The 115,343-nt window shown below is 42.7% G+C and carries 88 protein-coding genes and 2 tRNA genes (1 of these 90 running past the window's edge); 60 read left to right on the forward strand and 30 right to left on the reverse strand.

Translation table 11 applies throughout. The features are described from left to right. Positions 1–136: 136 nt before the first annotated feature. The 3 genes from DJ568_RS03230 to DJ568_RS03240 are packed head-to-tail and all read left to right on the forward strand — an operon-like array spanning position 137 to position 4,904. On the forward strand, positions 137–1,030 hold the full coding sequence (locus tag DJ568_RS03230) for a toxin-antitoxin system YwqK family antitoxin (protein WP_158534862.1): 894 nt from the start codon (positions 137–139) through the stop codon (positions 1,028–1,030). Then, positions 1,023–2,930: a DUF3857 domain-containing protein gene (locus tag DJ568_RS03235; RefSeq protein ID WP_158534863.1), complete on the forward strand. Its 1,908-nt coding sequence runs from the start codon at positions 1,023–1,025 to the stop codon at positions 2,928–2,930. The genes DJ568_RS03230 and DJ568_RS03235 overlap by 8 nt, the downstream gene beginning before the upstream one ends. A gap of 9 nt (positions 2,931–2,939) precedes the next feature. Then, entirely contained in the window at positions 2,940–4,904 is a 1,965-nt protein-coding gene (locus DJ568_RS03240) for a DUF3857 domain-containing protein (protein ID WP_114003818.1), read from the forward strand. 64 nt (positions 4,905–4,968) lie between these two features. Here the strand turns inward: DJ568_RS03240 and DJ568_RS03245 are convergent, their stop codons facing one another. Continuing rightward, the gene (locus tag DJ568_RS03245; protein WP_114003819.1) at positions 4,969–5,328 is read right to left on the reverse strand and encodes a rhodanese-like domain-containing protein; all 360 of its coding nucleotides are present in this window, start codon (positions 5,326–5,328) and stop codon (positions 4,969–4,971) included. Positions 5,329–5,606: 278 nt separating this feature from the next. Between DJ568_RS03245 and DJ568_RS03250 the strand changes: the two genes are divergently transcribed. After that, a complete protein-coding gene (locus DJ568_RS03250; protein ID WP_114003820.1) occupies positions 5,607–6,764 on the forward strand; it encodes a DUF4185 domain-containing protein in 1,158 nt (385 codons plus the stop codon). A gap of 77 nt (positions 6,765–6,841) precedes the next feature. Here the strand turns inward: DJ568_RS03250 and DJ568_RS03255 are convergent, their stop codons facing one another. Beyond that, positions 6,842–7,660 carry an alpha/beta hydrolase gene (locus DJ568_RS03255; RefSeq protein ID WP_114003821.1) on the reverse strand — a complete coding sequence of 273 codons (819 nt, stop codon included), beginning with the start codon at positions 7,658–7,660 and terminating at the stop codon, positions 6,842–6,844. 181 nt (positions 7,661–7,841) lie between these two features. Between DJ568_RS03255 and DJ568_RS03260 the strand changes: the two genes are divergently transcribed. The 6 genes from DJ568_RS03260 (at position 7,842) to DJ568_RS03285 (ending at position 15,904) form a co-directional block, all read left to right on the forward strand. Beyond that, complete coding sequence (locus tag DJ568_RS03260; RefSeq protein ID WP_114003822.1) at positions 7,842–8,522, forward strand: metal-dependent hydrolase; 681 nt, start codon at positions 7,842–7,844, stop codon at positions 8,520–8,522. A 163-nt stretch (positions 8,523–8,685) separates the two neighbouring features. Continuing rightward, positions 8,686–11,076 carry a GH92 family glycosyl hydrolase gene (locus tag DJ568_RS03265; RefSeq protein WP_114003823.1) on the forward strand — a complete coding sequence of 797 codons (2,391 nt, stop codon included), beginning with the start codon at positions 8,686–8,688 and terminating at the stop codon, positions 11,074–11,076. Between the two features lie 275 nt (positions 11,077–11,351). Further along, entirely contained in the window at positions 11,352–11,585 is a 234-nt protein-coding gene (locus DJ568_RS03270) for a hypothetical protein (protein WP_114003824.1), read from the forward strand. A 33-nt stretch (positions 11,586–11,618) separates the two neighbouring features. Then, positions 11,619–12,701, forward strand: coding sequence for an AI-2E family transporter (locus DJ568_RS03275; RefSeq protein ID WP_114003825.1), 1,083 nt, complete (start codon positions 11,619–11,621; stop codon positions 12,699–12,701). Positions 12,702–12,977: 276 nt separating this feature from the next. Beyond that, a complete protein-coding gene (locus DJ568_RS03280; RefSeq protein ID WP_158534864.1) occupies positions 12,978–15,632 on the forward strand; it encodes a PQQ-dependent sugar dehydrogenase in 2,655 nt (884 codons plus the stop codon). 92 nt (positions 15,633–15,724) lie between these two features. Then, positions 15,725–15,904, forward strand: coding sequence for a hypothetical protein (locus tag DJ568_RS03285; RefSeq protein WP_114003827.1), 180 nt, complete (start codon positions 15,725–15,727; stop codon positions 15,902–15,904). 52 nt (positions 15,905–15,956) lie between these two features. On the opposite strand, the gene DJ568_RS03290 is transcribed toward DJ568_RS03285, so the two are convergent. The 3 genes from DJ568_RS03290 to DJ568_RS03300 form a co-directional block, all read right to left on the reverse strand. Next, entirely contained in the window at positions 15,957–16,397 is a 441-nt protein-coding gene (locus DJ568_RS03290) for a carboxymuconolactone decarboxylase family protein (RefSeq protein ID WP_114003828.1), read from the reverse strand. A 68-nt stretch (positions 16,398–16,465) separates the two neighbouring features. Further along, complete coding sequence (locus tag DJ568_RS03295; RefSeq protein WP_114003829.1) at positions 16,466–17,038, reverse strand: Crp/Fnr family transcriptional regulator; 573 nt, start codon at positions 17,036–17,038, stop codon at positions 16,466–16,468. Further along, positions 17,038–17,916, reverse strand: a complete 879-nt coding sequence (locus DJ568_RS03300; RefSeq protein ID WP_114003830.1) for a YitT family protein — start codon at positions 17,914–17,916, stop codon at positions 17,038–17,040. The genes DJ568_RS03295 and DJ568_RS03300 overlap by 1 nt, the downstream gene beginning before the upstream one ends. 83 nt (positions 17,917–17,999) lie before the next feature. Here DJ568_RS03300 and DJ568_RS03305 point away from each other — a divergent pair, with 83 nt between their 5' ends. Further along, positions 18,000–18,470, forward strand: coding sequence for a DUF4920 domain-containing protein (locus DJ568_RS03305; RefSeq protein ID WP_114003831.1), 471 nt, complete (start codon positions 18,000–18,002; stop codon positions 18,468–18,470). A gap of 7 nt (positions 18,471–18,477) precedes the next feature. Here the strand turns inward: DJ568_RS03305 and DJ568_RS03310 are convergent, their stop codons facing one another. Genes DJ568_RS03310 through DJ568_RS03325 form a run of 4 tightly spaced genes read right to left on the reverse strand, consistent with a single transcriptional unit; the run spans position 18,478 to position 21,711 of the window. Further along, a complete protein-coding gene (locus DJ568_RS03310) occupies positions 18,478–19,734 on the reverse strand; it encodes an aspartate kinase (protein ID WP_114003832.1) in 1,257 nt (418 codons plus the stop codon). A 5-nt stretch (positions 19,735–19,739) separates the two neighbouring features. Further along, positions 19,740–20,540 carry a DUF3298 and DUF4163 domain-containing protein gene (locus tag DJ568_RS03315; RefSeq protein ID WP_114003833.1) on the reverse strand — a complete coding sequence of 267 codons (801 nt, stop codon included), beginning with the start codon at positions 20,538–20,540 and terminating at the stop codon, positions 19,740–19,742. Positions 20,541–20,552: 12 nt separating this feature from the next. After that, complete coding sequence (locus tag DJ568_RS03320) at positions 20,553–21,020, reverse strand: GNAT family N-acetyltransferase (protein WP_114003834.1); 468 nt, start codon at positions 21,018–21,020, stop codon at positions 20,553–20,555. Position 21,021: 1 nt separating this feature from the next. Further along, positions 21,022–21,711: a YggS family pyridoxal phosphate-dependent enzyme gene (locus DJ568_RS03325; protein ID WP_114003835.1), complete on the reverse strand. Its 690-nt coding sequence runs from the start codon at positions 21,709–21,711 to the stop codon at positions 21,022–21,024. Between the two features lie 39 nt (positions 21,712–21,750). On the opposite strand from DJ568_RS03325, the gene DJ568_RS03330 reads away from it, so the two are divergent. From DJ568_RS03330 to DJ568_RS03340, 3 genes are read left to right on the forward strand one after another with little or no spacing between them, the layout of a single operon-like run. After that, the gene (locus DJ568_RS03330; RefSeq protein WP_114003836.1) at positions 21,751–22,350 is read left to right on the forward strand and encodes a DUF4296 domain-containing protein; all 600 of its coding nucleotides are present in this window, start codon (positions 21,751–21,753) and stop codon (positions 22,348–22,350) included. An 18-nt stretch (positions 22,351–22,368) separates the two neighbouring features. Then, positions 22,369–24,729, forward strand: a complete 2,361-nt coding sequence (locus DJ568_RS03335; RefSeq protein ID WP_114003837.1) for an endonuclease MutS2 — start codon at positions 22,369–22,371, stop codon at positions 24,727–24,729. 12 nt (positions 24,730–24,741) lie between these two features. After that, positions 24,742–25,824 (forward strand): SGNH/GDSL hydrolase family protein, encoded by a 1,083-nt coding sequence (locus tag DJ568_RS03340; protein WP_114003838.1) that lies wholly within the window; start codon positions 24,742–24,744, stop codon positions 25,822–25,824. Between the two features lie 88 nt (positions 25,825–25,912). On the opposite strand, the gene DJ568_RS03345 is transcribed toward DJ568_RS03340, so the two are convergent. The 4 genes from DJ568_RS03345 to DJ568_RS03360 form a co-directional block, all read right to left on the reverse strand. Continuing rightward, positions 25,913–26,260: a hypothetical protein gene (locus tag DJ568_RS03345; RefSeq protein ID WP_114003839.1), complete on the reverse strand. Its 348-nt coding sequence runs from the start codon at positions 26,258–26,260 to the stop codon at positions 25,913–25,915. 102 nt (positions 26,261–26,362) lie between these two features. Continuing rightward, a complete protein-coding gene (locus tag DJ568_RS03350; RefSeq protein ID WP_114003840.1) occupies positions 26,363–26,995 on the reverse strand; it encodes a uridine kinase family protein in 633 nt (210 codons plus the stop codon). Then, the gene (locus DJ568_RS03355) at positions 26,988–27,977 is read right to left on the reverse strand and encodes a LysM peptidoglycan-binding domain-containing protein (protein WP_114003841.1); all 990 of its coding nucleotides are present in this window, start codon (positions 27,975–27,977) and stop codon (positions 26,988–26,990) included. Before DJ568_RS03355 ends, DJ568_RS03350 begins: the two co-directional genes overlap by 8 nt. 21 nt (positions 27,978–27,998) lie before the next feature. Beyond that, positions 27,999–28,757: a DUF4905 domain-containing protein gene (locus DJ568_RS03360; protein WP_114003842.1), complete on the reverse strand. Its 759-nt coding sequence runs from the start codon at positions 28,755–28,757 to the stop codon at positions 27,999–28,001. 102 nt (positions 28,758–28,859) lie between these two features. Between DJ568_RS03360 and DJ568_RS03365 the strand changes: the two genes are divergently transcribed. Then, positions 28,860–29,339 (forward strand): Dps family protein, encoded by a 480-nt coding sequence (locus DJ568_RS03365; protein WP_114003843.1) that lies wholly within the window; start codon positions 28,860–28,862, stop codon positions 29,337–29,339. A 101-nt stretch (positions 29,340–29,440) separates the two neighbouring features. Here DJ568_RS03365 and DJ568_RS03370 read toward each other — a convergent pair whose 3' ends face one another. Together DJ568_RS03370 and DJ568_RS03375 are read right to left on the reverse strand one after the other, a co-directional pair. Further along, complete coding sequence (locus tag DJ568_RS03370; protein ID WP_114003844.1) at positions 29,441–30,931, reverse strand: OmpP1/FadL family transporter; 1,491 nt, start codon at positions 30,929–30,931, stop codon at positions 29,441–29,443. A gap of 29 nt (positions 30,932–30,960) precedes the next feature. Beyond that, complete coding sequence (locus DJ568_RS03375) at positions 30,961–31,836, reverse strand: hypothetical protein (protein ID WP_114003845.1); 876 nt, start codon at positions 31,834–31,836, stop codon at positions 30,961–30,963. A 105-nt stretch (positions 31,837–31,941) separates the two neighbouring features. On the opposite strand from DJ568_RS03375, the gene proS reads away from it, so the two are divergent. The 8 genes from proS to DJ568_RS03415 all read left to right on the forward strand — a co-directional run bounded on the left by proS (position 31,942) and on the right by DJ568_RS03415 (position 45,010). After that, positions 31,942–33,414 (forward strand): proline--tRNA ligase, encoded by a 1,473-nt coding sequence (proS, locus tag DJ568_RS03380; RefSeq protein ID WP_114003846.1) that lies wholly within the window; start codon positions 31,942–31,944, stop codon positions 33,412–33,414. Positions 33,415–33,515: 101 nt separating this feature from the next. Continuing rightward, the gene (locus DJ568_RS03385; RefSeq protein WP_114003847.1) at positions 33,516–34,655 is read left to right on the forward strand and encodes a cystathionine gamma-synthase; all 1,140 of its coding nucleotides are present in this window, start codon (positions 33,516–33,518) and stop codon (positions 34,653–34,655) included. A gap of 112 nt (positions 34,656–34,767) precedes the next feature. Then, a complete protein-coding gene (locus DJ568_RS03390) occupies positions 34,768–35,532 on the forward strand; it encodes a TIGR02757 family protein (RefSeq protein ID WP_114003848.1) in 765 nt (254 codons plus the stop codon). Between the two features lie 309 nt (positions 35,533–35,841). Continuing rightward, a complete protein-coding gene (locus tag DJ568_RS03395; RefSeq protein WP_114003849.1) occupies positions 35,842–37,494 on the forward strand; it encodes an RICIN domain-containing protein in 1,653 nt (550 codons plus the stop codon). A gap of 369 nt (positions 37,495–37,863) precedes the next feature. After that, positions 37,864–39,495, forward strand: coding sequence for a DUF4185 domain-containing protein (locus DJ568_RS03400; protein ID WP_114003850.1), 1,632 nt, complete (start codon positions 37,864–37,866; stop codon positions 39,493–39,495). Between the two features lie 56 nt (positions 39,496–39,551). Then, positions 39,552–41,138 (forward strand): RICIN domain-containing protein, encoded by a 1,587-nt coding sequence (locus DJ568_RS03405; RefSeq protein ID WP_114003851.1) that lies wholly within the window; start codon positions 39,552–39,554, stop codon positions 41,136–41,138. 455 nt (positions 41,139–41,593) lie between these two features. After that, positions 41,594–43,240 (forward strand): RICIN domain-containing protein, encoded by a 1,647-nt coding sequence (locus DJ568_RS03410; protein ID WP_114003852.1) that lies wholly within the window; start codon positions 41,594–41,596, stop codon positions 43,238–43,240. Positions 43,241–43,348: 108 nt separating this feature from the next. Then, a complete protein-coding gene (locus tag DJ568_RS03415; protein ID WP_114003853.1) occupies positions 43,349–45,010 on the forward strand; it encodes an RICIN domain-containing protein in 1,662 nt (553 codons plus the stop codon). Between the two features lie 108 nt (positions 45,011–45,118). Here DJ568_RS03415 and DJ568_RS03420 read toward each other — a convergent pair whose 3' ends face one another. Beyond that, on the reverse strand, positions 45,119–45,334 hold the full coding sequence (locus DJ568_RS03420; RefSeq protein ID WP_114003854.1) for a hypothetical protein: 216 nt from the start codon (positions 45,332–45,334) through the stop codon (positions 45,119–45,121). A 189-nt stretch (positions 45,335–45,523) separates the two neighbouring features. Between DJ568_RS03420 and DJ568_RS03425 the strand changes: the two genes are divergently transcribed. Continuing rightward, a complete protein-coding gene (locus DJ568_RS03425; RefSeq protein ID WP_147238708.1) occupies positions 45,524–45,979 on the forward strand; it encodes a hypothetical protein in 456 nt (151 codons plus the stop codon). Positions 45,980–46,137: 158 nt separating this feature from the next. Further along, positions 46,138–46,617 (forward strand): hypothetical protein, encoded by a 480-nt coding sequence (locus tag DJ568_RS03430; RefSeq protein WP_147238709.1) that lies wholly within the window; start codon positions 46,138–46,140, stop codon positions 46,615–46,617. A gap of 76 nt (positions 46,618–46,693) precedes the next feature. Here the strand turns inward: DJ568_RS03430 and ppnP are convergent, their stop codons facing one another. Next, positions 46,694–46,978: a pyrimidine/purine nucleoside phosphorylase gene (ppnP, locus tag DJ568_RS03435; protein WP_114003857.1), complete on the reverse strand. Its 285-nt coding sequence runs from the start codon at positions 46,976–46,978 to the stop codon at positions 46,694–46,696. Positions 46,979–47,141: 163 nt separating this feature from the next. On the opposite strand from ppnP, the gene DJ568_RS03440 reads away from it, so the two are divergent. Further along, the gene (locus DJ568_RS03440) at positions 47,142–48,779 is read left to right on the forward strand and encodes an ArnT family glycosyltransferase (RefSeq protein ID WP_114003858.1); all 1,638 of its coding nucleotides are present in this window, start codon (positions 47,142–47,144) and stop codon (positions 48,777–48,779) included. Here the strand turns inward: DJ568_RS03440 and DJ568_RS03445 are convergent, their stop codons facing one another. The 3 genes from DJ568_RS03445 to DJ568_RS03455 all read right to left on the reverse strand — a co-directional run bounded on the left by DJ568_RS03445 (position 48,780) and on the right by DJ568_RS03455 (position 50,903). Further along, complete coding sequence (locus DJ568_RS03445) at positions 48,780–49,709, reverse strand: glycosyltransferase (RefSeq protein ID WP_114003859.1); 930 nt, start codon at positions 49,707–49,709, stop codon at positions 48,780–48,782. It abuts the gene before it with no gap. Between the two features lie 61 nt (positions 49,710–49,770). Beyond that, positions 49,771–50,538, reverse strand: coding sequence for an oxygenase MpaB family protein (locus DJ568_RS03450; RefSeq protein ID WP_114003860.1), 768 nt, complete (start codon positions 50,536–50,538; stop codon positions 49,771–49,773). After that, a complete protein-coding gene (locus DJ568_RS03455; protein ID WP_114003861.1) occupies positions 50,535–50,903 on the reverse strand; it encodes a ribosomal maturation YjgA family protein in 369 nt (122 codons plus the stop codon). The genes DJ568_RS03450 and DJ568_RS03455 overlap by 4 nt, the downstream gene beginning before the upstream one ends. Before the next feature lie 164 nt (positions 50,904–51,067). Between DJ568_RS03455 and mutS the strand changes: the two genes are divergently transcribed. The 8 genes from mutS to DJ568_RS03490 all read left to right on the forward strand — a co-directional run bounded on the left by mutS (position 51,068) and on the right by DJ568_RS03490 (position 62,893). Then, positions 51,068–53,677, forward strand: a complete 2,610-nt coding sequence (gene mutS, locus DJ568_RS03460) for a DNA mismatch repair protein MutS (RefSeq protein ID WP_114003862.1) — start codon at positions 51,068–51,070, stop codon at positions 53,675–53,677. Between the two features lie 173 nt (positions 53,678–53,850). Further along, on the forward strand, positions 53,851–54,486 hold the full coding sequence (locus DJ568_RS03465; RefSeq protein WP_233496618.1) for a C40 family peptidase: 636 nt from the start codon (positions 53,851–53,853) through the stop codon (positions 54,484–54,486). Positions 54,487–54,604: 118 nt separating this feature from the next. Then, on the forward strand, positions 54,605–54,727 hold the full coding sequence (locus tag DJ568_RS17510; RefSeq protein ID WP_262510661.1) for a hypothetical protein: 123 nt from the start codon (positions 54,605–54,607) through the stop codon (positions 54,725–54,727). A 59-nt stretch (positions 54,728–54,786) separates the two neighbouring features. Next, positions 54,787–57,180, forward strand: coding sequence for a penicillin-binding protein 1C (gene pbpC, locus DJ568_RS03470; RefSeq protein ID WP_114003863.1), 2,394 nt, complete (start codon positions 54,787–54,789; stop codon positions 57,178–57,180). A gap of 44 nt (positions 57,181–57,224) precedes the next feature. Beyond that, entirely contained in the window at positions 57,225–57,935 is a 711-nt protein-coding gene (locus tag DJ568_RS03475) for a 3'-5' exonuclease (protein ID WP_114003864.1), read from the forward strand. Then, positions 57,929–59,617, forward strand: coding sequence for an ABC transporter ATP-binding protein (locus tag DJ568_RS03480; RefSeq protein ID WP_114003865.1), 1,689 nt, complete (start codon positions 57,929–57,931; stop codon positions 59,615–59,617). The genes DJ568_RS03475 and DJ568_RS03480 overlap by 7 nt, the downstream gene beginning before the upstream one ends. Positions 59,618–59,811: 194 nt before the next feature. After that, on the forward strand, positions 59,812–61,899 hold the full coding sequence (gene rnr, locus DJ568_RS03485; RefSeq protein WP_114004283.1) for a ribonuclease R: 2,088 nt from the start codon (positions 59,812–59,814) through the stop codon (positions 61,897–61,899). 19 nt (positions 61,900–61,918) lie between these two features. Beyond that, positions 61,919–62,893 carry a polyprenyl synthetase family protein gene (locus tag DJ568_RS03490; RefSeq protein ID WP_114003866.1) on the forward strand — a complete coding sequence of 325 codons (975 nt, stop codon included), beginning with the start codon at positions 61,919–61,921 and terminating at the stop codon, positions 62,891–62,893. Positions 62,894–63,023: 130 nt separating this feature from the next. On the opposite strand, the gene DJ568_RS03495 is transcribed toward DJ568_RS03490, so the two are convergent. Then, the gene (locus DJ568_RS03495) at positions 63,024–64,025 is read right to left on the reverse strand and encodes a 3'-5' exonuclease (protein WP_114003867.1); all 1,002 of its coding nucleotides are present in this window, start codon (positions 64,023–64,025) and stop codon (positions 63,024–63,026) included. 109 nt (positions 64,026–64,134) lie between these two features. On the opposite strand from DJ568_RS03495, the gene DJ568_RS03500 reads away from it, so the two are divergent. The 4 genes from DJ568_RS03500 to DJ568_RS03515 all read left to right on the forward strand — a co-directional run bounded on the left by DJ568_RS03500 (position 64,135) and on the right by DJ568_RS03515 (position 69,501). Further along, entirely contained in the window at positions 64,135–65,019 is an 885-nt protein-coding gene (locus DJ568_RS03500) for a DUF3857 domain-containing protein (protein ID WP_114003868.1), read from the forward strand. Between the two features lie 32 nt (positions 65,020–65,051). After that, positions 65,052–65,552, forward strand: a complete 501-nt coding sequence (locus DJ568_RS03505) for a transglutaminase domain-containing protein (protein ID WP_114003869.1) — start codon at positions 65,052–65,054, stop codon at positions 65,550–65,552. Positions 65,553–65,620: 68 nt separating this feature from the next. Continuing rightward, positions 65,621–67,597, forward strand: a complete 1,977-nt coding sequence (locus DJ568_RS03510) for a DUF3857 domain-containing protein (protein ID WP_114003870.1) — start codon at positions 65,621–65,623, stop codon at positions 67,595–67,597. A gap of 68 nt (positions 67,598–67,665) precedes the next feature. After that, entirely contained in the window at positions 67,666–69,501 is a 1,836-nt protein-coding gene (locus DJ568_RS03515) for a DUF3857 domain-containing protein (RefSeq protein ID WP_158534865.1), read from the forward strand. A 14-nt stretch (positions 69,502–69,515) separates the two neighbouring features. On the opposite strand, the gene DJ568_RS03520 is transcribed toward DJ568_RS03515, so the two are convergent. The 4 genes from DJ568_RS03520 to DJ568_RS17160 all read right to left on the reverse strand — a co-directional run bounded on the left by DJ568_RS03520 (position 69,516) and on the right by DJ568_RS17160 (position 80,472). Continuing rightward, positions 69,516–73,898: a hybrid sensor histidine kinase/response regulator gene (locus DJ568_RS03520; RefSeq protein WP_114003872.1), complete on the reverse strand. Its 4,383-nt coding sequence runs from the start codon at positions 73,896–73,898 to the stop codon at positions 69,516–69,518. A gap of 184 nt (positions 73,899–74,082) precedes the next feature. After that, positions 74,083–79,680: an alpha-2-macroglobulin family protein gene (locus DJ568_RS03525; protein ID WP_114003873.1), complete on the reverse strand. Its 5,598-nt coding sequence runs from the start codon at positions 79,678–79,680 to the stop codon at positions 74,083–74,085. Positions 79,681–79,801: 121 nt separating this feature from the next. Continuing rightward, positions 79,802–80,206 carry a hypothetical protein gene (locus DJ568_RS03530; RefSeq protein WP_114003874.1) on the reverse strand — a complete coding sequence of 135 codons (405 nt, stop codon included), beginning with the start codon at positions 80,204–80,206 and terminating at the stop codon, positions 79,802–79,804. 119 nt (positions 80,207–80,325) lie between these two features. Further along, complete coding sequence (locus DJ568_RS17160) at positions 80,326–80,472, reverse strand: hypothetical protein (RefSeq protein WP_158534866.1); 147 nt, start codon at positions 80,470–80,472, stop codon at positions 80,326–80,328. 4 nt (positions 80,473–80,476) lie between these two features. Between DJ568_RS17160 and DJ568_RS03535 the strand changes: the two genes are divergently transcribed. Continuing rightward, on the forward strand, positions 80,477–83,785 hold the full coding sequence (locus DJ568_RS03535; protein WP_158534867.1) for a PQQ-dependent sugar dehydrogenase: 3,309 nt from the start codon (positions 80,477–80,479) through the stop codon (positions 83,783–83,785). A gap of 59 nt (positions 83,786–83,844) precedes the next feature. Here the strand turns inward: DJ568_RS03535 and topA are convergent, their stop codons facing one another. After that, the gene (gene topA, locus DJ568_RS03540) at positions 83,845–86,175 is read right to left on the reverse strand and encodes a type I DNA topoisomerase (protein ID WP_114003876.1); all 2,331 of its coding nucleotides are present in this window, start codon (positions 86,173–86,175) and stop codon (positions 83,845–83,847) included. Between the two features lie 166 nt (positions 86,176–86,341). After that, on the reverse strand, positions 86,342–87,430 hold the full coding sequence (gene mnmA / locus DJ568_RS03545) for a tRNA 2-thiouridine(34) synthase MnmA (protein ID WP_114003877.1): 1,089 nt from the start codon (positions 87,428–87,430) through the stop codon (positions 86,342–86,344). 138 nt (positions 87,431–87,568) lie between these two features. Between mnmA and DJ568_RS03550 the strand changes: the two genes are divergently transcribed. The 8 genes from DJ568_RS03550 to DJ568_RS03585 all read left to right on the forward strand — a co-directional run bounded on the left by DJ568_RS03550 (position 87,569) and on the right by DJ568_RS03585 (position 95,932). Beyond that, positions 87,569–87,937: an iron chaperone gene (locus tag DJ568_RS03550; RefSeq protein WP_114003878.1), complete on the forward strand. Its 369-nt coding sequence runs from the start codon at positions 87,569–87,571 to the stop codon at positions 87,935–87,937. Positions 87,938–88,004: 67 nt separating this feature from the next. Beyond that, complete coding sequence (locus DJ568_RS03555; RefSeq protein WP_114003879.1) at positions 88,005–89,183, forward strand: acetyl-CoA C-acyltransferase; 1,179 nt, start codon at positions 88,005–88,007, stop codon at positions 89,181–89,183. Positions 89,184–89,191: 8 nt separating this feature from the next. Then, a complete protein-coding gene (locus DJ568_RS03560) occupies positions 89,192–90,106 on the forward strand; it encodes a hypothetical protein (RefSeq protein ID WP_114003880.1) in 915 nt (304 codons plus the stop codon). Positions 90,107–90,182: 76 nt separating this feature from the next. Beyond that, on the forward strand, positions 90,183–91,661 hold the full coding sequence (locus DJ568_RS03565) for a POT family MFS transporter (RefSeq protein ID WP_114003881.1): 1,479 nt from the start codon (positions 90,183–90,185) through the stop codon (positions 91,659–91,661). A gap of 75 nt (positions 91,662–91,736) precedes the next feature. Then, complete coding sequence (locus tag DJ568_RS03570) at positions 91,737–92,468, forward strand: polyprenol monophosphomannose synthase (protein WP_114003882.1); 732 nt, start codon at positions 91,737–91,739, stop codon at positions 92,466–92,468. A gap of 134 nt (positions 92,469–92,602) precedes the next feature. Then, entirely contained in the window at positions 92,603–93,625 is a 1,023-nt protein-coding gene (gene ruvB, locus DJ568_RS03575) for a Holliday junction branch migration DNA helicase RuvB (protein ID WP_114003883.1), read from the forward strand. A 181-nt stretch (positions 93,626–93,806) separates the two neighbouring features. Continuing rightward, a complete protein-coding gene (locus tag DJ568_RS03580) occupies positions 93,807–94,886 on the forward strand; it encodes a Gfo/Idh/MocA family protein (protein WP_114003884.1) in 1,080 nt (359 codons plus the stop codon). Positions 94,887–95,065: 179 nt separating this feature from the next. Beyond that, a complete protein-coding gene (locus DJ568_RS03585) occupies positions 95,066–95,932 on the forward strand; it encodes a polysaccharide deacetylase family protein (RefSeq protein WP_114003885.1) in 867 nt (288 codons plus the stop codon). 79 nt (positions 95,933–96,011) lie between these two features. Here the strand turns inward: DJ568_RS03585 and DJ568_RS03590 are convergent, their stop codons facing one another. Together DJ568_RS03590 and DJ568_RS03595 are read right to left on the reverse strand one after the other, a co-directional pair. Next, positions 96,012–96,242 (reverse strand): hypothetical protein, encoded by a 231-nt coding sequence (locus tag DJ568_RS03590; RefSeq protein WP_114003886.1) that lies wholly within the window; start codon positions 96,240–96,242, stop codon positions 96,012–96,014. An 8-nt stretch (positions 96,243–96,250) separates the two neighbouring features. Further along, entirely contained in the window at positions 96,251–96,625 is a 375-nt protein-coding gene (locus tag DJ568_RS03595; RefSeq protein ID WP_114003887.1) for a SpoIIAA family protein, read from the reverse strand. A 211-nt stretch (positions 96,626–96,836) separates the two neighbouring features. On the opposite strand from DJ568_RS03595, the gene queG reads away from it, so the two are divergent. From queG to DJ568_RS03640, 8 genes are all read left to right on the forward strand, one after another. Beyond that, on the forward strand, positions 96,837–97,766 hold the full coding sequence (queG, locus tag DJ568_RS03600; RefSeq protein ID WP_114003888.1) for a tRNA epoxyqueuosine(34) reductase QueG: 930 nt from the start codon (positions 96,837–96,839) through the stop codon (positions 97,764–97,766). 199 nt (positions 97,767–97,965) lie between these two features. Next, positions 97,966–99,042 carry a glutamate 5-kinase gene (gene proB / locus DJ568_RS03605; protein ID WP_114003889.1) on the forward strand — a complete coding sequence of 359 codons (1,077 nt, stop codon included), beginning with the start codon at positions 97,966–97,968 and terminating at the stop codon, positions 99,040–99,042. Positions 99,043–99,049: 7 nt separating this feature from the next. After that, on the forward strand, positions 99,050–100,297 hold the full coding sequence (locus DJ568_RS03610; RefSeq protein ID WP_114003890.1) for a glutamate-5-semialdehyde dehydrogenase: 1,248 nt from the start codon (positions 99,050–99,052) through the stop codon (positions 100,295–100,297). Positions 100,298–100,793: 496 nt separating this feature from the next. Then, entirely contained in the window at positions 100,794–102,164 is a 1,371-nt protein-coding gene (locus tag DJ568_RS03615) for an NAD-dependent succinate-semialdehyde dehydrogenase (RefSeq protein WP_317047527.1), read from the forward strand. Positions 102,165–102,590: 426 nt separating this feature from the next. Then, positions 102,591–104,657, forward strand: coding sequence for an HD family phosphohydrolase (locus DJ568_RS03620; RefSeq protein ID WP_114003892.1), 2,067 nt, complete (start codon positions 102,591–102,593; stop codon positions 104,655–104,657). Between the two features lie 78 nt (positions 104,658–104,735). Continuing rightward, positions 104,736–104,822 (forward strand) — tRNA-Ser (locus DJ568_RS03625). 348 nt (positions 104,823–105,170) lie between these two features. Further along, positions 105,171–105,244 (forward strand) — tRNA-Pro (locus tag DJ568_RS03635). A 454-nt stretch (positions 105,245–105,698) separates the two neighbouring features. Continuing rightward, positions 105,699–106,766, forward strand: a complete 1,068-nt coding sequence (locus tag DJ568_RS03640) for a glycosyl hydrolase family 17 protein (RefSeq protein ID WP_114003894.1) — start codon at positions 105,699–105,701, stop codon at positions 106,764–106,766. Positions 106,767–106,937: 171 nt separating this feature from the next. Here the strand turns inward: DJ568_RS03640 and DJ568_RS03645 are convergent, their stop codons facing one another. Then, positions 106,938–107,729, reverse strand: a complete 792-nt coding sequence (locus tag DJ568_RS03645; RefSeq protein ID WP_114003895.1) for a LytR/AlgR family response regulator transcription factor — start codon at positions 107,727–107,729, stop codon at positions 106,938–106,940. 164 nt (positions 107,730–107,893) lie between these two features. On the opposite strand from DJ568_RS03645, the gene DJ568_RS17345 reads away from it, so the two are divergent. The 5 genes from DJ568_RS17345 to DJ568_RS03670 all read left to right on the forward strand — a co-directional run. Then, positions 107,894–109,876 carry an alpha/beta hydrolase-fold protein gene (locus tag DJ568_RS17345; protein WP_199560848.1) on the forward strand — a complete coding sequence of 661 codons (1,983 nt, stop codon included), beginning with the start codon at positions 107,894–107,896 and terminating at the stop codon, positions 109,874–109,876. Between the two features lie 6 nt (positions 109,877–109,882). Then, positions 109,883–111,733: a glycoside hydrolase family 13 protein gene (locus DJ568_RS03655; protein ID WP_114003896.1), complete on the forward strand. Its 1,851-nt coding sequence runs from the start codon at positions 109,883–109,885 to the stop codon at positions 111,731–111,733. Between the two features lie 314 nt (positions 111,734–112,047). Next, on the forward strand, positions 112,048–114,324 hold the full coding sequence (gene katG / locus DJ568_RS03660; protein ID WP_114003897.1) for a catalase/peroxidase HPI: 2,277 nt from the start codon (positions 112,048–112,050) through the stop codon (positions 114,322–114,324). 165 nt (positions 114,325–114,489) lie between these two features. Next, the gene (locus DJ568_RS03665; RefSeq protein ID WP_114003898.1) at positions 114,490–114,819 is read left to right on the forward strand and encodes an RNA-binding protein; all 330 of its coding nucleotides are present in this window, start codon (positions 114,490–114,492) and stop codon (positions 114,817–114,819) included. A 286-nt stretch (positions 114,820–115,105) separates the two neighbouring features. After that, on the forward strand, positions 115,106–115,343 hold the beginning of the coding sequence (locus DJ568_RS03670) for a SusC/RagA family TonB-linked outer membrane protein (protein ID WP_114003899.1). It continues 2,768 nt past the right edge of the window; 238 of the gene's 3,006 nt are visible here — the first part of the coding sequence; it begins with the start codon at positions 115,106–115,108; its stop codon lies off the right edge, out of view.

Genomic DNA, 115,343 nt, shown 5'->3' on the forward strand with positions numbered 1-115,343 from the left:
TCACTAATAAGAAAACGATATTTACTTAGATAATTACGTTTTAATGTAAGGTCATTATTATTGTTGCGCATAACTATAGCTTTATTTGTTAAAGCTAATTCCATTGCCGAATTATCTGACCTTTACAATTGCGAGGTTGAATTTTCCACGGGCATCCGGCAAATTCAAACTTGTACATACCAATGGGAAGTTAATGGGTGAAGGTAATTATGTTAATGGCGATTTTGACGGACCTTACAAAACTTACTACCCTTGCGGCACTTTAAATACCAGTTATAATTTTAAAGGCGGGGAAGTGGACAGTAGCTATGTAAGGTATTATTATAACGGTAATAAAGAAAGCGAAGGTATATACAGGTCCGGCAGCCAGACAGGAGTATGGAAGTTCTACAATGAAGACGGTAATTTAAATTGTATGATAAACTATATAGATGGTCTGCCTGAAGGCGAAAAGATATACTTTGACGATAATGGTACCAAAGATTACATTGGCATGTATAAGGCCGGGCTGCTAGACGGGACAGTTAAAAAATATGATCCATCAGGTGTGCAGGCTTATCAAACCGAATTTAAAGATGACAGGACAGAGGCTTATACTTATTTAGGTGCCGACGGTAAACTCGTACCGTTAATACCTATCAAATATGTAAACGGGAGCATGAAATCATTTTTCCCTAATGGCAACCCCTCCCGCCATTGTAATTACAGCGACGGAGAAAAACATGGACGTGATGTAATATTTTACAGCAGTGGCCAAATACGTGAAGAAGGCAGTTTTGAATATGGAATGGCTAATGGTTTATCAAAAACTTATCACCTTAACGGGAAATTAAAGAGTGAACGTAATTACATGTACGGTAATGTAGAGGGAGTAGGACGTGAATATTACCCCGAAGGTGGGTTAAAAACTAAAATAAATTACGACAATGATTTAAAACATGGCCCAGCCAAGTATTATAATAAAGATGGAAAACTGGTTAAAACGGTGTGGTATTATTATGATAAACTTTTATCTGTTACGAATGAATAAGGCGGGTAGGTTATTGTTGCTGTTTTGCTTTGTTGTAAATACGTTGCAAGCGCAGGATATTGAAACTTTACGCAAGCAATACCCGGACGAAAAAGCCGTGATGTTGAACAGGGTGCTGGAATATACCATCGAGATTAAGAACGGGGTGCCTTATGTTGAGAGCCGCGAGTTAGAGCAAATACAGTATTTGTTGGGAACGGCTACGGCTTTTATGGGTAGGCATAGCTTTTTTCACAGTTACTTTGAGGAGGTAATATCATATGATGCTTATACGCGTACACCGGATGATAAAAAGCTGAAGGTAACTAACTTTCAAACTAACTCTAATGAGGCGCGATCAGTTTTTTACAATGACACTAAAGAAACTACATTTCAATTCCCGTCGGTAGTGCCGGGTGCCGTTGGTAACTTAAACGTAGCCTGGATTAACAAGGATCCTCATCTGCTATCGCCTTTTTACTTCACAACTTATATACCTACTATTAATAGCGAACTTCGAATCACCGCATCAAAGGATATTAATCTTAAGTACCATTTATTGGGTATTGATACCAGTAAAATTATTGTTAAAGTTGAAGCGGGAAAACGAGGCGGTAAAGTGTACACTTTTCAATCAAAGAACAGCACGGCCGAACGTAGTTATAACGATGCACCGGGCTATGCATACTATCTACCCCATGTTATATTTTATATAGATAGTTACAAAGATAAAGGTGTTACGGTACCATACCTGTCAAACGCTGATGATCTTTACCGCCTCAATTACAGTTATATAAAAGCGATGGAGCCAAAGCCCGGTACAGGAGTTAAAGAGGTTGTTGATTCGCTTATAAAAGGATTGACGACCGATGAGGAAAAAGCCCGCAGCATTTACAGCTGGGTGCAGCGTAATATCAAGTATGTGGCGTTTGAAGATGGCATGGGCGGTTTCATTCCGCGGCCGGCTGAGTTGGTTTGTAAAAGGCGTTTTGGCGATTGTAAGGATATGTCGAGCATTATGACCGAAATGTTGAAGACAGCGGGCTTAAAAACATATTTTACCTGGATAGGCACCCGGCGACTTCCTTATAAGTATAGTAAAATGCCGCTGCCGATGGTAAGCAACCATATGATATGCACCGTTGACATTAATGGAAAACTCATCTTTTTAGACGGTACAGACCCAACCTGCGTATTTGGTATCCCGTCATCGCACCTGCAGGATAAAGAGGCTATGATATCAATTAATGAAAATGAATATAAAATAGTTACGGTGCCTACGGTTGAAAAGGAGAAAAACACATTAACAGATACTACATGGCTGGAAATTACTGCGGCTGGTATTAAGGGTAAAATACGCAAGCATCTTACCGGGTATTTTGCTACAGATATGCATGGAAAGCTTATATATCGCAACAAGAAAAACATGCAGCAATACCTGAGAGATGACTTCGAGCGGGGGTCAAATAAATTTCAGTTGGAGGCTTTTGATATTGATGAGAGAGATGCTGGCGCAGTGACAATGGTTGCTGACTTTTTGCTGCCTGACTATATTAAAAAACATGGTGACGAGTACTACCTAAACCTGAACTTGTTTAAGTTTTTCCAAAATGAGCAAATAGACCATCCTAAACGGAAAATACCTGTCGAAAATGACTTTAACTTTCTTAAAAAATATGTTACGCTGTTAAGGGTGCCTGATGGCTATAAAATTTCCTATATGCCGCCGGGTAAAAGTTATCGTAACAGCATCTGGGGATTCAACTTAAAGTACGAGCAAAAAGATAACTGGGTTATATTGACACAGGAGTATGATAATAATACCCTACTGTTAGCCAATACCGGCTTTAGCGATTGGAACAAAGTTTTGGAAAATCTTTATCCGTTGTACAAAGAAACACTAAGCCTCACAAAAATTTAAACTATAATAATGAAACGAATACTAATTTTAATCACTGCTTTACTGCCTGTGCTATCTGTTAATGCACAACCGGCAAAAATTGAGAAAGAAACCTGGGTTGAAAAACCAACGGTTTACAAACTTGACGGTAAGTATGATAAGGAGTCAGCGGTGGTTATTTATGACAAACGTAGCACCGAGTTTATTGACCAGGGAAAGGACCTGGCATCATACTACACCTTGCATAAAATAATACATATTATTGATGACAAAGGGATTGAAGGTTTTAATAAGATTTATTTAGGTATAAGTGAAAACGCAGATATTGTTGATGTAAAGGCCCGTAGCATATTGCCAGGCGGAAAGATAGTTGAGCTGGATAAATCAAACATCAAAGAAATAAAGGATGAAGAAGGCAACTTTTACAAGATTTTTGCCATGGAAGGTCTAGTAAAAGGCTGTGACGTTGAGTACTATTACACGTTTAAACGCCCGGTGTCATTCTTTGGGCGCGAAAATTTACAGACTGGCTTGCCGGTGCTGGAAAGCGTATTTCAGGTTATCGCACCGATAAGGTTAAAGTTTGATGTAAAGGCTTATAATGATGACGTGCAGGTTACCGAGAGACTACTAAATAATAAGCAGGTACTGGAGTGCCGTTTAAAAGATTTACCCGGCGTTGAACGCGAAAAATATGCCAACTACTTTGCGAATCTGAAACGTGTAGAGTATAAACTATCATATAACAACTCTGTAAATAAAGATGAACGGTTATTCACCTGGAACCACTTGGCTAAAAGGATGTATAGCGTTTATACTGACTACAGTGAAAAAGAAGAGAGAATAGCTGCCGATATGGCCCGGCAAAACGGTTGGGACAAATTACCTGACGAAACAGCCAAAATCAAGGCGGTTGAACACTATATAAAAAAGAATTTTACCTATCACGAGGATCTCCGTGGCGAGGAGGCTAACAAAATATCAACTATATTAAAAAACAAAAATGCAGGCTCCGAGGGGATTGTACGCTTATACAGTGCTATTTACAAGAGTATCGGGGTTGCTTATCAGTTTGTGTTAACCAGCGATAGGGAAAGGGCCTTATTGGATAAAAGATTTGAGAACTGGAATAATGCAGACGATCCAGTATTGTTTTTTCCGGCGCAGGGTAAGTTTTTAGCCCCAACCCGGCCCGACTATCGCTATCCATGGATTAATCCGGCATGGTGTGCTGGTAACGGTTTATTCTGCAAATCTACGTCGCTGGGCGGTTTAACCACAGCCATTGCCGAAGTGAAATACATACCGCTTGAGGATATTAATAGTATAAAAAACGATATCGATGCAAAAATAGAATTCAGTAATGGGCTTGATTCATTGGTTATGGATTATAAGCAGATATTCAGTGGGTACGCATCAACAGTATTTAGAAGCGCTTTTACGTTTGGAAACGAAGAACAAAAAAAAGCGTTCATAAAAAATATCACTAAGTCTTTCCAAAGCACCGACAATATTTTGTTTTCAAAAGTAGAGAATACTTCTTTTGAAGACCTTGGTAATAATGTACCTTTTGTATTGCATACCAAAACAAAATCAGATGTATTGATTGAGCGTGCCGGCAACAAAGTGCTGTTAAAAATTGGTATGGCAATAGGGCCGCAGGTAGAAATGTATCAGGAAAAGCCTCGGCAACAGCAGATTGATATTAATTACGGCCACATACAGGCGCGTAAATTACAGGTTATAGTACCTGATGGTTATAAAATAAATAACCTCGACGATCTGAAAATGGATATAACTTACAAAGACGATAAGGGAGTAACCATGGGATTTGTTTCGGGTTATGAACTGAAAGGAAATATACTTAACATAAATATTGAGGAGATATATCGCGACACATATTACCCCATAACCCGCTTCGACGATTTTAAAAAAGTAATAAACGCCGCGTCGGACTTTAATAAAATTGTATTGGTGCTTGATAAAAAAGCTTAACGCTACGTTATATGTCTGCAAATGCCTTCTATTAAAATGGAAGGCATTTTTGCTAAATAACTTTTTACTTAGCCTTTAAAGGATAACCTTTAGCCGTCCAGTCGGTATTGAGATTTGTGGGCAGGTTTAACATCTTAACCTGCGTATATCCGAGTGCTTTTAATTCAGAAAAAGCTGGTTTGGCATTAGGGCATTTAGCAAACGGGCAGCATCCGCAATAAATTACAATAGGTGTGTTTTTGGGTAATGGCTTAACCGCCACGCGTAATTTTCTCAGGTTACCTGCTTCGCTGGCTGCGCCTATATGTATAGCGCCTTTAATATCTTCTACCACGCCAATATTAAATATAACGGGCAGTTTTGCCGTGCTACCACTTAATTGGAAGCCAGCGCTGAGGGCGCTAATAACTGTTGTGCAGTCCACGGGTAATTGTTTAACTCCGCCAATTTTACCAAAGGCGAGTTTTGTGCATGGCTAGCATAGGTAACAAATAGTAGCACAAGCAACGCGATTATTACTTTGAATTTTATTACAGGCATTTTAAAACGAAGTGAGCACTTAGTTAACTGTATAACAGCAAATTTAGTTTAATATAAGGTCTTTTTTTTATTGCTGCAGCAAATTAATTATGTAGTTTTATCGCTTACTTGTATTTACATGTTTGGCCAGAAAGCTGAGTTGTAAACTACCATGAACCAATTATGAAACAAACAAATTTGCTTTTTACTGCTATTACGGCAGTAACACTTTTTGCATCCTGTAAAAAAGCTGATGATATGTTAAGCCCGGAACGCCGGAACGCGGTTAAGGAAACAAATGCGGCCTACGGCGTTTACAAAGACCCGGTATTCACCCAATTTATGAACCGTACCGAAGGCCTTATTGCCAGTGATGCAGGCGCGACTATTTTATTGAATGACGGCAGTACTTTATGGACATTTGGCGACACGTATGTTGATCGGTACCGTGTAAGTGATAATACCATTCCTTGTTTGTTCCAGGTACGTAATATGGCCATGTTGCAGCCACCAAACGACTGGAACTGGCGCAACTCAAAATCGCTGTTGAGCCCGTCTAAAGGCACTTTGTTTGTGCCACCGGTTGATAAGAAATATTTTAACTGGCCATCCAGCGGTTTTCAGCTAGGCGACACAGTGTTTGTGTACAGCAGCAATTTTGAATCGACAAGCGGCGGCGGTGGTTTTGCTTTTAAGCATACGCACGTTGATATGTGGGTGAAAATGAAGTTCCCTGAAATGACAGTGGCAGGGTATAAAGCGCTTCAAAATTTCAACGGCATGAGCTTCGGTATATCGTTTGAAAAGGATGCTGACGGCTATACTTACACTTATGGAAATAAACAAACTTTTATTTTGAATGATGTGTTCCTGGCGCGTTTTCCAACAAACAACCCTTACACAAAATGGGATTTTTGGGACGGCACCGGCTGGACAAAAGATGTTAACAAAATTAAAAGAGTAGGCGATGCGGCTTCAAGTGGAGTAAGTGTAGCTAAAGTGAGAAACCGGTATGTAATAGTAAGTACGCAGTTTAGTGTAGGCTGTGATCAGGGCAGCCAGATATATGGCTCGGTTAGCGCAAGCCGCACGGGGCCGTTTACCAAACGTAAAACCATTTATACGATACCTGATAAGCTGGATGGGCATTATCCATTTTTTTATGCGCCAAATATACACCCGCAGTTTATTAACAACCGTAACGAGGTGTTGGTTACTTACGCGATTAATGGTTACGGCAGCTGTGTGGCTACTTGTAAGGGCGGGCGCATGAACCCCGATGTGTATCGCCTGCGCGGTATACGGGTGCCGTTGGCTTTAATGGACTATGTTTTAAAATAATATGGCGCCTTACAGCGGCGAGTATGCTGATTAGTTAATCGGTGTTAAGATTTCCTATCGCTTATTGCTCGTCATAACTATTTAGCGGATTCTATCTCCTTCCTGATCTCAGCTACCTCTTTCAACAGTAACGGGAATGCAGGTTGCGCCATTTCGCCATGGTCAAATCCCTGCAGCTCATACAGTTTTGTACGGGTATGGCCGGCCAGCTTAAACATACGGGCCATGTAGGCATTTTCTTCATACCGGCCAAAAAGTTCTTTTTCACGGTCACCGGTAATAAGCAGTATGGGTGGGGCATCCTGCCGTACAAAATACAAAGGCGAGTATTTGTCTATAGTTGGCTGCAGCGGCTTAAGTCCATTTTCATTTCTGATGGTAAAATGGGTAATAGCCTGCCCGCTAAAAGGAATAAGCCCGGCTATCCGGTTAGCATCAATGTGGTGTTTATCCAGGTAGCTTTTATCCAGCGTAATCATGGTGCCCAGGTAGCCGCCAGCCGAGTGCCCCGATACAAATATTAGTTTATCGCTGCCTCCGTACTTTGCAATGTGTTTAAAAACCCAGGCCACTGCCGCCGCCGCATCTTCTATATAAACCGGTGCTTTTACCTTTGGCGACAGCCGGTATCCTACACCGGCAATGGCGTAGCCCTTATTCAGCAATTCTTTAGGGATCTCTTTAGCACCGCCAGTTATACCGCCTCCATGAAACCATACTATGGTTGCGTAGTTTTTTGCACCTTGAGGATAGTATAAATCAATGGTGCATTGGGCGTCTCGATAAGCGTCAGCAGACCCGCTTGTTTCATGGTACCGGATATTTTTTTCGGTAACGTATTGCAGTTGTTGAGCCCCGGCCGAAAAGCTGCTGATCAGCAGGACGAATAAAAACATTCTTCTCACGGCGGCAAGTTATGAATATGTGTTTACAGATAATGCTGTTTTTTTTATTTCATGCTTGTGCGTGTTCCATAATCATTCACGAGAATGCTTCATTAGCGGCTTAAACACAATTTTGCTAATACCCCACCGTTATCATAAACAAACCTTAAATTACGCACTAAATACATCTGATATGAAATTAACTTACTACGGCCACGCTTGTTTCTCTGTAAATATCAATGGCAAACATATCCTGTTCGATCCGTTTATTACACCTAACCCTCTGGCAAAAAACGTCGACATTGACACCATTGCGGCAGATTATATATTTATCTCTCACGGTCATTTCGACCATGTTAATGATGCTGTAGCCATAGCCAAACGTACTGGTGCTAAAGTGGTAGCAAACTGGGAAATAAAAGATTGGTTTATAAAAAACGGAATAGAGAATGTACATCCCTTAAACCCGGGCGGACAGTGGCTGTTTGACTTTGGTTGGGTAAAGGGCACCATAGCCCAGCACTCAAGCAGTATGCCTGATGGCAGTTATGGCGGTGTACCGGGTGGGTTTATATTTAAAACGAAAGAGGGCAATTTTTATTACAGCGGCGATACAGGCCTAACGTTGGATATGCAATTGGTGCCTAAATGGGTTGTACCTGATTTTGCTGTGTTCCCCATAGGTGATAACCTCACGATGGGCGTTGATGACGCTATTGAAGCTGCTAAAATGGTAAACACTACGCAGGTGGTAGGTGTGCATTATGATACTTTTGGTTTAATTATGGTTGACCATAAAGCGGCTGTTGAAAAATTCAAAGCTGCGGGCATTACGTTGCATTTAGCAGCCGTTGGCAGCACAATAGATTTGTAGTGTTTTACAAATTGAAGTTAGACGCATTACTGTATTGTGCATTGGCATCGATTGCATAAAAATTTATTTGTTACGTAAATATCCTACGTAAATGCTTATTATTATGGCTTAAATAACAAAATTCAACTTAAATAAGCCTGAGTTTAGATCTAATAATCCAGTAATGAAAAAAAAATTTTCTCTTATCGCCTTGTCCGCCTGTATTCTGTTGTCGGCTTGTAACACGGAAAATAAAGACGGTGAAACCGCCGTAACTGAACAGGAAAAGCAACCCGTAGATTACATTAATCCGTTTATTGGTGCAAGCACAAAAGCGGGCGAAAACCAAACAGAGTTTTTTCCCGGCAAAACTTTTCCCGGCGCGGCATCACCGTTTGGTTTGGCGCAGTTTAGTCCTAACACCGTAACCGGCGGCGATAACGCATCAGGTTACAGTTACGAGAATACGAGTATAGAAGGTTTCTCGGTAATGCACCTGAGTGGCACCGGCTGGTATGGTGAATTAGGTAACTTTTTAGTAATGCCAACCACCGGGCCCATGAAAACGGTTGCCGGCAGGCTGGGCAAAGAGGCTGAAGGCTGGCGCTCGGAATACAAGAAAGAAAATGAAAAAGCCACCGCGGGTTATTATTCGGTGTTGCTTGATAAATACAATGTAAAGGCCGAGATGACCGTTGCGCCGCATAGCGGGATTATGCGGTTCACCTTCCCTGAAAACAAACAATCACGCATCCAGATAGATCTTGCCCGCCGTATAGCAGGCACCTCGGTATTGCAAAACGTTAAGGTGCTTAATGATAGTACTATACAAGGGTGGATGAAGTGCACACCACAGGGCGGTGGTTTTGGTAACGGCGAAGCTAACAACCCATATACGGTGTATTTTTATGCTAAATTTAGCAAGCCGCTGAAAGATTTCGGTGTGTGGAGTGCTGATATACCTGACGGCTGGGTACGCAAACGCGATGAAGTGGTGAGCGATAAATATGTACAGCAAGTGGCCAAAGCAGCTGTATTAAAAGGTGTTACCGAAAAGGAAGGCAAGCATCTGGGTTTTTATACTGAATTTGCTACCAAGGCTAACGAGCAGGTATACTTAAAAATAGGGGTATCATTTGTAAATATTGAGGGTGCTACGGCTAACCTCAACAGTGAAATTACCGGCTGGGACTTTGATAAGGTTCACCGGGATGTGCGCAAATCATGGAACAATGAATTGAGTAAAATGCTGGTTGAAGGCGGCACCGATGAAGAAAAGACGGTTTTTTATACAGGTTTATATCATGCCATGCTTGATCCCCGCTCTGTAGTTGACGTCAACGGCAACTATAACGGCGGCGACGGTAAGATACATAAAGCCACCACATTTACTAAACGCAGCACATTCAGTGGCTGGGATGTATTCAGGAGTCAGTTTCCACTTCAATCCATTATTAATCCTACGATTGTTAATGATGAGATAAACTCATTGGTTGAGCTGGCCGACGAAAATGGTAAACAATATTTAGAGCGGTGGGAAATACTTAACGCGTACACCGGTTGTATGCTGGGCAATCCTGCCGTTAACGTAATTGCTGACGCTTATGCAAAAGGCATCCGTGACTATGATGTGCAAAAAGCATATAAATTTGCCGTTAACACCTGCGAGCGTTCGGGCAACGGCGAAAAGGGCTTTGCAGTATATTGCGACCCTAAAGACGAAGCGATAGGTTACGCGGGTTCGCCTTTCAGTATTTCAAATACGCTTGAATTTGCCTACTCAGAATGGTGCCTGGCGCAACTGGCTAAAGCATTGGGTAAAAAAGATGATGAGGCCAAATACATGAAACGCTCAAAGAGCTACGTGAATATCTGGGATAAGGAATCGGGCTGGTTCAGGCCAAAAAATGAAGATGGTACCTGGGAGGCATTGCCTAAAGAGGGTCGTTTAAAACATTTTTATGGCACGGTTGAAAGCAATCCCTACCAGCAGGGCTGGTTCGTTCCGCATGATATACCAGGCATGGTGGCCATGATGGGTGGTAAGGAAAAGACTCTGGCCGACCTAACCCAGTTTTTTGAAAAGGCCCCGGCAGATTTCATCTGGAACGACTATTACAATCATGCCAATGAACCGGTTCATCATGTGCCGTTTCTGTTTAACCGCTTAGGCTCACCATGGCTTACTCAAAAATGGACACGCGAGATATGCAAAAGGGCGTACCATAATAAAGTATATGGCTTAGTGGGTAATGAGGATTTAGGCCAGATGTCTGCATGGTATATACTCGCTGCAAGCGGTTTCCACCCGATTTCGCCAGGCGACAACAGGTATGAACTGACAAGCCCGGTATTTAGCAAGATTACTATAAAGCTAGATCCTAAATTTGCTACGGGGAAAACCTTTACAGTTGTGGCCAATAATAACTCAGACAAGAATGTTTACATCCAAAGCGCCAAGTTAAACGGCAAAGTATACACCCATAGTTTTATAAACCACGCCGATATTATTGCCGGTGGTACACTTGAATTGGAGATGGGGGATAAACCAAACGAGAACTGGGGCATTAATTAATATAATATTTCTATAAATATAAAGCAGGTGATAAGCCTGCTTTTTTTTATGGACCTTATTTTACAAGGCAGGTAACCGTGTTAACTTAAATACCTAAACTAACCATGCGGCCTTGCTGCGTTACTTGTATAGACATCATGCAAGAATTATAAGCGCGTATGAAGAAATAAATCATATTGATTATCAATATTGTATATAAAAGTTAACAAATTGTTAACCTGATTATAAACAAATAATATTTGTGGATTGTATTAATAGGTACAATTACTCACATCATGAACGAATCTATGTCATCCAGCTCAATCATGTACGCTACGCAGTACTGGGGGGCGCCGGCTTTTGTTAAAATTACCCCTGCGGGCAACAGCTATGATCTTTATATTAATGATCAGCATTTAGCAGTTCTATCGTATCGTGATAACCTGATTTTAGAAGATGTTGAAGGCCGGTTTGATGATGCCGAGATGATAAGTGAAATAACCCAGCATATTGAGGCTAATGTTCATTAATAAACTTTATTGCCGTTAAGTTGTTAAGTATGCATGGCTAAACTTCAACGCAGCGTACTTGTATTATTTCTTTTCTTTCTCATTTTTAGTGGTTTATATTTCTCTAAAGAGTTTCTTGTGCCAATTGCTATTTCAGCTATACTGGCCATGCTTTTTATCGGCTTCAGCAATTTTTTGGAACGTAGGGGAATAAGCCGTGCATTTTCCGCATTGTTTTCGATGTTAGTGTTGCTGATATCGATAGGCCTGATCGTTTTTTTATTATCCCTGCGCTTAAGCGAATTTGCTGCCGATTTTGACACGATGAAAACGAAACTTACTGAATTACTTGATAATTTAAAACAGTGGGTACGTGCTACCATAGGCCTCAGCGTAAAAGAGCAGGAAAAAATTCTTAAGCAAGGTCAGGAGTCGGCCGGCAACGGCGGTGCTATGGCTGCCGCAGTGTTGGCGTCGCTAATGGGTATGGCCGTTAACCTGGTATTAGGCATAGTATATATGTACCTTTTCCTTTACAACAGGAGCCATATTAAGAAGTTTTTTATCATGCTGGTGCCCGACAGCGTAAACAGGAAAACCGATATTGTAATACATGAATCGGCAAAAGTTGCACAAAAGTATTTGTCGGGACTAGGAGGGATGATTGCCTGTTTATGGGTTATGTACGGTATAGGTTTTACCCTTGTAGGTGTCGAAAATGCGATATTTTTTGCCGTGTTGTGCGGGATTTTAGAAATTGTGCCCTTTGTTGGCAATTTAACCGGAACTTCATTAACAGTGTTAACCGTGCTGGTGCAGGGCGGCAGCGGCAGTATGGTAATTGGTGTGCTCGGTACATACTTTGTTATCCAGTTTGTGCAGACTTATATTTTAGAACCACTGATAGTGGGCGAGCAGGTAAGTATCAACCCCTTATTTACTATTATGGCCATTGTACTTGGCGAAATGGTATGGGGAATACCCGGCATGATACTGGCTATACCCTTATTAGGCATAGTAAAAATAATTTGCGATAACGTACCCGAACTTAAACCATACGGCTTTTTGATAGGCAGTGAACCTAAAAAGAAAAAAACAGGGGTAATTGATAAGCTAAAAAAGCTTATCGGTAAATGATCTTTGCCGGTTAAAACTTACTTTTTTTGATAACCTGGCATGCTGCTGATCTGTGTTAAATTTTTCACACCGGTTAAGGGAAGCTGGCTCAAGCACCTATCACATTTTTTACATGATGCTAAATCGATATATAGCGAATTTCGTGAATTTTATAGCTATTATTACACAATTAAAAAATACAATCAACCAAGTTAGCTTCTTTAAATGTCTATTAGTACTTCGTCATCTTTACGGCTTTTTGCTTTTACAATTGTTTGTTTGATTTTGTTCTCATCAATGATGATATCCAACCGGGCTGAAAAAGTTCACGTTGCCGGTATGCCGGTTGATACAGAGCAGAACAGGTTTACTAAAACGGTACTTGCTGAAAAGCTTGACGAACCGCTGCAAATGCTCATATTTAAAGATAACAAAGTGCTTTTTATTGAGCGGAAGGGCAACGTAAAACTTTACAACCCTGAAACTAAAACCACTAGTGTTATAGCCGTTATACCGGTTAGTACTAAGTACAAAAGCAGGGAAGGGAAAATAAGCGAAGCTGAAGACGGCCTGCTTGGTGTAATAGCCGACCCAGGCTTTGATAAAAATCACTGGCTTTATCTGTATTATTCGGCAGCTGGCGATGAGGCTAAAAATATTTTAGTGCGCTATGAATATGTTAACGATAAGCTGATCGAATCATCAAAAAAAATAGTGCTTGAAGTGCCGGTGCAGCGGGAACAATGCTGCCATACAGGCGGCAAAATGGCTTTTGATAAAGATAATAACCTTTATCTTACAACAGGCGACAATACAAGTTCAAAAGCTACCGGCTATAGCCCCTCTGACGAGCGCGAAGGCCGCAGTCCATGGGATGCGCAGGGCACCTCAGCCAATACCAATGACTTGCGTGGCAAAATACTGCGCATACATCCTGAACCCGATGGAACATATACTGTGCCGGACGGAAATTTGTTTCCGAAAGACATGGCGAAAACAAGGCCCGAAATTTATGTTATGGGCATACGTAACCCATACAGCATATTTGTTGATAAGCGCTCAGGTTATTTGTATTGGGGGGAAGTAGGACCCGACGCGGGCAGGGATTCGGCTAACCGTGGTCCGCGCTCATATGATGAGTACAACCGTACCAATAAGCCTGGTTTTTTCGGCTGGCCTTATTTCGGCGCAGACAATAAGGCATACCATAAGGTAGATTTCTCCACAGGGATGTCTAAAGGAAAATATAATCCGGATAAACCGCTTAATACATCACCCAATAATACCGGCTTAAATGAACTCCCGCCCGCGCAAAAGGCACTTATTTGGTATTCGTATGAGAAATCAGAGGAGTTTCCGCTTTTGGGTACGGGCGGCCGGTCTGCCATGCTGGGCCCGGTTTATTATGCAGAAGATTATGCGTCATCTGCAAAGCGGTTCCCTGACTACTACAACAATAAGCTGTTTATATTTGAATGGCTGCGTGACTGGATACTTACCGTAAATTTTGATGAAAATGGAAACTACCAGTCGATGGAACGGTTTTTACCCGGTATGCGCTTCAGCCATCCTATGGATTTAAAGTTTGGGCCAGATGGCGATATGTATGTATTAGAATATGGGCAGGGTTGGTTTACGCAGAACAACGATGCGCAATTGGTTCATATCACGTACAACGCCGGTAACCGTAAGCCCAATGTGATGGCGGCGGCTGATAAAACTGTCGGCGGATTACCCCTTAAAGTGAACTTTTCGTCGGCGGGTACGCATGATTTTGATAATGATAAATTAACCTATAAATGGACGGTTATAACGCCTTCCGGCGCGCGTATACCGTTAAAAGGAGAAAACCCTGCATATACTTTTTTAAAAAAAGGAGTATACAAAGCAGTTTTAACGGTTACCGACGTTAAAGGTGCATCGGCATCCAAAACAGTAAGCATTAAGGCGGGCAACCAACCGCCTGTTATTAACATTGCCGTCTCAGGTAATCAGCTTTATTATTTCCCGGGCAAACCTGTAAACTACAAAGTGACCATGCGCGATAAGGAGGACGGTATAATACCCGGCGGAAAATTACCACAATCAAAGTTGAAGGTTTCGATAACGCAAACCGGATCAGAAAAGGGCGCTAATACACCTGGACATCGTTACGGACCTGAGAATTTTACAGAAGGAAAATCCTTAATGCTTAAAAGTGATTGCAAGGCTTGCCACGACGATAAGCGGAAGGTAATAGGACCATCTTATACAGCTATAGCCGCAAAGTACAGTGATGAACCGGCTAATGTTGAAAAACTGGCTGCAAAAATTATCAGCGGCGGTAATGGCGTATGGGGCGAAATGAATATGTCTGCTCATCCGCAGATGCCTAAGGATGATGCCAAAGCTATCGTCCGTTACATATTAAATATAGCTTCGGCTGATGCAACGCCGGCTAACCTGCCGCCTGCGGGAACTTACGACCCGGGTAATAAAGACGGCCTCTTAACTGTAAAAGCGGCGTATACTGATAAGGGTATTCCCGGGATACCCTCGGCGTTTACCGAAGCGGCTTACATATTAAACAGCCCGGTTTTAAATGCGGCAAATGGTAAATTCAGCGGTGATTTCCAGGTGCACAATAAAGTTAATGGTAGATCTGCGGTGCTTGTTAAAAAAGCAGGTAACATAACTTACGAAAACATAGATCTTACCGGTGTTTCAGGTTTTGATTTAAATGTATCTACGCCCGGAAAAACATCCGGAGGTGCCATCGAGTTAAGGTTTAATAATCCCGAGGGAAAACTGGTTGGTTCTGTAACTGTAGCAAAAGGAGTTGAGCGGCACAACATCCGCGTAAACCTCGCTAATTTATTTAGTGGAAAACACAACCTTTGCCTGGTATTTACAGGCCCTGATACTAAAGAAGGCATATTATATATTGATACCATTACGTTACTGGCACGCTAGCATCACACGGCAAATTCGGTATAGTTCTTGCTTAATTAATGATATCGGCGCTGAATGTGCCGGACATCTTTTAACATATAAATTTCGTCGTTATGAAAAATAACCAGGATTTGAGGAACAGTGGAAACTTCCAGGGTAACTCTACAGCAGACAGGGCTTTCTTTGATCAAAAAGAAGCGCAGAAACAAAAAGGGATCAGCAATGGAGGCGGGCAAAGATCTGACCAAACCTCAAATAAAGACAACAACCGCAAACACGAGAATAAAAAGTAAGGTAAACAAACAAACAGAAACAGCGATGGGGGCAATCCCATCGCTGTTTTGTTTAACGTAAAGCAGGTTGCTTCTCTGTGCTGATAACAATCCTGTTCCAGCCATTAATTGCTACTATAGCCATTATGATATTGGTGATGTAAACATCATCAAAAATTGCTGACGCTTGCTGGTATGTTTGATCGGACACCCGCCCATGTATCAATGTTACTTCTTCGGTAAGGGCAAGTACAGCCCGTTCCTGCTCATCAAAAAAAGGCGTGTCGCGCCACGCAGACAACGCATAAATCCTTTGTTCCGTTTCGCCGGCTTTGCGTGCATCGCGGGTATGCATATCAATACAAAAAGCACAACCGTTTATTTGACTCGCACGTATCTTAATCAGGTGATGATGTGTATGCAGCAACGGTGTACCCGCTACATAGTTGCTTAATTGCAGCATGGCATTATATGCCGCCGGATTGGCTTTACTGATGTCTGTTCTGTTACTCATGATATTAAAATTTATATCACAAAGGTGTTGAGAACAGGCGCTTAAAAAAATGAATCCAGTTTAAGAAATTAAACTTTTTTAGCCCGTATGCGGCTTAAAAACTGTGGCGTAAACCCTAAATATGAAGCCAGCATGTATTGAGGAACTCGTTGAATAAATTCCGGAAACAGCCTGCTGAATTCACGGTAAAGTTCCTCATCATTCATGCTTGATATATAATGTATGCGTCTTTGTGCAGCGATAACAGATTTTTCAAACATATTACGGAAGTAAGTTTGCAGTTGGGGTATCGCCGATATAAGTTCGGTTTCATGTTGCGGGGTAAGCAGCAGTAGCTCACAGTCTTCAACGGCTTGCAGATAGTATGTGGAAGGTTTTTGGTTGTACAGGCTGTCGTAATCGGCCAGCCACCAGTTTTCAAGCCCGAATTGAGTAATTTGCTCGGTTAACTTCTTGTTAACGAAATACATCCTTACGCATCCCTTTAATATGAAGTAGTTTCCCTGGCAAATCTTTCCAGGCTGTAGTATAAAAGTCTTCTTTCTGAGTTTTGTTAGCGTTAATTTGTTGGTTATCAACGCCTCGTCAGCATCAGTTAAGCTAACGTGTTTTTTTATGTGTGTAAATAGTTTCGGGTACATTAATGTAAGCCCTTACGCTTAAGCAAACCGCCTGTAGTATCTTCAATACTTTGTAAAACAATAAACGCTTTAGGATCTACCTCAAGTATCACCTGCCTTATAGCCGGCACCTCAAGCCGGGTGGCAACTGTAAAAACTATATCCCGGGTATCATTCATTTCGCCGTCTTTACCAAAGCCGCTTTTGCCCTGGTATATAGTAACGCCGCGGCCAAGCTGATGTGTTATAAGCCTGCGTATGAGTTCGCTTTTAGTTGATATAACGGTGATGCCCGTATATTGCTCAAGCCCATTCAAAATAAAATCTATCATTTTGGACGCTGCGAGGTAAGTGAGGATAGAGTATAATGCAGATTCTACCCCTAGCGATAATGCGGCTGCTGTAAAAATGAATACGTTTAATATGAGTATAACATCGCTCACCTTAAAAATTTGAGCTTTTTTGCTAACAAGTAATGCAGCTATCTCCGTGCCGTCAAGCACGGCACCGCCCCGTATGGCTAAGGCTATACCTACACCAATAAAAATGCCACCGAAGGCCGCCGTAAGTAACTTGTCTGATGTTATATCAGGTATTGGTACAAAGGCAAGCGCAAGTGCTAAGCCAGCTATTGCCATAGTACTTCTAATAGCGAAGGACTTACCCAATTTTTTATAACCAAGCCATAAAAAAGGTACGTTAATGACAAATATTGGGATTGATATAGGTATGCCGAATATATTAGATAACAACATGGATATGCCGGTAACGCCGCCGTCAATGAAATGGCTGGAAAGCAAGAAGCCCTTTAATCCGAATAGTGCCGAAAAAATGCCCAGTACAGTAAGAAGAGTGTTGGTTATAATGGTACGCTGAAATAAAGTAGACTTTTTCTTCATATATCCAAATATAGTCCATAGCACGAGGATTAGCCGCTATAATTTGTATTTTTACAAAAAAGCACTTAATAATCCCTATTAAAATGAAAACTTTAGTACTGTTACTGAACCTGTGTATAACCGCTTCGGCCTTTGCTCAAAACGTTATAACACCGGCCGCGCCGGGTGTTACGTATGGAAATAAAATCAGTGCCGAAAAATCTATTACCATTAATCAGCTAAAAGGTAAGCTGGCAACAGATTCAATATATAAAGGCAAGTTAACGGGCAGGGTAATGGAGGTTTGTAAGGAGAAAGGCTGTTTTTTAACTATTGCCCAGCAAAATGGCGAACCTGTAACTGTCAAATTCGCTAACTACAGCTTTTTTGTTCCGCAAAGTTTGGTTGGGAAGAGTGTGGTAGTAAGCGGTACGGCCAAAATTAAAACTACACCTGTTGAGCGCTTGCAGCATGTTGCCAAAGACCTCGGCAAAAGTCAGGAGGAAATTGCCAAAATAACAGAGCCAAAGAAGGAAGTACAGATAGTGGCCGACGGGGTTTTGGTGGTTAACTAACCGGTATTTACCTTACAACCATCTGGGCCGTATTCCGGCTTAATTGTTCAAGCAAAACCTCTTTACCGTTAGTTAGTTCTTGCAGCGAATTGTTTTTGTGATGCCTTACGGTTAGCAGTTTAAGGTTGCTGTTATACCTAACCCTGAAATACTCATTTAAAACGGTCAGCAACGGCTCAAAGCGTTCGGCCTGGTCGTCAATACACACGGTGAAGCTGAGTGCCGAAGTCTGCATCATATTTATTTTGGTATGGCTTTTAGCAAAGATGCGGAATATATCACTTAAGTGATCTTCTGTGATAAACGAATAGTCTTTGGCAGAAACCGATAGCAGTACCTGGTTCTGTTTCACGATAATAACCGGTTTTTCAAAATTATTTACTCCGTCCTCCTTAATAACGGTACCGCTTGCGGATGGGTCTGTAAATGGCTTAACCAACAACGGTATTTTAGCATTTTGCAAGGGCTTTATAGTTTTAGGGTGAATAACCGTAGCCCCATAATATGTCATTTCAATAGCTTCAGAATAGCTCAGCTCATCAAATTTTTTGGTATCGCTAAATAATTTTGGGTCTGCATTCAGTATGCCCGGCACATCTTTCCATGTCGTAACGGACTCTGCCTGCAGGCATGATGCAAATATCGATGCCGTATAGTCTGAGCCTTCGCGACCAAGCGTGGTAGTGAAGTTTTCAGATGTTCCGCCTAAAAAGCCTTGTGTTATTATGATGCTTTTTTGCAGTAATGGGGGAATATCTCGCCTAATAGCTGTACAGGTTTTGTCCCATTGAACTGCGCCTTCGCGGTAAGTATTATCGGTGTGGATGTATCCCCGCACATCAACCCATTGGCTTGTAATACCGCTATAATTTAAATAGGCATTTACAATGCGTGTTGATACCAATTCGCCAACAGATACAATCTGGTCATAAATAAAATCATAACTGTCCTGCGGCTCGTCTTCTAATATCCAGTCTATTTCAACAAACGTGTTTTGTATATCATCAAATACCGGGTGATTTTTGTCAAATAACTGGGTAATTATATTAAAGTGATAGGCTTTAACTTCTTCATAAATAGCATATATATCCTCGCTGCCGTTTATATATGCTTTAGTTAGTTTTTCAAGTGAGTTGGTAGTTTTACCCATTGCTGATATAACAACAAGCAGCTGATTATTTTGATATCCCTGTATTATATGGGCAAGGTTTCGTACTCCTTCTGCATCTTTTACAGATGCGCCGCCGAATTTAAAAACAAGCATGAGTTTTACTTAACGTATTTAGATACCACCGCATTGGGACGTATCAAATTTTTAATTTGTTGGTAGGGAATAACTAAACTGGTTTGACCTGCAGCATAAGGTTTAATCTCATATTGATTGTACAAAAACTTCAATCCGAGTGGCGTAATCAAAAAGTTATCATTTAGCGCGAATTTATCATCTTTAAAAAAATAATTGGTAGCCAGCGATGCATCCTGAGTAAGTTTTTCGTTCGATCGGAATATGGTTTCACCTGCTTTAGTAAGCGGTGCTTCATAATTATCAACCAGTATGTCGCCCAGCTTTAATTGCTTATCGGCTCTTACGTCCCAGTTTATGTAACCGGTATAAGCAGCCCCGTGCGCCCCGCCCGAAAAGGTATAACCGCTGGTTTCAAGCGTAACTAATGACGAATCCTGCATGATAACTTTTGCCTGGCTCTCTATGGTATAAAACATATCGCGTGACGGAAAATCCTTACTGTCATCGTCATACATCTTTATAAATCGTGTTGCCATAGCGTCAAGGCTGGTATCTGCCTTTTCGCCCGCAAACATCACTAGTAATTTAGCAACAATACTGTCATTAAGCTTTTTCTGCCCGTTAAATTGTGCGTACTTAACCATCACATGCGTACAATTGCTATCAGCCTTTTCGCCGCAATCGGCGGCGCGTTTGCTAAAGGTTTTATACTCATAAACAAGTGTGTCTGTAAATATTCCATTTTCCGTAGCAGGTGGCCGGCCCCACTGGCATGACGAAAAAATAAATAGCGCTGTAAACAAAGTGATGAAAGCTGTTTTCATAGTTCAATTAACTTAATAGTTTAGTAATTGTTCTTTGCTCAACGATCCGTTAAGCCAGCCGGCCTCAATAGCCGCATTGTATTTTTTATAAAAGTTAATGGCGGGATCATTCCAGTCAAGCACCTGCCAGCTCATGCCGTTAAAGCCCAGTTCGCTTGCCTCTTGTATAACGCGCTCAAACAGCAGTTTACCAATATCGCGCCCGCGCATGCTTTCGGTAACTAAAAAGTCTTCAAGATACAAGCGCGGGCCTTTCCATGTAGAGAAGCGGATATAATACAAGGCGAAACCTACAATCAGCCCGTCAACTTCTGCAACAAAAGCCTTCCAAACGGGTTTCAGCCCAAAACCTGCCTCTGTAAATTCCTCCAGTGTTACAGTAACTTCTTCAGGTGCTCGTTCATACAAGGCAAGTTCTTTTACCAGCTCAAGTATACGGCTGCAATCAGCTTTAACGGCAACTCTTAAGTGTACATGCATATTAGTTATTCTTCCAGTGTTTGGTTACACGGCTGCCAAATATAGTGCTGCCTAATCGTACCAGGTTGCTGCCCTGCTCAATAGCTATCTTATAATCGGCCGACATACCCATGGATAATACGTCAAAGCTATCTTCCTTGCGGAAAAAGCTTTGTTTTATGCCACCGAAGAAAACATGCAGTTCATTAAATTCATCTTTAATCTGTTTAACGTTTTCGGTATTGGTGGCAATGCCCATCAGGCCACGTATACGTACGTTCTTTAACGCATTAAATTCATCAGAACGCAGTAGTTCTATAGCCTCGTCAAACCCAAGCCCGTATTTTGTATCTTCATCGGCTATATATATTTGCAGCAAGCAATCTATAACACGATTATGCTTTAACGCGTGTTTATTAATCTCTTGCAGCAGCTTTATACTGTCAACAGACTCTATCATGGCAACAAACGGCGCTATGTACTTAACCTTATTGGTTTGCAGATGGCCTATAACATGCCATTCAATATCTTTGGGTAATTGCTCTTGCTTCTCTACCAGGTCCTGCACGTTGTTTTCGCCAAACAAGCGTTGCCCGGCATTGTATGCCTCCATGATATCTTCAACAGGCTTTGTTTTTGATACAGCCAGTAACGAAACTTTTATGCTGTCGGTTTCGCTTTTTAACATTTTGATGTTATCTGCAATGCTCATTTATACGTAATTTTGCTCATTAAACCGCTAAATTAAATAATGCGCAAATATATAAGCTGGTTTTTTTCAGCAATAATAGTTTTATGTTCCTGCAATGATAATACGCCCGACGGGGTAATTGAAAAGGACAAAATGGTAAACCTGTTGCTGGATGTACACATAGCGGATGGCAGTATGTTCAATGTTTCCAGTTTGCCCGATAGTGCTTACAAGTATGGCACAGGCAGATACCTGGCTGTATTTAAAAAACATCATACAGATTCGGCGCAGTTTAACCATAGCCTGAAATATTATAGCGCTAACCCTGATGACCTTATAATTATGTATGACAGTATTGGCAAAATACTGCAGCGTAAAACTGATTCGCTCAATAAGATAATGGTAAAGGAGCAGACAAAAAAAATGAATCAGGGGTCAAAAAAAATGATACGTGGGATGGGGGCATTGGACAACGGCGCTGCCGTGTCTAAACAAGGTGCGAGTAAGGCGATACAAAATACCAAAGCTGATTCTTTAACGAAAAAAAGAAGGTTAGATTCATTAAAGGCAAAGATGAAACAAAAAGCAGATTCGATCAGGAACAAACAAAAGTTGAACTCTCAGAAGTCGAAACGGATAAAAGGTCAGCGCGTTCAGTAGCCTAATAATTACACTAAAATGCTTTACCCGAACAATAGCGCCGACAAGCTTGGATTTACTGAAATAAAAGAACTCATAAAAGGACATTGCCTGAGTATTATGGGCCGCGATAGGGTTGATAAGATACAGGTAATGAATAATTACGACCTTATACGCAAGTTTTTGAGCCAGGCAGCCGAGTTCAAAAACATCCTGCAAAATGATGCGGCTTTGCCTATACAGCATTTCTTTGATATCAAAACGCTTGCTAATAAGTCCCGCATTGAGGGTGCATTTTTATCCGAAGAGGAGTTTTACCAGGTACAATCGTCGCTAAATACCGTATTCGCGGTGATAGCTTACTTTAATGAACGGGAAGGCCAGTATCCCAATCTTGAAGCGCTGTTTGAGCATCTTCCCATGGAAAAATCCATTCTTAAGAAAATAGGGATGGTGATTGATGAAAAAGGAAAGATACGCCCCAACGCTTCGCGCGAATTGTTAGAGATTACAACAGGCATTGCTAAGGCTGAGCAGGAGGCACGTCGTAAAATAGACCAGGTATTTAAAACTGCCACATCAAACAACTGGACGGCCGATGGCTCATTGACCATACGCGACGGGCGACTGTGCATCCCTGTACTCGCAGAAAACAAGCGCAAATTAAAGGGATTTGTACATGATGAGTCAGCCTCAGGGCAAACCGTGTACATCGAACCTGAAGAAGTGTTTACCCTGAATAATAAAATACGCGACCTCGAGTTTGAACGCCGGCGTGAGATAGTGAAAATACTTACCGCGTTAACTGACGAGCTACGGCCATTTGTGCCACTTCTGTTGTCGTATCATGGCCTGCTTACCAAACTCGATTTTGTGAGGGCTAAGGCACTATTTGCTGTAGATATTGAGGCCGAGCTGCCCGAAGTTGTAAATGAGGCTAAAATTAAATTGATTGATGCCCGGCATCCATTGCTTTTTTTAAACTTTAAAAAGGAGCAGAAAACTGTAGTTCCGCTTAACGTAAATATCGATGATGGTACACGTATAGTAGTCGTTTCAGGTCCTAATGCGGGCGGTAAGTCGGTGTGTATGAAAACAGTAGGACTGTTGCAACTAATGGTGCAGGCGGGTTTGCTTATACCTGCAAATGAAGCGAGTGTGGTAGGGGTATTTAAGCAGTTGTTTGTCGACATTGGCGATGATCAGTCTATTGAAAGTGATTTGAGTACGTACAGCGCTCACCTTTCAAAAATGAAAAACTTTGTTGAGCAGGCTAATGGTAAAACCCTGGTGCTAATAGATGAGTTTGGTACGGGCACTGATCCACAGTTTGGCGGACCTATAGCCGAAGCCGTACTTGAATCACTTAATCAAAAAAAAGTTAGGGGGATGGTAACCACACATTATTCAAACCTTAAAATATTTGCAAGTAATACCGAAGGAATTGAAAATGCTTCCATGTTATTTAATAACGTGGCGATGCAGCCTTTGTATATTCTTGAGGTTGGTAAACCGGGTAGCTCTTACGCGTTTGAAATAGCTCAAAAAATCGGTTTGCCGCAGCATGTGCTCAATCTGGCTAAAAACAAAATAAGCGCCGGCCAAAAAAAGGTTGATACTTTATTAGTTGACCTGGAGCGCGAAAAAAAAGAAATATATGATAGCAGGGTTCAACAGGAAAAAGAGCAGCGCCGGCTCAACAGCTTGTTAACCGAGAATGAAAAATTAAAAAATTACCTGGACGAAAACAAAAAGGCCCTGTTGCGAGAAGCGAAGCAGGAAGCTCAAAACATTATACTAAACGCCAATAAACTGGTAGAGAACACCATTGCCGAAATTAAAAGCACCAATGCTGATAAGGATGTTACCCGGGCATTGCGCGACAACCTTAATACCGAACTAAAGAAGAATAGTATTAAGCCGGAAACTACCAAAGTGGCTATTGGCGAAGAGGAATTAAAGCCCGGGGATTGGGTAAAGCTTGTGGATTCAGATACTTCGGGGCAGGTTATTGAAATTATTAAAGATAATGTGGTTATTGCCATGGGCGACCTGCGCACCGTAGCCAAGCGTAAGCGTGTGCAAAAGGTGAGTAAATCTGCGGTACCCAAGAGCGTGCGCCGCAGCACCCGCAATGATACCGGTGATTATGCAAGTTTTAGCCCGGAGATAGATGTGCGCGGAAAACGTACTGATGAAGCGCTGCACGCCATTGAAAAGGTGCTTGACAGGGCGCTGATGATGAGTTTTAATAACATTAAGGTAATACATGGTAAGGGCGACGGCATTCTACGTAAAATGATACGTGATTATCTTAAGAAATATGATCAGGTTGACCGTATGGAAGACGAACATGCAGACAGGGGGGGCGACGGCATTACATATGTGTATTTAAAATAACAACAGCTTACTATGCGCTTTTTTTCCTTTATCATATCAACCTTTTTATTTGCAGGATTAACCGCACCAACCGCCGCGCAGCACATGGTTAAACCTGCTGATCCGCGTATTCAATATACCGGCAGGATATCAGTTGAAGACCAGCATATCATGATGTCCTGGAGTGGTACATCGTTGAGAATTAATTTTGAAGGAAGCCAGGTGAAAGCTGTATTGATGGATGAGTATGGTGAAAATTACTATAATGTAATTGTTGACGGAAGAGTTGTAAACGTACTCGACCTTGACAAGGGCAAAAAAGAATATACGCTTGTAGCCGGGTTAAAAGCGGGTAAACACACGCTTGAATTATTTAAACGCACCGAATGGGTTTTTGGCCGTACCTGGATATATGGGCTTGTACTTGAAAATGCCAACACCTTGTTAACGGCGCCGGTTGTAAAAAAACGCAAAATGGAGTTTTACGGCGATTCAATAACTTGCGGATATGGCGTGGAAGACACTACAGGGCAGGATAGGGGGGCATCACCTTACGAAAATGCGTATAAAACATATGCGGCAATAACCGCGAGGTATTTCAATGCCGACTATCATTCCATTTCACGAAGCGGCATAGGGCTTACCATAAGCTGGTTTCCGCAGATAATGCCCGAAATGTATAATAAGCTTGATCCTGTTGATGAGAAGAGTAATTGGGACTTTTCTAAATATATACCGGATGTAATAGTCATAAATCTTTTTCAAAATGACGCAGGCCTCACTAAGGCCACTACTATTCCTGAATATAAACGAAGGTTTGGAAATACGGCACCTACGGCGGAGTATATTGTTAATGCATACGTTAAATTCATAAAGGAATTGCGAAGCAAGCATCCCAAGGCTCATATTATTTGTGTACTTGGCAATATGGATGCTTCGCAAACCGGCTCTGAATGGCGTGGATATGTGAAGCAAGCTGCCGCAGGGTTAAAGGATGCGCGCGTACATTCATTAATATTCCCTTATAAAAAAACGCCGGGTCACCCAAGCGCTGCCGAGCAGCAGGCTATGGCTGATGACCTTATAAAGTTCATTAAGGAAAAGGTGACTTGGTAGTTATACCCGTGGTAACGTAAATCCGGAGGGTATGAATAAAAAAACCTTAAGGGTGTCTTAAGGTTTAGTTTATAAAGAATGCGGTGAGTTAATCCTCACCTTCATCACTTTTATTACTTTCGTAGTTCGGTTCACCATCCTGACTGGCGTCCTTAAAATTATTGTTTTGCGGGTTTTCTTCTGAGGGCTCAGTCCGCGCGAAATAACCGTTGCTGTAACCGGCATGCTGTGACGGGTTGTTTTTATCATCGCCGGAAGTTGTTAAATTCTCTTCGCCAAATTTATCTCCGCCATAACCACTTCCTTCAGGTTGCTCAGGATCTTTCATCTCGCCTCCTAAAAACGTCTTTTTAAGGTTTTCCTCTGTTAAATTATCATCATCTTCAACACGGTAGGCGTTGGGTTTCTCATGATCATCATCATTATAAGCTGCCATAACTTTTTGTATTTAGTATGATAGTAAAATGATTGTGTAAGGGAAATTGTTTTGATTTTGTTTACGAGGTAATTATAAGGGGAGTTGTAAACCACGTATTGCTTAAAATACACTGTGGCGTATTTTATTTGCAATCTTTTCTGACATTTTAACAATATCTGCGGCTACATCAGTATTGTTACTAATAACATGGTGGCACTCACTTTTGTAAGGTAACAAGTATTGATTGTACGAGGGTACTACATGGTTTACCCATTTATAATACACATCCTCGTTAGAGTAACCCCGCTCAAGCAGGTCTCGACGCATGCGACGCTGTAAGGCAATATCGTTATCTGCATCCATAAATATCTTTAAATCAAGCCGGTCGGCAATATTCCTAAAGTGGAGTATAAATAAACCTTCTACTATTAGCACAGGGGCCGGTTTTATCTCAAGCGTTTTGGGTGTAGCGTTGGGATTGTTAAACGTATATTCCTGCTTTACAACAGTCTTTTTATTGAGCAAATCATTTATATCCCGTTCAAAGCTATCATTGTCAATAGTGGCTGGCAAATCAAAGTTATAAAACTTATTCTGCTCGGGTGTCATAGCATAGCCCACAGGTATGTAATAGTCATCCTGCGATACCAGGCAAACCTGGTCGGGGGAAAAGTGCTTTAAAAAGCGCCGTAAAAAAAATGTTTTACCTGAGCCGCTACCGCCGGCAATACCTACGATGTAGGGTTTATTCATTAGGGGTGCCGTAGCTTAAGGTTACATGGAAACGCTTATCCAATGCGCCTAATGATTCGGCAACATTTTTTGTCATCACAATAACTACATCTCTTGTCGCTTCGTTCTCGGTAAAGCGGCCCACTACTTTGGCAAAGGTAGTGCGACTGGTCATGGGGTTAACAATCTTTATTACTGTGCCAATCGGTGCCGAGCGGTGTAATACAAATTTCTTATTCGGATCAAGTCCCTGCTCTTCCATCCACGTAGCCGTGCCCTTCTCATTTTTTTCGAACAACCCAAAACGGTTAGGCCGTACTGATGCGCTATCTGCAGGTGCGGTTGAATCCTGTACGGCCACTATCCTGGTGTCATCTGCTATTGCCGTAGACGGGGCAGGCGTGTTGGCACGCACCTTTAATACCTGGCCCGGCGAAAGATAGTTTGATGATAGGTTGTTAAGCTTTACAATGTCTTCGGGTGTGGTGTTAAAACGTTTTGCTATAGCATACAAAGTTTCGCCGGCAGCCACCTTATATTCCTGGGTGCCCGGATCATTGACTGTACCCCTGGTTGGCGTAATAGGGCCGGCGGGAACAGTATTCGTCGGCTGCGTACTTTTTGCCGCAGGTTGACTAGCAGGCGGGGCCACCTTATTAGCTTGAGGTTGCTGAACAGCCGGTGCCTGTTGCTGCTGCGCAGGTGGTGTAACCTGCGACTGAGCAGCGGTAGCAGTTTGCTGATCAAAAGGTACTTCAGTAGGTACTTTAATAGTGCCGCCTACTTTAAGTGCTGCATTGTTATTAAATTGTATAATTACCGCCGGCTTAACGTTATAGCGCCTGCCAACCGAATAGTAATTGTCCTTAGGATCTAACTTATGAATTATTACCTTTTTGCCACCCTGGTTTTCAACACCTATAGAGTCAGGCAGGTGGGTAGCTAAGGCAGGTAAACAAAAAAATGCTGATAATAGAAATAAAATAATTGATTTAAATTTCATAATAAGTTGATATACAGTCTTCTATAAGGAAAAAACTAATAGTTCGTTCTTGTTTTTTAGGCAGATAAGCCAATTTTTATGTAATACAAACGCCTCGGGCTGTAATTTTTGTATACCGGCGTTCAATAAATCTTCATAAATCACATCTTCTCCTTTAATGATGTAAAGACGTTGATTAAGCACACCTGCGTCTTGCGTGTGCAAAGATACAATTCTGAAATTATTGTGTTCATAATAATGTATCATGCTGCCGTAGGGTTGGGTAGGCAACTCGCCGTGGTATTGCGATGGAGATAACATTCGCGGTACTTTTATATTTTTAAGCAGTTCGCCGTCATCAGCAGCGTTAAAAGGGCGCATAACCTCGCCGGTTTTAATATTTAAAAGGCTAAGCTTCTTTGGTAGCATTTGCGTATTATATGCTACGGGGCCGTTAATGGTAAGATGGTCAAAAGCAAGGCTGTAATTACTCCATAATACACCGGCAGTAGCAACATTTAGCGCAATGATACCCTTGTGCGCAGGTCCGCTTGCCGACTGATAATGATGTAGTAAAAGCACACCGTCAAATGCCGTTTCCATGCCGGTGAGCCAACGTACGGGCGTGGTGTAGCCCTCAAAATTCAGCAAACCGTTGGGCAGACTTACGGCAGCAAAGCTTACCATTTTATCCTTTTCGTTCCTTATCTCCAGCACCAGGGTTGATGTAATTTCATCAATATCCAGCCGCCAGATATCGCCGTTAAATTTATGAGTTATATGGGGTGCAAGTATTAACATAAAGCTGACAAATATCACTAATTATATTATAAACTGTTTTTAGCTTGAAAACATTGTATGTACAGTGGTGTTAATCAATTCACAATTAAAATTTGAGATACTATGAACGCTAAAGAAATAAGCCTTGAAGAACGTAAAGTTAAACCCGTGGTTGACCTGTTAAATGATCTGCTGGCAAACTACCATATACACTACCAAAAGTTAAGAGGCTGCCACTGGAATGTAAAGGGTAAAAGCTTTTTTACGCTACATGTAAAGTTTGAAGAGTTATACACTGAAGCTTTGGTTTTTATTGACGAACTGGCCGAAAGAATATTAACACTGGGCAAACCTCCGTACAGCACATTTGCTGACTACATTAAAACCGCTAAAATTAAAGAGGTAAATACCATAGGCATGAAAGATACCGATATGGTAAAGGCGTTGATAGCTGATATGGCTACACTGATAGAACTGGAACGTGAGATATTGGAAGTAACATCAGACGCTGGGGATGATGGCAGTAACGATATGGTAAACAGGTTTATGCAGTTTAAAGAAAAAAACACATGGATGCTGCGTTCATTTGTAGATGAAGATTAATTCAAACGCAATACCCGGTTACCAGAGTAATAATTTAAACAAAAAGCCCGGCTAATTAAATAACCGGGCTTCTCGTTTAATGAAGTGACTTTCTGTCAAATTTAAAAGCGGTATGCTACTGTTAAATAAACATTATCGTTTGAACGTTTTAAAACGGCAGAAGGGCTCATGTTACCAAGGTCATAGGCGAAGTCGGTACGAGAACCTGTTGAATGAGTATAAGTAGCATCGATAGAATAGTTACCTGTACGGAACCCGACACCACCGGAAGCGGTTTTTATTGAACTGCCAAACTCTTTCATAGGGTTGCCCATTATATTGTATCCTCCACGCAGGTAAGCTATGCTACTCAAACGCGCTTCGGCGCCCACCCGGGCATTAACTGCTCCCTTGTACAAAGTTTTTATGTTGGTGTTATCTTCAGACGCATCATAGTCAATATTACTTGATAAGTTCGCCGAGCTATAATCAACATACTCTACATCGCCGGTGATGAAACCAAATTGTTTGATAAATACGGCTAATCCGCCGGCTACCTTAAGCGGGGTGCGCAAATTGTATTGCAGTGGGTACACCTCTCCGTTTCTTGACTGGCCTCTGCCTGATATGTTTGTTGTAAGGCCCTCGCTGTAGCTGTCTTCCATCGTATACCAGGTAGGCGTAGTAAAGTTAAAACCCAACCTTACTGCTTCAACAGGTTTGTATATAATACCAAGTTTAGCGTTTACGCCTGTACCACGTGTAACCTGGTTTTGTGTGAACACAGAAGCAAACTGCCTTGATGGCTCGTTATCTGCTAATGATATGTCACCTTCTTCGGTAAATGCTATTGTAGAATTATACCGTATGCTCGTCATCCCTAAACTACCGCCTATGTATAGCTTGTTACTATAATTCCCGCCGATAGCCAGGTTAAATTCTGATTGTCCGCCGGTACGTGTGATAACATTTGTTTGGACTACGCCACGTTCGGCGAAGTCAACGTTGCTGCGGTATTCAAGATTGTTAGGGTCGGTGTCTGAACCGTCCGGATCAATTTTATATACATCAATCAACTTCTGGCTAATTGCCCAGTCAGGTAGCCCGAGTTGATTAGTGAAGTTTGCAATATCAGCATAATAATCAGTTATTGTTGAGTTAGGATTGGTTCCGCCATAAGTCGAATTTTCATAAAAATCATTGGTGCGGCTAAAGCTGAAGCCGTAGTTAACGCTTAACCAGCCTTTTGTTAAATCAGCACCCTTTGGCCTGCTCAGGCGGTTATAAAATACAACCCCGGCATGGCTTAAATTGCCGGTATTCTTTTTATCAGTCATGGTGTTGCCCAGGTACGTAGCCTTTGATTTAAACATATCATACTCAGGCGTAATGCTGAATTCTGATTTAGTGAAAAAACCAAGCCCTGCCGGGTTACCGCTTATGGATGTAAGGTCGCCACCTATGGCAACATTAGCATTACCAATGGCTTTTATACGCGAGGTAGACCCGGTTTGTGTGGTTGAAAATCGCAGAGCGTCCTGCGAATATTGGGCAAAGCTATCAGTGGTGGCCGCTACTATAGCAACCAGGCTTAATATATATCTGATTTTCATAAAATAATTTCGTTGTGATAATGTATTAACTATTGTCTTACCGGTCTGCCGCCGCCACCGCTGCTTCTGCCACCGCCGCCAAAACTGCCGCCGCTTCTGCCACCGCCAAAAGTTGATGGTGAACGGTCAACACTTGGCCGGTAAGTAGGTCTTGACGTCTCTCTCGAAGGTCTGCCAATACGAGGCTCGCTACCAGATGCTCTTCCGTCTACGCGGCTTGGCCTGCCGCTGGTTGCCGAACGGGTTGTGCTGTTAATACGGTTTGGTCTGTTCGGTAAATAGCTGGTGGTGCCCCTGGCGTTGCGGCCTGATGCCATTGCATTGCGCATGCTGCCACCACCGCGCACAGGCCGTGGCGTACCTGCATAACCAAAGCCAGAATACAAGCCCCAATACGGATAACCTCCCCAGCCGGTGCCCCAGTAAGAATAGCCTAAGCCTCCCCAGCCGCCGTAGCCCCATGGAGATCCCCAGTAAGGCGAAAAGCCCCATCCACCCCAGCCGGTGCCCCAGCCAAAGCCAATGTTCATACCCCAGCCGCCGCCCCAGCCGCCATAACCAAAACCCATACCTAAGCCCGGTCCGTAGCCGTAGTATAAATCATCGTAATAACCAAATGGCGAGTAATAACTAAACCGGTTTATACGTGATGCATAATCATCGTAGTAGTGGTAATCATCATCATTTGTGTAATAATCATCCTCGTATCCGTCGCTGCTTTCCTCATTATCGTATTCATCGCGGTATACCGGGCGCGGAGCGTATACGGGCGCCTCAACAGCAGTTGCCTGGCTATTATACACGTCGTCGCCGCTGTTTTGGGTAGACGCGAGTTTAGTTGTTGAGCAGGAACTCAGCGCAATAGCACTGATTGTTATGATCCCTAAAGTAATATTATGTTTCATTTATGTGTTTAGTAAAAGATCGGACCTCAAAATAACTTATAAATTTATAAATTTGGCGTGACTATATAATAATTATACGGTCAAATTCTATTCCACAAATTAAAAATGAGCAAAGGCATTATTAGTAAAGACGAAGATTATTCGCAATGGTTTAACGAGTTAGTTATAAAAGCTGACATGGCCGAATATTCTCCCGTACGCGGCTGTATGATTATAAAACCATACGGATATTCCATTTGGGAAAAGATGCAGGCGGTGCTTGATAAAATGTTTAAAGACACCGGTCACAGTAATGCTTACTTTCCGTTATTGATACCAAAGTCGTTCTTCTCAAAAGAAGCCAGCCATGTGGAAGGCTTTGCTAAGGAATGCGCTGTTGTTACTCATTACAGGTTAAAGAACGATGAGACGGGGCAAATTGTTGTGGACGAAGACGCAAAATTAGAAGAAGAATTAATTATCCGGCCTACCTCCGAAACTATCATCTGGAACACCTATCGAGGCTGGATACAATCATACCGCGACCTACCTATACTGGTAAATCAATGGGCCAATGTTATGCGATGGGAAATGCGCACGCGTATGTTTTTGCGCACCAGCGAATTTTTATGGCAAGAGGGGCATACGGCGCATGCTACCGCTGAAGAAGCAATTGCCGAAACTGAACAGATGCTGGATGTTTATGCCGACTTTGCCGAGAACTGGCTGGCGCTGCCCGTGGTAAAAGGCCGCAAAACCCCAAATGAGCGTTTTGCGGGAGCGTTGGATACTTATTGCATAGAGGCCCTGATGCAGGACGGAAAAGCCCTGCAGGCCGGCACTTCACACTTTTTAGGCCAGAACTTTGCGAAGGCTTTTGACGTAAAGTTTACAGGAAAAGATAATAAGCTTGATTACGTATGGGCAACATCATGGGGGGTATCAACACGTTTAATAGGTGCACTTATTATGGCGCATTCTGATGATGCGGGTTTGGTGCTGCCGCCAAAACTTGCACCCATACAGGTGGTAGTAGTGCCTATTTATAAACATGACGAAGAGCTGGAAAACATTACGGCCTACGTAAATGGTCTTACCGAAGAATTAATGAAAAAGAACATATCCATAAAATTTGATAAACGCGATACTCACCGCCCGGGCGCAAAGTTTGCCGAATACGAATTAAAAGGTGTACCCCTGCGAGTTGCCATTGGCAGCCGCGATATGCAAAACGGAACGGTAGAGCTTGCCCGCCGGGATACTAAAACCAAGGAGACAACCAGCCAGGAAGGGCTTGCAGACCGTATAGAACAATTGCTTGAAGAAATACAAGCTAATATTTATAAAAAGGCCTTCGACTTCAGGGCTGAAAATATAACCGAGGTAGACAGTTATGACGAGTTTAAACGCCTGCTTGACGAAAAACCCGGTTTCTTATCCGCGCATTGGGATGGTACACCCGAAACTGAGCAAAAAATAAAAGATGAAACTAAGGCAACAATACGTTGCATACCTTTGAACAACCAGCAGGAGGCCGGCCACTGTATGCTGACGGGCAAACCGTCCACGCAGCGGGTGCTTTTTGCACGGGCATATTAAGTTTGAGCCCATAGTTCATGGTCGATAGTCCATAGCTGTGGTTGATAAGGTTTTCACTATGGTCCATTGACTATCGACTATGGACTGCGTTTCGCATAACTATGAAATTCGCAACTAAAGCTATACACGCCGGGCAGGAGCCCGATCCAACTACGGGCGCTATCATGACGCCTATTTACCAAACTTCTACATACTGGCAAAAAACGCCGGGAGATAATAAGGGGTATGAGTACTCGAGGGGTACAAACCCTACGCGTAAGGCGTTGGAGGATTGCCTTGCCGCACTGGAAAATGCCAAATTTGGTTTAGCATTCTCTAGCGGCATGGGCGCCACAGACGCAGTAATGAAACTGTTAAAACCGGGCGACGAGGTTATTACAGGCGACGATCTGTACGGCGGATCTTACCGTATTTTCACTAAGATATTTGCCAACTATGGCATCAAGTTTCATTTTGTGAGCTTTAACAATCCTGAGAATGTACGCAGCTATATCAATGATAATACTAAACTGATATGGGTTGAAACGCCAACCAATCCTACCATGCAGATAGTAGATATTGAGGCAGTTGGTAAAATAGCAAAAGCGGCCAACGCGCTATTTGTGGTTGATAATACTTTTGCTTCGCCCTATCTGCAAAACCCTATAGACCTTGGTGCCGATATTGTGATGCATTCGGTTACCAAGTACATTGGCGGCCACAGCGATGTGGTAATGGGGGCTTTGATGCTCAATGACGAGGAGCTTTACAAAAAATTATGGTTTATTTATAACGCCTGCGGCGCCACGCCGGGGCCTCAGGATGCTTTTCTAGTATTGCGCGGTATCAAAACACTACACCTGCGTATGAAAGCGCATTGCGAGAATGGCCGCAAGGTAGCTGAATATTTAAAAAGCCATCCGCGTGTGGCTAAAATATACTGGCCCGGATTTGAGGATGCGCCCGGCCATGAGGTTGCCAAAAAGCAAATGCGCGATTTTGGCGGCATGATATCTATTACCTTAAAAGATGCTACTTTAGAAGATACCTTTCGCATCGCGGGCTCATTTAAAGTGTTTTCGCTTGCAGAGTCGCTGGGCGGGGTAGAGTCACTCATCAATCACCCGGCTACCATGACGCACGGCTCGATACCCAAAGAAGTCCGCGAAAAAGTGGGCGTTGTTGACAGCCTGCTGCGCCTTAGCGTAGGGGTGGAGGATATTGACGATTTGCTGGAGGATTTGGAGCAGGCGCTTGCGTAATCTAAAAAGCGCGTCATTGCGAGCGAAGCGTGGCAATCTCTTTAAGTTGAGCAGATTTAATATCAATAGCGGTCGCCACGCTTCGCTCGCAATGAAGCTCTTATAAAGTATTATGATAGAGAACCTCAAAGCCTTTCTTGACGCTAAAGTAGCCCAGTACAATCAACCGAGCTTCATTATCAACGATCCGATATGCATACCGCACCTGTTCACCAAAAAACAGGATATCGAGATCATGGGTTTCTGGGCGGCTACACTGGCCTGGGGACAGCGGGTAACCATCATCAATAAATGTAAGGAACTAATCAGGCTGATGGACGGTACGCCTTATGATTTTATTATGAACCATGAGGAAATTGACCTGAAAAAATTACTTGCCTTTAAGCATCGTACCTTTAACGATATAGACACACTGTATTTTATTCATTTTTTCAGGCATCATTATACACATTTCGAGTCGCTGGAAGATGCGTTTGTACCCGCCGATGGAAATTATTCCCCCTTCAGGGGGATAGGGGGCTTTAGGAACTATTTCATTTCCCTTCCCGATTTCCCGAACCGCACAAAGAAGCACATATCGTCTCCGTCTCAAAAATCAACCTGCAAGCGATTGAATATGTTTTTACGATGGATGGTACGTAAAGATAATAATGGGGTTGACTTTGGCATCTGGGATAAGATAAGTCCTGCCGACCTTATTATACCCTGCGACCTGCATGTAGACCGAGTGGCCCGCAAACTAAAACTAATTAGCCGAAGGCAAACGGATTGGGAAACAGCTGTTGAATTAACTGAACGCCTGCGCGAGTTTGACCCCATAGATCCTACCAAATACGATTTTGCCTTATTTGGGCTAGGCATAGAAGAGAAGTTTTAAGAGGCTTGTACATAAGGCTTGTATGATCAGCCTTGTATGCGTTATTGTTTCCTGCTGCCTGAAAATTATTTATCTATACCATTGCATATATAAATAATATTTCATTATATTTACATTATAATTAACCAATTATAAACCTGATTAAGGCACATCTCCACGGTGTGTCTTAAATTTTACTTAGTAGCTAAAACGTTTTTTTCTTCGAATGTCCGGCAGCTCGTCGCTGTATGTATGCTTGCGTTATAGCTAAATTGTTTTGCTAAACAAATTAAACTAACCAAATCTATATAACCACAAAAACCATTCATTATGAAAAAACAATTAGTGATTTGTGCAACTGCTGTTTCGCTTTTTATAGTCCAGGGCTGTAAAAAGAACGAACCGTTAATCAAATCAGACAACAGTTCAACCAATTCCTCAAAAAAAGTAAATGGTCCGGTTTCTGATTATGCCGAATACAAAATTTCGTGTGTAATCGGGGGCAAATTCATTGAGGTAACGGGTAACCCGGCTGCTAACGAAAAATATACAGATCAGCGGGCGCTGGTACAATGGGCTGCCACCGGCGACGATGAAAAAGATGGCTGGCAGCGCTGGTACACAGTATACGCCACAACGGTAAGCGGTGTTAAATACTACTGGCTGCGCAACTCATTTAGCGGTAAAGTAATGGAATCACCTAATAACTCATCGGGTTCCCAACTACGTCAGGCGCGCACACCTTTTCTCGGCTACCCGGATGGGCAGATGTGGCGTATAACCGAGATAGGCACCACCGGCCAATACAACATTGTTAATAAGGGCAATGGCTTGTATGTTGCCAACGCTGCCGGTTCAACCAGCAATGGCACCGCCATAATACAGGAAACCAATAACGGTAACAACCGGCAAAAATGGGTGTTTACCCTGCGCACGGCCAGCACATATCGTGAAGATAATGTTAACCGATTTTTCGAGCGAAATGGCACTTCGCAAGGTTCAGTGGCCTTTGATCAGGGTACAAGTTTGCCGCTTACCTGGAGCAGTAACAACGGCAAAGTGTTATGGATAACCCAGGATGCTTTTGACGGCTCGGCATTGCAACCTAACAGCATGTTTAACTGTGGTCAATGGTTCCATTACGGTAACTCAATGTTTTTGCAAAACAACATTTATGACTTTAGCCCCAGCGGTGCGCCTAATATAACCCGTGGCGGCAATAAACGCATTATTGATATACAAGCAGGCGATACATTTGCGTGGCCCGGCCCTGCGGTTGAGATTGGCAGCCATGTTTGGGTTCAGGTGGGCGAGGGTAGCGGTCTAAGCCTAAGCCGTCAGTCGCTTTGGGATCTTACCCAAAGCACCAGTACTGCCTGGACAGGGGTACGTACCCTGCCTGCAAATATGTGGAATCAGACTGATATCAACTATGCGATAGGAATGGTGAAAAGGCCGGATAATTACGTTTATTGTTTTGGCACTCAAGGTACCGGTTTCGGTTATACCTCTAATATACATGTAGCAAGGTTCCCAACAAGTAACCCGCAATCATGGACATTCTGGAATGGATCAAGTTGGACAAGTACGCCAACTACCGGTACAACCGCACGTGTTACAGACGGGCTAGGCAGTAGCTATGTAGCGTATGTAAACGGTAAATATGTATTGATGACAATGGATCAGGGATTTAATTGTGACGCTAACAGGAGTATTTATATATCAACATCAAGCAATCCTACCGGTCCGTTCACAGCGCGTACAAAAGTTTACACTATCCAGGAAAACCTTAACGGTAATTACGCGCGCTATTATACACCGGCTATTCATCCAGAGCACACTAACGGTCGTAACGAACTGCTGCTTACTTACTGTCTTAATTACGACGCTTGCGGGCAAGGCAGCTGTAGCGGAAGCTACCTCGATCCGTATTTTTATAGGGTAAAGGGTATACGCGTACCCTATTCAAAAATAGGATTATAACCGTAAACGCAACTTTAATGGTTAGCTAAGTTGCCAAAAAAAGCAGGCCCGGTCAGCCTGCTTTTTAAATTATATTAATTACCAACAAATTGTAACATATCGGCTACACAATCGATTGGGATTTCTAACTCAATTCTATTTTGAGCTTATATAATCTGTTTTTAATGCATAACAGTAAATCTTGTTATTGTATAATACTAAAACGTTTTATAAGTTTACTGAATAAAAAAATATAAAACCTAAATCTGTCATATTAAAATTCCCGTAGTTTACCTAACCTATTTTGTGATAATTGTTACATGGAACAGATAAGATGCGCTGCGGAATGTGTAAAGTAACTTACAATCAAAAAAACCATAATAAACAAAAATGAAAAAGAGTTTACTAATGCTTTCAGGGATAACTTTGCTTATCATTCAAAGCTGTAAAAAGTCTGAACCTGTATTACAGCAACGTACAACCGGAGGACCGGTAACCAGTATCGAAGCGTCATCCGGTTTGCGTCTTAATAAAGTTGGCGATTACAATACCTTCCAGGTTATCAGCGGTGAAAACGGAAAAAGCGCCCGTATTGCAAATAAATATGTAAAGGCGGGTGGCCATGCCGAGGTAGCAGATTATGCAGATATGGCACACAATAAGTGGCGTATTACTAATGTAGGTAATGGTTTTTTCAGGATCATGAATATGGGGAGTGGTATGATGCTTGAATCTTACAAAGTAAGCAACACCAATTATTTAGTACAAAACAGCCTTACTACAAGTGATGCACAGTTATGGGCACTTACTCCGGTTGGTCAAAAATCGTACAAGGCTGTAAACAAAGCCAGCGGCCAGGCTATCACCAGTGATGGCACAGGCAGAGTTAAACTGGAAGATTATACCGGTAAACCCTCGCAGTTATGGGGATACAATTATTTGCCGGCAACAGCTTATCGCGACGACATTGTCAACAACTTCTTTCATCGCAGGCTTCCTTCTCAAGGTTCGGTTGCATTTGATCAGGGAAGCAGTATTCCCCTTACATGGGGTGCTAATAAAGGCAAAGTGCTATGGGTTACACAGGATGCTTACGATGGTATTATGCTTAAAAGCGCAACAAATGCTAACTTAAAGTGTGGTTTTTTCCAGTATAACAATTCGATACTTATTCAACCTTCTATTAACGACTGGAATCCGGATAATACACCAAACATGACTATCGCCAACAGTCGTCATAATCGTCCACGCCAGATAGTCGATAATCAACCAGGTACCGATTGGAGTTGGCCGGGGGTAGGTTTTGAAGTTGGCAACAAAGTTTATTTACACAACGGCGAAGGTAAAGGTTTAGGTATGCTCAACCAATCGTTGATAGAATTAACGCAGAGTGCCGGCACGCAGTGGACTGTAAAACGTTTAACCCCTGAGGGTATGTCTGGCCAGGTAGAAACTAACTTTTCTATTGGATTTGTTAAACCAGGCGACGGTTTCGTTTACTCATATGGAACACGGGGTACATTTTTTAATGCTTCTGACCTCTTTGTAGCGCGATTCCCTGAGACCGATCCCATGAACTGGACGTATTGGAATGGTACCGAATGGTCAAAAACCCGTAGCGTAGCCAGGGCTGCCAGGATAGGACAGGGTCAGCAAAATCTTACGATCAGCTATCTGAATGGTAAGTACATTTTAATGCAGCTCGATTTAGGATTTTTCTGCGATCCGCAAAAGCATAACATTTATTTAGCGACAGCAACAAGTCCGACAGGACCTTTTACAGCGTTTAAGCAAGTATTTACCATTGAAGACAAGTATCGCGGCCATTTAAACCGGTATTACACGCCAATGATACACCCCGAACATGATAACGGGAAAAATGAGTTGTTGCTTACCTATTCGCTTAATTTCGGTTCAGGATGTCCGGGTGTTGGCGACGATAACTGCGAAAACAATGAGCAGGAATCAACCAATTACCAGGTTAAAGGCGTAAGGGTGCCGTATTCTTTAATCGGTCTGTAATTATCTACTAAAAATCATAGCCCCCTTATCAAAGGGGGCTTTATCATTTAACGCACATGAGAAATGCCCTTTTTACAACTATTGCTTCTTTGTGTATTTTAGTTGCCGGCTGTACTAAAACAGAGCAGTCAAACCCTCTGAAAGATGACGGGCATCTTAGTGAAAACTCTTCAGGCTTACGATTGAATGCCATTGGCGATTATAAAAATTATCACCTTACCAGCTATGAAACCGGAAAAACAGGGCAGATAGCCGACTTTTCCCTAGACAATGGTGGCAGGGCCAGCGTAGGGGACTACAAAGATGAGCCTCATCAAAAATGGCGTATCACCCGGGCAAGCAATGCCTATTATAAGATTATGAATATGGGCAGCGGCAAGTATCTGGAGGCGTATATTAATAAAGGCGTGCCAATCTTGGTGCAGGCGAGTAGCAGGGAGGTTGACGGGCAATTATGGCAGATAACAGTAACAGAAGGTAAACGGTATAAAGTTATCAGTAAATCAACGGGGCTGGCAATAACCAGCCAAGGTGTCGGTACGGTTAAACTTACCGCTTTCGCCGATAAAAAAACGCAGGAATGGGGTTATACGGAGTTGCCGCCTACCAGCTACCGCGACGATGAGGTAACGCGATATTTTCAACGCACCACCGGCACGCAGGCCTGGGACGGGAACCACTCTGTGCATTTGACCTATGGCGCCAATAAGGGCAAGGTTTTGTGGATCACCAACGATGAGTTTTACAATCAATTGAACGCTAGCGGTAAATTCCGGTGTTACGGTACGCATTTGTTTTTTAGTAAAAATAACGCGGCTATGCTGCAACCATCCGTTTCAAACTGGGACCCGGCTCAAACACATAATATATTTGTAACCACAAAGGGCAAACAGTATGGCGAAGAAGTGTTTCATGATTTTTTCGGTAAGGTGCTTTGGCCAACAGGTGTAATTGAATTAAATGATAAAATAATAGTGAGCCTTGTACAAGTAGATGGTTTAACTATACTTGATAATAAGATTGGCATAATAGACCAGGATGATAATACATCTACAGTAATAACTGTGCCCGGCTATAGCGGCCAAACCGAAATCGAATATTCAGTTGGCTTTTTTAAAGATGGCGATTATGCTTATGTATACGGAAAAGATCGCAAGCCTAATTTATATGTAGCCAGGTTTGCCTTGAATAATCCCACAAAATGGACTTTTTGGGATGGCAAGCAGTGGGCAGCCCGACCATCAGCTGCGAGTGCGGCCAGGGTATTAAACAATTTACCTAGCGGCGCTATCAGCGTAAGTAAAGTAAATGGAAAATACGTTGTGGTAGGCGCCGATTTTGGCTTTTTCTGCAACGGCGGGCGTAATTTTTACAGCTGGACAAGTGCGGCCCCAAATGCAGCTTTTGCCAATAAGCGGGTGATATTTAAACGTACAGACTACAAGCAGGGTATTTTACCTGTTTTTTACACGCCGGTAATTCATCCACAATTTAATAATGGTAAAAACGAGTTGCTTGTAACCTACTGTGTAAACTATTATGGCGGATGCATCGAAAATTGCCCAAGCAATTCGGGTGGTGTGGATCCTGACGGGTACAGGCCTAAGGCGTTCCGGGTGCCTTACTCATTAATAGGGCTTTAATATACCATCGTATATACTAGTGTCGTCAGCATAAGTGCCGTATTATGTTTTAATATTATTACGGTATTCCGGGCAGAATTATACTTTTAAATATTTGCATTAGTCTAAAAACAATGATTTATCGATTTTAAATTTGAAAGTCTGCAATCGATTTCAATTGCAAAAATTCTCATCCCTTACTCAATTATTAATAAAGTAATTTATCGATTTAGCATTTTACTTTATCAATTTAGCAAATCTTAGGTAAGCTGTTGTTAATATTTGTTGTTCCCGATACATTTATCAAATCAATTATAACCAAATATCTACCTGTTAATAACTGTTTGATCCTCGGGTTAAGCTGATTTAGTTGTGGTGTTTTAGTGCGGAACCAACTGCAATGGTGCAGATACGGGTGATGTTTTTGTAAAACTTAGTAACCAATCACTATTATAACCTAACTAATTGTTTTTATTATGAAAACTACATCAGTACTATGCCTGGCTGTCAGCGCGTTATTGGCTGTACAGAGCTGTAAAAAATCCGAACCACTAAAAACCGGGCCTTCAGTTACACCGAGTTTGCGCAGCACCGCGTTAACAGGCACCTACAACACGTACACTATCGCTAATGCCGGCAGCGCAAAGCATCTGGAAGTCGGCGGGTGGTTAAACCAGGGTTTAAAACAAAATAACTCAACCAAAATAGAACAATGGGGTGCATCGGCAACCACACCGGACAGATGGCAGAAATGGAACGTTGTATCCTTGGGTACCGGCTATTACAAAATAGTTAACTTATTTAGCGGTAAAGTACTTGATGTGCCCGGGAGCTCAACCACACAGGGTTTGCAATTGCAGCAATACGATTGGAACGGCAGCAACGCGCAACAATGGCAAATTACCCTGGTTAGCGGCTCAAACTACAAAATTATTAACAGGGGCAATGGCCTGGCAGTAACTAATGAGGGAGGCTCAACATCAAACGGAACAGCTATTACACAGCGTACCTTTGTTAACAACAACACCCAATATTGGCAGTTTAACTTATTTGCCCGTGATAGTTACCGGGATAATGAGTTAACCAATTTTTTTAAACGCACCAGTGGCTCAGTAGCCTTTGACGGAGTATTTTCAGTACCAATGACTTATGGTGCCAATAACGGTAAAGTAATGTGGCCTACTAATGATACCTGGTACAATGGGCTTAACGGGGCAGGGAATGCGCCATGCCTGGGGCCGGGGAACTTCCCGATAGCTTATCGCAGCAGCAATCTTGTACAGGCCGCACCGGTTGGCGGGGTGTGGAATTTTACACCCGGCAGCACCAGCAATATTTCGTCATCATCAAACGGTATACAGTTCTTCCCGATACAACCCGGAACCGGTTGGACATGGCCAAGCGGCGGTGTTGAAATCGGCAGCCATGTATATATCTATGCCGACGAGGGCAATGGATTAAGCCCTACCAGCGCAGGCATATATGATATTAACCTTGGTAGCCTGCCTACATATACGGTAACACGCTTAAGTACCCCGGCAATGAGCGGCCAAACAGCTATACGTTATATGCATGGTATGGTAAAACATACCGATGGTTACGTATATATATATGGCAACGGAAGCGGATTTGGTTCAGGCGATGTATATGTAGCAAGATTTCTGCAAAGCAGCCCGACTACCTGGACATTCTGGAACGGCTCATCATGGGCGGCATCACCATCTACTGCTGCAGGAGCTGCAATTTTAACCGGTTTGCCATGGGGCGGTATCTGGGTAGCGAAAGTGAATAATAAATTTGTTATCGCCAGCATGGATTTCGGTTTTGGTTGTGATATTGCACAACGCGATGTATATACCCGTTTCAGTAGTGATCCAAAATCTGGATGGTCTGCTCAAAAGAAAGTTTATTCGTTACCAGATTACAAGCAGGGCCACATGCCGGTGTACTACGCTCCGGCCATTCACCCTCAATTTAGTAGTAACGATGAGATGGTATTTACCTATTGTATAAATTTTTATGACAATTGCCTAACGTCATGTTCAAATGCCGACGGAACGATGGATCCTAATGACTATCGTGCAAAAGCTGTTAGAATACCGTACGCATTAATTGGCATATAAACACCCAAGCCCCTGTTGCGTTTAATAACAGGGGCTTTTTTTGTACTAACCGCTTTTCATTATCAAGTAACTAACCACCAAAAAATAATCTAAATTAACTACCAAACCATGAGAAAAGAAGTATTAGTACTCGCGGCTGCAGCATCACTGCTGGTGATGCAAGGCTGCAAAAAAAATGAATCTTTAAAAACCGAGCAAAATTCACCTAATTTGCGCGGTTCGGCCCTTACAGGCGCCTTTAACACTTACACTATTACCAACGCAGGCAGCAACAAGGCCATTGAAGTTGGCGGCACACTTAACCAGGGCCATAAAATGGACCCAAGCAGGTTGTTGCAGCAGTGGACACCTGCCACTACGCCCGACCGCTGGCAAGAATGGAACATTATAGATCTGGGTACAGGTTATTACAGGATACAAAACCTGTTTAGCGGACAAACCCTTGCCGTACCCGGCGGATTTAGCATACAAGGTTTAACTCTCGAACAATATCCTTGGCTTAATGATAACGCCCAGCAATGGCAAATTATATTAGTTAGCGGTACCAATTACCGTATAATTAACCGCGCTACCGGCCTGGCCATTACCAACGAAGCTGGTTCAACAACTAATGGAACTGCCATTACTCAGCGTACTTACGTAAACAACGCTACCCAGTGGTGGAAAATTAACTTGCTGGCCCGCGACAGCTACCGTGATGAGGCGATTACTAACTTTTTTAAACGCACCAGCGGCTCAACCGCTTTTGATGGCGTATTTTCAGTACCGATGACTTATGGTGCTAATAACGGAAAAGTAATGTGGCCAACAAATGATACTTACTGGAATAGTATCAACTCCAATGGTACCACAAATTGCCTTGGCGGCGAGCATCAGCCTATAGCTTTACGCTCGAGTAACCTGATACAGCCTGCGCAAAGTGGTGGCAACTGGAACTGGAACCCCGCCTCTACAGTAAATATTACCACAGCTGCGCACGGTAACCAGTTTTTCCCTATACAAAGCGGTACGCAATGGACCTGGCCAAGCGGCGGTGTTGAAATCGGAAGTCACGTTTATATCTATGCTGATGAAGGTAACGGATTATCAGTTACTGCCGGAGCTATCTATGATATTAACCTGGGTAGCCTGCCTACATATACGGTAACACGCTTAAGTACGCCTGCCATGAGCGGCCAAACCGCTATACGCTATATGCACGGTATGGTAAAACATACTGATGGTTATGTTTATGTATATGGCAATGGTAGCGGATGGGGTGCCGGCGATGTGTATGTTGCACGATTCCTGCAAAGCAGCCCAACTACCTGGACGTTCTGGAATGGTACTTCATGGGCGGCCTCGCCATCTACTGCAGCCGGAGCGGCTATAATAACCGGGTTGCCGTGGGGCGGTTTCTGGGTAGCGAAAGTGAATAACAAGTTTGTTATCGCCAGCATGGACTTTGGTTTTGGTTGCGATATTACCCAGCGCGACGTTTACACCCGTTTCAGCAGTGATCCAAAAACAGGATGGTCTGCGCAAAAGAAAGTTTATTCGCTGCCTGATTATAAGCAAGGTCATACGCCTACTTATTATGCACCAGCTATACATCCGCAATTTAGCAGCAATAGCGAAATGGTATTTACATATTGTGTGAATTTTTATGGTAAAAATGACGGTACCAACGCTACCTGTTTGCCTGCCTGCTCAAATCCGGATGGTTCAATGGACCCTAACGATTACAGAGCTAAAGCCGTAAGAATACCTTATGCATTAATAGGTATATAATAATTTTACCCCCTGCTGCGCCGGTTAGTTGAAGCAGCAGGGGTATTAAATACAAAAGTCCCCCCGTTTTAATAACGGGGGGACTTTTGTATAATAGGGTGGCAATTACTACCAGCCAGAGCCTTTTTTTGCGGCACCGCTTTTTACATGCTCTTCAGCCTTAGCTTTTCCTAAGATTGCTGCAAGTTTATTACCGTCTTTGTCTACACCGGTTGCAATATACCTGCCGGCTTTAACATCAATAACCGGATCAATAATAGGAACATTTTTGGTCTTTGTTTTCACTGAGTAAGCGGTAATACCGCCTGCATTAGCTGTTGCCATAATTAGATTTTTAATTGTTTTGTTAAGTAAAAGCCCTTGCGGGAATTATTTGTTTTAGCAAACATAAATTATTGTACTTAACAAACCCAAAATATTTAAGCACATTTTATACACAAATTGGCCATTTTTCACATTTTTTTAGCTTTAGCGTGAAAAACGGTGCTACACCTGTATTATTTTTAACAAAGCATGCCATGCGCAACTGTGCACATGGCATGCTTTAAGCTTATTTTAACCGGGTTAAACTATCTCGGCGGCGTTGCCGGAGTAGGAGTAACCGGTGTCGGACTGGTTGATGAAGGTGCCGGAACAACAGGGCTCGTGGTGGTATTAGGCACTGCCGACGGCGAAGCTTGCGTTGGTGACGGGTTTGCAGGGTTTGGCGTAACCGCAGGGTTGGTAGCCGGCGGATTAACAACCGGTGCTGTGGTGCCCGGTGCAACAACGTTAGGGCTCGTGGCCGGTGCGGTTGGATTGGCCGGGTTTACCGGGTTTGTGGTTGGTGCCGGTGTAACCGTTGTTGGCGCCACCGTACCCGGCACTGTTTTATTTGACCGCGACGGGTTCTGTTTGCCCGGTACGGTGTCCGTTTTTAAAATATCACTATTATTTAAGGCCATGTGCTTTTCAGCAGATGTTGCGTAGCCTGCTGTACAAACGGCTGATATGGCTAACGCTATTAAACTTACTTTTTTCATAGTCAATGTTTATTTTGATTGTTATAGGTTAATGATAAGCTATAATCGTGCCCGAATTCGCTCTGTATTTTAAGAACCTTTTTTGCGCCCGTTTGTCTTACCTTAATGAAGAAGACAATTTTAATGGTATGTTTGGGTACAGTGATTTTTGTAGCCTGCAACTCAAACAAAAATGGCAGCGATTCAGATAGCCTTGCAATACAGCACACAAATGATACGGCCGCAGTAAATACAAACGGATTACTTGACAATTGCTATCTGCATACAGACGGTACTGCCGCGCAGGACAGCACTAAGGTGCATCTTATTATAAAAGACAATAAGGTAACAGGAGAGATGGAATGGCTGCCAATGGAAAAAGACAGCAGGAGCGGCACTCTTGAAGGAACCCGGGAAGGCAATACAATTAAAGCGGTATGGCGCTTTATGCAGGAGGGCATGGCTGATTCGCTGGCTGTTGAGTTTGATGTAAGTGGTGACAAGCTGGCTCAAAAACCTTTAGTAGTAAATACAGCAAGTGGCCGCCAGCAAACAGATATATCTGCTGGCTATACCGTTACGTTCACCGAAGTTAGCTGCAAGTAAACGTCGCGTTTAGCAAAATAGACTGGTTATAATAAAGCGGTTATGGTTGATGCCGACAACCGCTTTATTTAACACTTTACCTGTATTTACATAAATACGATACAGGTTTGGTTGCTTTAACCCTGAATACTTTGTTTGCTTCCACTTCAAAAGACTGGCCGTTAGTGAACGGTTGCCATGTCTGGCCATCGCCCGGCAACAGTACATGCAACTCACCTTCAATAATTTTCATGGTTTCGTGTTGCGATGTATCGAACTCGTATTCACCGGGTTGTATAACGCCTATGGTTGACTTGCCTTCCGCAGAAGTATAACCCATTGATTTTACGGCTCCGGCGAAATATTCATTTACGTCTATCATGTGTATTAGTTTTAAGAGGCGTGAAGATGTAAAAAATATCCCGTTTTTTAAAAAGCTTACTGCGTGTTGCAGCATTTAAAAGGGTTGAACTCTTTTTGATATTTTTTTGGTATTCTTGCCCTTATAAACCCATGTGCACTTCAACCTCGTCAAATTATAATTTATGGCTGATAATGGTCCGGCTGATACTGTATTAAAAAGTTATTTCCCTAAAACTTACGCAACGTTGCAGAAGCAGTCACGGGCTATTGTTTTAACTTTTTTCTGCTTACTGCTATTGCTTGGCATTTCCATTTACCGCGATTACGGCATATCATATGACGAGTTTATGAACTACCAAAACGGTTATGTAAGTCTTGCTCATGTTGTAAAAAAAGTATCGCCGGGTCTCGCCGCCAAATACCTGGGAGGCATACCACCGCTTGAGCAATACAGGGATAAAGACTACGGTGTATTTTTTGATCTGCCGGTAACTGTTATGCAAAACGCCTTACGCATTACTAACCAGCGCAATGTAGTGCAGTTTAGGCATTTAATTACCTTTTTAGTGTTTTTTACCAGCGTAGTATTTTTTTACCGGCTTTGTGCACAACGTTATAACTGGATGTTGGGCTTACTTGGCAGCCTGGTACTTATTGTAAGCCCCCGCATATTCGGCCAGTCGTTTTATAATTCTAAAGATATTGTGTTTATGGCGGTAATGTTTATGAGCGTATACACCATGTTCAGGTTTTTACGTTTGAAAACACCGGGTGCGGCCATTTGGCATGCGCTCGCCTGTGCTGCCGCCATTGATGTACGGATTATGGGAATAATAGTGCCGTTACTCACCTTGTTTTTGATAGCATTAGATTTATTAAAGGCTGGTAACGTCAAAACCGAGTTACGCCGCTGGATGGTGCCCCTTATAGTGTACTTATTGCTGGCTGCCAGCTTCGTTGTTATATTTTGGCCATATTTATGGAGCAGCCCGCTGCGTAATTTTATCCAGGCGTTTGCCAACATGAGCCATTTCAGGTGGAAGGACAGTGTGCTGTTTATGGGCCAAAATATACCAGCAACACAACTGCCCTGGTATTATCTGCCGGTGTGGATAGTTATAAGCACGCCGGTGGTTTATACTTTGTTATTCGTAGTTGGCTGTTACTACCTGATCAAACAGGTCATCAGTAATAAATTTGCCCTATATAAAAACGATGCAGAGCGTATCGACATAGTTATGCTGATGCTGTTTTTTGGCCCGTTACTGGCTATCATTGTGTTAAAATCAGTAGTATATGATGCGTGGCGACAGGTATATTTTGTATACCCGGCATTTGTTATGATAGCCTTAGCTGGTTTTGTAAATCTTTACCGGGCGATTAACTTGAAAGCAGCTAAGCTGGTTTTAACCGGAGTTCTGACTGTCTCCATGGCCGTAACCGCAGCTTTTATGGTGCGGAATCATCCTTTTCAGGATATGTACTTTAGCTTTCTGCCTGCAAAAAGCATACAGAAAAATTTTGAGAAGGATTATTGGGGCTTATCTTATTACCAGGCTTTGCAGTATGTATTGAAGCACGATAAAAGTAAAATAGTAAGCATATTGCTGGTAAATGATATTGTTAGCCAGCCCGTTCGTATGAATGTGCATATGTTCCCAGAGGAAATGCCGCGTATTGCACTCACTAAAGTGCAGGCCGAGGCCAGATGGTTTATCACCAATTATAGAAAACGAACCGGCCCGATAAATATATCTAAAGAAGTTTACAGTATATCGGTAGATGGCGTAAAAATTATCTCGGTATTTAAATTGAGATAGCTACTTGATCACAATATAGGAAGCTTCCCGGCCCTTAACGTTGTTTTTTGACATCAGATTAAGCAGCAGTATGCCGATTACAAAGAAGCCCAGGCACATAATAGCTATACCTATCAAAGTTGTTGATAGCGTGCTTGCCCAACCTAAAATAGCGTTGTCAGTAAAAAGCTTTTGGTAAACGATATAAAGCACCACCAATATTGTCGCGAAAGCCAAAATGATAAATAGCTTTAAAAAAACCATCAGCAACTCTTCAGCATACTCAACAAACGAACGAAATGCATGATGTATCAGGTTTTTTAACTTCATTTTCGATTTTCCATCCAGTCGCGGCTTTCTGTCAGATACAATCCGTGCCCGTTTTACCTTTTGTTTTGACAGGTGTGCTGCAAAGTGGGTGAAGGAAAGGTCAGCCGTACATTCCAGTACCTTTTTATTAATACGGCAAAAGTTACCATAGTCAAGCCGGCTACCGGTAATGACGTAAAATATCAGTTTATAAACTTTGTAAAACAAGCGAAAGGATAGCTTTTCGTTACGTTTTCCGCGCGATACGTTGATAATATCGGCATTGTCGTATTTCGTGTCAAGTAGTTGCGGTATGGCCTCCGGGTCATCTTCTCCGTCCGAATCCATAACTATTACCTGTTGAGCGTTGAGGCTGTTGGCGTACAATAAACCCTGATATATGGCCCCCTGGTGGCCATGATTATATTTGAGCGTGATGATACTGAGCTCAACATTAGCCGCGGAAAAACTAAAATTCTCCAGCATTTCCATCGTAGCGTCGTTAGATGCATCGTCCACCACAATCACTACGAACTGCCTGCCTGCAGATTGCAGCACAGGATTAAGAGCGGCCAAAAATTTAAGTAAAGTGGTATTCTCGTTAAAGCATGGGGTAACAATATATACAGGCTGCGATTGCATTAGGTTATTAATACTATATGAATATGCCCAAATATATTAAATCAAAACCGATAATTAGGGTTCATACAGCGATATCCATTTGCGTTATCTGTGCTTTATATTTACGCGGCAGCAGTGCTTCCTTAACTACAACAGCTATTTTTACGGCCCTTATTAATTTATATATACTTAGTATGGGCAGTAACGCCAGCCCCCGGCCCAAGTTTAGCTGCCGGTTAACTACGCGCGGAACCAGCACGGCCTGCACCAGCAACAATATGTTATACCGCTGCCAGCCCAGGTGTTTTTTATATTGTCTGTAAAGATCGTCTGTTAAATTGGTGCGCAGCAGATTGTCATGTAAATGGGCTTTGCGCATAATTAGCCACTCCGCATAATCAGCAGGTAAGCCGTTAAGTCCCATATAGATGCCCATGCGGTGGAATACCGCAAATACTTCTTCTTTTTCCCCGGCTGTTAGTTTTCGTTCCAGTAGTTCAAAGGAGCGTATAGAGTAATCTATGAGCATAAATAAAACATCCCGGTAAGCCCAGTCTGGAATATTTGTGCCACGGTTTTGCTCAATGCCTTTATGTATAGCGGTAATTTTTGTTATCGCTTGTAAAGCGGTTTGTTTATCGGCAAATAAAATAGTGCGTGAGTAAGCTACAGTAGAGAATAGACGGTCAAGCGGATCAGCCGGTAAACGGCCGGTATAGTACAGCCAGTCCACCGCCTTGTTTAAGGCGAATTCGGCCGCAGAGCCCGCAAAAATAAACAGAACCGTGTCGGCCTTGCCCCATATCTTTCTTACTATCGAGTGTTTATTGACAAAATATTCCGTATTCATGATTTTAACCTTAGTTTTTCAATAATTATAATAGTTATTACGCCTAACGTATACGCCACCATATCAATCCATGAAAATGCTTGCCCTATAAGCAGTTGAGCGATGGTTGAATGTTGTACACCCAGCAACCGCGCGAGGTGAAAAAATTGCGACAGTTCGATAAGATATGCTAGTAGGAGAACACCTATTGCGGTTGGAAGCAAAGGTGTTGCTGCAAAGCTTTTCGCAAAACAATACATCAGCATCACCACCAGGAAATCGCCGGCATAGGGGCGTATGAAGCCATCGTTTAAAAACAGCGCTATTATAGCTTCTGTAACCAGTAGCAATATAAATAGTAGGAAATATGTAATGTCTAATTTCAATGTAAAAGTACTTTTTTTTACAAAGTTAGTGTTTATTTTTAAGAAGCGCTTGTAAATTTTAAAAGATCAAATTTTTTAGTTTATTAACAAACCGGGCATTTTTCAACAACACCGTTTTAATCAGCCTAAGCAGCTAACTTTACCGGGTTAAGTAAGCATAAATTTTGGCAAAGACTACCACTAAAGAAACACCACTGATGCAGCAGTACAACGCTATAAAAGCAAAGTACCCTGGCGCATTGCTGCTGTTTCGCGTTGGAGATTTTTATGAAACATTTGGCGAGGATGCTGTAAAGGCTGCTGGCATATTGGGGATAGTGCTTACGCGCAGGGCCAACGGCGCAGCTACGCATATTGAGCTTGCTGGTTTCCCGCATCACTCATTAGAAACCTATTTGCCTAAACTGGTACGGGCCGGCCAGCGCGTGGCCATTTGCGACCAGCTGGAAGACCCAAAAACCACAAAGACTATTGTTAAGCGCGGTGTTACCGAACTGGTTACCCCGGGCGTGGCCACCAGCGATAATATATTGCAGCAAAAAAGCAATAACTACCTGGCATCGTTATATTTTGAAAAGAACAGTATCGGTATAGCCCTGATAGATATTTCTACAGGAGAATTTTTAACCGCACAGGGCAATAGCGATTATATTGACAAACTACTGCAAAGTTTTGCGCCAAGCGAAGTAATTTATCCCAAAAGCCGTCAACACGATTTTAAAAACACCTACGGCGACCGGTTTTACACTTACACGCTGGATGAATGGCCTTATAGCGGCGATTATGCGCACGAAACTTTGTTAAAGCATTTCGGCGTTAAATCTCTTAAGGGCTTCGGCATTGACAGACTGGCGCTGGGCATTATTGCTGCCGGGGTTGCCCTGCATTACCTGAATGAGACAGAGCACCGCAACCTGCAGCATATATCAGCCATAAGCAGGATTGAGGAGGACCGTTACCTTTGGCTCGACCGCTTTAGCATACGTAACCTGGAGTTGGTTGGCTCAGCTAACGAAAACGCACACACACTGGTGGAGGTACTGGATAACACATGTTCGCCTATGGGCGCCCGGTTATTGCGCCGCTGGATTGTAATGCCGCTGAAGGAGCTAAAGCCGATAAATGACCGCCTTAACGTGGTACAATACCTGATAGAGCAGGAGGAGCTTCGCGAAACACTGCAGCAGCAGCTTAGGCAAATTGGCGACTTGGAACGGCTGATCTCAAAGATTGGTTTGCAAAAAGCTAATCCGCGTGAGGTTTGCCAGCTTAAGAAGGCCCTTGTTGCTATAGGCGAAATAAAAAAGATAAGCGAAGCATCAGGTAGCTTGCCTTTACAAGCCATAGGTTCGCAACTAAATTCCTGTACGCTTATCTGCGAAAAAATTGAAAAGGAATTACATCCTGAGCCACCGGTTATGCTGGTAAAAGGTTCGGTAATGAATGATGGTATAAATGAAGAGCTTGACCGCCTGCGTAAAATAGCGTTTGGCGGCAAAGGATACCTTTTGGAGATTCAGAGGCGCGAAGCCGAAATAACAGGGATACCATCGCTTAAAGTATCGTTTAATAATGTTTTTGGATATTACCTGGAGGTTACGCACGCGCACCGGGATAAAGTACCTGCCGATTGGATACGCAAACAAACATTGGTAAATGCCGAACGATACATTACGCCCGAATTAAAAGAATACGAAGAGCAAATACTTGGCGCCGAGGAGAAGATATTGACACTGGAAACGCAGTTATATAATGACCTGTTGTATTCGCTTGCCGAATACATTAAGCCAATACAGCTGAACGCGCAGCTGGTTGCGCGGCTTGATGTACTGTTGAATTTTGCGCACATAGCCATAAAAAACCACTATGTAAAACCGCAGATGAATGATGGCCGTTTGATTGATATAAAAGGCGGCCGCCACCCGGTGATAGAAAAAACACTGCCGCTTGGCGAAGATTATATAACCAATGATGTTTATCTCGATTCGGAATCGCAGCAAATTATAATAATTACCGGGCCCAACATGGCCGGTAAATCAGCTTTGCTAAGGCAGACAGGCTTAATTGTGCTTATGGCGCAGATGGGTTGCTTTGTGCCGGCCAAATCTGCTGTAATTGGTTTGGTGGATAAGATATTTACGCGTGTGGGCGCCTCTGATAATTTATCATCGGGCGAATCAACCTTTATGGTGGAAATGAACGAGACTGCGAGTATATTGAACAACCTGTCTGACAGGAGCCTTATACTGCTTGACGAAATTGGCCGGGGTACTTCAACTTACGATGGCATATCTATAGCCTGGGCTATTGGCGAATACCTGCATAACCATCCGTTAGCAAGGGCTAAAACCTTATTTGCAACGCACTACCATGAACTAAATGAACTAAGTAATTCCTTCAGCCGTATTAAAAACTATAACGTATCGGTTAAGGAGGTTGGCCAGCAGATAATTTTTTTACGCAAACTTGTGCCCGGTGGCAGTGAGCACAGCTTTGGTATACATGTGGCTAAACTGGCCGGCATGCCTAATAAAGTGCTGGGCCGGGCCAATGAAATACTAAAGAAGCTTGAACATGAACGCACCGGGGGCGAGCATATCAAAGAGAGTATACGTAAAGTACAAAAGCAAGCCGTGCAAATGCAGATGTTCTCAATAGATGACCCGGTATTGGTGAAGATACGCGACACGCTGAACAATCTTGATGTAAACACCCTTACACCTGTTGAAGCGCTGATGAAGCTGGATGAAATACAGCGGCTGATAAAAGGATAACCTCACTTCTTCAGCGTTCGTCCCGCTTGCAATATCAGCTGCGGGATATTATTATGTGGAAATGTTTAAAAACAACATCCTGTAGATATGTTCGTTCAATATATTTTTATAATTGGATATCTGTAACGATTTAAGTATTTATTCCGTCATACGGTATATCATATAACTACTTTATGAAATTAAAATATACTCGCCTTTTAATGCTTTTGTGTATCGGGTTGTATTCGTGCAGCAGTATAAAAAAAACACAACGTCCCGGGTCCGCCAACGCTTCTTCAAATCAGCCCCAATATAGCCAACCGGTTGAACCTACGATAAAAAGGCTCGGCCCCTACGTATTGGAAAAGCCTGACAAGGATGATGTAGATAAATACTCAGCCCTTTTAGGCGTAAAGAAGACAGAAATTAAGAACGGCAGGCTTTATAGTTTTTTAAATGACTGGTTGGGTACACCGTACAGATACGGCGGTCTCGATAAAGAGGGGGTAGACTGCTCAGGCTTTGTATATACACTGCAACAGCAAGTGTATGATATTGAAAATATGCCCCGCTCTACGAATTTGCAAATCAACTTTATTAAGCGTAAATACGAAGATGAATTGAGGGAAGGCGACCTGGTATTTTTTGACTTTGATGGAAGACAGTTTAGCCACGTAGGAGTTTATTTGCAAAATGGGTATGTGGTGCATGCCAGTACGCGGAAAGGAGTGATCATCGTCAGGCTGAAAGACCCTTCGTTATACAAATATTTTTCACGAGGCGGCTCTGTAATGGTAGAAAGAGAAGGGGACGTTGAGAAAGGGCGGTAGGGAACCAAAACCACATGTAAGTAGCTCTTAATCGTAGGATATACAGGAGTAGGGCAGCCACCTGTACCAATCCAAACAAAAATTAATGTAACCTGCATTAAAACAGTTAATTTTGCCTATGCCGTATAATAAACCCGACTACTCTTTCTGGACAAAATATAAACGCTTTGCAAAAACCGAAATTATGCTATACCTGATTATGATAGTGGGCATAATATTGGGTATAATTATATTCTCGTGATTTCTCTTTAAATTGTCGTACCAAAGCAGTTAAATCACTCTCAGGCGCTTTATTTGGGTATGACTAAGTTTAATAACGTTCGGCAAGTTCTAAAAAGGCCTCAAAGCATCATTCTGCTTTCGGCGTTGCTTGCGTTAATCCTGCTATTTGCTTTTTGCCTGCCCAACCCGTTATTTAAAAGTCCTACATCTTATGTTATAGATGATGAGCAGGGGCAATTGCTTGGCGCTTCTATTGCAGAGGACGGGCAGTGGCGGTTTCCGCATAACGATACTGTGCCCGAAAAATTTAAACAGTGCATTATTACCTTTGAGGATAAACGCTTTTTGTATCATCCCGGCTTTGATCCCCTGGCTTTTGGGCGGGCTGTAAAAAGAAGCATAAGCTCAGGACATATTACCAGTGGAGGCAGTACCATTAGTATGCAGGTAATACGTTTGGCCACAAATAATAAGCGTACAATCTGGAATAAGGTAAAAGAGATATTTATGGCCGTGCGCCTTGAAGCTGGCTATAGTAAAGATGAAATACTGGCATTATATGCGGGTAATGCCCCGTTTGGTAGTAATGTTGTAGGGCTTGACGCTGCCGCCTGGCGGTATTTTGGGCGCAGCGCCGACAAATTATCCTGGGGCGAAATGGCGGCACTTGCTGTACTGCCAAATGCACCGTCGCTGGTGCACCCGGGCAAAAATCGGGTAATACTGCTTAAAAAGCGTAATCGTTTGTTAAGTAAGATGCAAGCGGAAGGTGTTATTGACAGCACTACCGCTCAGTTGGCCAAACTTGAGCCTGTGCCAGATAAGCCAATGCCGTTGCCGCGCATGGCGCCGCACCTGCTGCAGGTTTTTAAAACCGACCATAAGCGAGGTGTGCAGGAGGGCGATACACGCATAACTACTACTATTAAGCTAACATTACAGCAACAAGTAACCGAAATATTAGAGCGGCACCACCAGGTATTAAAAGCTAATGATATTAATAACATTGCTGCGGTGGTACTTGATGTTGAGAGTGGCGCAGCTTTGGCTTATGTAGGAAATATTTTTCATCCAGGTGATGTTCAGTTAGAGAGTGATGTGAACGTTGTAAACGCACCACGAAGCCCGGGTAGTACGTTGAAACCGCTGTTATACGCTGCCATGCTGAATGACGGATTTATACTGCCAAACAGCTTGATACCCGATGTGCCTACGCAGATAGCGGGGTATCACCCGGAGAATTTTGATTTGGGTTACGATGGCGCCGTACCTGCATCAAAGGGCTTGGCGCGGTCGCTTAACGTGCCCGCTGTTAAAATGCTTCAGCAATATAAATATGAGCGATTTTACGATTTTTTACATAAGGCCGGTTTTACAACCCTAAATAAACCTGCCGATCACTACGGCCTGGCCATGATATTGGGCGGCGGTGAAAATACGCTTTGGGAGCTTACAGGCTCATACGCCGATATGGCCCGCGTACTTAATAATTACTCAAAGTATAAGGGTAAATATAATCCCGGCGACTTGCGTAAACCCGTTTACACTACAACGGCCCGGCCGGAACCTGAATTTGAAGACAGTGGATTGATAGACGCGGCATCCATCTATTTTACCATTCAGGCAATGGAAGAGGTTATGCGACCAGGCGAAGAACTGCTTTGGCAGCAGTTTAGTTCATCGCAGCGCATTGCCTGGAAAACCGGCACGAGCTTTGGCTTTCGCGATGGCTGGGCAATTGGCGTAACACCAAAATATGTAGTAGGCGTATGGGTTGGTAATACTGACGGCGAGGGTAGGCCCGGGTTAACCGGGGTAAGTAGCGCCGCACCCGTGTTGTTTGATATATTTCGTTTACTACCTGCCAGTGCCCGCTGGTTTGATATGCCTGTAAGTGATATGGTGAATATAGGTATATGTCCCGAAAGCGGTTACCGTGCCGGCGAATACTGCGAGAACATAACGGAGGAATGGGTGCCGAGGAGTGGTCTTAAGGTACGAGTCTGTCCCTGGCATCAGCTTGTGCATCTTTCGGCAGATGGCCGGTGGCAGGTAACATCAGATTGTGAGCCGGTGGGAAATATCATTAATAAAAAGTGGTTTGTGTTGCCGTCCTCTATGGAGTATTATTACAAAGCCAAAAGTTATCAATACCACGTTTTGCCGCCTTTCAGAACAGATTGCGCGCAGGCCAATACAAATCCCATGGAGGTTATTTACCCCAGGGACGGCGCAAAAATTTACGTGCCACTTGAGGCAGATGGCCGTAGGGGCAGAATGATATGTAACGCGGCGCACCGAGAGGCTGGGGCTAAGATATTCTGGCATCTTGATGATAAATACATGGGCGAAAGCCATGGCCTTCATCAAATGGCGCTCAACCCGCCGCCCGGCAACCATAAGCTTACCCTGGTTGATGGAAACGGCAATACCACCGTCATAAATTTTGTGGTATTGGACAAGGATAAATAGAATAACGCCTACTATGCTTATCTTGCAATAAAAAAACGATTTGGATGCTGGAACAGTACGATCTGGGTAATATATTGGTGCTTGACATTGAAACAGTGCCGCAGTACGCGGATTTTGGCCAGCTGCCGCCGGCTATGCAAAAGTTATGGGATTCAAAAACACAAAACCAACGGAAAGATGAAACGCCTGGTGAGTTTTACGGTCGCGCCGGCATCTGGGCAGAGTTTGGCAAGATAGTTTGTATATCGGTGGGCATATTTACAGGCGGAGCCAATACGGGCCTACGTGTAAAATCTTTCTCCAGTCATGATGAAAAGGCGCTTTTAACAGATTTTGCTAATCTTTTGGCCGGTCAGCCGCCCAACCTGGTATTGTGCGCTCATAACGGCAGAGAGTTTGACTTCCCGTACTTGTGCCGGCGCATGCTCATCAATGGCGTTAAGCACCCGTGCCAACTGGAAATAACCGGCAAAAAGCCCTGGGAGGTAAACCACCTTGATACAATGGACCTTTGGAAATTCGGTGATTATAAAAGCTATACATCTTTAAACTTACTCACCGCCATTTTTAATATACCCACACCTAAAGATGATATCGACGGCAGCCAGGTGGGCCACGTTTATTGGGTTGAGAATGCCCTTGACCGCATCTGCACGTATTGCCAGAAAGATGTTATAGCCACTGCGCAATTGCTGCGCCGTTTCAGAGGCGAAGCGCTGATGCCGGAGGAGAATATAACCATTGTGGGATGCTGAAAATTAAAGACCTGGATATCAGTTTCAAGACTCAGAGCGGCTTATTTCAGGCAGTAAAAAAAATATCATTTCAACTTTATACAGGGGAAACTATCGGCATTGTCGGCGAGTCCGGCTCAGGTAAATCCGTGACTGCGTTGGCTATTATGCGTTTACTGGACGATAAGCATGTGGCTGTAAATGGATCGATTGTTTTAGGGCAGACAACACTTAGCGAATTGAGTGAGGAGCAAATGCGAAATATCCGCGGCAATAAAATTGCCATGGTGTTTCAGGAACCCATGACATCACTTAATCCTGTACTTACATGTGGATACCAGGTTGCAGAGGCAATTATTTTACACCGGAAATTAAGCAGAAAGGAAGCCAGGCAACAGGTTATTTCGTTATTTAACGAGGTGCAACTACCGCGGCCCGATACAATTTTTGACAGCTATCCGCATCAAATATCCGGCGGGCAAAAACAGCGTGTAATGATTGCCATGGCTCTCTCATGTCATCCGGACCTGCTTATAGCCGATGAACCTACTACAGCCCTTGATGTTACAGTACAAAAGAATATTATTGAACTGCTGTTAAAATTAAAGGCTGAACGACAAATGAGCCTCATATTTATTTCACATGATTTAGGTGTGATTAAACAGGTAGCCGACCGGGTGTTAGTGATGTATAAGGGTGAGGTGGTAGAGCAAGGCGATGCTAAAGAGGTGTTTGATAACCCGCAGCACGCTTACACTAAAGGGCTATTAGCCTGTCGTCCGTCACCTGCTTTAAGTTTAAAAAGATTACCGGTAATAGCTGATTTTACAGATAGCAACCATACCATCCAAGAAATTTTGCAGCGTTATACACGCCATCCCCGCGAAGTAGCTGAGCGGCGTGGCAAGTTGTATATCAATACGCCGATATTAAAAATTAACAACCTAACGAAAACGTTCAGGGCAAAGCCCGGTTTTTGGAGCTTATCCAAAACGGTAGTTAAGGCAGTAAACAATGTTAGCTTTGAGGTGTATCCCGGCGAAACTCTCGGTTTAGTGGGTGAATCCGGTTGCGGCAAAACAACATTAGGACGGAGTATTCTGAGGCTTATAGAGCCAACATCGGGTACTATCAGTTTTTGCGGTACTGAATTAACCGGGCTTAACGCAAAAGAAATGCGCCGCATACGGCGGGATATACAGATAATCTTCCAGGACCCTTACTCATCGTTGAATCCAAAGCTAACTGTAGGTGAATCATTAATGGAGCCGTTAAAAGTGCAAAACCTTTATGGCAATGACTCGCTACGTAAGCAGAAGGTATTAGATGTGCTTCGGCGTGTAAACCTGCTGCCCGAGCACTTTAACCGGTACCCGCACGAATTTTCAGGCGGGCAACGGCAACGTATTGTTATTGCAAGGGCACTTGTTTTGCAACCCAAATTTATTGTTTGTGATGAGTCAGTTTCAGCCCTTGATGTATCTGTCCAGGCACAGGTGCTCAATCTGTTGCGTGAGTTGCAGGAAGAGTTTAATTTAACTTATATTTTTATATCGCATGACCTTGCGGTTATTAAACATATAGCTGACCGGGTAATGGTCATGAATAAAGGGGAGATAATAGAGACCGGCTATCCTGAGGATATTTACAATAACCCACAACAAGCCTATACCCAAAGGCTTATTGAAGCGATCCCTAAATAAATCTCCGATATCAACCCCATACGGCGGTGTAAGCGAAGTTATAGCAGCCACCTATTTATTGAAATGACAGGTTGTGCTGCTAAAACCACTTTAACCTTTTAGGCGTTTTAATTATATACCTTTGCTATCTATCTAATAAATAAACTGTGAGCAAGAAAAAAAATAACTACAGCATAAAGCAGGTACTAACACAAATGGTGCTTGATGTATTTGAACGTAACGGCAATACGCCTTTAAATCATAAGCAGGTAGCTGCAAAACTTAATGTGCACGACCCCGAATCACGGGAAATAGTACTGGAGATATTGAAAGATGAAGCAAAACGAAATGTTCTTAAACAAGTATCGCCGGGCAAGTTCCAGGTGGTAGAGTTAAAAACATTTGTTGAGGGCCGGGTGGATATGACTGCCGATGGATCTGCGTTTATCGTTACGGACGACCCTGACGAAACAGATATTTTTGTTGCACCCCGCAAACTACGTACGGCCTTGCATGGCGACCGGGTGAAGGTGTATGTATACGCCAAAAAAACCGGTAAGCATAAGGAAGGCGAGGTTATAGAAATATTACAACGTCGTAAAATGGAGTTTACAGGCATTGTAAAAATGTCTGACAGGTACGCTTTTTTTATACCTGATGACCGCAAAATGCTGCACGATATTTTTATTCCGTTTGATGAAATCAACGGCGCAAAAAATGGTATAAAAGCGGTTGCTGAAATTACCGACTGGCCGGCGGACGCCAAAAATCCGGTAGGACGCATAAAGCACATTTTAGGTGAGCAGGGTGAAAATGATACTGAAATGAACGCTATACTGGCCGAGTATGGTTTTCCGCTACAGTTTCCTAAAGAGGTTGAGCGTGAAGCTGAACAGATAAATGAGGTTATAACCAATGACGAAGTTGCCAAACGCCGCGACTTCCGTGATGTGCTTACTTTTACTATAGACCCCTTCGACGCTAAGGATTTTGATGATGCTTTGTCGTTTAAAAAACTGGAGAACGGTAATTACGAGGTAGGGGTGCATATTGCCGATGTTGCGCATTATATAGAACCTGACTCAGCGCTGGATAAAGAAGCGTTTGAGCGCGGCACATCTGTATATCTGGTGGATAGGGTAATACCGATGCTACCCGAAAGACTTTCAAACGGCTTATGCTCATTAAGGCCAAAGGAGGATAAATTGTGTTTTGCAGCTGTATTTGAACTTGACAATGACGCCAACATCGTTAACGAATGGTTCGGTAAAACGGTTATACACTCAAACCGGCGTTTTACCTACGAAGAAGTGCAGGAAATTATTGAGGCCGGAGAAGGTGAATATAGCGAGGAAATTTTAAAACTTAATGAACTGGCCTACATCCTTCGTGACAGGAAATTTAAGCATGGTGCCATCAGCTTTGAAACTACCGAGGTTAAATTTAAGTTGGACGAGAACAGTAAACCTGTTGGTGTTTATGTAAAAGAACGCAAGGACGCCCATAAGCTGATTGAAGATTTTATGTTGCTGGCTAACCGGAAAGTAGCGGAATTTGTAAGCAAAAAAGGCAAAGGCAAACATAAATACACTTTTGTGTACCGGGTACATGATGCGCCTAAGCCCGACGCGTTGAACAGCTTTGCGCAATTCGCATCAAGATTTGGCTACAGGGTTAATACCAAAAGCGATAGGGAAGTTGCGCGCTCGCTAAACCATCTGATGGCTGATGTTGAGGGGAAAAAGGAACAGAACGTATTGACTCAGTTGGCCATACGCTCAATGGCCAAGGCAATCTATACCACTAAAGGAACAAGCCATTACGGTTTAGCCTTTGATCATTATACTCACTTTACATCGCCTATACGTCGGTATCCGGATGTAATGGTGCACAGGTTGCTGCTGCACTACCTGGAGGGTGGTCAATCCGCCAATGCTGAGCATTACGAAAAGTTATGTGAACATAGCTCGCAAATGGAGAAAAAGGCTGCTGATGCCGAACGCTCCTCGGTAAAATATAAGCAAGCGGAGTACTTGCAGGCACAGGTAGGCAATATATTTAACGGCATCATCTCAGGCGTTACCGAATGGGGTATGTATGTTGAGATAGTTGAAAATAAATGCGAAGGTATGGTACGCCTACGGGATATCAGTGATGATTTTTATACGCTTGATGAAAAAAATTACGCAATAATCGGCCAGCGGAAAAAGAAGATTTATCGCCTCGGTGATGAGGTGCGTATACGTGTTAAGCAAGTTGACCTGACTAAAAAGCAAATAGATTTCTCATTAGTGCAGGAGTAATTATATTTGCCGGGTATAAATGAAGAAACTCAACGAATTACAGGATATTATTGTAAATGGCGTAAGCCAACTAAACTACCCCGCGCGCCCCGCAGAATTGTATGAACCCATCAGTTACATACTATCTATTGGCGGTAAACGTTTACGCCCGGCGCTGGTTTTGCTTGCCTGCGATATGTTTGGTGGCGATGTAAATGCCGCAATAAAGCCGGCCCTGGCTATCGAGGTATTCCATAACTTCACGCTGATGCATGATGACATCATGGACAATGCCCCGCTCCGTCGCGGCAAAACTACTGTGCACGAAAAATGGAATTCCAACATCGCTATCCTCTCGGGAGATGTTATGATGGTGGAGGCCAATAAATTAATAATGCAGGTGGACGACCGTATACTGCGTACGGTAATGAATGTTTTTAACGAAACTGCGCAGGGTGTATGCGAGGGCCAGCAGTTTGACATGAATTTTGAGCAGGATAACTCAGTAACCATTGATGAGTATATCGACATGATAAGGCTTAAAACCGCGGTATTACTTGGCGGCGCTTTAAAAATAGGCGCACTTATTGGCGGCGCTGATGCTCAAAATGCCGAGAATATTTATCAGTTTGGTGTAAACCTGGGCATAGCCTTTCAATTGCAAGATGATATATTGGATGTATATGGCGACCCTGCAAAATTTGGTAAGCAGGTAGGAGGGGACATCATTTCAAACAAAAAAACATTTTTATTAATAAAAGCTATTGAGTTGGCTGAAGGAAAAGAAAGCTCCGATTTATATAGTTTGATAGATGCTAAGAATTTTAATCCTGCTGAAAAAGTTGAAGCTGTGAAAACCCTTTATAACAATTTACAAGTGAAGCAGCACGCCGAGGATACAATGAACACATATGCCGAAAAAGCATTTGAAGCATTAGATAGTATTACTATTGGTGCTGACCACAAACAATACCTGCGTGAGTTTGCAGATGGTTTAATGGTGAGGGATTATTGAGCAAGCCGGGAGTTATGATAAAAATATGCTGAAACATCTTAACGGAACCGGCTGCAGTTCACGGTAAGCCAACATGCAAAAAGGTAATATTTAATGTTACCTTTTGGGGATATACTTAATCAAATTAAACCTATCCCTTCTTAAACTTGTCCGCCAATAATTTAAGCATATCATCATTAACAGGTACTGCTGGTTCTTCTTTCTTTTTGTAAGATTGCTGATTGGTGTTCGGTTTCTGGTAATCTCTTTTTATGGCGTCAGAAGCTCTTAAACTCCCGTTTGCCGGCTGTTGTTTTGGTAATGATTGTTTAGCCTTTTCGGCAGCCCGCTTAGCGTTCCAACGTTGATAAATTTCATCTACTTTTCGCTTGGTATACAGCGGGAAATCTCCCTGCATCATCCATGAGTAGTAACTAGGTTCCGCATTGAAAACATCTTCCACCCGCTTCCCTTTGTGCTTGCCAAAGTTTATCAGCTCTTCGCCTGCATCGTTGTATACAAGGCGTCCGGCAAAATCAACAGGGTTGCTTAAATTAGTAAATTTATGCAGGGCCTCTACGTCTCCAACAACAGGTATGCTTTTTGCTCCTTTTTTATCCGTCCACTCCATATTGTGGTAGCGCTCAATCTGCGCCAACAATACTTCCATGGTGGCGCGCGTGTCTGCTTCGGCGCTATGGGCGTTAATTATATCTTTCTGACAATAAAACTGGTAAGCAGCCTTTAAAGTACGCTGCTCCATTTGATGGAAGATATTTTGAACATCAACAAAATGGCGTTTTTCCAGTTCGAATTCAGCCCCGGCACGCAAAAATTCTTCCATTAGCATAGGGATATCAAACTTATTTGAATTATACCCAGCTAAATCACATTCACCAATAAAGTCGGCAACAGCCTGCGCCACGGCTTCAAATTTCGGCTCGTTAGCAATATGTTCGTCATAAATGCCATGTACCATTGACGACTCAATAGGTATGGGCATGCCCGGATTTACCCGCCAGGTTTTAACCTCGTCAGTACCGTCCGGGTGAAGTTTTATCACCGCTATCTCTACTATCCGGTCACTCCCTATGTTGGTGCCGGTAGTTTCAAGGTCAAAAAATGCAAGTGGACGTTTTAAAATAAGTTTCATAGTTGCTAACAGTCGAATGCAAAGGTCTGAAAAACTTTCAGTACAATTAATATTTATTTGTGTATATTAAGCTATTATCTTATTTTCAACTCACCAAAAACCTCATGTTATGAAAAAGATGGTTGCGTTCTTTATAGGTCTATTGTGTCAGCAAGTTGCATTTGCCCAGCCGCAGCCTCAAGATATCACTTTCCAAACTAACACTTCATTCAACGGCAATGCTTTTTCATCTGATTTTCCATTCGGTATTCTTGTTAAACAAGAAGTAGAGAGGCAGCAATCAGATACATCTGTACATGCGCTTATGTTGGAAGAATATGGCAAAGCTTTTTTTGTCAGTAATACCCCCAACCCCCCGGTGCAATTTGAATACCATGCTAAAATAAAATTATTTGACAAGGCTGGATTAAAAAAAGGATTTATAGAAATTCCCTTATATAACCGTGACCGCGCCAGTTTCGAAAAAATTCGGGAGGTAAAAGCAAAGACCTTTTACAGCGCAGCCGACGGCAGTATAAAATCGGTATCAATGGACGAAAATGATGTGCAAACAATCAGACTTAATGATCATCATAGCGTAGTAAAGTTTACGCTTCCTGATTTGCAACCAGGCTGTGTAATAGAATATAAATATATCTTAGAAAGCCCATACATCGTTAATTTTAAAACCTGGGAATTTCAATCAGACATCCCGAAGCTGTCATCTACTTATAATGTGATAATACCACAGTTTTTCGGCTACGAAGTCACCATGAAAGGTGACCTTAAATTAACGGGCACTAAAACGCAGGTGGATAAAAAATGTTATTTTTTTAATGGATTGGCTACTGATTGTATCAACACAGTCTATGCTATGAAAGATATACCTGCTTTTGTTAAAAAAACAGGTATGACATCAGCCAGGGACTTTCGTTCGGCTATATTTTTTCAACTTACGGATATGATTGCGGTGCCAAATTTGCTGATCGTAACTATGGCGTATCAGTTAGTATAGGAAAAAACTGGGAAAAATTTGATGAGTATTTGATGTTGCACGACGAACTGGGACAGCAATTAAAAGAAAAAGGCACATTTAAAAAGAGTGTAGCAGATGCTATTGCCGGGAAAACTAGTGAATTTGACAAGGCAACCGCCATTTATCAGCTTATCCAACAAAACCTAAAATGGAACGGATATTATGGCATTTTTAGTCCGGGAGGCGTTAAAAAGGCATTTGACAAAAAGGAAGGTAACATTGCCGATATAAATCTATCGCTAATAGCAGCGTTAAGCGCAGCCGGCATAAAGGCTGAACCGGTAATTTTGTCAACAAAGGAAAATGGAAAGATAGACAAGGAACTCCCTAGTCTTAACGACTTTAATTATATAATTGGCAAAGTTAATATTGATGGTAAAACTTATTTTGCTGACGCTAGTGAAACTACTCTTAAGCTTGGCGATTTGCCAGAACGTGCATTAAATGGAGTTGGTCGTGTATTCGCTTCAAAAGCAGGTGAGTGGATTCAATTATCTACGCCGAAAATATAATTCCGACACTAACTTGTCTCCTGTATTTACCATCCAGTAACTGTTATCTAAACGCTTATCTTATACATATGAATAAATTTTTACTCCTTTTTACAACTTTATTTTTTTACGTTGAACTGGCCTCAGCTCAGGACTTCAAATACGGTGCCTACACGCTGGACGAAATGAACATGAAGTCCTATAAAAATGACACTTCGGCGCATGCGGTTGTGTTAAATGAGTTTGGTAAGGCATACTTCAGCTCGCAGGATGGGATTCCCCTGATTTTTGAACACCATGTTAAGATAAAAATTTTTGATAGCAAGGGCTTTAAAGCCGGCACCATTGAGGTTCCATTACGTATCAATGGTGACGATCTTGAAAAGATTGATGAAATAAGCGGTGTTACTTATTATAAAGACGATAACGGGAATGTTCAAAAAACCGAATTTGATAATAAGAATGTGTTTACGACAAAAGACTACAAATACCGGAACACCGCTAAATTTACTATGCCTAATTTGCGAGACGGTTGCATCATTGAATATAAATACCGTGTGACCTCGCCATTTAGGCATACATATCATGCCTGGGAATTCCAATCCGATGTCCCTAAGATTTACTCGCTTTACAAGGCGCAAATACCCGCAATTTATACCTATAATATTATATTAAGGGGAGGGCTAAAACTGCTTGAGGATAATGAGTACAAACCGCTAGCAGAGCGCGAGTGTTTTTCATACTACGGCACAAAATGCGATTGCTCGAACTTCAGCTTCGCCATGAAAGATATACCGGCATTCACCGAGGAGGAACACATGACCTCAAAAAAGAATTTCCTTTCAGCAATTTATTTTGAACTGTCTGAGTATTACAATCTGAACAATGGTGGCACCCAGAAACTTACCAAAACATGGAAAGACGTTGATTACGAATTAAGCCATGATATAGACTTTGGTGGTCAGGTAAAAAAGAAGGATTACTTTAAAGATAAGCTAGCACCACTACTTACAGGCGCAACTGACACACTTGACAGAGCTAAAATTGTGTATCGATACGTGCAAAATAATATAAAGTGGAATGATATTTACTCGTTCGCTACAGATGGAGGGATTCGTAAAGCTTTTGATAAACATACCGGCATGATAGGCGATATCAATTTAGGGTTGGTTGCGGCTTTAAGCGCTGCCGGCGTGAATGCCTACCCGGTTTTAATTTCCACACGCGACCACGGTATCGTAAATAAATTAACACCTGTTATCGCTGAGTTTAATTATGTAGTAGTTAAAACAGATATCGGAGGGAAAACATATTTACTTGACGCTTCTGATCCATTACTATCCTTTGGTATGCTGCCCATGCGTTGCATAAACGATCAGGGCCGCGTGATGAGTAATAACAAACCGTCATACTGGATAGATATACCAAAGCAAACCGCCGCTAAGACTTCCTCACTTAATTTTGTGCTCCAGGAAGACGGTAAACTTAAAGGTACTATTACAAATTATCTGTTCGGTTATGCTGCTTATGCTAAGCGTAGGGAGGTAAAAAAGTTCAATACTAAAGAAGAATACACTGAGGACTTTGACGAGAAGAGACCACGTTTGAAAGTTTTAAAAAGTGATATAAAGGGACTTGATAGCTTGGATGGTCCTTTAACGGAAACATACGAAGTTGAGATAAATACTTACGACAACCTTAACGCGAGTAAGTTGACATTTAACCCTTTTTTATTTAACCGAATAACCGAAAATCCCTTCAAACTCACCGAACGCAGCTACCCTGTAGATTGGGGGATGTCGTCCAATGAACGAGTAACCCTCACTGTTCAGCTGCCTGAAAAATTCAGCGTTGAAAATCCGCCTAAAAATATAAACATGGCCCTGCCGGATGGGGGAGGCAAGTTTGCCACTCTGTTTGATGCGGAGAAAAATAAATTTACCTTTTCGCACGCTATTTTATTAAACAAGTCTATTTACACACCACAAGAGTATCCTTACTTAAAAGAGTTGTATAATCAAATAATACTATCAGAGAAAGTTGATCTGGTATTTAAAAAGAACTAGATGAAATATATTATTGTGGTGTGTTTTGTTGTGCTGAATTTTGGTGTCAGTGCGCAACAAAATATGATGTGTCACTTATCCCGAAGGAGTTATTACCTTATGCCGGTGCTGTAGTAAGAAATAGTGAAGTCAATTATGAAGTTAGGGATATTGACTATAGTAACTATCGGGTCAAAAAGGCAATAACCGTTTTTAATGAAAGCGGTGATGATGCTGCAGAGATACTTATATGGTATAATAAGCTTAGGCAGGTAAAGTCAGTTAAAGGTATTATATACGATAGTTCGGGTTTGCCTGTCAGCAAATTCTCTGAAAAGAATTTTGATGACTATTATGGAGGTGGAAGATCATCGCTCTTCGAAGATACGAGGGTAAAAGTTTTCAGGCCTGGTGCAAATGGTTATCCTTATACTGTAGAGTATGAATGCGATATACGTGATAACCAAACAATGATAATATCAGACTGGGTGCCGGCTAATATGTTTGGTGTGGCTGTGGAAAAAAGCTCGTTAACGTTTACATGTAAACCAAGTTTGGCAATTCGCTACAAAGAATATAACATGCCTGTAAAAGCCGTCATAGTAACGGATAAGGCAGGATTTAAAACGTACACATGGCAGATTAGTAATGCGCGAGCAACCAGGTATGAGCCCTATAGCCCGCCACCCGAAACCTTTTTATCGATGGTTAAAATTGCCCCGGTAACTTTTACGTATCAAAAAATACATGGCAGTTATAACAACTGGAACGAACTGGGTAAATGGATATATGACGTGTTGCTAACGGACAGGGATATTCTAACACCGTCAACCATAGCTACAATAAAAAGTATGACGGCAGGCTTAGCTGACCCTAAACTGAAGGCAAAAAAAGTTTACGAATACATGCAAAATAAAACACGCTACATCAGCGTGCAGGTAGGTATAGGGGGGTATAGGCCGTTTCCGGCAAGTGAGGTGGACCAAGTGAGTTATGGCGACTGCAAGGCGCTCACTAATTATATGAGGTCATTGTTAAAGGCGGTTGACATCGAATCGTACTACTGCCACGTAGAGGCAGGTACTAACAGGATAGATATGGATCCTGATTTTGCCAGTATGACACAGGCAAATCATGCTATTTTATGCATACCATTTAAAAATGATACTACTTTTTTAGAGTGTACCAATCAAAAAATACCATTTGGGTTCGTGGGCGATTTTACGGATGACCGCACTGTGCTGGCCTGCACACCTGATGGCGGCAGGCTGATACGAACACCTAAATATAATGCAACTGTTAGCACTCAGGTACGTAAGGCTACGCTCAATTTAGATGCAGCCGGCACGCTTAACGGCTACCTACAAACGGAATATAAAGGCTCACAATATGACAATAGGGACCAGATTATTGATGAGCTGCCCGCGGAGAGAATCAAGAAGTTTAAAAAAATATATCCCATTAATAACCTGGAGATAGATAAGCTTGAACTTACCCAGGACAAGAGTTTGCAACCGGTCACTAAGGAACATATTATTTTCAGTGCCGATAACTACGCTTCAGCACAAAATGATAAATTACACTTTTCGCCGAACATTGTGAACCAGATGCGCACGCCTTTGCGCGAGGTTAACAACCGAAAAAACCTGGTTTACATTAACCGCGGGTATACAGATGATGATGAAATAATTTACAAGGTTCCTGAAGGTTTTAAACTTGAAAAGCATCCGCTTAATGTAGTTTTAATAAAGCCATTCGGAATATTTAACGCCTCTGTTACATTTAAAGATGGTCAATTAATATACAAACGCCGATTGCAAATCAATGATGGCGCTTATAGTAAGGATATTTACCCTGATATGGTTAACTTTTACCAGGAAGTTGTAGATGCCGATAATTATACCGCGATATTAGGTAAAAATTGACAAACTGATTTTTACTAGTTCTTGTTGTTTATCATCTCTTCCGCTCTGATTAACATTATAAGCAATTCTTCTAAATTAAAAGGTTTAGCTATGTAGTCGTTCATGCCCGCCCTGTAGCAATCTTCGCGGTCTTTCACCATGGCATTGGCCGTCATTGCAATAATATAAGGTTGCTTTATTGGCATTGAGCGTAACTTTTCTGTAGTCTCTAAACCATCCATTTCAGGCATTTGTATATCCATCAAAATTACATCAAAACTAGCATTGTTTATTTTTTCCAACACCTGAAAACCATTAGCTACTATTTGCGGTGAATATCCCAGTTTGTGCAATATCCTTTCAATCAGCCGTTGGTTAATGGCATTGTCTTCTGCAACTAATATGTTAAGCGGATATTCTGTTGAAAAACCGGTATTGAGCAATGTATTAGACTTTTCCGGCACAGCCAACTCTTTCTTTGATGTCATAGCCGATTGTATGCTCATTTTAAGTTGCTGCTGTTTAACCGGCTTAATCAAAATTGAAGAAAAGAGGTTGGCGCACTTCTTTTTAGTTTCATCACCTATTGAGCTTAGCATAATAATCGGCGGCGGGTTTGACGTTTTCATTATCCGTTTTGCCAGCTCTACACCATCCATCTCCGGCATTTGCATATCTGTTATCACCAAATCAATTTGGCCGGCTTCCTTGCTATTCAATATCGCTAAAGCACCGTCAGCAGACGAAGCTGTTACCGGAATCAGTTTCCATTGCTCAAGTTGTAACTGCAATATTCTAAGGTTGGTTTGATTGTCATCAACGATAATTACCCGCTTGCCTTCCAGTTCCCTAATGTCTGTTGATGCAGCATCGGCTATGTTTTTATTGCTTACCCGACTACGGATAGTAAAATTGAATGATGAGCCTTTGCCATGCGTGCTCGTTACACTAATTTCGCCACCCATTAGTTTTACAAGCCTTTCACTGATTGCCAGTCCTAAACCGGTGCCGCCATACTTGCGGGTAATTGACGAGTCAACCTGTGAAAATGCTTTAAACAAAACATTTAACTTATCTTCCGTAATCCCTATTCCCGTATCAACCACGTTAAACCCAATGGTTACATCCATTCCGGCTTTGGATACGAGGTATATCTTCAAATATATTTCACCATTATGAGTGAATTTAATAGCATTGTTAACCAGGTTAATCAAAACCTGCCTTAGTCTTAAAGCATCTCCAACTATTTGCGATGGAACTTCATAATCTATTTCATAAACCAGTTCAAGGCCTTTTTCAGATACCTTTTTGCTGAACAGGTCCATAACATCCTCAATGCAGCTGCGCAAATCAAAGTCTTCATTTTCTATGTCCATCGAGCCCGACTCTATTTTAGAAAAATCAAGAATGTCATTAATAACGCTTACTAAATTTTCGCCGCAAACCATAATGGTGTCATTGTACTCCTTCTGCTCAGCATTCAGGTCTGTTTCCGCAAGTAAGGACGCCATGCCTATAACTCCGTTCATGGGTGTTCGGATTTCATGACTCATGGTAGCTAAAAAAACACTCTTTGCCTGGTTCGCCTTTTCAGCTTCTTCTCGCGCTTCCTGCTCATGGTTCTTTTGCTCCTGTAGCTTTTGATTGAGTTGTTCCAACTCTTGCGTACGCTCCCGCAACTCTTGCGACTGCAGTTGCAACTCCTCTGATTGTGTTAACAGCTCTTCTGATTGTGCCTGCAACTCTTCAGATTGCGCCTGTAGTTCTTCAGATTGTTCCTGAAGCTCCCTGTTTACAGTATGGAGTTCTTCCGACTGGCTTTGCAGCTCTTCATTTACAGCTTTCAATTGTTCTGATTGCTGCACCACTTTTGTTGTACGCTCTTTCACCTGCTCTTCAAGCAGTCGTTTCTGCCTGCTGATGTTGCGAACACGAAACAAATAAATTCCGTAAATAGCACCTGCAGCAGCCAAAACGCTTAATACTTTAAACCACCAAGTTAGCCAAAACGGCGGCACTACGGTTATACTCAACTGCAATTCTTGCGGCGACCACTGCCCTACATTGTTTTGGTACTTAACTCTAAATGTATAATCTCCGGGAGGTAACCTCCTGTAGGTTGCTCTGTTAACGTTGCCTACGTAGTTCCAGTCCTCATCAAACCCTTCAAGCTTAAATGCGTACATTTTTTTTGCATAGGATAGATAATCGAGCGCCGCATATTTAAATGAAACCACGGACTGGTCGTAATTGAGGGTAATTTTCTCGGTTTCCGAAATATCATGTTTCAAAGGGGAGGGGTCGCTGTCATTTTTAGCTACGGCTACCGATTGATTGGATATTTGCAAATCTGTAAATACCAATGGGGGGTGATAGGATGTTTTGTTAACTTTTTTCGGATCTATTATATTATAACCGCTGATACCTCCAAAATATAGTAATCCGCTCCGGCTTTTATAGGCCGAATTTGTTTGAAATTCCTCATTCTGCAAACCATCCTCAGTGGTGAAATTCTTAAAAACACCAACAGACGGATCATACCGCGATATTCCTTTATCTGTGGTTACCCATATTCTATGACGGTTGTCTTCCAATACAGCGCGGGTAAAATTGCTGGGTAAACCATTCTTTGTTGTGAAAACGGTGAACTTGCCGGTTTTAACATTTAAATGGTTGAGACCCATGGCGGTACATATCCATATATTTCCTTTGTGATCTTCAAGCAAGGCAGGAGCTTCGTTATCACTTATACTGTTTTTACCCGGTGTATGCTTAAAATGGGTAAACGTGTTGCTTTCTCTATTAAATTTATCCAGTCCGCCTCCGCCGGTACCAATCCATAAATTTCCCTTAGTGTCCACCAATAGCGATGATATATAATTGCTGGTTAATGATGCCGGATTAAAAGGATCATTACGATAATGCGTGAATTTCCCGGTAGCTGCATCCAACATATCAACACCCTGCCCAAGTGTGCCAATCCATATCTTCTTATCAGGCGTTTGTGCAAGGGCGTATATATAGTTGTTGGCAAGTGTGGTAGTGTCGTCTGGGTTATTGCTAAATGATCTGAATTTGCCCGTTTTAATATTTAAAACACTCAGGCCGTTCTCGTAGGTACCTATCCACAGATTTTGCTGGCCATCTAATAGCAATGCATGTACAAAATTGCCTGCAATAGTATTTGCCGCCCCTGGCTGGTGTTTAAAATGGGTGTATTTCCCGGTTTTTCGGTCAAGAAAATTGAGTCCGCCGCCATGTGTACCTATCCATAAATTGCCGGACGGGTCTTCGCAAAGAGATGTTACCAAGTTGTTTGATATACTGTTTTCTAATGAACTATATCGCTGATGCGTAATTTTCCCGGTGCTCGCCCGGCGTATATTTATACCGGTCAGATACCCTCCAAGCCACATATTACCTATCCTGTCTTTAATAATACTGTAAAACGTGTTACCGCTTACACTATGATTATCAAAAGGGTCATGGCGATAATTATTAAATTGTTTGGTTTTTGTATCAAATACCATAACCCCCTTGTTCTCGGTGCCAAGCCATAGATTTTGGTCTGCATCCTCAGCCATAGAATAAATGATATCCCTGTTTGAAAGGCTGTTGGCTGCGTTACTGCTGCTAAAGCTGGTAAAACTGCCGGTTTCCGGGTGATATAGATTTAGTCCGTTAAATGTTCCTACCCATAGCCTTTTTTTACTGTCCTCAATTATGCGCGACACGGTGTTTGAAGAAATTTGACCGGGCGAGTTGCTGGTATGCTGAAAACGGGTGAAATTGTCGGTTTTTCGATTATACCGGTTTAACCCGCCTAAATAAGTACCAACCCATATAGTATTGCGGCTATCCTTGTACACAGTCATGGTTGAGTTGTCGCTTAAACTATTCGGATCAAGGGTAGGGCGGTAGTGGGTAAACTTTTCAGTTTTTATGTCAAAAACGCTGATGCCATCTTGTTTGGTAGCTATCCATAGCTTATTACCGTCAAGCACAATTTTGTAGATAAAATTGCTGCTGATACTATTTTTATTTTTGCCATCGTGTATATAAGCCTTAAAGCGATTGGTTTTACGGTTAAACTTGTTTAACCCGCCTCCATAGGTGGCTACCCATATATTTCCATAGTTATCCTCTAAAACATCGCGTACATGGTTGTTGCTTATCGTTGTAGGATCTGCCGGGTCATGAGCAAATATTTTAAAATTATAGCCGTCATACCTGTTCAGGCCGTTAAAAGTACCTATCCACATAAAGCCATGAGAGCCCTGGTAAAGGCAAAGTATGCTGGACTGGGAGAGACCATCCCGTACGCCTAAATGTTCAAAGCGTAATTGTTGCTTTTGTGAGAACGCTGTTACGAAAATAAATTGCAGGCAGAGTAGTAAAAAGTACTTAAAAATATTCATAAGAATTTTGAAGCGGCTGATTGGTCAGGCACCAAACTTGCTGATCTGGCATCTATTGCTAACTATGTGTACGAATTTACGGCATAATGGTTGCAAATACCCACAGCTTAGGCTACAAAATGAATATTAACCCAAATTATCAGTAAGGTACGCGGGAGCGGTTCTGCACCGCATACGTAATCAACTATTTAATAATTTCTACCCATTCTCCTGCAATTGTCGCGCTTACCGAAGCGTCGTACATAGCCTCGCAATATATCGCGGGTAAATAATATTTGCCCGCATAGGCAGCGTTAAGCATCACATAGTAGGTAACTTCCTGTTCTTCAGCTAAACTGAAGTAAGTGTTTACCCGGTCGTCACGTATGTCCCGGTAATCAAATGCTGATGATTTAAACGCCTCGTCGTTATTCAGCAACCTGCTGTTTAATATCTCCCAGCCGGAAGGAAAAATCTGCGTTAATGCAAGGTTATCATATCTGCCTCTTTTTCCGGAATTTTTAATGGTTACCTGTGCTACAAAATCAGTACCCTGTTTTAATTTTACCGGGTCAATCAGCTTACCGCCAAGTGTGAAATAGGCCACCCGCATCGTCATTACGTCCGGGTTAATTGCTGTTACTACGTGCTGCCCCGATGATGGTTGCCCACGCATGGTGATGCGTGCGTATAGCCTGTTGGTGCCATTGTTTTTTACCTGCACTTTTCCACCGTTGGCTGCAATTGCGGTTTGCCACAAATATGATTTGGAATTTACCACGCTCTTATTACCGCCAGCCTGGTAACTGAACGTAAGTTTACCACCCTGTTTATTTACGCCGCAATATTGTGCTATTGCTATAAGGGCGTAAGCTGTTGTTTGGGTACTGTACCAGGTATCTTGTGACAGGCGGGCAGCCACTGTACGTAAAAGTGTTGCTGCGCGGCTTTGCTGACCTAAAAGCGTTAGCGTTTCAAGTATCATGGCCTGGTCGCGCAAATCAGACCCATAGGTGCCATACATGCTATTGTAAGGTTTAATACTCGCAGGAAGGGCCTTTATCAGGTTGCCGGCCACCTCGGCTTGTCCGGCAAGCTTGTACGCTGCGGCCAGTCGCCATTTTGCTTCCACGCTTAAATACGCAAACTCTCGCAGCCTGTTCATTGCGCCCAGTTCAGGCGAGCGCGCCATGGCAAGCAGGTATAACCGGTAGGCCTGGGTTAGATCTGCACCGTAAAAACTCCTGCTGTCAGGCATCCAGTTAACAGCTTTTTGCTTTTGAAAGCGTTTCCACTGCTCCATAAAGCCTACCGGAAGGCTATAACCTTTTGCTTGCGCAGATAACATGAAATGACCCGAGTAATTAGTTGCCCACTCGTCAGGCTCGCCGCTGCCCGGCCAGTAGCTCAGCCCGCCATCGCTTATCTGGAAACCCTTTAAACGACTTATAGCTGCCTTGATGTTGCGCTCGGTTATGGCCTTTTCGCCGTCAGACAAATCAGTAAGTTGATCAAGATACAGCTGTGAGAACGCCGCCGATGTAACCTGCTCGGCACAACCATGCGGATACTGTATCAGGTAATTCAACCTCCTTGATAAGTTAATAGCCGGTATAGATGATACCTCAAGATCAGCCTTGTTAGTGCCCGGCATACCAAGGGCCGGATAGTTTATGATCCAATCTGTCTCGGGTGCTAATTCTTTCTCCAACGTTTTTGTGAGCGGTGGATTAGGATTGCGTATATTAATTTCAACGTTGTAAGCCGCGGTTTGCGACCCGCTGCGGGCAAGTATCTTAACATTGCCCGCGCCAATAAAGTTTTTAACGTCCAGGTCAAAGGTTACCATCTTATCGCCGGGCTGAGTAAAGTTCACAAAACGGCGGTTGTTACTATTTAAATTACTAAAGGCGTTTGATTGCACCTCCACAGACACCGTTTTAACGTTGTTCTCGATAGCAAATACGGTCACCGGTAATTGTATTTTTTCAAGTGGTGCCAGCACCCGTGGCAAAGTCGCCAAAATCATTAATGGTTTTTTTACGGCCACAGCTTTTTCAGCGATGCCATAACTGCCGTTATGCCCGGCTACAACCATTGCTTTAACTGACCCTATATATTGCGGCAGGGTAAAACTGCGGGTTTGTTTTTCGCCTGCCTTTAAATGGAATGGCCCCATAAACTTAACTACCGGTTTAAAGCGGTTAACCGAAACGTTTTTATTAACACCGTTTGTGCCGTCGCCCCCTATACTTAAAATACGCTCCAGGCCGCCTCCAAAAGCGCCGATGACATAATCAAAAAGATCCCATGTTTTTACACCCAACGCCTCGCGTGCATAAAATGCCGCATGCGGATCAGGCGTTTTAAACCCGGTAATGTCCAGTAAGCCTTCATCCACTATCGCAACGGTATACGTCATTGCTTTCCCGGATGCTTCGCTAACGGTTAATGACGACTTTGCCTCGGGTACCAACTTGTCCGGCATAGTTATAACCGGCTTCAATATTGTCTCAGGGTCATTTACAGTAAGACTGATTGCGCCATACATTCTGATGGGTAAATCGTTAACCGTTTGCGCGTGGCGCTGCAATAGCGTAACGTTTACAAACACATTGGGCGCCATGCTGTCATCAATCTTAAATTTGTACTGGGTTTGCCCTTTCCTGGTTTCTATCCAAACGGTTTTTAATACTTTGCTGCCATTCTCGAAACTGATAAGCGCACGGCCGCTATTGCCGGTGGGTATGGTTAGCGTAGCTTCGTCGCCAACGGTATATGTATCCTTATCAGAGGTAAATGATAGCATAGCGGCCTCGGTAGGGTTATCCTGCTGCAATCGCTCAGACCAGTTAGGCCAATCTATGTACAATATTTTGCCGGTTGAATGGCCGGTTTGTGGGTCCTTTACCTTGATAAGGTAGCGGCCCCAGTCTTCTTTGGCGATGCGCATAGCCCATTTACCCCGGCCGTTGTTAAGATTTACAGTTTCTGTTTTTACCAGTTTGTTATACCTGTCTTGCGTAAAGTTGCTAAGCTCATCACCCGTTTCGTCCCACCACCAGCGCCATTGAATTTTGTATAGCTCAAGCTCAACGTTGCGATTGCCTTTTAACAGGCCGCCCTTTGTATCCACAGCGGCAATATCTACAACATGGTCTTTGCCTGTTACCAGCATTCCTGACAGATCACTGCCCTTTGGCAATTTAACGCCGACATATCCGGGGTAAACGTTGTATGGCAAAGCAATTTGGTTGATGCTGAAGTTGCCGCCCGGCTCAAATACTTTTACTAAAAAGTTAGCCCGTAAACGGCCCGGCGCCTGGTTTTCCACGTTAATATCAGTGTTTACCGCAGCCATACCCTCAGCACTTAACTTGCCATCAAAAACAGTTTGCGTTTGGGTGTTAAAAGCCAGTGTAGGGTCGTCAAACGTATAATCCTCAAAACCTTTAAATGCAGTTGTTTGTGCAGATAAAAATGCGTCAACCTTTGCATTTAGGTTTTGTGCAGTACCACCAAAAAGCCAGCGTGCAGTAAGCGTACCGTTAGCACCACTACCCTTGGTTAATTCCTGCAGGCCGCCAAAAGACAGGTTGAGCTTAAGGCGGTTAGGCATAATAGTTTCTACCTTTATCTTCTTTTCAAATATCGCACCTCCAACCTTTACTTTGGCCGTCCAGTTACCAGTGGGTGAGGAAGGATCAGTTGAAGTATGGAAGCTATAAAAGCCATCAACAGACCTGGTTTGGGTGATGCGTTTGTACAATTGGCCGGCCGGGTTATACATTTCAAACTCAACCGGGTGTGTTTTAGGCAAAGTTTTTAGCTTATCTTCTAAAATGAATGTGAGGTATATTGCATCACCAGGACGCCACACGCCACGTTCGCCATAAATAAATCCTTTTAACCCATGTTGTACTTGCTCGCCGCCAACGTTAAAACGCGTAAGTGGGAGTGAGCTGCCATCGTCAAGCTTAAGGTATCCACGCTCATTATTGTATCTTGCTATAAGCAGATAGGGTTTACGTTTAAGGTTAAATTTAGCAAGGCCGTCGGCGTCTGATTGTATCTTATAAATAACCCGTTTTTGATAGTCAAGCAATTGCAGGTCAACCCCGGGCATTGGTTCGGCAGTTAAAATATTAGTAACAGCAACAAGCATGCTATTATCGCTGCCCCGTTTGGCAATTAAACCCAGGTTAGAGGTCAGAATGTTTCTTGTGGCCCAACGCTGCTTGGTGAAGTACGATGGGGTGCAAGGGTTATTACGGTCTTCCCATCGGTAGTCATCCGGGTAAAAGTTATCGTAACGTTGCCAAAACTCGTCGTCTTCATCGTTTACTTTACTGGTATTGTCTCCTCCATACTCATACCCATCGTTGTATTCATCATCCTCGCCTGATTTTTCAATGCCGTTTTTGCTGCAGTTATACAATGAGTAATTGCTACGGAAGCCTATCACCACACGATATATAGCCCCCGGCTCGGCGCGCAGCAATTGATCAACATCCAGCATAAACCTGTTCTTTTTGGTCAGGTTGAGTGCTTTGTCCTTATCAAGCCTTATGGTTTTTTGCACTACCGGCTTGCCTACCTGCCGCAGCTCAAATCCACCATTAAATCCATTGGTTTGAAAATACTGGGGTACATTGCTTTCATATATTTTAATGATGGTCACATCTACGGCAGAAAGGTTTACCGCTTCAAACGGCATCATCAGTTTTCCCGAATTAGGTAGTATAACCCCCTTACCCGGGATAGTTACCGCCGGTAAACGGTTCTCAAAAAATACGCTCCCTGTATACCTGGTGCTGATTTTTTTATTTGATATATTTTCAATTCCGGGGTTTACAGTTATGGTATAATTCCCTTCAAGCCGTTCAGGCGCGTAAAGCTTTACTACACTGCCATCAATGGTGTACGCAGGATCGGCCACGTCATTAATGGTAAGGAGCCCGTTTAACTCTTGTCCAACTAAAATCGCGTCAGAAAACTGCACTTCAACATATTCATCATTATCCTGTACAGCGCGCATGGCCAGTACCTTAAAGTCGCCAATAGCAGGTATGTTGTATTTTTGGTTGCCTTCTTTATCAGCGTCAATGCTGCTGCCATCCCAGCTCACAGTGAGTGGCAATTCTTTACCATTAACGCGGGTAAGTTCATTTACAGTGAATGAGTGGGTGTGGCTAACGGTGTTATGCTGCCAGCTTATTTTAACCGGGCTTGGATAAACTGCTGATAGTATTTTTTCAATTTTGGCAGGGTCTTCAGCATCAGCTGTCTGGATGACACCGCCTAACTTCATTTTATCCCTGGATACTGCTGTAGCTGTACGTAATCCGGTAAACTCAATGGTAAAATCAGGTTTTACGGTCTGGAAGCTGAAGTTAAATTGCTTAAATTTTCCTTCAACGTCTATTACGTCTTTTAAATTAAACTCGGCTTCGTAGGCTTTGCCGGGCGCCAATGGTTCGTCTGGTTTAAATTCAATGGTTCGGGCATCTATCCAGTAAGCTTTACCCTTAACAGAAGGCGAAAAGTTAAATATTTCACTCTCAAGTTCTTCGTTCTCCTGGTGGGTTAACTGTATATCTGGGGCAAGTTTTATCCTGATAGTGCTTTGCCGGGATACAACACCTGTAGTATAAGCTTCAATATATTTGCTAAATGCGGGATCTACCGGCATCTTAGGCGGCCGGGTAATAAAAAAATAACTGACTATAAATATCAATACCAGGGCAACGCCTATAGTGATCATTCTCTTACGGTCGTTAAAGAGATTGTAGCTGTTATCCATAAAAGTCAGTTTATAATTTTAGTAAATATAGTCCCTGTACGGTGTATTCCAAAACGTAGGGATATAGTTTATTGCATCTGGTTTGTGGCCTTTTATTGTTAACCGAGGCTGTAGCAGTACGTTATTTTATCATTACTCCGGGTTTATTTACCACCGGTAACTTTATCAAATTCATATCAACGATACTTTCAGGCAAAAAAATAAACTTTTTATCATAAATATCACTGCCTGTATAATAGCTTAGCCAGTATTCATTGGTTAAGCCAAATGTTTGTTCGTCTATAGGTTCGATAATAACATAGCTGGCCGCATCCAACTTCGGGAACATATGGCGCAGTGTTGAAGTTTTCACCTGTTCCCCATCCTTTTCGCCATAGCCTTTTGATGTAATAAGGATATTTTCAATAGGTTCGTTCTTCAGGTTTATAAGATATACATACCAGATTTTACCCTCTGCGTTCTCACTCTCCAGTGCCACGCCTATAGCTATATCTGTTACTTTATTCTCAGGTAGGTCCTTAATCATATCTCTAATGTAGCAACTTAACAAATATTAAAAATTATATAAATGTTTTTTATCAAGGTTTAAAACAAGTATCACTGTGTAAAAAAAGCGGGATAATCCAATTGCAATCGATTTTTATATTAATTTTCATCGTTTTTAACCATTAAATTAAACCTGATAATGATTTCCTTATTGCTCTGCCTGCGCGTTTCCTGCATCTCCGCTATGTTATGGGCGGTAGCTACGTTTAGCCTGTTTGTTTTGTCTTCAGCGAAACCTAAAATCAAAATTTTGATTATAAGTTCGCCTGTCGACCATGGCTATGGTACGCATATGTATGAGCACGAAGGTAAACTGCTTGCAAAATGCCTCGAACAAACCTCTGGCGTAGAAGCCGTAACCTCTTACGGATGGCCGAAGGATCCGGCAATATTAAAGGATGTTAAAGGATTAGTATTTTATAGCAAGTCTGCGTTCGACCTAATGATGGCAGATTCTGTGAGCAAGATACAGGCAAATGCGTTATTTGACAACAAGGTGGGTTTCAGTTGTATACATATGAGTACTTTGAGTACGGATGATAAGATGATCGACCTGTTAGGTGCACGGTGGTATTTTAAGCAGTTGCAGGGCGAGCGTTTAAACCTTGATGTACGCATGACGGATATAGTGCAAACGGATCCCGGGCACCCCGTAAGCCGCGGCTGGAAGGATTTCAAAATGCGCGATGAGATATACTTGTCAACCATTTTCCACCCCAAGGCCAAACCATTAGTAAAAGCCGAAGCATTCGCCGGTGATGAAGTAGTTGCCTGGACTTTTAATCGTGAGAAAGGTGGCCGCAGTTTCGGTACCACGCTGGGCCACTTCCATCAAACCTTCCGTACAGAATCATTCAGAAAGCTACTGGTAAACGGTATACTTTGGACTGTAAATGTAAAAATACCCAAAGAGGGTGCACCGGTTGATATATCAAAAAAAGAAGATATTTTACCGCCAAATCCTCGTGCTGCCGCCATAGCGGCGGCCGAGCCTGTAGATGAGTCGCGTTTTGAAAAGCAGGTCCTTGTGCCGGCTTGTAACGACCCTATGCAAATGGCGGTTAGGGGAAATGGCGATGTGTACTTTATTGAACGTAACGGGAAACTCCGGTTATATGAAGCAAAAACCAAAGAGGTAAAAACGTTGGGATCGGTGCCGGTATACAACCATGGCGAGGTAGGCCTGCTGGGTTTTGCACTGGATGGAAGTTTTGATAAAACAGGCTGGCTCTACCTGTTTTTTTGCCCCGCGGAAAACAACACTACTATGCGATTGTCGCGTTTTGCCCTTAAAGATGGCAGACTAGACCTGCAATCAGAAAAAAAATTGCTTGACTATGCGGGCGATACCAATAACGGGCACCAGGGCGGCGGTTTGCACATGTGCTTTGACGGTAGCCTGTTAATAGGTACTGGCGATAACACTAATCATATGCTTGAATTGCCTGTTGATCAGCGTGTAGGATTTGAAAAATTTGATGCTTTGCGAACTTCAGCTAATACAAACAGTTTGCGCGGTAAAATATTGCGAATAAGGCCAATGCCCGATGGTACCTATACCATTCCTGCGGGTAATTTGTTCGGCCGTACAGATAGTACGAGGGCTGAGATATTTGCCATGGGCGTACGCAATGGCTTTAGGGTAGTAGATGATTTTACTACGGGTTTTATTTATTGGGGCGATGTTGGGCAAAATGTTGACCCGGGTCTTGGTATTGGGCCCAACAGTTATGATGAGATAAACCAGGCGCGCAATGCAGGTAACTTTGGCTGGCCGATGTTCACCGGCCCGAACGAGGCGTACCGTGCATGGGATTTTGCCGCTAAAAAGCCCGGTGCGTTATTTAATGTAAATGCGCCGCGTAACCAGTCGCGTAACAACACTGGGATGGTCGCACTGCCAAAGCCCGTGCCGGCCTTTATTTACTATCCAAGCACTGTATCTAAAAAGTTCCCTACGCTGGGCAGCGGCGGCCGGTCTGCCATGGTGGGACCGGTATATCATTGGGCCGAAATTATGTTTATGTCTGATGTAATGATGCCTGCAGCTTATGACAACAGTATCTTTATCTACGATTGGATGCGCAATTGGATACAGGTGGTGAAGCTTGACTGGAACGGCGAGATCAGGGAGATAGTCCCCTTTATGCCTTCGCATAACTGGCGAAAGCCGATAGACTTAAAGCTGGGTGCCGATAATTCATTATATGTGGCTGAAATGGGCGATAGCTGGGAGAATAATCAGAACTCACAAATATCACGTGTTATCTACCGTAGGGGTAACCGGCCACCGGTGGCGGCACTAAGCGTTACGCCAAAGGCTGGCAAAAATCCTTTACACATAACTTTTGATGCCACAACATCTTACGATAAGGATGTTAAAGATGCACTTACATATAAATGGAAGCTAACAGGGCCTGACGGAAACGAAATTCAGTTACCACAAAACGTAGGCGCGCAATTAAAAAGCACATTAACAAAAAAAGGTATTTACGTAGCTGAAGTTACGGTAGTTGACAACCACGGTGCCTCGGCCAAGGCAACTTTAAGTGTACCGGTAGGCCGTGAAGCGCCACAAGTAAGGCTGATAGAGCCTGAAAATGGCGATTTTTATGATTTGGGTCAAAAGATAAACTACCAGGTTGCTGTAAAAAATTATGATAAGCCTAAGCAGAAACAGAATGCTGTCCCTCCCGATGTTACGGTATCCGCCTCGGTGATTAAGCGATGGATGCGTAATACTGCTATTGACGAGTTAGAGGATGTATCCGCCGGCTTGCAGTTGATGAGGCAGACTACCTGCTTTTCATGCCACCAGGTAAACAGCCAATCAATAGGGCCGGCGTACACCGCTGTTGCGGCTAAGTATGCTGCAGCGCCCGGCAAACGTGATGAATTGGCTAAAAAGATATTATCCGGTGGAAGTGGGGTTTGGGGCAATGCGTTAATGCCTCCGCATCCTCAGCACTCTTTGGCGGAAGCCCGGCAGATGGTCAACTGGATATTATATATGTCGCACTTATCTAAGCAGACAAAATCAGACATAACCAATTATTTTACAGCACCAAACGATGGATTATTAAATAGATTATCTAAGTCGGGTAATGTGTTGGCGATTTCTGCAGTGTACAACCCTGGTCAAGGCTCAAATGCAGAAGTTACACACGTGCTACGTTCGCGTTTGCAAAAGGCGGTTAATTACAGCGCCATTTATGGTGCGCGTGTAATAGAAGATTTTGATTCGGGAGAAGGCAAGTGTGTGCAGTTTGATGCAAACAATAGCATTAGTTTTCAAGACGTAAACTTAAAAGGGATAGTGCAATTAAAGCTAAGGATGCAAAAACTCACCAAAAGTGAAGTAACCTTCGAAGCGCGTGCTGGTCAGCCGAACGGGCAGCTGATAGGTTCAGTTAACCTTCCGAACGGATCAGGTTACCAGGATGTTAATATAGCAGTGAAGCAGGGCATAGGTTTGCATGATATTTTTTTAATTGCCAAAAGCACAGATAAACATGCTGTGACTAATCTGTCATCGATAACATTTGAAGCCGTTAAATGACTTTGCCTAAAGTTCAGGAATTTGAATCAGGGTAATTCGCTCTTTAATATACTTGAAACTTACTTTTTCCTGGTAAACTTTTTACCGCCTTTTTTTGCTTCTTTACCGCTATCTCCTGCGAGTGCCTTTACATCCTCAAAGGTTAAAGTTAAAGGATCTTTATCTTTAGGTATCTTGATGTTTTGTTTTCCATACTCAATGTACGGGCCCCACCGGCCATTCAATATTTTGGCGTCTGCATCCTCATCAAATACTTTAATAAGCTTTTCTGCATCCTTTTTGCGTTTCTCGTTGATGATATCAATAGCCATCTCTTCGCTAACGTCTAGTGGGTCTATTCCTTTTGGTAATGAATAAAACGCGCTGTTGTGCCGGATGTAAGGGCCAAATTTACCTATTGCTACGGTCATCTCCTTTTCTTCATAGAAGCCTACCTTTTTAGGCAGCTTAAATAATTCAAGCGCCTCTTCGAGTGTAATGGTTTCGATGCTTTGGCCGGTGCGCAAACTGGCATACAATGGCTTTTCTCCCCCTTCTTCAGCTTCGCCTATTTGAACGAACGGGCCGTAACGGCCTATACGTACAGATATTTTTTTGCCATTTTCGGGATGGACGCCCAAATCACGCTCTCCGCGCGCTTTATCTGCCGTCTCTATGGTGTTTTCAACGTCCTTATGGAAAGGATCGTAAAACTTACGGATCATATCCGTCCAATTTTTTAAACCGCTGGCTATCTCATCAAACTGCTTTTCAACGCTGGCAGTAAAGTTGAAATCAACGATGCCGTTAAAATGCTGTACCAGGAAATCATTGACTACAGCACCTATATCAGTCGGAAATAATTTTCCGCGTTCCGCGCCGGTATTTTCTGTTTTATCGGATTTGCTGATGTTGCCATTCTTTAGCGTTAGCACGCGGAACTGCCTTTGCTTGCCCTCGCGTTCTTCTTTTACTACGTAACCACGATTCTGAATGGTTGAAATAGTGGGGGCGTACGTTGATGGGCGGCCTATACCCAGTTCTTCAAGCTTCTTTACCAGGCTTGCCTCGGTATAACGTGCGGGTGGGCGCGAAAAGCGTTCGGTAGCAGTCAGTTCCTGTAACTCAAGTAACTGGCCCTGCGTTAAAGGCGGCAGCATGGCATTGTCACTGTCCTGCAGGTTATCCTCATCATCATCGTTTGATTCAAGGTAAACCTTAAGGAAGCCGTCAAACTTCATCACCTCACCATTGGCAGTAAGCTCTTCCTTACGTGTTGAAATACTGATCTTTGCAGTAGTTTTCTCAAATAAAGCTTCACTCATTTGCGAGGCTATTGACCGCTTCCAGATTAGTTCATACAAACGCTTTTCGGCGTTATCTCCATCAATAGTATGTTTATCAAAGTAAGTCGGTCGTATTGCTTCGTGCGCCTCCTGTGCACTGGCACTTTTTGTTTTGTACTTCCGGTGTTGGTAGTACTTGTCGCCAAAAGCAGAACTGATCTCATGTTGTGCAGCCGCTAAAGCGGTGTCAGACAGGTTGACCGAATCGGTACGCATATAGGTAATGTTACCTGACTCATACAACTTTTGAGCTACAGACATGGTGCGTGACACAGAAAATCCAAGTTTACGGCTGGCTTCCTGCTGCAAAGTAGATGTAGTAAACGGTGCAGCGGGCGAACGCTTTGCCGGCTTGGTTTCCAACGATTTTACGTTGAACGATGCATTTATGCAATCCTGCAGAAATTTTTCAGCATCTTCTTGTTTACTAAAACGCTCCGGCAACTCGGCCTTAAAAGCTTCTTTACCTTTGCCAAATATCGCGACTATTTTAAAAGCAGCCTCGCTGGTAAACTTATTAATCTCGCGTTCGCGTTCTACAATTAAGCGTACGGCTACAGACTGCACTCGCCCGGCAGATAACGAGGGTTTAACTTTTTTCCATAGAACAGGGGAGAGTTCAAACCCCACCAGCCTGTCAAGTACGCGGCGCGCTTGCTGGGCGTTAACCAGGTTGTAGTCAATTTTACGCGGATTTTCTATGGCACGTAAAATAGCCGGTTTGGTTATCTCGTGAAAAACGATTCTTTTCGTACTGGCCTCTTTTAAATTAAGCGTATCATATAAGTGCCACGATATGGCTTCACCTTCGCGGTCCTCATCCGACGCCAGCCAAACCATTTCAGCTTCTTTAGCTAATTTTTTTAACTCGCTAACTACTTGCTTTTTATCAGCAGGTACCTCATATTTTTGTTGAAAATTATTTTGTATATCTATCGCGTCTTCTGATTTAATCAGATCACGTATGTGGCCATAACTCGACTTTACAGTAAAGTCTTTACCAAGGTAACCCTCAATGGTTTTGGCCTTTGCCGGTGATTCAACTATAAGGAGGTTTTTAGCCATTCAAGCTTTAATTTTTTGTGCAAATAAAAGATAAAGTAAGCGAAACGCAAATTTGTTTTTTTGATTATTAGAAAGTTGAAAGGCTGAAAAGTGCTAATAAAGTGTTTTCCCAAGAGCTGATTTCTACCGCTATTGCGCAACTATTTTAAAAGTAAGAACAGTAACATTAGAGTAAAAATCCTCCGCCCAGCAGGTCGTTTTCTTCATAAAAAACAGCGGATTGCCCGGGAGCGATGCCTGATACCATGTGGTGGAAATCAACTTTCATGTGCTCGCCCATTTGTACAATGGTGCTTTCGGTACCGGCATCTTTATAACGTATTTTCGTGATAGCCTGCAAAGGTTGATCTATAGTTTCGTATTTGATCAGATTAAGGTTTTTTACCCAGGCTTCTTTGCGTTCCAATTCGTCGGCAGTACCTAATGTAACCGTGTTAGTAGTTGGATTGATGCCTGTAACAAACATCGGCTTACCTAAAGCAATACCCAAGCCTTTACGCTGGCCAATGGTGTAAAAAGGGTATCCTTCGTGCTTGCCCACTATAGTGCCGTCTGCAAGCACGTAATTACCACCGCCAACACGTTCCTCCAGGTCTTCAACTTTATGCCGCAGAAAAGCCCTGTAGTCATTGTCAGGAACAAAGCATATCTCGTAACTTTCGCTTTTTCCGGCAAGTTCTATTTGTCCCATATCCAGTGCCATTTGCCTGATCTCGGGTTTTGAGAAACTCCCTAGCGGGAATTTAGTTCGCGCCAGATTCGCCTGCGACACTCCCCAAAGTACATATGACTGGTCTTTGTTTACATCCTTGCCTTTTGAAATAACATACCTGCCATTATCCTGCTTGCGGATATTTGCGTAGTGTCCTGTAGCTATAAACTCGCAGTCGAGCTTGTCGGCGCGCTTTAACAAGGCCTCCCACTTAATGTGCGTATTGCACAGTACACATGGGTTAGGGGTGCGGCCGGCCAGGTATTCGTCAACAAAGTTATCTATTACAAAATCGCCGAACTCATTACGTATATCTAATATATAATGAGGGAAGCCGTAACCTACTGCTAAAGCGCGTGCATCATTAATGCTGTCCAGGCTACAGCAGCCGGTTTCTTTTGAGTTAGTGCCCGACGAGGCATAGTCCCATGTTTTCATGGTTAGGCCAATCACTTCGTAACCTTCTTCATGCAACATTACCGCAGCTACAGAGCTGTCAACCCCGCCGCTCATGGCCACTAATATCCGTCCGTGCTTACTCATATTGACTGCAAATGTACAAATTGTATTTTGGAGGAACCTGATATTACCTGATTTTGACGGTTTTGTGATGCGTGATAGCCACTTTTTAGTAATTCAGGCATTTATCATAAATTTAAAACTTTAACTACTTTGGTACCTATGCCCGCTAAAAACATTGACGAATATATATCCGGTTTTCCTGCCGATATTCAAAGGAGACTTCAGGAGGTTCGTACTGCAATAAAACAAGCCGTGCCTGAGGCTGAAGAAGCTATAAAATATGCTATACCCACATTTGTATTAAACGGCAATATAGTTAGTTTCGCCGCTTACAAGAATCATATTGGCGTATACCCCGTTCCAAAAGGCGACGAAAAATTCGAGAGAGCAATAGCATCTTTTAAAGCAGAAAAAAGCACTGCACAGTTTCGGCATAACATGCCAATTCCGCTACAAATGATAAGTGAACTCACCCGGCTAAGGGTTAAGGAAATGTCAGAAGAAGCAGCAGTAAAAAAGATTAAATAATTTCCTTAGTGCCCGTACGTTAAGAGGTTGAAGTTTTATATAACTTGCACCTGCAATACTTTTATTTATGAAAGAAGTAGTTATCGTTGCTGCCACACGCACGCCCATAGGCAGCTTTGGTGGTAACCTGTCATCACTCAGCGCTACCCAATTGGGTGCCCTGGTAATAAAGTCTGCTATAGAAAAAGCCGGGTTGAAGCCCGGTCACGTAGAGGAGGTATACATGGGTAACGTGCTATCGGCCGGATTAGGACAGGCGCCGGCAACGCAGGCTGTAATATACGCAGGTTTACCACATATACCGGCCACTACGATAAACAAGGTGTGCGCATCAGGCATCAAGGCGATTATGCTGGGTGCGCAAAGTATAGCGTTGGGGCAAAATAATATTGTAGTTACCGGTGGCATGGAAAGCATGAGCAATGTGCCTTACTATCTTGATAAGGCCCGCAATGGTTACCGTTTAGGCAACGGTGAGGTAGTTGACGGCCTGGTAAAAGATGGCTTATGGGATGTTTACCATGACTACCACATGGGTGCAGCAGCTGAATTGTGCGCAGCTGAGTGTAGCATTAGTCGCGAAGATCAGGACACTTATGCTGTGGAATCATACCGGCGTGCAAAAAGAGCGCAGGCCGAAGGCTGGTTTACCCGTGAGATTACTCCTGTTGAAATTAAAGACAGAAAAGGGGGTAGTATTACCATCGTTGAGGATGAAGAACCCGCCCGGGTGATATTTGATAAGATACCAGCATTAAAGCCCACTTTTAAAAATGATGGCACCATAACCGCCGCCAATGCGTCTACCTTAAATGATGGTGCAGCGGCAGTGGCACTCATGAGTCGTGATAAAGCCGACGAAATGGGCTTAAAGCCATTGGCGCGCATTATATCATACGCTGATGCGCAGCTGGCACCTGAATTGTTTTCAATAGCTCCCTCAAAGGCTATTCCGCTGGCACTGCAACGCGCAGGTTTATCCGCAGATGAAATAGACTATTATGAAATTAATGAGGCCTTTTCAGTAGTTGCAATCGCTAACAATCAAAAGCTGCAGCTTAATCCGGCAAAAGTTAATGTTAATGGAGGTGCAGTTTCACTGGGGCACCCCCTCGGTGCGTCGGGTGCACGCATTATCGTAACATTGCTCAGTGTGCTACAACAAAACCAAGGTAAATACGGAGTAGCCGGAATTTGTAACGGTGGCGGGGGAGCAGGCGCAATGGTTATTGAAAATTTGCGTTAATAGTGCTTATGAGAGAAAGGCTTACCTTATTTTTTTTAGTGTTCTTTATTAACCAAGTCACTTTTGCCCAGCATACCGATGAGAGCACAAATACCAAACAACTCAAAATATACAGCGACAGCCTCAGCACGCTGGGTAATATGTTTATTAACCATGCTGATGAGTTCGAACGCAAAAATGCAAACTACCGTTTTATTAAAACGCTGGTAAGCGCGCTCAAAACTCCAAACTCCTATAACTTTTCGTTTGATTCGGTTAAAGCAGTGAGCATAATTAAATCGCCCGATAACCGCTTTAGGATATTCACCTGGCATGTTTTGAATGATGACGGCAGTTACCGCTTTTACGGAACAGTACAAATGAATACCGGCGGGCCTTTAAAAATGCATCCACTGGAAGACTATTCACCTCTTTTTAAAAATCCTGAAGATTCTGTAACAACTAACATAAAGTGGTACGGCGCTCAGTATTATAAAATTGTACCTGTAACTGGCAACAGCCCCTATTATGTGTTATTAGGATGGAAGGGGCACACACCCAAGTCAACAAAAAAAGTAATTGATGTATTATCGTTTAAAAATGATAAGGCCGAATTGGGTGCCCCCGTATTTGACGGTAATGGCAAAAACCGTAAAAGAGTAATATTTGAATACGCGCGCCAGGCGTCGATGTTATTAAAGTACGTTCCGGACGAAAATCTCATAGTTTTTGACCACCTATCGCCGCCTGACAGGAAATCGGCAGATAAACCCGAAACTTTTGGACCTGATCTTAGCTACGACGGCTATCAGCTAAAAAATGGCAGATGGCACTATGTAGAAAATCTTGACATGCGGAACATTCCTGAAGAACGTGACGCCGAGTATGTCGATCCCGAAAAAGAGGCAGTTGAAGCAAGGAGGCTCATCCCCCGAAAAAATTAGCTACCTTCAACATTCGTAAATATATATACCCTATAGGTTCGGTTTAATAATATTAACTTAGGCCCAATATTGACATATGACCAAAAATACATTACCTGCGACTGATGCAGCAACTACAGCCAGGTACCCGAAAAGCATTCCTTATATAATAGGCAATGAGGCTGCTGAGCGTTTTAGCTTTTATGGTATGCGCTCCATATTAGCTACATTTTTAGTGGCTCAATTCTTTAACCCCACTGCAGATCCTGCCTTGCAGGGTGTAGCTGTTGCTAAAGCTAATGAAACTACCCACTTTTTTGTATCCCTTGCTTATACGATGCCGTTTATCGGGGCAATTATGGCCGACTGGTTTTTTGGAAAGTACAAAGTGATACTTTACGTATCTATGTTGTATTGCGTGGGTCACTTGCTACTGGCAGTGTACGACCACGATCTGGAAGGTTTCCGTATGGGCTTATTGTTGATAGCCATCGGCGCGGGTTGTATAAAATCCTGTGTATCTGCTAACGTGGGCGATCAGTTTGATAAAACTAATCAGTCCCTTATGTCAAAAGTTTACGGCTGGTTCTATTTTAGTATTAACGCAGGTTCTGTATTCGCAACGATATTGATTCCTGAAATAAATGCCCGGTATGGCTCAGCCTGGGCATTTGGTATACCTGGTGTGCTGATGGCGTTGGCAACACTTATATTTTTTATGGGACGAAAAATGTACGTTAAAAACCCGCCTTCAGGCATAAACAAGAATAACTTTGTATTTATCTCCCTGTATGCCCTGTTCAATATAGGTAAAAAGAAAAAAGGTGAGCATTTCCTTGATGTAGCAAAAGGTGCTTTTACCCCCGAGCGCGTAGAGGGAATAAAAGCGGTTTACAGGGTGATGGCTGTATTTGCTTTTATACCTATTTATTGGGCCATGTGGGACCAAAATCTATCCGAATGGGTAATTCAGGCACAAAGTCTCGACAGGCACATTTTCGGTTATGAACTGCTAACTGAGCAGGTGCAAACCTTTAATCCTGTTTTCCTGCTTACGTTCATTCCCGTTTTCACCTATTTTGTTTATCCTTTTTTTGACCGCATAGGCTTAAAGGCAACGCCACTGCGCCGCATAGGCGCCGGCCTGATACTTACTGCGTTATCATTTGTTATCATTGCGTTGATACAAACGCGTATCGACGCCGGCGAACATCCATCTGTTTGGTGGCAGATATTGGCATACATGATATTATCAGCAGGTGAAGTACTTGTGTCTATCACCGGTCTTGAGTACGCTTACACACAAGCGCCTAAATCAATGAAAAGTACCATGACAGCTATTTGGTTGCTTACCGTGGCAATGGGCAATGTATTTGTCGCCCTTGTAAATTCGAGCATAGCAGACGGCGGCTTTTTCTCAAAATATCAGGGAGCGTCTTACTACTGGCTTTTTATTGGCATCATCAGTGTATTTATTATGATTTACCTTTTTGTTGCGCCACGATTAAAAGAGCGCAGCTACGTACTCGAACCTGAGGATGATAACAAGATTATTGCTGACACCAACAACTTATGATGTCCATTTAACAATTTTTAAGTTTTTTACAACGTTTAACAATTTACCTTTGCACAATTAAATTCATATACCTGAGTGCCCGACAGTATAGTTATTATACCTACTTATAACGAAAAGGAAAACATTGAGCGGATGATACGTAAAGTGTTTTCGCTTCCGCATGATTTCCACCTGCTGATAGTAGACGATGGTTCGCCGGATGGTACCCAACAGGTTATTGAACAGTTGCAAGCGGAGTTTCCGGATAAGCTTTTCCTGGAGAAACGTGAGGGCAAGCAGGGACTGGGCACAGCGTATATCCACGGCTTTAAGTGGTGTATAGCCCGCCATTACGATTTCATATTTGAAATGGATGCCGATTTTTCTCATAACCCCGACGACCTGTTGCGGCTGAGGCAGGCTTGTATAGAAGGTGCTGATGCCGCGATAGGCTCACGCTATATCAAAGGTGTAAATGTAGTAAACTGGCCCATGAGCCGGGTATTGATGAGTTACTTCGCGTCAGTTTATGTGCGCTTTATAACCGGCATCGATATACAAGACGCTACAGCTGGGTTTATGTGCTACAAACGCAAGGTACTTGAAACCATTAACCTCGATAAAATTAAGTTTGTGGGTTATGCCTTTCAAATTGAGATGAAGTATACCACCATAAAGCATGATTTTAAGGTAGTTGAGATTCCTATTATTTTCACAGATCGCACTGCCGGCACCTCCAAAATGTCAACCAGCATATTCCGCGAAGCCTTTATGGGTGTAATACAAATGCGGATAAATAGTTTTTTCAGAAAGTATCCGGAGGGGTGATTTACACCGTAAGACCGAAAGTTATAAGCGACATCAATTATCCACTCGCTGCCGTTTTTTAAAAAAAACAAAATATTCCGGACTTCCGGACTTTCCGACTTACGGACTAAAAAAAATTACTAATTTCGTTGGCAATGAATGAGCATCTTGACCCGGCACCTGACCGTCTCAGTCCCATTGAACGTGATATTGAAAAAGTATTACGGCCGCAGGCTTTTGAGGACTTTACCGGTCAGCATAAAATATTGGCCAATTTAAAAGTATTTGTGCAGGCGGCACGTCAGCGTGGCGAGGCGCTTGACCATGTATTGTTACACGGCCCACCGGGGTTAGGTAAAACAACTTTATCGCACATTATTGCCAACGAGATGAACGTGGGCATCAAGATAACATCAGGCCCTGTGCTTGATAAGCCCGGCGACCTGGCAGGCTTGCTCACCAACCTGGAAACAGGTGATATTTTATTTATTGACGAGATACATAGGCTTAGTCCGCTGGTTGAAGAGTATTTATACTCGGCCATGGAAGATTTCAAAATAGATATTATGCTGGAAAGCGGCCCTAATGCCCGTTCCGTGCAGATCACATTGAACCCATTTACACTGGTTGGTGCCACAACCCGCTCCGGTTTGCTTACAGCACCTTTAAGGGCTAGGTTTGGCATTAATGCGCGACTTGAATATTACGACGCTAAGCTGCTGACTACGATTCTGCTACGTTCGGCATCTATACTGCGTACAGAAATTTCTGATGAAGGTGCTTATGAGATAGCGCGCCGCAGTCGCGGCACCCCGCGTATAGCCAACGCATTGCTGCGCCGTACCCGTGATTTTGCGCAAATAAAAGGCAACGGTAATATTGATACTGATATAGCCCGCTACGCGCTCAACGCCCTTAATGTTGATGAACACGGGCTGGACGAAATGGATAATAAGATTTTAACGACCATAATAGATAAGTTTAAGGGCGGCCCGGTGGGCCTTAAGACCATTGCTACCGCGGTTGGTGAAGATGAAGGCACTATAGAAGAGGTTTACGAACCTTTTTTAATACAGGAAGGTTTTTTAATGCGCACCTCGCGTGGTCGTGAAGCCACAGAGAACGCATACCGGCATTTAGGAAGAATTAAGCCGGGTGGCACGCCTTCTTTATTTTGATATTTCAATCTGTAGGTATCTATGTGCTATACTGTTTTCATTGCCACAAGCGTACCACAAAAAACAAGTGAATTTATCCCTGATGTCACCTGCATAAACGTACTACTTCCAAACGACGAAGAAAGAGTGTTTATAAAGTTGTACAACGAAAAATTGAGTTAAATTATTTCAGACACTGATTATGAAGAACAGATTATTTTTGATAGTAATATTATCGTGCCTATTCCTGTCTGCATCAGCCCAAAAAGCATTAAAAGTTGTTGTAGCCGGCCTTACGCATGATCATGTGCATGGCATTTTAAATAAGTATGGCAAAGGCGAGGTAGACATCATCGGCATTGCCGAACCCGATAAAAAGTTGTGGGAAAAGTATAGTAAGCTTTATAATATTCCCAAAGGCGTATTTACCGATGACCTTAAAAAGCTTTTGACTGCTAAAAAGCCCGATGCGGTTTTAGATTACAGTGCTGTAGCGCTGCACGTAAAAACAGTTGAGATTTGCGCGCCAATGGGTATTTCAATTATGGTTGAAAAACCGCTTGCGGCAACCTTAGAGCAAGCTAAGCGTATTCAGGCACTGGCTGATCAGCATAAAATTAAAGTACTTACCAACTACGAAACCACCTGGTATCCATCATATAAAGAAGTGTTTGACCTTGTAAACGCCGATAGTGTAGGGGTTATACGTAAAATGGTAGTGCATGATGGACATAAAGGACCCAAGGAAATTGGTTGCAGTGAGGCTTTTTTAAACTGGCTTACCGATCCGGTATTGAACGGCGCGGGCGCCCTTAATGATTTTGGCTGCTACGGTGCAAATTTGATGACCTGGCTTTTAAAAGGGCAGCGGCCAATTGCCGTAACTGCTATTGCACGGCATTATAAACCGGCAGTATACCCCAAGGTGGAGGATGACGCGACAATTTTGGTAGAATACCCCAATGCTACCGGGCAAATTGAAGCCTCGTGGAACTGGCCTTTCAACATAAAAGACCTGGAGGTTTTTGGCAGCACCGGCTATTTGCACGCGATTGATAGGGATAACCTGAATGTGCGGTTAACGGAAGATGGGAACAAAACAAAAAAATCCCCTCCGCTTGCAAGCCCTAATGAGGATTTTATTCCGTACCTGAACGCTGTATTAAACAAACAAATTGACGATAGCCACGACCAGGCATCATTACAATACAATATGATTGTAATGGAAATACTTGATGCTGCCAAACGATCAATTAAAGAAGGTAAACGCATAGTTTTATAAATCTAATTCATCTGTCGAGCTAAATAAAGCGTACGGCAAAAGATGGAAGTATACTTATGAAACTATCTATCACTTATCCGTCGTGCTAACTTCTACATCAAATTATTTGTCAACACCCGGTTTTTATACTGCCGATTTGTGCTATTTTAGTCAGCGTTAAAAAACGATACTCTACTCATATGTTAAAGCAATTTCTTACGGTATTTTCTATAAGCGTAATAGCCCTTTCATCATGCCAATCTGGTAACAGCAGCAGTGCCACCGCGGATAGCTCTGTTACAGACAGTGGTGCGGTAAAAGCTGAATCTCCGGTGGCGGCCAATACTAAGCCAAACGACGCGGCTGCCATACTTGCCAAGCCGCAGGTACCTATTTTGTGTTATCACCAGATACGTAACTGGCTGCCCCGTGATGGAAAGGTTGGCAAAGACTATATTGTTGAGATAGCTAATTTTAAAGCGCAGATGAAAATGCTTGCAGACAGCGGCTACCACACCATTTTACCAGACCAGTTGTATGATTACCTGGTTTACAATAAAGAATTGCCTAGCAAGCCCATTATGCTTACGTTTGATGATACCGATCTAGACCAGTTTACCGTTGCCAACCCTGAATTAAAAAAATATGGTTTTAAAGCTGTTTATTTTATCATGACCGTATCAATAGGGCGTAAGGGCAAATTCTTAGACTATATGTCTAAAGAACAGATAAAGCAACTTGCCGATGAAGGCAATGTAATAGGCAGCCACACCTACGATCACAAAAATTTTAAGAAATATGAAGGTGAGGATTGGGTAACTCAAATTGAAAAGCCGAGTAAAAAACTTGAAGAGATTACCGGAAAAAAAATGGAATACTTTGCCTACCCGTTTGGTTTGTGGAATGCTGAGGGAATTCCGGAGCTGAAGAAACGAGGCTTTAAGGCCGCCTTTGCATTAGCTGAAAAACGTGATCAGAAAGAGCCGTTGTTTACCATCCGTCGTATCATAGCCAGCGGCTACTGGAGCCCGAAAACATTAAGTAATGCGATTAGGAACAGCTTTTAAATTTGCCTTATAACGACTAAATAGTAAGCGGGTTAGTTTAACAACTAACCCGCTTACTATTTTAGTTAACTCCTCCGCGCTACAAATTTTCGCCTTTAGGCCCCTGGCCTTTATTTGACGCGCTTTCTTCTGCCGGAGGTCCCGGTGCACCGCTATCATTGTCAGGAGCCACTGTTTTAACACGTTCGTCATCAGGTTTGTCCTGCACGGTAGGATGGGTGCCTTTAGCGTGGTCATTACCAGAGTTTTCGCCCAATTGATCTTCTCTCGGATCGTCTCTTTCTGTTAAATTATCGTTTATTGTTTCCATGTATATATTTATTTAGATATTTTTTCAGACACCCATATCACAGCTTCATCCAGTTTATCTAACGGAAAGCTTTTTGATTGTCCGGGTATTAAAAAGCGCACGGCATCACTAAACCATGCCACACCACGCTGATCGGTTACTATTGCAATCCTGTTCCATTTGGTAAAATGCTTAAGGCCAAGCTTTACATCAGCCAGCAGCGCGCCGCGTGTAAAATTATTTATATCAGTCTCCAGCACCAGCAAATAGTTTATCTCACCCTGCTTTTCTACCAATTCGTCAAACTTCGGCATCAAAACACTTTCTATATCCTCCCTCGTCACTGCGCCCACCGCGTGTATCCCTATCACATGCCCGGGCATATCGTTTATAAATCTCAGCATGTTGGTATCTGGCTCATATCATGCATTTTTATCAAACACCATACCACACAATAACTTTAACGAAATTATTTTAACTCTGTAGCTTTGGTTGCGCTCACCTTGTGCTGGTGAGTTATTGATTTGTAGTATATTTGCTGCGGAACCAGTGATGCTTTACGCAGACGAGCAAGGTGACACTAACGGTACCAATTGCTAGTTCACAGATACTATTATGTCCCGCACAGCGTACAGCCGGTTGATAAAGGAAGAAGCCAAAAAACTGGGCTTCTTGTTTTGTGGTATATCTGAGGCAGGTTTTTTAGAAGAAGAAGCGCCACGGCTCGAAAAATGGCTTGAACAAAATATGCATGGTGAAATGCAGTACATGGAAAACCATTTTGACAAGCGACTTGATCCACGCCTGCTTGTTGAAGGAGCCAAATCGATAATATCTTTAGGGATAAATTATTATACAGATGCAGCGCAGGCCGACCCGTTGGCCCCCAAGATATCTAAATATGCTTATGGCATTGATTATCACCACGTAATAAAAGATAAGCTAAAGTTACTTTTACAAGTTATAAATGCAAAAATTGGCGAAGTTGGCGGACGTGCATTTGTTGACTCTGCGCCAGTGCTTGATAAAGCATGGGCAAAAAAAGCCGGTTTAGGCTGGATAGGGAAAAACGCCAATCTGATTAACAGGGAAACCGGGTCATTCTTTTTTTTGGCTGAACTGATTGTGGACATTGAACTGGAATACGATATTGAACCCACTGCCGATTATTGCGGAACTTGTACCCGCTGTATTGACGCTTGCCCTACAAATGCTATAGTTGAACCCTATGTGGTTGACGGCAGCCGCTGTATCTCTTATCTGACTATTGAGCTAAAAAATGAAATTCCGGTGGAGTTTAAAAATAAGATGGATGGATGGATGTTTGGCTGTGATGTTTGCCAAGATGTTTGCCCCTGGAATAAATTTTCTGTACTACATAATGAGCCCTCGTTTCAGCCCCGGGCCGAACTTTTAGAGTTAAACAAAAAAGAATGGGAGGAGATTACAGAAGATGTTTTCCACAAAGTGTTTCATAAGTCCGCGGTAAAACGCACCAAGTATAATGGTTTAAAAAGGAATATTAATTTTTTAAAAGTTACTTAAATTGATGATGTTGAGCGGTGATGTTTAATAATAAAAAATAGGCCAAAAAATTTTAAAAGAGGCTATTATTTATCAATATAAAACCGCTTTTAGGGTAAAATATCACCAAAAAGTCTAAACTCACATTTTTTTAATCAAAACAAGGCTAATTCAGTTCAAAATTAGTAATTTTGAACTGTTTTCATTCAATTTGGGGCAAATGGCGTTCAATTATCGCAGAATTATAATAAAAATAGGCTCAAATGTACTTACCAAACACAATGGATTGCCAGACCTGCAGCGCATTGAACACTTGGTTGAACAGATAGCGTTTATAAAAAAACAGGGCATAGAAGTAATACTTGTGTCTTCAGGTGCAGTAGCTTCAGGACGAAGCCTTATTAATGTTTCTGATAAATATGACGCGGTGGCCGTCAGGCAATTGCTGGCGTCGTTGGGGCAGGTTAAGCTGATCAATACTTACTCAAAACTTTTCGAGCGTTTTGATATTCTTTGTTCGCAGGTATTGGTTACCAAAGAGGACTTCAGAGACAGGCTCCATTACCTTAACATAAAAAACTGCTTGGAATTGCTGATGCAGCACCAGGTATTGCCGGTTGTTAACGAAAATGATGTGGTATCTGTAACCGAACTGATGTTTACAGATAATGACGAATTAGCCGGGCTTATAGCTTCAATGCTCAACGCGCACGCTCTTATATTACTTACCAACGTAGACGGAATATATGATGGCGACCCTAAACTGGAGACATCAAAAGTGATTGATGAGGTAAATAATAAAGCCATTGATTTTTCGTCTTTTGTATCATCAGACAGATCGCAATTTGGTAGGGGTGGCATGATCACTAAAACCCACATGGCACAAAAGGTTGCCCAACTTGGCATAGCGGTGCATATAGCCAATGGCACAAAAGATAATATTTTAAAAGATATATTGGATGAGAAAGCGCCGCATACACGTTTTGTGCCCCATAAAACTGCATCAGGTAAAAAGAAATGGATTGCACACTCTGAAACATCTGCTACAGGCATAGTTTCGGTAAACGCGGGTGCAAAGGCGGCGTTAACTTCAAATAAGGCTACCAGCCTGTTGCCGGTGGGCATATCTGAAATAAAAACTGATTTTAAAAAAGGTGATATCATTAAGCTTGTAGACGGCGCCAATCAGTTGATAGGTTTGGGTATAGCAGAATACAGCTCAGAAAAAGCACGTGAAAAACTCGGCCTTAAAAATCAAAAGCCGCTGGTGCATTATGATTACCTTTATCTGCAATAATTTGGTGATGAGCTATACACACTATTTTGAAAAAGCTGTAGCTGCAGGCCGCACTACAGTGGCGTTGACTGACGACCTCATTAATAAAGTATTAACTGAAGTTGCTGAAGCTGCCGTGGACGCTACAGACATACTCCTGTATGAAAACCGGAAAGATCTTGACCGGATGGACAAAAACGATCCTAAATATGACAGGTTGATGCTAACAGCCGACCGTATAAAGGATATTGCGGCTGATATCACCAATGTTACCAAACTTGATAGTCCGCTGGGTAAGGTACTGGCAAAAAGGGAGTTGCCAAACGGACTCGAAATATCCAAAGTAACGGTGCCGCTTGGTGTGATAGGCGTGATTTACGAAGCCCGGCCAAACGTTACGTTTGACGTTTTTGCGCTATGTTTTAAAACAGGTAATGTAGCTGTATTAAAAGGCGGCAGTGATGCCGACAAGTCTAACCGTGCTATTGTTGCGGTAATACACGATGTACTTGCAAAAAATAACATCGACATCCACGTGGCTACACTGCTACCGGCAGAGCGTGAGGCAACAGACGCTTTGCTAAATGCCATCGGCTACGTTGATGTATTAATTCCGCGGGGAAGCCAGGGACTGATAAATCACATACGAAACAATAGCAAGGTGCCTGTAATTGAAACCGGTGCAGGCATTGTACATACCTATGTGGATGAAACTGCCGACATACAAAAGGCAGCAGATATTGTGTACAATGCCAAAACGCGCAGAGTAAGCGTATGCAATGCATTGGACTGCATGGTTATACACCAGTCGAGACTTAGTGATCTCCCTGCAATTACACAGCCTCTTTCAAGTAAACAGGTACAAATATTTGCTGATGATACGGCATACCAGGAATTAAAGGACCATTATCCTGCAGGGTTATTGCAAGTTGCGCAGCCGGAGCACTTTGGTACCGAGTTTTTAGACTACAAAATGGCGATTAAAACGGTTAGCAGCTTTGACCAGGCGCTTGAACATATAGCCACAAATAGCTCCAAACACAGCGAAGCTATCATAACCGAAGATGATGATTGCGCGGCTACATTTTTAAGGCTTGTTGACGCGGCCGCGGTATATGTAAACGCCTCTACTGCTTTTACTGATGGCGCACAATTTGGACTAGGCGCCGAAATAGGCATCAGTACCCAAAAATTGCACGCAAGGGGGCCGATGGCGCTTGATGAACTAACAAGTTACAAGTGGCTGGTAAAAGGTCGGGGGCAGGTAAGGTCTTAAAACTTGATAAAAATTTCGTAAAAAAAAATCGGGATGCTGTCTGACAGCATCCCGAATAATTTAGGGGTTTTAGATACTACAATAAAAAGTAGTTAACTGCCGCCACAGCGCATATAACCACAAGTATCATTCCTTGTAATTTCTGCTCTACTGTTAAGTGGTTGATCGTTTCCATCTTATACTATAAATTAGGGTATAACAAATCTATAAGGTTATACTATTCATGCAATAGCACGTTTAATTTTTAAATTTTTTTTAATAAAAAAGTAATGTAGATTTTATACTATTTAAAGAACTATTTTTTTAATATTAAAAATGCAATAAAGGTGTTACACCATTGAAATTTAGATTTTGAAATTGTTCTGAAAAAACGCCTTTTTAACGGCCTCAAAACATTTTAGCGGAATTTTCTTTAAAAATTTAAGTAGCAGTTCTAACAAATTTGTAATGTCCGGATGAAGTTGCCGGACTGTGCAGGGCTGCCTTTATAAAATACATGATGGAAATACATTCAATAAATCCGGTTAACGGGAAGATAATCCAACGATACAACGCTCATACTGATAAGCAGGTGGATAAAAAAATAATGCAAACCCATACCGCCTGGCTCAATTGGCGCAATTCGCCGCATAACGAACGTAGCCGTTTGTTATTAAACATGAGCAAGACTCTCCTGGTAAAAAAAGATGAACTGGCTCGTTTGATGGCGCTGGAAATGGGTAAACCCCTGGCCCAGGGTGTAGCCGAGGTGGAAAAATGCGCTACAGTGTGCGATTATTATGCTGCTAATGCCGCAAAGCATTTAAAAGATCAGCTGATTGAAACCGAAGCCTCAAAAAGTTTTATAAGTTTTCAGCCACTGGGAGTAATGTTCGCCATTATGCCGTGGAATTTCCCGCTTTGGCAGGTCTTTCGTTTTTTGGCACCTGCGTTGGCGGCGGGCAATTGCGGCGTGTTAAAACATGCTTCAAACGTACCGGGTTGCGCGTTAGCTATTGAAGATATAGTAAAGGCGGCCGGCTTTCCGCAACATGTGTTTCAAACTTTACTGGTAGGGAGCAATAAGGTGGACCGGATAATTGAAAATAAATTTATACAAGCCGTTACCATTACCGGCAGTACAGCTGCTGGAAGTAAAGTTGCACAAAAAGCGGGCTCGTTAATCAAAAAAACGGTGCTGGAACTAGGGGGCAGCGATGCCTACATTATTTTAGAAGACTCCGACCTGGAGCATGCAGCTGAAATATGCGTAAACAGTAGGCTTATTAACAGCGGGCAAAGTTGCATAGCGGCTAAAAGATTTATTGTGGTAAAGTCTGTAGAGAAAGAATTCACCCGGTTATTTCTTGAAAAAATGCAGGCAAAAACAATGGGCGATCCGCTTGGGAATGGTGTGGATATCGGTCCTCAGGCACGTATTGACCTGCGTGATGATTTGCACAAACAGGTAAAGCTAGCCGTTAAGCAGGGAGCAAAATGTATTTTAGGCGGGGAAATAACCAAGGGCAACAATGCCTATTACCCGGCAACCATATTAACCAAGGTTAAAGAAGACAACGTAGCTTTTGAAGAAGAACTTTTTGGGCCGGTAGCGGCTATTATAACGGCCAAAAACGAGAATGACGCTATAAGGCTGGCCAACAAAAGTATCTTCGGTTTAGGGGCTGCTATATTTACATCGGATAAAAAGCATGGTGAATTGCTGGCAGCCACGCGTATAGAAGCCGGTTCATGTTTTGTAAATGCGCTGGTAAAGTCAGACCCCAGACTGCCCTTCGGCGGTATTAAGCAATCAGGTTACGGACGTGAGCTGGGCATTTTCGGCATACATGAGTTTGTGAACATCAAGACGGTGTATGTAGCGTAAGCGTGGTTCAATGGCGTGCCAGAAGCAACGCAGCCAGGTGTACAATTTACTTGCCGTCTTCTTCGGGTTTTATGCGCCGGCACCATTTTTAAACAAGTGCTTATCCGGCTGTTAGTGCCCATAAACGCGTCCCGGGATTGCCATATACTTCTTTAGATGTCCGTTTAACCCGCGATTTCAACACTTTTTTCTATGATAATCACTGCTGTCCTGATGATTTATAATTGGGAGTAAATTCAGTAAACTTAAAACACTTCATCACGGTATGATATGCTCCGGAACCTTTATAGCTTGGATAATTTAAATTGTACAGCAAATAGATTTCATATGTCCATAAAGGCAATTATGTTTAATGTTGATTAGGCTTGTAGATAGAAAGCCGCATTTAACAGAAACTTATAGTATTTTTGATAGTTAATAGCGCACATGGTACAAATATCAGCTTCGAGGCAAAAGGCAATATTGCGTAAGTACACACGCAATATAAAATTTTTTATGATCCTGCTAAGCGTGTGCCTTATAGTAGTGGCGCTCCCTAAACAGGCACAGTTTAGGTATGAATTTGAAAAGGGGAGGATATGGAACCAAAAGGACCTTGTATCACCTTACAGCTTTGCTATCCTTAAAACACAAGATGAAATAGCAGCCGACCGCAAGGCAGCGCTTGCCAGTATAACGCCCATTTATCGTCTTGATGAGGATATAGCCAAGCAGCAATCCGAAGGGTTTTTAAGCGACCTTGATATAAAGTGGCACACCGCGGGCATTAATGATAAAATGAAGCCTGCCTATATATCTGTAGGAAATAATTTGTTGGTTAATGTTTACAAAAAAGGCATTATCAAATTAAATACAAAACACCATCGCCAGGGCGAAAACTCTCCCGTAAGCGTATTAAATAAAAATATTGCCACTGAGAAAAATGTTGTCGATTTCTTTACAAAAGAAACTGCTTTGAAATACTGTGAGCAGATTTTAAACGAACGCAAGGATATAGACAGGGCATTTTTGCTCGATTTGATTGACGACCGTTTGCAAACCAATTTAAACTACGATGAAAAGCTGACGAGTAAGTTAGAGCGAGAAGTAGTTGAAAGTTTATCCATAACCCGTGGTATGGTGCAGGCAGGCGAAGTTATTGTAACTAAAGGATCAGTTGTTAGCGATGAAATATTTCAGAAACTGCAATCTTATAAGAAAGCTTTTGAAGATAACGCACGTGTAAACGGCAATCCTAACCTGGTGTTTGCCGGCCGTTTTTTACTGGTGGGTTTAGCCATAGCTTTGTTAACCATATTCTTATACCTTTTTAGGCGTGATATATATAGTGACAACCGTTTAGTAGGCTTGATATTACTGGTTGTTACAGCTATGCTGGCCACGCTTTCAGCGGCTATTTACCTGCAAATACCTAATTTATACTATATACCATATTGTATAGTACCTATTATCATCCGGATATTGTTTGATACGCGTTTGGCTTTATATATACATCTGCTTGTAGTGCTGATGGCCGGTTTTTTTGTGCCAAACAGCTTTGAGTTTGCTTATTACGAGATAACGGCCGGTATGGTGGCAATTTATACTATAAAAAATCTTATTCGCCGCGAGCAGTTCTTGATATCGGCCTTTATAATAACAACCAGCTATTTTATAGCGTTCTTAGGAATATCATTTATTCGGCAGGGCAGCTTTACCAGTATTGATTGGGTTGATTTTGTTCCGTTTGTGGTAAGTGTTTTGCTCACGCTGCTTGCATACCCGCTTATATACGCTTTCGAAAAGGTGTTTGGCCTTACCTCGGATATAACATTGATTGAGCTGACAAATACCAACGCGCCGTTACTGCGCGAAATGGCTTTCTCTGCGCCCGGCACGTTTCAGCATTCGCTGCAGGTTGCCAACCTGGCCGAAAACGCCATATACGCCATCGGGGGCAATGCGTTGCTGGTTAGGGCAGGGGCACTGTATCATGACATCGGGAAAATGGAGAATCCGTTGTTTTTTATCGAGAACCAGATATCATCCTTTAACCCGCATGATAAGCTACCGTACGAAGAAAGCGCGCAGATTATCATCAGGCATGTGAGTAAGGGGCTTGAGATGGCCCGTAAAGCCAACTTGCCCGATATCGTTTCCGACTTTATACGCACTCACCATGGTAATACCCGGGTAGACTATTTCTACCAATCGTTTTTAAAAAATTTCCCAGAAAAATTTATTGACGAGAATATTTTTCGCTACCCGGGGCCTATTCCATTCTCAAAAGAAACGGGGGTTTTAATGCTGGCAGACTCGGTTGAAGCGGCCTCACGCTCATTAAAAGAACCTGATGAAAAATCTATCAGCGCCCTAGTAGATCGTATAGTAAAGTATAAACTCGACCAGGATCAACTGAAAGACAGCGACATAACCCTTAAAGACCTGGAGACCATTAAAACGATATTTAAGCGTATGTTGATGAGTATTTACCACGTTAGGATAGATTATTAGAAAAACCTGATTTTTTTTTTGACGGCTTAACTGATTTACTATATTTGCAGACCTCAAAAAGAGGTATTCGTACAAACAGGTGAGGTGCCTGAGAGGCCGAAAGGATCAGTTTGCTAAACTGACGTACGGGAAACTGTACCGAGGGTTCGAATCCCTCCCTCACCGCAAATAAAAATGCTGCCTTTTATGGTGGCATTTTTTATTAAAGCCCCGCTTAGTCCACATATCTTTAAAGAATTTCGTGTGTAAAGTGCGCCATCCTAGTATGCGCTTTATCAGCACAGCCCGCACACATTTTATCTTGTTTGTCTAATTGGAATGTATAATCTTAAAAGGGGCTTCTTTCAGGGCAAAGAGATAATATTAATTCGCAACCCCGGTTGTCCTACATGCGGAATTGTGAGTTACCTCGTAAAAAACAAAATTAAAATCAGTGAGTATCAGCACTTACAAAACATCTTTAAAAAAAGATTTGCAGCAATATCAAAAAAAGCTACCTTTGCAGACCCAAGACGGGATGTAGCGTAGCCCGGTATCGCGCCACATTTGGGATGTGGAGGCCGCAGGTTCGAATCCTGCCATCCCGACAACAAGCGATACCAAATAAGTATCAAAACCCTCTAAATTGTATGATTTAGAGGGTTTTTTTGTGGCTGTTACCATTATCTAAAGTAATTTGTACACCATTATATACAAGGCTTGCACCGTCTTCAAGTGTTATATTGTTGCGTTACTGACTGACAGTTACTCGCAAATAATCTTTGTGATGTATAATAACGAATAATAGACCTAATGTTGACAAGCTAACACGCATATAAGTAACAGGTCATTCAATTTTTGCAAGAGCTTCTAAAAAACAGCGTTTGACCCAAGAAGTATGCTCCAACCTAACTTAATAAGCAAGGGCAATTAACTAATTGATACAATTTTTCTTGTTAAATAATAGCTTTTTTTGTATCCTCGCAATCAATTAATTGATAAGTTATTGATTGATAATGCAAAGCGCTTCTCAGGCGCGTTTGCATTAATAAAAACCCGACCATGCACATCACAACAAAACTAACTTTATTAACACTAGCTGTAAGCTTTTTGTGCTTCACAGGATGTAGTAAATCAAATCCTGAAAAAGAAAAAGACGAGGGAATGCCCCCACCAACCCTTCAGGCGCCAAAGAGTGACATTTTTTCGTCGCAGCGGTACATGGGTATAAATTACGGGCCTTACCATTATAATAATGAAGCGCCCGGAACCGCTATACCTCTGTCTCGAATTAAAGAGGACATGAAAATGATTGCAAAAAACTTTCACTTCATTCGTACCTACACCGTTGCAGACGGCATGGACAAGGTTGTAGCCGAAGCGGCAGCTAATGATATTGAAGTAGCGCTTGGTGTGCACTGTTATCCAAATAATGCCAACAAAACAAAAGCTGATATAGACCTTGCGGTGAAAGCTGCTAAAGCACACATAAAAACGGTACAGGCTATTGTTGTAGGAAATGAAACTAACCTTATTGTAGGCGAATACGTGCCTGACAATCAGGTAGCGCAGTACATGGACTATGCCCGTAAGCAGATGAACAGTGCCGGGTTGAAGAATACTACAGTAACTTCATGTATTACCGGCGTAGGTGGATTGGCGAACGGTATGGGCGACAGCCGGGGATGCCCGCAAATCATGAAAAAATGTAAAGATCTTAACGGCGACGGGCGCCGCACTATCTTTATGACGATTTATCCTTATTGGGGACAAAAAACGAATAATCAAAATAGCCCGGGCAATATTGCAGGTAACATGGAGTGGTCGTACAATAATGGAATGCAGCAAGCGGAAAACATGGGTCTTAGTGTGGTAATTGGCGAAATAGGCTGGCCCAGTGGCGGCGATAATGCTAATTTGGAAAATGTTGCCAACCAAGCAATAAACTTTAAAACTACGCTTGAATGGGTAAAAGGCAATAACATTTATCGCAAAGCATTTAATACGCTTTGGTTTTCAATGTTTGATGAACCATGGAAACATGCGGAACCCAATGGGGTAGGGCCACATTGGGGAATATACGGGCCCAACGGTGCTAAAACACCTAAGTTTCCCATCCCGGCTATGTAGCTTTCTGTTGCGTGCAATTAATGTTTTGCAAATGGTTTGAAAATTTATAAAACGTTTGTGACATGACCACCTCTGTGCCTATCATTGATTATGCAGAATAATCATTGATAGGCATAGTTGGTAAGCGGCGGGGACAAAATCAATTGGTATTTGCGTTGATTAGCCTTCACCTCAAGCACTATTCTTGAGCGCTTCTTTATATTTCCGTCCTATTGGCACTGTAACATCACCGCATAAAACTTTGCCAGATGATGTAGCATTTATTTTATTGATGTTTACCAAAAACGACCGGTGTACGCGCTTAAAGTTATCGGGGCTAAGTTTTCCTTCAACTGATGAGATCTTTTCGCGGGTGATGATCTCTTTGGTGGCGAGCTTTATCTTTATCATGTTTCGCTGGCTTTCAATAAAGATGATCTCGTCAATATTAATTTTATGCAGCGCTTTATCAGCCCTTACTTCTATAAATTGCAATGGTATTCCTGCATTATGCGGCCGTTTTTCAAGGCTGGGTTGCAATTGCACGGTCCGGTCTCTGTATGTAGTTGTCAATTTATAGCCTAGCGGAACAACGGCGGCGATATTAATATCCAGCGCGGTATTTATAATTTCAGATGTGCCCATAAAATGCCCGTCATTCCAAAATGGCAGGAAATGCGGCTGTATAAAGTACAGCATTAACGGACGCTGTATGCTAATAGTTATAACCAGCAGCAATATGCTGTAAAGACCAAAAAAAGTGAAATACTTTTCTGTTTTAAAATAATGTGGGAAAAGAAACCAGGTAGTGAAATAGACAAGCAGCATACGTGCGGGAAGAGAGCAAACCTGGATAAAGATATTCCTGACATATTCCTGGTCAGACAATCCCCAAAGGAATGCCCAGGTCAGGACAAAAAGAGTCCAATATAAAACGTCTTTAGCAATTGGATTGCGCTGTAAGGGAATAGCAACAATATTCATAGTCGGTTAGTAAAGCATTGCTCAAAAATAGCGATTTATTTTGTCCCTGCTTATTGGGTGTTTGTACAAAATAGTGTTGTTGGTGCCGCTTTGGCTGTTGTTTGTCCCCGGATGTTTTGAATATAAAACCGACCCGGTAAGTTTGCGATAAACATTCCCTTGCTATGAAGTACTATTATTTATTGCTTTCTTTTTTTGTGTTTTTGAGTTCGTTTGCGCAGGCGCAGATCAACCTTGACGAACAGACGGCGTATCTTAAAAACAATTTGCAGAAACCGGATGAGTACTTGATTTCAAAGTTCAGGCAATACCCATATGTGCTGCTTGGGGAAGATCATGCTATAAAACAGAACCTGGATTTTGTAATGGCACTGATCCCTAAACTTTACCGCGCCGGAGTATATAATTTGTGTATGGAATTTGGTGCCTTTGAAAAGCAAAAGCAACTGGACTCGTTGCTCACCGGCCCTTATTATAACGAAAGGCTGGCTAAGGATATGATGTTTTTTTATAATACGGGTTGGGCGTACCGTGAATATTATGACCTGTACAAAGCTGTTTGGACATTTAACCATACACTAAAAGCTAAAGAAAAAAAATTTCGTATCGTTAACCTGAGTTACAAGTATCAATGGCAGCACTTTAAAGGCGGAACACGGACGCCACAGAATATGCAGGCTGTATTTAACCTGGGCACGCCCGACAAGTTCCGCACGGATATCATCCAAAAGGAGATTATAGACAAACAGGAAAAGGCACTTATTTATATGGGGCATGTGCATGTTTTTACGCATTACCAGATGCCAATTTTGAAAATGAACAACGATGATTTTTGCGACTATGACGTAGGGATGGTAGGTAATCGTTTATATAAAAAACAACCGGATAAAGTGTTCTCAGTTATGTTTCATACCCCGATGTATTCAAAAACTCAATACAAGCCGCTATATGTTACTACAGCTAACGGCGAAATAGAAAATTTACTACACCGGTTTAATTATCCTCAAACGGGCTTCGACTTACGAAACTCTCCAATCGGTAAGCTAAAAGACGATAGCTTTTTTAGCTTATGTTATCCGGGCTTTAAAATGGAAGATTTTTTTGATGGTTATATATTTCTTAAACCGTTTAAATATCTTACCGGGTGTACCTACGACGATGACTTTTTTACAGGAAAACGCTGGGAAGATGTAAAGAATAATTTGCCCGATCCGGACTGGAGAACGGCCGCCGACTTAAGCGACTATAAAAGATTGATTAAGGATTACATAGATATACCGAAACGTTATAGCGAGGTTATCCAAACCTCAATACCAACGGTGCAATATGGACGCATTGAGCGTATAAACAACTTCCCGTCAAAATATGTGATATCACGCAATATAGATGTTTGGCTGCCGGAAGGTTATAATAAGAAAGACAAATATGCCGTGCTATATATGCACGATGGCCAATCGCTTTTTGATGCCGGTATTACATGGAACGGAACGGCATGGCGGGCAGATGCCGCATTATATGCCATAACTAAACAGCGTAGTTATCGTAATTGTATTATCATAGGTGTTTGGAATACCGGCGCAAATCGGCAATCTGAATATTTTCCGCAGAAACCATTTGCAAAGCTTGGCGACAGCATCAGGCAGCAAGTGCTCCAAACGTCGCCCGCTGGCATACAATCCGATGCATATCTGAAATTCATTACACAGGAACTGAAGCCTTATATTGACACGCGCTATGCTACAAACGCCGATAAGGCCAACACATTCATAGCAGGCTCCAGCATGGGCGGATTAATATCGATGTATGCACTCTGCGAATATCCGGCTGTCTTTGGTGGGGCGGCATGCCTGTCTACCCATTGGATAGGGGATAAATCTGTAAAGGGTAGTATCATCCCGGACGAATTTATAGCGTACCTTGACAAGTACTTGCCGGATCCGCTTACTCACAAAATATACTTTGATTACGGCACAGTTGGCCTGGACAGCTTGTATGAACAGCACCAGCTAAAAGCGGATAGGATGCTGCGGAGCAAAGGCTATAACGCCATCAACTTAATGAGCAGGAAGTTCGCCGGTGCCGACCATAGCGAAAACGCCTGGAGTAGGCGTTTTCAAATCCCTTTGCAATTTCTTTTAAAAAAATAATTTTATATGAAAACACTTCTAAGCCTCAGTTTCTTTTTTCTTGCGCTTTTATCAGCCTCCGCCCAAACTATAGAGCGAATGGAACCGGCTAACTGGTGGACAGGAATGAAATATGACACGGTTAACGTGTTGTTTTATGGCAAAGACATTTCACACCTGCGTGCAGATATATCATACCCCGGTGTAACACTGATTCGTACTGATACTGTAGCAAACAAGAATTATCTTTTCCTCACGCTGTATATTATGCCGGCGGCTAAACCTGGCATAGTCAACATCAGATTTAACCGGCTAGGCAAAACTGTTGTCACCAAAAAATTTCCGTTGCTTCAACGCGAACCTAACAGTGCACAAAGAGCGAGCTTTTCGCAAAAAGATGCTATTTATTTAGTATTTCCTGACAGATTTTCGAATGGCAATGTTAAAAATGATATCCAGCCTGCATTATTAGAAAAAACTATTAATCGCGGAAATGAAGATGCGCGGCATGGGGGAGACATACAAGGCATACTTAACCATTTAGATTACATCAGTGATTTAGGATTCACTTATATATGGAATACTCCCTTAGTAGAAAACGACGAACCCAGCTATTCCTACCACGGATATGCTGCTACTGATTTTTACAGGATTGATCCGCGTTTTGGTTCAAACGAGGACTTTAAGAAACTGGTAGTCGAAGCCCATAAACGTGGTATAGGTGTGATATGGGACGTTGTACTGAATCATTGCGGATCTGAGTATTATTTTATAAAAGATATGCCCGAGAAAAATTGGGTTAATTTTCCGGATACCCACATTCGCACCACCCATCTTAAGTCAACGGTGAACGATCGGTACGCCACTGCAATTGACAAAATGGAATATGTTGGCGGTTGGTTTGACGGGCACATGAGCGATCTGAACCAGGCAAACCCGCGTGTAGCGGCGTTTTTGATACAAAATACCATTTGGTGGATAGAGTATGCAGGCATTTCGGGCTTACGGGTTGATACGTTTTCATATTCAGACAAGGATTTCCTGACCGAGTGGACAAAAACTATTTTGCTTGAGTATCCTAATATGAATATAGTTGGCGAAGAAATGACCCGCATAGTGGCAGAAACAGCGTATTGGCAAAAAGACAAAGTGAACCCTGACCAGTATAAATGTTATTTGCCCACGCTCATGGACTTCTCGCTAAATGACAATATCGTATCGGCACTTAACCGTAGCGGCAGCTGGTTCTCCTCATGGCGCGATGTATACTTTGGCATAGCGCAGGATTATCATTTTCCATATCCCGGAAATCAGTTGATATTTCCGGACAACCACGATTTAGATCGCTTTTATTCCAGGGTAGGCAAAAACTTTCAGCATTGGAAACTCGGCATTGCTATGTACGCCACCATGCGTGGCATACCACAGTTTTTTTACGGGACAGAGGTGCTCATGACCAATGAAAAAGCAGGCAGCGACGGACAGCGAAGAAGCGACCTTTACGGCGGGTGGCTGGGTGATAGTAAAAATGTACTAACCGGCAAGGGTTTAACCGACCAAGAGAAGGAAGCTCAGCAGTATCTAAAAAAACTCCTTCACTGGCGAAAGGCTAATCCGGACCTAATGAACGGCAAGTATATTCACTATGGCCCAGGTAATAACGATGTGTTTGTATACAGCCGGTTTAACGCAAAGCAAAAGGTTGTTGTATTCCTTAATAAGAATAGCGATGATGTTACACTTGACCTGGAAAGGTACCGGGAAGTGATCCCATTAAACAGCAGTGCAAAGGACATTATTAATGGTAGGTTGTATCTATTGAACGATAAACTTACCCTGCCGGCTAAAACTGCTATTATTCTGGAATTGATTAAATAAGGTGGCATATCCAATTTATTTTCGTATTGATATCTTATGTTTTAAAGTGGCAGGTAAATCTTTAATGGTTTACATCTCGCGGGCTTATCGATAACGTCCAGGTGAAAAGGTAGTTTAAGCATAAAATGCGCTTGTTGCGTATTAGGGGCTAATAAAGCGCGCGAATGCGATTCTTTATTCAAATTAATGGCGGGCCTTACAGCTATAGATTCTGCCTATTCAACATAGATATTAATGATTGTGATTGTATTATTCAATACTTTACCTTTACTAAATAAGCCGGTAAAAAGCATTCATTTAAACAACCTATTATTATGGACAGAGACCCGAATGATATCAGCAAGTGCCCGTTTCATAACGGCAGCATGAAACACAATGTTGGCGGTGGTGGTACACGTAACCACAATTGGTGGCCCAATCAATTAAAATTGAGCTTGCTCCGCCAAAATTCGCCTGCGTCAAATCCGATGGATGAAGATTTTAACTATGCAAGGGAATTTAACAGTCTTGATTTGCAAGCGGTAAAAAAAGACCTTCATGCCCTCATGACAGACTCGCAGGACTGGTGGCCTGCAGATTTTGGGCACTACGGAGGTTTATTTATACGCATGGCCTGGCATAGCGCCGGTACGTATCGCGTGGGCGACGGCAGGGGTGGGGCCGGGGCTGGTATGCAGCGTTTTGCGCCGCTCAACAGCTGGCCCGATAACGTTAGTTTAGATAAGGCACGCAGGTTACTGTGGCCGATAAAGCAAAAATACGGGCGGAAAATTTCCTGGGCCGACCTGATGATACTAACCGGCAACGTAGCGCTGGAATCAATGGGCTTTAAAACATTTGGTTTTGCCGGGGGGCGCGAAGATGTTTGGGAGCCGGACGAATCTGTTTACTGGGGCGCCGAAACCACCTGGCTTGGCGGCGATCTGCGTTATGCACATGGTTCTGAAGGTGTAGATGGTGGAGGGGTGCTCGTATCAGACGATAACGCTGATGGTGATATACACTCGCGTAAACTTGAAAAACCGCTTGCAGCGGTACAAATGGGATTGATTTACGTGAACCCTGAAGGGCCTGACGGCAACCCTGATCCGGTTGCTGCCGCCAGGGACATCCGTGATACCTTTGGGCGAATGGCCATGAATGATGAAGAAACAGTGGCACTGATAGCGGGCGGGCATAGTTTTGGTAAAACACATGGCGCCGCACCATCTGAGCATGTAGGCAAAGAGCCTGAAGCCGCGGATGTGGAGCAGCAGGGTTTTGGATGGAATAATAGCTTTGGGAGTGGTAAAGGTGCAGATACTATTACGAGCGGGCTCGAGGTAATATGGACCAAAACGCCTACTAAATGGAGTAACAACTTTTTTGAGAACCTGTTGGGATTTGAATGGGAACTCACCAGGAGCCCGGGAGGCGCGCATCAGTGGGTAGCTAAAAATGCCGATGAATTTATACCGGATGCCTACGATAGCACGAAGAAACACAGGCCACGCATGCTTACTACCGATTTGGCTTTAAGGTTTGATCCGGCTTATGAAAAAATATCACGGCGCTTTTTAGAAAACCCTGACGCGTTTGCTGATGCATTTGCACGGGCATGGTTTAAATTAACTCACCGAGATATGGGGCCACGCTCGCGGTATTTGGGCGCCGAGGTGCCGGCAGAAGAATTGCTATGGCAGGATCCCATTCCTGAGGTTAACCACGAGTTAATTAATGACAGCGATATTACAGTATTAAAATCAAAAGTTTTAGATTCAGGACTTACTGTTTCCGAATTGGTCACTACCGCCTGGGCTTCGGCGTCTACTTTCCGTGGCTCAGATAAACGGGGTGGCGCTAACGGCGCCCGTATCCGCCTGGCCCCGCAACGTTACTGGCAGGTAAACAACCCCGCGCGACTACAAAAGGTGCTAAGTGTGCTTGAAGGCATACTAACTGAGTTTAACGTTGCACAAACCGGCAATAAGAGAATTTCACTGGCCGATCTCATTGTCCTTGCAGGTTGTGCCGGTATCGAAAAAGCGGCTAAAGATGCGGGGCACCCTGCCGTAGTTCCGTTTACACCCGGCCGTATGGATGCATCGCAGGAGCAAACAGATGTGGAATCTTTCGGATATTTAGAACCCATTGCCGACGGTTTTCGTAACTACCGTAAATCAAAAATTCCTGTCTCGACGGAAGAATTACTGATAGATAAGGCCCAGTTGCTTACACTAACTGCGCCCGAACTAACGGTATTGCTGGGTGGCATGCGTGTGCTTGATACCAATTTTGATGGTTCAAAACACGGTGTGTTCACCAATCGTCCGGGCCAGTTAACAAATGATTTTTTTGTTAACCTGCTGGATATGAATACAGCATGGAAAGCGACAACACCGGATAAAGAACTGTATGAGGGCACTTGCCGCACATATGGCCATACAAAATGGACCGCAACCCGTGCCGATTTGGTATTTGGATCAAATTCTGAATTAAGGGCTGTTGCCGAAGTGTATGCCAGTGCTGATGCGCAAATAAAATTTATAAATGATTTTGTCGCCGCATGGGATAAGGTAATGAACCTTGATCGTTTTGACATTGCTAACTAACTGAGATAAAGTTCATAATTTTAAAGCCCTTTACGCGAATAGCGTAAGGGGCTTTAAAATTGAGCATTCTTATATGTTTTAAGTTAGATAAATAGGTATTTTATGGCAGTATCTATTATTAATTGTTGTAAATTACCGGCCATTATACTACATCATACTACCATAATGACTAAGATTTTTTTCGGCGGATTCCCGTTGGATACAAACGAATTGGAAATTGTACAGCTCGTTAGCTTATACGGGCAGGTTGAAACGATTAAGATCGTTCGTGATAAACAAACCAGGAAGTGTAAAGGTTATGCTTTTCTTGAAATGAAAGACAGGGAAGCTGCGGATGCGGCCATAGACGCGCTTGACGGCGCAATGATGGGCGACCGGGTTTTAAAAGTAAGCATAGCGCCGGATAAGCCTGCAGCCAAACCGTTTCGGCCATCTTCATATGTTAAAATAAACCGCCCGTCAACAGATCAGCGCCCGCGCCGTCCCCGTAAGTAATAACCAGCTTAATATTGGTAGCATGTTTATTTATTGCGGGTGCCATCTATCTTATAAATTCGCGTATCCGGATAAATTTAACTCTTTTGGCTAGTTTCTAATCGAGATTAGGTTAATATATTCCATTTTTATTCCATTTTACTCATTTTTTGGTTTTGGATTGGCATATACATTTGGCAATACCCAATTGTAAATAGCTTACCAAATATTCGTGCTCTATTTTATACGAGGTGCCAATTGTAATTAATGTTTACCGCATTAAGTTTTATTAAACCAAAAACAAATTATGAAGAAAAATTACTACAGAAAGTATGGACTTATGTGCTTATTGCTGCTGTCTGCAATAGCAGGTTTCGCGCAAACGGGCAGTATAAGCGGCAGGGTAGTTGATGAGACGCAGCAACCCGTGCCCGGCGCATCAGTTAGTGTTGAAGGAACAACAAGAGGTGCAGCCACAGATAATGATGGTAACTATACGATTACAGGTCTGGCTGATGGTAGCTATACGGTAAGAGTGCAGTTTA

Source organism: Mucilaginibacter hurinus (assembly GCF_003324525.1).
Taxonomy (GTDB): domain Bacteria; phylum Bacteroidota; class Bacteroidia; order Sphingobacteriales; family Sphingobacteriaceae; genus Mucilaginibacter; species Mucilaginibacter hurinus.

Coding starts and splice junctions, on each gene's coding strand:
- DJ568_RS03235 (WP_158534863.1), top strand. CDS start 1,023: ATGAATAAGGCGGGTAGGTTATTGTTGCTGTTTTGCTTTGTTGTAAAT.
- DJ568_RS03240 (WP_114003818.1), top strand. CDS start 2,940: ATGAAACGAATACTAATTTTAATCACTGCTTTACTGCCTGTGCTATCT.
- DJ568_RS03250 (WP_114003820.1), top strand. CDS start 5,607: ATGAAACAAACAAATTTGCTTTTTACTGCTATTACGGCAGTAACACTT.
- DJ568_RS03255 (WP_114003821.1), bottom strand. CDS start 7,660: ATGTTTTTATTCGTCCTGCTGATCAGCAGCTTTTCGGCCGGGGCTCAA.
- DJ568_RS03260 (WP_114003822.1), top strand. CDS start 7,842: ATGAAATTAACTTACTACGGCCACGCTTGTTTCTCTGTAAATATCAAT.
- DJ568_RS03265 (WP_114003823.1), top strand. CDS start 8,686: ATGAAAAAAAAATTTTCTCTTATCGCCTTGTCCGCCTGTATTCTGTTG.
- DJ568_RS03270 (WP_114003824.1), top strand. CDS start 11,352: ATGAACGAATCTATGTCATCCAGCTCAATCATGTACGCTACGCAGTAC.
- DJ568_RS03275 (WP_114003825.1), top strand. CDS start 11,619: ATGGCTAAACTTCAACGCAGCGTACTTGTATTATTTCTTTTCTTTCTC.
- DJ568_RS03280 (WP_158534864.1), top strand. CDS start 12,978: ATGATGATATCCAACCGGGCTGAAAAAGTTCACGTTGCCGGTATGCCG.
- DJ568_RS03285 (WP_114003827.1), top strand. CDS start 15,725: ATGAAAAATAACCAGGATTTGAGGAACAGTGGAAACTTCCAGGGTAAC.
- DJ568_RS03290 (WP_114003828.1), bottom strand. CDS start 16,397: ATGAGTAACAGAACAGACATCAGTAAAGCCAATCCGGCGGCATATAAT.
- DJ568_RS03295 (WP_114003829.1), bottom strand. CDS start 17,038: ATGTACCCGAAACTATTTACACACATAAAAAAACACGTTAGCTTAACT.
- DJ568_RS03300 (WP_114003830.1), bottom strand. CDS start 17,916: ATGAAGAAAAAGTCTACTTTATTTCAGCGTACCATTATAACCAACACT.
- DJ568_RS03305 (WP_114003831.1), top strand. CDS start 18,000: ATGAAAACTTTAGTACTGTTACTGAACCTGTGTATAACCGCTTCGGCC.
- DJ568_RS03310 (WP_114003832.1), bottom strand. CDS start 19,734: ATGCTTGTTTTTAAATTCGGCGGCGCATCTGTAAAAGATGCAGAAGGA.
- DJ568_RS03315 (WP_114003833.1), bottom strand. CDS start 20,540: ATGAAAACAGCTTTCATCACTTTGTTTACAGCGCTATTTATTTTTTCG.
- DJ568_RS03320 (WP_114003834.1), bottom strand. CDS start 21,020: ATGCATGTACACTTAAGAGTTGCCGTTAAAGCTGATTGCAGCCGTATA.
- DJ568_RS03325 (WP_114003835.1), bottom strand. CDS start 21,711: ATGAGCATTGCAGATAACATCAAAATGTTAAAAAGCGAAACCGACAGC.
- DJ568_RS03330 (WP_114003836.1), top strand. CDS start 21,751: ATGCGCAAATATATAAGCTGGTTTTTTTCAGCAATAATAGTTTTATGT.
- DJ568_RS03335 (WP_114003837.1), top strand. CDS start 22,369: ATGCTTTACCCGAACAATAGCGCCGACAAGCTTGGATTTACTGAAATA.
- DJ568_RS03340 (WP_114003838.1), top strand. CDS start 24,742: ATGCGCTTTTTTTCCTTTATCATATCAACCTTTTTATTTGCAGGATTA.
- DJ568_RS03345 (WP_114003839.1), bottom strand. CDS start 26,260: ATGGCAGCTTATAATGATGATGATCATGAGAAACCCAACGCCTACCGT.
- DJ568_RS03350 (WP_114003840.1), bottom strand. CDS start 26,995: ATGAATAAACCCTACATCGTAGGTATTGCCGGCGGTAGCGGCTCAGGT.
- DJ568_RS03355 (WP_114003841.1), bottom strand. CDS start 27,977: ATGAAATTTAAATCAATTATTTTATTTCTATTATCAGCATTTTTTTGT.
- DJ568_RS03360 (WP_114003842.1), bottom strand. CDS start 28,757: ATGTTAATACTTGCACCCCATATAACTCATAAATTTAACGGCGATATC.
- DJ568_RS03365 (WP_114003843.1), top strand. CDS start 28,860: ATGAACGCTAAAGAAATAAGCCTTGAAGAACGTAAAGTTAAACCCGTG.
- DJ568_RS03370 (WP_114003844.1), bottom strand. CDS start 30,931: ATGAAAATCAGATATATATTAAGCCTGGTTGCTATAGTAGCGGCCACC.
- DJ568_RS03375 (WP_114003845.1), bottom strand. CDS start 31,836: ATGAAACATAATATTACTTTAGGGATCATAACAATCAGTGCTATTGCG.
- proS (WP_114003846.1), top strand. CDS start 31,942: ATGAGCAAAGGCATTATTAGTAAAGACGAAGATTATTCGCAATGGTTT.
- DJ568_RS03385 (WP_114003847.1), top strand. CDS start 33,516: ATGAAATTCGCAACTAAAGCTATACACGCCGGGCAGGAGCCCGATCCA.
- DJ568_RS03390 (WP_114003848.1), top strand. CDS start 34,768: ATGATAGAGAACCTCAAAGCCTTTCTTGACGCTAAAGTAGCCCAGTAC.
- DJ568_RS03395 (WP_114003849.1), top strand. CDS start 35,842: ATGAAAAAACAATTAGTGATTTGTGCAACTGCTGTTTCGCTTTTTATA.
- DJ568_RS03400 (WP_114003850.1), top strand. CDS start 37,864: ATGAAAAAGAGTTTACTAATGCTTTCAGGGATAACTTTGCTTATCATT.
- DJ568_RS03405 (WP_114003851.1), top strand. CDS start 39,552: ATGAGAAATGCCCTTTTTACAACTATTGCTTCTTTGTGTATTTTAGTT.
- DJ568_RS03410 (WP_114003852.1), top strand. CDS start 41,594: ATGAAAACTACATCAGTACTATGCCTGGCTGTCAGCGCGTTATTGGCT.
- DJ568_RS03415 (WP_114003853.1), top strand. CDS start 43,349: ATGAGAAAAGAAGTATTAGTACTCGCGGCTGCAGCATCACTGCTGGTG.
- DJ568_RS03420 (WP_114003854.1), bottom strand. CDS start 45,334: ATGGCAACAGCTAATGCAGGCGGTATTACCGCTTACTCAGTGAAAACA.
- DJ568_RS03425 (WP_147238708.1), top strand. CDS start 45,524: ATGCCATGCGCAACTGTGCACATGGCATGCTTTAAGCTTATTTTAACC.
- DJ568_RS03430 (WP_147238709.1), top strand. CDS start 46,138: ATGAAGAAGACAATTTTAATGGTATGTTTGGGTACAGTGATTTTTGTA.
- ppnP (WP_114003857.1), bottom strand. CDS start 46,978: ATGATAGACGTAAATGAATATTTCGCCGGAGCCGTAAAATCAATGGGT.
- DJ568_RS03440 (WP_114003858.1), top strand. CDS start 47,142: ATGGCTGATAATGGTCCGGCTGATACTGTATTAAAAAGTTATTTCCCT.
- DJ568_RS03445 (WP_114003859.1), bottom strand. CDS start 49,709: ATGCAATCGCAGCCTGTATATATTGTTACCCCATGCTTTAACGAGAAT.
- DJ568_RS03450 (WP_114003860.1), bottom strand. CDS start 50,538: ATGAATACGGAATATTTTGTCAATAAACACTCGATAGTAAGAAAGATA.
- DJ568_RS03465 (WP_233496618.1), top strand. CDS start 53,851: ATGAAATTAAAATATACTCGCCTTTTAATGCTTTTGTGTATCGGGTTG.
- DJ568_RS17510 (WP_262510661.1), top strand. CDS start 54,605: ATGCCGTATAATAAACCCGACTACTCTTTCTGGACAAAATATAAACGC.
- pbpC (WP_114003863.1), top strand. CDS start 54,787: ATGACTAAGTTTAATAACGTTCGGCAAGTTCTAAAAAGGCCTCAAAGC.
- DJ568_RS03475 (WP_114003864.1), top strand. CDS start 57,225: ATGCTGGAACAGTACGATCTGGGTAATATATTGGTGCTTGACATTGAA.
- DJ568_RS03480 (WP_114003865.1), top strand. CDS start 57,929: ATGCTGAAAATTAAAGACCTGGATATCAGTTTCAAGACTCAGAGCGGC.
- rnr (WP_114004283.1), top strand. CDS start 59,812: ATGGTGCTTGATGTATTTGAACGTAACGGCAATACGCCTTTAAATCAT.
- DJ568_RS03490 (WP_114003866.1), top strand. CDS start 61,919: ATGAAGAAACTCAACGAATTACAGGATATTATTGTAAATGGCGTAAGC.
- DJ568_RS03495 (WP_114003867.1), bottom strand. CDS start 64,025: ATGAAACTTATTTTAAAACGTCCACTTGCATTTTTTGACCTTGAAACT.
- DJ568_RS03500 (WP_114003868.1), top strand. CDS start 64,135: ATGAAAAAGATGGTTGCGTTCTTTATAGGTCTATTGTGTCAGCAAGTT.
- DJ568_RS03505 (WP_114003869.1), top strand. CDS start 65,052: ATGTTGCACGACGAACTGGGACAGCAATTAAAAGAAAAAGGCACATTT.
- DJ568_RS03510 (WP_114003870.1), top strand. CDS start 65,621: ATGAATAAATTTTTACTCCTTTTTACAACTTTATTTTTTTACGTTGAA.
- DJ568_RS03520 (WP_114003872.1), bottom strand. CDS start 73,898: ATGAATATTTTTAAGTACTTTTTACTACTCTGCCTGCAATTTATTTTC.
- DJ568_RS03525 (WP_114003873.1), bottom strand. CDS start 79,680: ATGGATAACAGCTACAATCTCTTTAACGACCGTAAGAGAATGATCACT.
- DJ568_RS03530 (WP_114003874.1), bottom strand. CDS start 80,206: ATGATTAAGGACCTACCTGAGAATAAAGTAACAGATATAGCTATAGGC.
- topA (WP_114003876.1), bottom strand. CDS start 86,175: ATGGCTAAAAACCTCCTTATAGTTGAATCACCGGCAAAGGCCAAAACC.
- mnmA (WP_114003877.1), bottom strand. CDS start 87,430: ATGAGTAAGCACGGACGGATATTAGTGGCCATGAGCGGCGGGGTTGAC.
- DJ568_RS03550 (WP_114003878.1), top strand. CDS start 87,569: ATGCCCGCTAAAAACATTGACGAATATATATCCGGTTTTCCTGCCGAT.
- DJ568_RS03555 (WP_114003879.1), top strand. CDS start 88,005: ATGAAAGAAGTAGTTATCGTTGCTGCCACACGCACGCCCATAGGCAGC.
- DJ568_RS03560 (WP_114003880.1), top strand. CDS start 89,192: ATGAGAGAAAGGCTTACCTTATTTTTTTTAGTGTTCTTTATTAACCAA.
- DJ568_RS03565 (WP_114003881.1), top strand. CDS start 90,183: ATGACCAAAAATACATTACCTGCGACTGATGCAGCAACTACAGCCAGG.
- ruvB (WP_114003883.1), top strand. CDS start 92,603: ATGAATGAGCATCTTGACCCGGCACCTGACCGTCTCAGTCCCATTGAA.
- DJ568_RS03580 (WP_114003884.1), top strand. CDS start 93,807: ATGAAGAACAGATTATTTTTGATAGTAATATTATCGTGCCTATTCCTG.
- DJ568_RS03585 (WP_114003885.1), top strand. CDS start 95,066: ATGTTAAAGCAATTTCTTACGGTATTTTCTATAAGCGTAATAGCCCTT.
- DJ568_RS03590 (WP_114003886.1), bottom strand. CDS start 96,242: ATGGAAACAATAAACGATAATTTAACAGAAAGAGACGATCCGAGAGAA.
- DJ568_RS03595 (WP_114003887.1), bottom strand. CDS start 96,625: ATGCTGAGATTTATAAACGATATGCCCGGGCATGTGATAGGGATACAC.
- queG (WP_114003888.1), top strand. CDS start 96,837: ATGTCCCGCACAGCGTACAGCCGGTTGATAAAGGAAGAAGCCAAAAAA.
- proB (WP_114003889.1), top strand. CDS start 97,966: ATGGCGTTCAATTATCGCAGAATTATAATAAAAATAGGCTCAAATGTA.
- DJ568_RS03610 (WP_114003890.1), top strand. CDS start 99,050: ATGAGCTATACACACTATTTTGAAAAAGCTGTAGCTGCAGGCCGCACT.
- DJ568_RS03615 (WP_317047527.1), top strand. CDS start 100,794: ATGATGGAAATACATTCAATAAATCCGGTTAACGGGAAGATAATCCAA.
- DJ568_RS03620 (WP_114003892.1), top strand. CDS start 102,591: ATGGTACAAATATCAGCTTCGAGGCAAAAGGCAATATTGCGTAAGTAC.
- DJ568_RS03640 (WP_114003894.1), top strand. CDS start 105,699: ATGCACATCACAACAAAACTAACTTTATTAACACTAGCTGTAAGCTTT.
- DJ568_RS03645 (WP_114003895.1), bottom strand. CDS start 107,729: ATGAATATTGTTGCTATTCCCTTACAGCGCAATCCAATTGCTAAAGAC.
- DJ568_RS17345 (WP_199560848.1), top strand. CDS start 107,894: ATGAAGTACTATTATTTATTGCTTTCTTTTTTTGTGTTTTTGAGTTCG.
- DJ568_RS03655 (WP_114003896.1), top strand. CDS start 109,883: ATGAAAACACTTCTAAGCCTCAGTTTCTTTTTTCTTGCGCTTTTATCA.
- katG (WP_114003897.1), top strand. CDS start 112,048: ATGGACAGAGACCCGAATGATATCAGCAAGTGCCCGTTTCATAACGGC.
- DJ568_RS03665 (WP_114003898.1), top strand. CDS start 114,490: ATGACTAAGATTTTTTTCGGCGGATTCCCGTTGGATACAAACGAATTG.